The 113,611-nt window shown below is 60.6% G+C and carries 102 protein-coding genes and 1 pseudogene (2 of these 103 only partly in view); 64 read left to right on the top strand and 39 right to left on the bottom strand.

Translation table 11 applies throughout. The features are described from left to right. Positions 1–316, bottom strand: partial view of a cardiolipin synthase gene (gene cls / locus AC0R79_RS00790; RefSeq protein WP_011336657.1) — the beginning only. The gene continues 1,124 nt to the left of window position 1, outside the view; the window shows 316 of its 1,440 coding nt (coding positions 1–316); its start codon is at positions 314–316; its stop codon lies off the left edge, out of view. A gap of 146 nt (positions 317–462) precedes the next feature. On the opposite strand from cls, the gene AC0R79_RS00785 reads away from it, so the two are divergent. Beyond that, complete coding sequence (locus tag AC0R79_RS00785) at positions 463–981, top strand: DUF3617 domain-containing protein (protein WP_007954220.1); 519 nt, start codon at positions 463–465, stop codon at positions 979–981. A 46-nt stretch (positions 982–1,027) separates the two neighbouring features. Here AC0R79_RS00785 and AC0R79_RS00780 read toward each other — a convergent pair whose 3' ends face one another. Genes AC0R79_RS00780 through folE2 form a run of 6 tightly spaced genes read right to left on the bottom strand, consistent with a single transcriptional unit; the run spans position 1,028 to position 6,240 of the window. Next, on the bottom strand, positions 1,028–2,365 hold the full coding sequence (locus tag AC0R79_RS00780) for a dihydroorotase (protein WP_474732771.1): 1,338 nt from the start codon (positions 2,363–2,365) through the stop codon (positions 1,028–1,030). A 3-nt stretch (positions 2,366–2,368) separates the two neighbouring features. Further along, a complete protein-coding gene (locus AC0R79_RS00775; RefSeq protein WP_074689871.1) occupies positions 2,369–2,929 on the bottom strand; it encodes a gamma carbonic anhydrase family protein in 561 nt (186 codons plus the stop codon). Beyond that, positions 2,926–3,801 carry a metal ABC transporter substrate-binding protein gene (locus AC0R79_RS00770; RefSeq protein WP_192562907.1) on the bottom strand — a complete coding sequence of 292 codons (876 nt, stop codon included), beginning with the start codon at positions 3,799–3,801 and terminating at the stop codon, positions 2,926–2,928. The genes AC0R79_RS00775 and AC0R79_RS00770 overlap by 4 nt, the downstream gene beginning before the upstream one ends. A gap of 11 nt (positions 3,802–3,812) precedes the next feature. Beyond that, a complete protein-coding gene (locus AC0R79_RS00765) occupies positions 3,813–4,679 on the bottom strand; it encodes a metal ABC transporter permease (protein ID WP_375744596.1) in 867 nt (288 codons plus the stop codon). After that, positions 4,679–5,347, bottom strand: a complete 669-nt coding sequence (locus AC0R79_RS00760) for a metal ABC transporter ATP-binding protein (RefSeq protein WP_127800739.1) — start codon at positions 5,345–5,347, stop codon at positions 4,679–4,681. The genes AC0R79_RS00765 and AC0R79_RS00760 overlap by 1 nt, the downstream gene beginning before the upstream one ends. After that, a complete protein-coding gene (gene folE2, locus AC0R79_RS00755) occupies positions 5,344–6,240 on the bottom strand; it encodes a GTP cyclohydrolase FolE2 (RefSeq protein WP_474732768.1) in 897 nt (298 codons plus the stop codon). Before folE2 ends, AC0R79_RS00760 begins: the two co-directional genes overlap by 4 nt. Positions 6,241–6,324: 84 nt before the next feature. On the opposite strand from folE2, the gene AC0R79_RS00750 reads away from it, so the two are divergent. Next, positions 6,325–7,524: an N-acetylmuramoyl-L-alanine amidase gene (locus tag AC0R79_RS00750; protein ID WP_474732766.1), complete on the top strand. Its 1,200-nt coding sequence runs from the start codon at positions 6,325–6,327 to the stop codon at positions 7,522–7,524. On the opposite strand, the gene AC0R79_RS00745 is transcribed toward AC0R79_RS00750, so the two are convergent. Continuing rightward, the gene (locus tag AC0R79_RS00745) at positions 7,521–7,895 is read right to left on the bottom strand and encodes a glutamine synthetase (protein ID WP_127800733.1); all 375 of its coding nucleotides are present in this window, start codon (positions 7,893–7,895) and stop codon (positions 7,521–7,523) included. The genes AC0R79_RS00750 and AC0R79_RS00745 overlap by 4 nt on opposite strands. Positions 7,896–8,118: 223 nt before the next feature. On the opposite strand from AC0R79_RS00745, the gene zigA reads away from it, so the two are divergent. Both zigA and AC0R79_RS00735 read left to right on the top strand, forming a co-directional pair. Further along, positions 8,119–9,324, top strand: a complete 1,206-nt coding sequence (zigA, locus tag AC0R79_RS00740) for a zinc metallochaperone GTPase ZigA (RefSeq protein ID WP_474732764.1) — start codon at positions 8,119–8,121, stop codon at positions 9,322–9,324. Continuing rightward, a complete protein-coding gene (locus tag AC0R79_RS00735) occupies positions 9,324–9,974 on the top strand; it encodes a DUF1826 domain-containing protein (RefSeq protein WP_127800729.1) in 651 nt (216 codons plus the stop codon). Before zigA ends, AC0R79_RS00735 begins: the two co-directional genes overlap by 1 nt. Positions 9,975–9,978: 4 nt before the next feature. On the opposite strand, the gene AC0R79_RS00730 is transcribed toward AC0R79_RS00735, so the two are convergent. Then, positions 9,979–10,335: an NADH:ubiquinone oxidoreductase gene (locus AC0R79_RS00730; protein WP_375744587.1), complete on the bottom strand. Its 357-nt coding sequence runs from the start codon at positions 10,333–10,335 to the stop codon at positions 9,979–9,981. 25 nt (positions 10,336–10,360) lie between these two features. Between AC0R79_RS00730 and AC0R79_RS00725 the strand changes: the two genes are divergently transcribed. Beyond that, a complete protein-coding gene (locus tag AC0R79_RS00725) occupies positions 10,361–11,332 on the top strand; it encodes a CobW family GTP-binding protein (RefSeq protein WP_375744585.1) in 972 nt (323 codons plus the stop codon). Position 11,333: 1 nt separating this feature from the next. Here AC0R79_RS00725 and AC0R79_RS00720 read toward each other — a convergent pair whose 3' ends face one another. Continuing rightward, positions 11,334–11,747, bottom strand: a complete 414-nt coding sequence (locus AC0R79_RS00720; RefSeq protein WP_007954242.1) for a DUF3301 domain-containing protein — start codon at positions 11,745–11,747, stop codon at positions 11,334–11,336. A 117-nt stretch (positions 11,748–11,864) separates the two neighbouring features. Between AC0R79_RS00720 and pdxY the strand changes: the two genes are divergently transcribed. After that, complete coding sequence (gene pdxY / locus AC0R79_RS00715; protein ID WP_085686046.1) at positions 11,865–12,737, top strand: pyridoxal kinase PdxY; 873 nt, start codon at positions 11,865–11,867, stop codon at positions 12,735–12,737. A 116-nt stretch (positions 12,738–12,853) separates the two neighbouring features. On the opposite strand, the gene AC0R79_RS00710 is transcribed toward pdxY, so the two are convergent. Next, entirely contained in the window at positions 12,854–13,336 is a 483-nt protein-coding gene (locus AC0R79_RS00710; protein WP_003229693.1) for an acyl-CoA thioesterase, read from the bottom strand. Between the two features lie 282 nt (positions 13,337–13,618). On the opposite strand from AC0R79_RS00710, the gene AC0R79_RS00705 reads away from it, so the two are divergent. Then, positions 13,619–15,382 (top strand): cation:proton antiporter, encoded by a 1,764-nt coding sequence (locus AC0R79_RS00705; RefSeq protein WP_064379734.1) that lies wholly within the window; start codon positions 13,619–13,621, stop codon positions 15,380–15,382. Positions 15,383–15,403: 21 nt separating this feature from the next. Here the strand turns inward: AC0R79_RS00705 and AC0R79_RS00700 are convergent, their stop codons facing one another. The 4 genes from AC0R79_RS00700 to uvrD all read right to left on the bottom strand — a co-directional run bounded on the left by AC0R79_RS00700 (position 15,404) and on the right by uvrD (position 19,776). Next, a complete protein-coding gene (locus AC0R79_RS00700; protein WP_007954245.1) occupies positions 15,404–15,811 on the bottom strand; it encodes an SMI1/KNR4 family protein in 408 nt (135 codons plus the stop codon). Positions 15,812–15,949: 138 nt separating this feature from the next. Beyond that, complete coding sequence (locus tag AC0R79_RS00695; protein WP_474732760.1) at positions 15,950–16,828, bottom strand: Tim44 domain-containing protein; 879 nt, start codon at positions 16,826–16,828, stop codon at positions 15,950–15,952. Between the two features lie 175 nt (positions 16,829–17,003). Continuing rightward, positions 17,004–17,444, bottom strand: coding sequence for an EamA family transporter (locus AC0R79_RS00690; protein WP_474732757.1), 441 nt, complete (start codon positions 17,442–17,444; stop codon positions 17,004–17,006). A 148-nt stretch (positions 17,445–17,592) separates the two neighbouring features. Then, positions 17,593–19,776, bottom strand: a complete 2,184-nt coding sequence (uvrD, locus tag AC0R79_RS00685; protein WP_007954248.1) for a DNA helicase II — start codon at positions 19,774–19,776, stop codon at positions 17,593–17,595. A 259-nt stretch (positions 19,777–20,035) separates the two neighbouring features. Here uvrD and AC0R79_RS00680 point away from each other — a divergent pair, with 259 nt between their 5' ends. The 3 genes from AC0R79_RS00680 to AC0R79_RS00670 all read left to right on the top strand — a co-directional run bounded on the left by AC0R79_RS00680 (position 20,036) and on the right by AC0R79_RS00670 (position 24,241). After that, the gene (locus AC0R79_RS00680) at positions 20,036–22,909 is read left to right on the top strand and encodes a putative bifunctional diguanylate cyclase/phosphodiesterase (RefSeq protein WP_236190477.1); all 2,874 of its coding nucleotides are present in this window, start codon (positions 20,036–20,038) and stop codon (positions 22,907–22,909) included. A gap of 150 nt (positions 22,910–23,059) precedes the next feature. After that, positions 23,060–23,926 carry a transcriptional regulator HexR gene (gene hexR / locus AC0R79_RS00675; RefSeq protein ID WP_007954250.1) on the top strand — a complete coding sequence of 289 codons (867 nt, stop codon included), beginning with the start codon at positions 23,060–23,062 and terminating at the stop codon, positions 23,924–23,926. A 108-nt stretch (positions 23,927–24,034) separates the two neighbouring features. Next, positions 24,035–24,241, top strand: coding sequence for a PA3496 family putative envelope integrity protein (locus AC0R79_RS00670; protein WP_007954251.1), 207 nt, complete (start codon positions 24,035–24,037; stop codon positions 24,239–24,241). On the opposite strand, the gene AC0R79_RS00665 is transcribed toward AC0R79_RS00670, so the two are convergent. Further along, entirely contained in the window at positions 24,183–25,145 is a 963-nt protein-coding gene (locus tag AC0R79_RS00665; protein ID WP_039765068.1) for a LysR family transcriptional regulator, read from the bottom strand. The genes AC0R79_RS00670 and AC0R79_RS00665 overlap by 59 nt on opposite strands. A 190-nt stretch (positions 25,146–25,335) precedes the next feature. On the opposite strand from AC0R79_RS00665, the gene AC0R79_RS00660 reads away from it, so the two are divergent. Continuing rightward, entirely contained in the window at positions 25,336–26,751 is a 1,416-nt protein-coding gene (locus AC0R79_RS00660) for an acetyl-CoA carboxylase biotin carboxylase subunit (protein WP_007954255.1), read from the top strand. Positions 26,752–26,762: 11 nt separating this feature from the next. After that, complete coding sequence (oadA, locus tag AC0R79_RS00655; protein WP_007954260.1) at positions 26,763–28,571, top strand: sodium-extruding oxaloacetate decarboxylase subunit alpha; 1,809 nt, start codon at positions 26,763–26,765, stop codon at positions 28,569–28,571. A gap of 103 nt (positions 28,572–28,674) precedes the next feature. Here the strand turns inward: oadA and AC0R79_RS00650 are convergent, their stop codons facing one another. Further along, the gene (locus AC0R79_RS00650) at positions 28,675–30,936 is read right to left on the bottom strand and encodes an autotransporter outer membrane beta-barrel domain-containing protein (RefSeq protein ID WP_474732753.1); all 2,262 of its coding nucleotides are present in this window, start codon (positions 30,934–30,936) and stop codon (positions 28,675–28,677) included. Positions 30,937–31,470: 534 nt separating this feature from the next. Here AC0R79_RS00650 and AC0R79_RS00645 point away from each other — a divergent pair. Further along, positions 31,471–31,749 (top strand): helix-turn-helix domain-containing protein, encoded by a 279-nt coding sequence (locus tag AC0R79_RS00645; RefSeq protein WP_064379753.1) that lies wholly within the window; start codon positions 31,471–31,473, stop codon positions 31,747–31,749. A 30-nt stretch (positions 31,750–31,779) separates the two neighbouring features. Here AC0R79_RS00645 and AC0R79_RS00640 read toward each other — a convergent pair whose 3' ends face one another. Genes AC0R79_RS00640 through AC0R79_RS00630 form a run of 3 tightly spaced genes read right to left on the bottom strand, consistent with a single transcriptional unit; the run spans position 31,780 to position 33,544 of the window. Beyond that, positions 31,780–32,451 carry a GNAT family N-acetyltransferase gene (locus AC0R79_RS00640; protein WP_474732751.1) on the bottom strand — a complete coding sequence of 224 codons (672 nt, stop codon included), beginning with the start codon at positions 32,449–32,451 and terminating at the stop codon, positions 31,780–31,782. A gap of 12 nt (positions 32,452–32,463) precedes the next feature. Beyond that, complete coding sequence (locus AC0R79_RS00635; RefSeq protein ID WP_474732749.1) at positions 32,464–32,910, bottom strand: N-acetyltransferase family protein; 447 nt, start codon at positions 32,908–32,910, stop codon at positions 32,464–32,466. Between the two features lie 10 nt (positions 32,911–32,920). After that, on the bottom strand, positions 32,921–33,544 hold the full coding sequence (locus tag AC0R79_RS00630) for an FMN-binding negative transcriptional regulator (protein WP_474732747.1): 624 nt from the start codon (positions 33,542–33,544) through the stop codon (positions 32,921–32,923). A gap of 92 nt (positions 33,545–33,636) precedes the next feature. Between AC0R79_RS00630 and pdxR the strand changes: the two genes are divergently transcribed. Beyond that, positions 33,637–35,190: a MocR-like pyridoxine biosynthesis transcription factor PdxR gene (gene pdxR / locus AC0R79_RS00625; RefSeq protein ID WP_474732745.1), complete on the top strand. Its 1,554-nt coding sequence runs from the start codon at positions 33,637–33,639 to the stop codon at positions 35,188–35,190. On the opposite strand, the gene AC0R79_RS00620 is transcribed toward pdxR, so the two are convergent. From AC0R79_RS00620 to AC0R79_RS00605, 4 genes are all read right to left on the bottom strand, one after another. Beyond that, positions 35,187–39,806, bottom strand: a complete 4,620-nt coding sequence (locus tag AC0R79_RS00620; protein WP_474732743.1) for a dermonecrotic toxin domain-containing protein — start codon at positions 39,804–39,806, stop codon at positions 35,187–35,189. The two genes, pdxR and AC0R79_RS00620, sit on opposite strands and share 4 nt — an antisense overlap. Positions 39,807–39,923: 117 nt before the next feature. Then, complete coding sequence (locus AC0R79_RS00615; RefSeq protein WP_375744560.1) at positions 39,924–41,024, bottom strand: polyamine ABC transporter substrate-binding protein; 1,101 nt, start codon at positions 41,022–41,024, stop codon at positions 39,924–39,926. Then, positions 41,021–42,046 (bottom strand): histone deacetylase family protein, encoded by a 1,026-nt coding sequence (locus AC0R79_RS00610; protein ID WP_007954279.1) that lies wholly within the window; start codon positions 42,044–42,046, stop codon positions 41,021–41,023. The genes AC0R79_RS00615 and AC0R79_RS00610 overlap by 4 nt, the downstream gene beginning before the upstream one ends. 132 nt (positions 42,047–42,178) lie before the next feature. Beyond that, positions 42,179–43,177: an AraC family transcriptional regulator gene (locus tag AC0R79_RS00605; protein ID WP_127800709.1), complete on the bottom strand. Its 999-nt coding sequence runs from the start codon at positions 43,175–43,177 to the stop codon at positions 42,179–42,181. Positions 43,178–43,521: 344 nt separating this feature from the next. On the opposite strand from AC0R79_RS00605, the gene AC0R79_RS00600 reads away from it, so the two are divergent. Together AC0R79_RS00600 and AC0R79_RS00595 are read left to right on the top strand one after the other, a co-directional pair. Then, complete coding sequence (locus tag AC0R79_RS00600; protein WP_127800707.1) at positions 43,522–43,998, top strand: hypothetical protein; 477 nt, start codon at positions 43,522–43,524, stop codon at positions 43,996–43,998. Between the two features lie 278 nt (positions 43,999–44,276). Next, positions 44,277–44,678 (top strand): hypothetical protein, encoded by a 402-nt coding sequence (locus AC0R79_RS00595; RefSeq protein ID WP_127800705.1) that lies wholly within the window; start codon positions 44,277–44,279, stop codon positions 44,676–44,678. A gap of 168 nt (positions 44,679–44,846) precedes the next feature. On the opposite strand, the gene AC0R79_RS00590 is transcribed toward AC0R79_RS00595, so the two are convergent. The 3 genes from AC0R79_RS00590 to aspA all read right to left on the bottom strand — a co-directional run bounded on the left by AC0R79_RS00590 (position 44,847) and on the right by aspA (position 49,263). Next, positions 44,847–45,851 carry an asparaginase gene (locus tag AC0R79_RS00590; RefSeq protein WP_127800703.1) on the bottom strand — a complete coding sequence of 335 codons (1,005 nt, stop codon included), beginning with the start codon at positions 45,849–45,851 and terminating at the stop codon, positions 44,847–44,849. Positions 45,852–45,950: 99 nt separating this feature from the next. Then, the gene (locus AC0R79_RS00585; protein ID WP_127800701.1) at positions 45,951–47,396 is read right to left on the bottom strand and encodes an alanine/glycine:cation symporter family protein; all 1,446 of its coding nucleotides are present in this window, start codon (positions 47,394–47,396) and stop codon (positions 45,951–45,953) included. A 442-nt stretch (positions 47,397–47,838) separates the two neighbouring features. After that, positions 47,839–49,263: an aspartate ammonia-lyase gene (aspA, locus tag AC0R79_RS00580; RefSeq protein WP_039765095.1), complete on the bottom strand. Its 1,425-nt coding sequence runs from the start codon at positions 49,261–49,263 to the stop codon at positions 47,839–47,841. Between the two features lie 180 nt (positions 49,264–49,443). On the opposite strand from aspA, the gene AC0R79_RS00575 reads away from it, so the two are divergent. From AC0R79_RS00575 to AC0R79_RS00555, 5 genes are all read left to right on the top strand, one after another. Then, positions 49,444–50,361 carry a LysR substrate-binding domain-containing protein gene (locus tag AC0R79_RS00575; RefSeq protein WP_007954288.1) on the top strand — a complete coding sequence of 306 codons (918 nt, stop codon included), beginning with the start codon at positions 49,444–49,446 and terminating at the stop codon, positions 50,359–50,361. A gap of 216 nt (positions 50,362–50,577) precedes the next feature. Next, the gene (gene purE / locus AC0R79_RS00570; RefSeq protein ID WP_007954291.1) at positions 50,578–51,069 is read left to right on the top strand and encodes a 5-(carboxyamino)imidazole ribonucleotide mutase; all 492 of its coding nucleotides are present in this window, start codon (positions 50,578–50,580) and stop codon (positions 51,067–51,069) included. Between the two features lie 10 nt (positions 51,070–51,079). Continuing rightward, positions 51,080–52,162, top strand: a complete 1,083-nt coding sequence (locus tag AC0R79_RS00565) for a 5-(carboxyamino)imidazole ribonucleotide synthase (protein WP_007954299.1) — start codon at positions 51,080–51,082, stop codon at positions 52,160–52,162. Positions 52,163–52,432: 270 nt separating this feature from the next. Then, positions 52,433–52,678: a GlsB/YeaQ/YmgE family stress response membrane protein gene (locus tag AC0R79_RS00560; protein WP_003229635.1), complete on the top strand. Its 246-nt coding sequence runs from the start codon at positions 52,433–52,435 to the stop codon at positions 52,676–52,678. 103 nt (positions 52,679–52,781) lie between these two features. Further along, the gene (locus tag AC0R79_RS00555; RefSeq protein WP_085606207.1) at positions 52,782–53,318 is read left to right on the top strand and encodes a DUF3299 domain-containing protein; all 537 of its coding nucleotides are present in this window, start codon (positions 52,782–52,784) and stop codon (positions 53,316–53,318) included. Positions 53,319–53,366: 48 nt separating this feature from the next. Here AC0R79_RS00555 and AC0R79_RS00550 read toward each other — a convergent pair whose 3' ends face one another. After that, complete coding sequence (locus tag AC0R79_RS00550) at positions 53,367–54,266, bottom strand: D-hexose-6-phosphate mutarotase (protein WP_474732738.1); 900 nt, start codon at positions 54,264–54,266, stop codon at positions 53,367–53,369. A gap of 57 nt (positions 54,267–54,323) precedes the next feature. Then, positions 54,324–54,728: an acyl-CoA thioesterase gene (locus AC0R79_RS00545; RefSeq protein WP_003229628.1), complete on the bottom strand. Its 405-nt coding sequence runs from the start codon at positions 54,726–54,728 to the stop codon at positions 54,324–54,326. A gap of 378 nt (positions 54,729–55,106) precedes the next feature. Here AC0R79_RS00545 and AC0R79_RS00540 point away from each other — a divergent pair, with 378 nt between their 5' ends. Beyond that, positions 55,107–56,405: an MFS transporter gene (locus tag AC0R79_RS00540; RefSeq protein WP_474732736.1), complete on the top strand. Its 1,299-nt coding sequence runs from the start codon at positions 55,107–55,109 to the stop codon at positions 56,403–56,405. 14 nt (positions 56,406–56,419) lie between these two features. On the opposite strand, the gene AC0R79_RS00535 is transcribed toward AC0R79_RS00540, so the two are convergent. Then, positions 56,420–56,911 carry a PIN domain-containing protein gene (locus tag AC0R79_RS00535; protein ID WP_474732734.1) on the bottom strand — a complete coding sequence of 164 codons (492 nt, stop codon included), beginning with the start codon at positions 56,909–56,911 and terminating at the stop codon, positions 56,420–56,422. Next, positions 56,908–57,966 carry a helix-turn-helix domain-containing protein gene (locus AC0R79_RS00530; protein ID WP_039765108.1) on the bottom strand — a complete coding sequence of 353 codons (1,059 nt, stop codon included), beginning with the start codon at positions 57,964–57,966 and terminating at the stop codon, positions 56,908–56,910. Before AC0R79_RS00530 ends, AC0R79_RS00535 begins: the two co-directional genes overlap by 4 nt. Before the next feature lie 187 nt (positions 57,967–58,153). On the opposite strand from AC0R79_RS00530, the gene AC0R79_RS00525 reads away from it, so the two are divergent. The 7 genes from AC0R79_RS00525 (at position 58,154) to AC0R79_RS00495 (ending at position 67,316) form a co-directional block, all read left to right on the top strand. Next, positions 58,154–59,155 carry a phosphate ABC transporter substrate-binding protein PstS gene (locus AC0R79_RS00525; RefSeq protein WP_127800695.1) on the top strand — a complete coding sequence of 334 codons (1,002 nt, stop codon included), beginning with the start codon at positions 58,154–58,156 and terminating at the stop codon, positions 59,153–59,155. A gap of 424 nt (positions 59,156–59,579) precedes the next feature. After that, positions 59,580–61,613: an ABC transporter permease subunit gene (locus AC0R79_RS00520; protein WP_207986163.1), complete on the top strand. Its 2,034-nt coding sequence runs from the start codon at positions 59,580–59,582 to the stop codon at positions 61,611–61,613. 16 nt (positions 61,614–61,629) lie between these two features. Continuing rightward, complete coding sequence (gene pstA / locus AC0R79_RS00515; RefSeq protein WP_074689923.1) at positions 61,630–63,300, top strand: phosphate ABC transporter permease PstA; 1,671 nt, start codon at positions 61,630–61,632, stop codon at positions 63,298–63,300. Between the two features lie 82 nt (positions 63,301–63,382). Beyond that, positions 63,383–64,216 (top strand): phosphate ABC transporter ATP-binding protein PstB, encoded by an 834-nt coding sequence (gene pstB / locus AC0R79_RS00510; RefSeq protein WP_007954333.1) that lies wholly within the window; start codon positions 63,383–63,385, stop codon positions 64,214–64,216. 71 nt (positions 64,217–64,287) lie between these two features. Next, positions 64,288–65,049, top strand: coding sequence for a phosphate signaling complex protein PhoU (phoU, locus tag AC0R79_RS00505; protein WP_007954334.1), 762 nt, complete (start codon positions 64,288–64,290; stop codon positions 65,047–65,049). A 189-nt stretch (positions 65,050–65,238) separates the two neighbouring features. Next, complete coding sequence (locus tag AC0R79_RS00500; RefSeq protein ID WP_474732730.1) at positions 65,239–66,195, top strand: response regulator; 957 nt, start codon at positions 65,239–65,241, stop codon at positions 66,193–66,195. 224 nt (positions 66,196–66,419) lie between these two features. Continuing rightward, on the top strand, positions 66,420–67,316 hold the full coding sequence (locus AC0R79_RS00495; protein ID WP_007954336.1) for a peptidoglycan DD-metalloendopeptidase family protein: 897 nt from the start codon (positions 66,420–66,422) through the stop codon (positions 67,314–67,316). Between the two features lie 6 nt (positions 67,317–67,322). Here AC0R79_RS00495 and AC0R79_RS00490 read toward each other — a convergent pair whose 3' ends face one another. From AC0R79_RS00490 to phoB, 3 genes are all read right to left on the bottom strand, one after another. Further along, a complete protein-coding gene (locus tag AC0R79_RS00490; protein WP_007954342.1) occupies positions 67,323–68,663 on the bottom strand; it encodes a hemolysin family protein in 1,341 nt (446 codons plus the stop codon). Between the two features lie 111 nt (positions 68,664–68,774). Continuing rightward, positions 68,775–70,061: a phosphate regulon sensor histidine kinase PhoR gene (phoR, locus tag AC0R79_RS00485; protein WP_232253752.1), complete on the bottom strand. Its 1,287-nt coding sequence runs from the start codon at positions 70,059–70,061 to the stop codon at positions 68,775–68,777. A gap of 74 nt (positions 70,062–70,135) precedes the next feature. Beyond that, positions 70,136–70,825, bottom strand: coding sequence for a phosphate regulon transcriptional regulator PhoB (gene phoB, locus AC0R79_RS00480; protein ID WP_007896474.1), 690 nt, complete (start codon positions 70,823–70,825; stop codon positions 70,136–70,138). Positions 70,826–70,976: 151 nt separating this feature from the next. Here phoB and AC0R79_RS00475 point away from each other — a divergent pair, with 151 nt between their 5' ends. Continuing rightward, complete coding sequence (locus AC0R79_RS00475; protein ID WP_127800685.1) at positions 70,977–71,369, top strand: COG4315 family predicted lipoprotein; 393 nt, start codon at positions 70,977–70,979, stop codon at positions 71,367–71,369. A 46-nt stretch (positions 71,370–71,415) separates the two neighbouring features. On the opposite strand, the gene ubiA is transcribed toward AC0R79_RS00475, so the two are convergent. Both ubiA and AC0R79_RS00465 read right to left on the bottom strand, forming a co-directional pair. Next, entirely contained in the window at positions 71,416–72,306 is an 891-nt protein-coding gene (gene ubiA / locus AC0R79_RS00470) for a 4-hydroxybenzoate octaprenyltransferase (RefSeq protein WP_375744541.1), read from the bottom strand. Continuing rightward, on the bottom strand, positions 72,306–72,857 hold the full coding sequence (locus tag AC0R79_RS00465) for a chorismate--pyruvate lyase family protein (protein WP_375744539.1): 552 nt from the start codon (positions 72,855–72,857) through the stop codon (positions 72,306–72,308). The genes ubiA and AC0R79_RS00465 overlap by 1 nt, the downstream gene beginning before the upstream one ends. 199 nt (positions 72,858–73,056) lie before the next feature. Here AC0R79_RS00465 and AC0R79_RS00460 point away from each other — a divergent pair, with 199 nt between their 5' ends. The 5 genes from AC0R79_RS00460 to AC0R79_RS00440 all read left to right on the top strand — a co-directional run bounded on the left by AC0R79_RS00460 (position 73,057) and on the right by AC0R79_RS00440 (position 76,950). Next, entirely contained in the window at positions 73,057–73,224 is a 168-nt protein-coding gene (locus tag AC0R79_RS00460) for a rubredoxin (RefSeq protein WP_007954349.1), read from the top strand. A gap of 21 nt (positions 73,225–73,245) precedes the next feature. Continuing rightward, positions 73,246–74,394: an NAD(P)/FAD-dependent oxidoreductase gene (locus AC0R79_RS00455; protein WP_474732725.1), complete on the top strand. Its 1,149-nt coding sequence runs from the start codon at positions 73,246–73,248 to the stop codon at positions 74,392–74,394. A 190-nt stretch (positions 74,395–74,584) separates the two neighbouring features. Continuing rightward, complete coding sequence (locus AC0R79_RS00450) at positions 74,585–74,860, top strand: HU family DNA-binding protein (RefSeq protein ID WP_003213368.1); 276 nt, start codon at positions 74,585–74,587, stop codon at positions 74,858–74,860. A 408-nt stretch (positions 74,861–75,268) separates the two neighbouring features. Next, a complete protein-coding gene (locus tag AC0R79_RS00445) occupies positions 75,269–75,643 on the top strand; it encodes a helix-turn-helix transcriptional regulator (protein ID WP_127800679.1) in 375 nt (124 codons plus the stop codon). Beyond that, complete coding sequence (locus AC0R79_RS00440; RefSeq protein WP_127800996.1) at positions 75,643–76,950, top strand: type II toxin-antitoxin system HipA family toxin; 1,308 nt, start codon at positions 75,643–75,645, stop codon at positions 76,948–76,950. Before AC0R79_RS00445 ends, AC0R79_RS00440 begins: the two co-directional genes overlap by 1 nt. Here the strand turns inward: AC0R79_RS00440 and AC0R79_RS00435 are convergent, their stop codons facing one another. Genes AC0R79_RS00435 through AC0R79_RS00425 form a run of 3 tightly spaced genes read right to left on the bottom strand, consistent with a single transcriptional unit; the run spans position 76,951 to position 79,110 of the window. After that, positions 76,951–77,895, bottom strand: a complete 945-nt coding sequence (locus AC0R79_RS00435) for a phosphatidate cytidylyltransferase (RefSeq protein ID WP_085606186.1) — start codon at positions 77,893–77,895, stop codon at positions 76,951–76,953. Next, positions 77,892–78,491 carry a lysophospholipid acyltransferase family protein gene (locus AC0R79_RS00430; RefSeq protein WP_127800675.1) on the bottom strand — a complete coding sequence of 200 codons (600 nt, stop codon included), beginning with the start codon at positions 78,489–78,491 and terminating at the stop codon, positions 77,892–77,894. Before AC0R79_RS00430 ends, AC0R79_RS00435 begins: the two co-directional genes overlap by 4 nt. Then, complete coding sequence (locus AC0R79_RS00425; RefSeq protein ID WP_474732722.1) at positions 78,478–79,110, bottom strand: CDP-alcohol phosphatidyltransferase family protein; 633 nt, start codon at positions 79,108–79,110, stop codon at positions 78,478–78,480. The genes AC0R79_RS00430 and AC0R79_RS00425 overlap by 14 nt, the downstream gene beginning before the upstream one ends. Before the next feature lie 692 nt (positions 79,111–79,802). On the opposite strand from AC0R79_RS00425, the gene tssA reads away from it, so the two are divergent. The 29 genes and pseudogenes from tssA to AC0R79_RS00280 form a co-directional block, all read left to right on the top strand. Further along, the gene (tssA, locus tag AC0R79_RS00420; protein WP_474732721.1) at positions 79,803–81,365 is read left to right on the top strand and encodes a type VI secretion system protein TssA; all 1,563 of its coding nucleotides are present in this window, start codon (positions 79,803–79,805) and stop codon (positions 81,363–81,365) included. A gap of 32 nt (positions 81,366–81,397) precedes the next feature. Then, positions 81,398–81,901 (top strand): type VI secretion system contractile sheath small subunit, encoded by a 504-nt coding sequence (gene tssB, locus AC0R79_RS00415; RefSeq protein WP_003229587.1) that lies wholly within the window; start codon positions 81,398–81,400, stop codon positions 81,899–81,901. Between the two features lie 28 nt (positions 81,902–81,929). After that, positions 81,930–83,405: a type VI secretion system contractile sheath large subunit gene (gene tssC / locus AC0R79_RS00410; protein ID WP_007954371.1), complete on the top strand. Its 1,476-nt coding sequence runs from the start codon at positions 81,930–81,932 to the stop codon at positions 83,403–83,405. Between the two features lie 9 nt (positions 83,406–83,414). Then, entirely contained in the window at positions 83,415–83,822 is a 408-nt protein-coding gene (gene tssE, locus AC0R79_RS00405; protein ID WP_007954373.1) for a type VI secretion system baseplate subunit TssE, read from the top strand. Positions 83,823–83,833: 11 nt separating this feature from the next. Next, positions 83,834–84,127 (top strand): annotated as a pseudogene (locus tag AC0R79_RS00400) (PAAR domain-containing protein); the annotation flags it as partial. A gap of 1,108 nt (positions 84,128–85,235) precedes the next feature. Next, complete coding sequence (locus AC0R79_RS00395) at positions 85,236–85,619, top strand: hypothetical protein (RefSeq protein ID WP_474732717.1); 384 nt, start codon at positions 85,236–85,238, stop codon at positions 85,617–85,619. A gap of 22 nt (positions 85,620–85,641) precedes the next feature. Then, positions 85,642–86,019 (top strand): hypothetical protein, encoded by a 378-nt coding sequence (locus tag AC0R79_RS00390; RefSeq protein ID WP_474732715.1) that lies wholly within the window; start codon positions 85,642–85,644, stop codon positions 86,017–86,019. Then, a complete protein-coding gene (locus AC0R79_RS00385; protein WP_323159680.1) occupies positions 86,016–86,459 on the top strand; it encodes a hypothetical protein in 444 nt (147 codons plus the stop codon). Before AC0R79_RS00390 ends, AC0R79_RS00385 begins: the two co-directional genes overlap by 4 nt. Positions 86,460–86,476: 17 nt before the next feature. After that, positions 86,477–86,908: a hypothetical protein gene (locus AC0R79_RS00380; protein ID WP_423815168.1), complete on the top strand. Its 432-nt coding sequence runs from the start codon at positions 86,477–86,479 to the stop codon at positions 86,906–86,908. A gap of 27 nt (positions 86,909–86,935) precedes the next feature. Further along, positions 86,936–88,723, top strand: a complete 1,788-nt coding sequence (tssF, locus tag AC0R79_RS00375) for a type VI secretion system baseplate subunit TssF (protein ID WP_007954380.1) — start codon at positions 86,936–86,938, stop codon at positions 88,721–88,723. Continuing rightward, positions 88,687–89,694, top strand: coding sequence for a type VI secretion system baseplate subunit TssG (gene tssG, locus AC0R79_RS00370; RefSeq protein ID WP_007954381.1), 1,008 nt, complete (start codon positions 88,687–88,689; stop codon positions 89,692–89,694). Before tssF ends, tssG begins: the two co-directional genes overlap by 37 nt. Before the next feature lie 11 nt (positions 89,695–89,705). Then, complete coding sequence (gene tssH, locus AC0R79_RS00365) at positions 89,706–92,363, top strand: type VI secretion system ATPase TssH (protein WP_474732712.1); 2,658 nt, start codon at positions 89,706–89,708, stop codon at positions 92,361–92,363. A 10-nt stretch (positions 92,364–92,373) separates the two neighbouring features. After that, entirely contained in the window at positions 92,374–93,900 is a 1,527-nt protein-coding gene (locus AC0R79_RS00360) for a sigma-54 interaction domain-containing protein (RefSeq protein ID WP_127800665.1), read from the top strand. Positions 93,901–93,993: 93 nt separating this feature from the next. Continuing rightward, positions 93,994–94,134: a hypothetical protein gene (locus AC0R79_RS00355; protein ID WP_003229566.1), complete on the top strand. Its 141-nt coding sequence runs from the start codon at positions 93,994–93,996 to the stop codon at positions 94,132–94,134. Positions 94,135–94,152: 18 nt separating this feature from the next. Then, complete coding sequence (tagH, locus tag AC0R79_RS00350; RefSeq protein ID WP_375744524.1) at positions 94,153–95,346, top strand: type VI secretion system-associated FHA domain protein TagH; 1,194 nt, start codon at positions 94,153–94,155, stop codon at positions 95,344–95,346. A 5-nt stretch (positions 95,347–95,351) separates the two neighbouring features. Further along, complete coding sequence (tssJ, locus tag AC0R79_RS00345; protein WP_011336587.1) at positions 95,352–95,852, top strand: type VI secretion system lipoprotein TssJ; 501 nt, start codon at positions 95,352–95,354, stop codon at positions 95,850–95,852. Positions 95,853–95,854: 2 nt separating this feature from the next. Continuing rightward, entirely contained in the window at positions 95,855–97,186 is a 1,332-nt protein-coding gene (tssK, locus tag AC0R79_RS00340; protein WP_011336586.1) for a type VI secretion system baseplate subunit TssK, read from the top strand. Positions 97,187–97,191: 5 nt separating this feature from the next. Next, complete coding sequence (gene icmH / locus AC0R79_RS00335) at positions 97,192–98,067, top strand: type IVB secretion system protein IcmH/DotU (protein WP_007954389.1); 876 nt, start codon at positions 97,192–97,194, stop codon at positions 98,065–98,067. Positions 98,068–98,080: 13 nt separating this feature from the next. Next, the gene (gene tssM, locus AC0R79_RS00330; RefSeq protein ID WP_474732709.1) at positions 98,081–101,620 is read left to right on the top strand and encodes a type VI secretion system membrane subunit TssM; all 3,540 of its coding nucleotides are present in this window, start codon (positions 98,081–98,083) and stop codon (positions 101,618–101,620) included. Continuing rightward, positions 101,620–102,348 (top strand): PP2C family protein-serine/threonine phosphatase, encoded by a 729-nt coding sequence (locus AC0R79_RS00325; protein WP_007954391.1) that lies wholly within the window; start codon positions 101,620–101,622, stop codon positions 102,346–102,348. The genes tssM and AC0R79_RS00325 overlap by 1 nt, the downstream gene beginning before the upstream one ends. Then, a complete protein-coding gene (locus AC0R79_RS00320; protein ID WP_474732707.1) occupies positions 102,345–103,346 on the top strand; it encodes a serine/threonine-protein kinase in 1,002 nt (333 codons plus the stop codon). The genes AC0R79_RS00325 and AC0R79_RS00320 overlap by 4 nt, the downstream gene beginning before the upstream one ends. A 28-nt stretch (positions 103,347–103,374) precedes the next feature. Then, positions 103,375–105,600, top strand: a complete 2,226-nt coding sequence (locus tag AC0R79_RS00315) for a type VI secretion system Vgr family protein (protein WP_474732705.1) — start codon at positions 103,375–103,377, stop codon at positions 105,598–105,600. Then, a complete protein-coding gene (locus tag AC0R79_RS00310; protein WP_011336580.1) occupies positions 105,597–106,604 on the top strand; it encodes a DUF2515 family protein in 1,008 nt (335 codons plus the stop codon). The genes AC0R79_RS00315 and AC0R79_RS00310 overlap by 4 nt, the downstream gene beginning before the upstream one ends. A gap of 71 nt (positions 106,605–106,675) precedes the next feature. Further along, complete coding sequence (locus AC0R79_RS00305) at positions 106,676–107,479, top strand: hypothetical protein (RefSeq protein WP_240664967.1); 804 nt, start codon at positions 106,676–106,678, stop codon at positions 107,477–107,479. Between the two features lie 76 nt (positions 107,480–107,555). Then, the gene (locus AC0R79_RS00300) at positions 107,556–108,950 is read left to right on the top strand and encodes a TIGR01777 family oxidoreductase (protein ID WP_474732703.1); all 1,395 of its coding nucleotides are present in this window, start codon (positions 107,556–107,558) and stop codon (positions 108,948–108,950) included. Positions 108,951–108,959: 9 nt separating this feature from the next. After that, positions 108,960–111,410, top strand: coding sequence for a PEP-utilizing enzyme (locus AC0R79_RS00295; RefSeq protein ID WP_474732702.1), 2,451 nt, complete (start codon positions 108,960–108,962; stop codon positions 111,408–111,410). A 53-nt stretch (positions 111,411–111,463) separates the two neighbouring features. Beyond that, positions 111,464–112,195 carry a hypothetical protein gene (locus AC0R79_RS00290; RefSeq protein ID WP_474732700.1) on the top strand — a complete coding sequence of 244 codons (732 nt, stop codon included), beginning with the start codon at positions 111,464–111,466 and terminating at the stop codon, positions 112,193–112,195. A 208-nt stretch (positions 112,196–112,403) separates the two neighbouring features. Beyond that, entirely contained in the window at positions 112,404–112,781 is a 378-nt protein-coding gene (locus AC0R79_RS00285) for a hypothetical protein (RefSeq protein ID WP_474732698.1), read from the top strand. Positions 112,782–112,799: 18 nt separating this feature from the next. After that, positions 112,800–113,611, top strand: the 5' portion of a protein-coding gene (locus AC0R79_RS00280; RefSeq protein ID WP_474732696.1) for a tetratricopeptide repeat protein. The gene runs 55 nt beyond the window's last position; 812 of the gene's 867 nt are visible here — the first part of the coding sequence; it begins with the start codon at positions 112,800–112,802; its stop codon lies off the right edge, out of view.

The following is a 113,611-nucleotide window of genomic DNA, read 5'->3' as shown; positions in this document are numbered from 1 at the left end:
GCAACGAGTCATAGGCATTCGAGGCGCGGGCGGTCAGGGCTTCCTCCACCCACGGCCGCCAGTTGAGTTCGGAAATCGCCTGGCGCATCTGTTCGTTGGCCTGGCGGCGGGCCTTGATGTAGCCATCGAAGGTGCTGCGACCGAACACCAGATAAGGGATGAGGGTGAGGTAGGGAATGAAGATCAGCGACAACGCCCAGGCGATCGAGCCTTGGGCGGTGCGTACGGTCAATACGGCATGGATCGCGGCGATCGAGCCGAGGGTGTGTATCAGGGCGATCAGATAACCGAAAATGTGCGGTCCGAAATAATCCATGGGGCAACCTTGCTCCTGAAGATTCAATGCTTAACAGACCATGTTCCATGGCGATTGTCGCTATTTGTTTTCACGCCGCCAGCGCCCGCCATGAACCGAAACAAGCGGCCGGCGTCTAACGGCCACTACTGATCAGGAGTTTTTCAATGAACGTTCGTCTGCTGGGTTTGGCGCTGGGCCTGGGTTTGGCCTTGCCGGTGGTTGCTCAGGCGCAAATGCTGCAGCCGGGGTTGTGGGAAATGACGTCGAGCAATGTGAAGGTCGATGATCAGGTGATGGATGTGCAATCGATCCTCGGCCAGATTCAGGGCCAGATCACCCCGCAACAACGGGCTGAACTGGAGAAGCAGGGGATCAACATCGGCGGCAAGGGTATCCGCGCCTGCCTGACGCCGCAGCAGGTGGCGACCAACGATATTCCGCTGGCGGACCCGCAGTCGGGCTGCAAACAGCAGATCACCGAGCGTGTCGGCAACCAGTGGAAATTCCGCTTCAGTTGCCCGAAAGCCCAAGGCACCGGCGTCGCGACGTTCCTCAGTGACCGCGAGTTCACCACCGTCGCCAACGGTACTTTCAATGCCATCGGGATCAACCAGAAGGGCAGTCTGGAAACCCGGGCAGTCTGGTTGGGTCAGGATTGCGGCACGGTCAAACCGCGAGCATAACGTCATTATCGAAACCGCCTCCACATCGAGTGGAGGCGGTTTTTTTTCAGCGCATGAACCGCAGCGGCAATCCCTGGCAATTGTCATGGATCCGTTGGTCATGCCACGCGATCTGGCCCGACACCATCGTCGTGCTGACCCGATGCCGAAAGCTGCGCTGAGCGAACGGCGTCCAGCCGCATTGCGATAGAACGGGTTGGCGTGACACCGCGACACCCTTGGGCTCCGGTTGAATCAACACCAGATCCGCCCAGTACCCCTCACGCAAATATCCGCGATCCGGAATGGCAAACAGATCCGCCACCCGGTGACTGGTCTTCGCCACCAGCGTAGTGATCGGCAGCACGCCATCCGCCACCAGTTCCAACAACGCCGGCAGTGCGTGTTGCACCAGCGGCAGCCCGGATGGGGCCTGTTCATACGCTTGCTGTTTTTCCGCCCAGGTGTGCGGTGCGTGATCGCTGCCGATCACGTCTAGTCGATTGCTCAATAGTGCCTGGCGCAGAGCGTCACGATCGGCTTGGGACTTGATCGCCGGATTGCATTTGATCAGGTTGCCGAGGTTTGGATAGTCACGGTCATCGAACAGCAAGTGATGCAGGCAGACTTCGGCGGTGATGCGTTTTTGCGACAGCGGCTTGTCTTCGAACAGGGCCAGCTCGCGCGACGTGGTCAGGTGCAGGACGTGCAGACGAGTGCCGTGACGTCTGGCCAGATCCACCGCCAGAGACGATGAGCGAAAGCAGGCGTCGGCATTGCGGATCAGCGCATGGGCGTCGGGTGGCAGCTGGTTGCCGAAGCGTTCGCGCAGGTTCGCGGCATTCGCTTCGATGCTCGGCGTGTGTTCACAGTGGGCCAGCAGAATCGTCGGCACTTCAGCGAACAGGCGCTCGAGGGTGTGTGGGTCGTCCACCAGCATGTTGCCGGTCGACGCGCCCATGAACACTTTGACCCCTGCCACCTCGCTCGGATTCAGCGCTGCGACCGTGTCCAGATTGTCGTGACTGACGCCGAAGTGAAAGCCGTAGTTGGCCACCGAGTTGATTGCTGCCCGGCGCTTTTTTTCGGCCAGCGCGTCAAGGGTCAGGGTGGCAGGGTTGGTGTTGGGCATGTCCATGAAACTGGTGATGCCCCCGGCCACGGCTGCACGGGATTCGGTGTGGATGCTGCCTTTGGCCGGCGCACCCGGCTCACGGAAATGCACCTGGTCGTCAATCATTCCCGGCAGCAGCCATTGGCCGCTGGCGTCGATTTCACGGGTCGCGTTTTCACCTTCGATGCTGCCGGCGATCTTGACGATGCGCCCGTTGCTGACCAACAGATCGGCGTCGAACTCGCGCCCCTCGTTCACCAGCCGCGCATTGCGAATCAGCACACTGCTCATGATTCAGAACTCGTTCTGCAGGGCTTTGTAGCCGCGCACCAGGTCGACGTTGGTGCGCGCAACGTCCTCGGAAAACTCCGAAGCGCTGACGCTCACTGGCGGGAATTGCGAGAGGTCGGTGCCCGGGCCGATGCGGGTGGTGGAGGGCACGTAGAACGCGTCCGGCAGATCCCGGCCGTCGACCACCGAGTTGTGCCGCACCACGCAACCGTTGCCGACCACGCAGTTGAACAACACGCTGTTGAAGCCGATGAACACCCGGTCGCCGACCGTGCACGGGCCATGCACGATCGAGCGGTGGGCGATGGAGCTGAATTCGCCGATGGTCACCGCCGCGCCGGATTTGGAGTGGATCACCACGCCGTCCTGGATGTTCGAATTGGCGCCGATGGTGATCGGCTCCATGTCGCCCGTGGCGTCCACTTCATCGGCGCGGATCACCGCGTACGGGCCGACGAACACGTTTTCGCCGATCACCACTTTGCCGCAGATGATCGCGGTTTTATCGACGTAGGCAGACTCGGCAATCTGCGGCAAATCACCGGAAGGATTTTTACGGATCATGGTTGGCTCAGGGCTTGGTAAAGAGTGTTGAGGTTGTATTCGAACAGCCCGGTGAAGGTGCTGGCCGGGCCGCTGGCGGCGAGGGCGTCGGAGTACAGCGTGCCGCCGATGTGTGCGCCGCTTTCGTCGGCGATTTGCTTGAGCAGGCGCGCGTCCTTGATGTTTTCCATGAACACCGCTTTGACTTTGGCCTGGCGAATCTGGGTGATCAGCGCGGCGACTTCGGCAGCGGAAGGTTCGCGTTCGGTGGACAGACCTTGTGGCGCCATGAAGTCGATGCCGTAGGCCTGACCGAGATAACCGAAGGCGTCGTGGCTGGTAACGATCTTGCGGTTGCCCGGCGGCAGTGAACCGAGCTTGGCTTTCGCTTGGGCGAGGAGGGCGTAGATCTGTTTCAGGTAGGCCTGGCTGTTGCGTTCGTAGTCGGCTTTGTTCGCCGGGTCAGCAGCGATCAGCGCCTTGGTGATGTTGGCGACGTACAGCTCGGCGTTCGCCAGGTTGTGCCAGGCGTGAGGATCGGGAACGGTTTCGCCGTCCTCATCCAGCGAGCGTGGAATCACGCCGCGACTGGCGCTGATCACCGGAGCTTTGGTGTCGGTGCTGGCGACCAGCCGATCCAGCCAGGGTTCGAAACCCAGCCCGTTCTTTACGATCAGTTTCGCCTTGAGCAGGGCTTTGGCGTCATCCGGCGTCGGTTCGTAAGTATGGGCATCGGCGTCAGGGCCGACCATGTTAGTGATCTGGATATGCTCGCCGCCGACCTGATGCACCATGTCGGCAAGGATGCTGAAGCTGGTGACCACCGGCAGTTTTTCCGCCGCCGATAACGACATCGACAGCATCAGGCTGAATAGCACGAGTAGAGCGCGCATCGGGAAAGACCTCATTGGGATGTGAGCAAAGGCGGGCGGCGCAACAGACCGTGAACCGGTCCGAACACCACGGACAACAGGTAACCGCCACCGGCGACCAGCACGATGGCCGGGCCGCTGGGCAGCGAGTAGTAGAACGACAGCAACAGGCCGAGCCATACCGAGGCGCAACCGATGAGCGCGGCGATGGCAATCAGGATCGGCAGGCGCCGGCTCCAGAAGCGTGAAGCGGTGGCGGGCAGCATCATCAGTCCGACTACCATCAAGGCGCCGATAGCCTGGAAACCAATCACCAGATTGAGCACCACCAGCGTCAGGAACACGCCATGGGCGACGGGGCCGAGTCGGCTGACTGTGCGCAGGAAAAACGGATCGAGCGTGTCGAGTAGCAACGGTTTGTAGATCAGTGCCATGGCCATCAGGCTGAGTGCCGATACCCACAACATGCCGTTGAGGGTCGGACCGTCGACCGCCAGTGCGGAGCCGAACAGGAGGTGCAGCAAATCGAGTCGCTTGCCGGCGATTCCCAGAATCAGCACGCCGCTGGCCAGCGAGATGGGATAGATCGCGGCGAGGCTGGCGTCTTCGCGCAGGCCGGTGCGTCGGGTGATCCACGCGGCGAGTCCGGCCATGCTCAGACCGGCACCGAGTCCACCGAGTGTTAGCGCCGGCAGACTCAGCCCAGCGAACCAGAACCCCAACGCGGCGCCGGGGAGGATGCCGTGGGCAACGGCGTCGCCGATCAGGCTCATCCGGCGCAGGATCAGAAACACGCCCAGTGGTGCCGTGCTGCACGCCAATACCAGGCCGCCGAGCAGGGCCCGGCGCATGAAGACGAACTCGTGGAACGGTTGCCATAAATGGCTCAGCGTGAGCATCAGGCCACCTGCGTGTGAGGCGTTTGCTGGATGAGATCGTTGCTGCTGCCGAATGCGCAGCCGCTCTGTTTGATCAGCAAGGTCTGTGGAATGTGTTGGCGCACAGCGGCAAGGTCATGGCAAACCACGACCAGTGTTCGCCCTTGTTCATGCCAGGCGTGGAGGTGTTGCCACAACAGTGTCTGACCCAGTTCGTCGAGTGCGGCATGGGGTTCGTCGAGCAGCAGCAGCGGTGTGTCGGCCAGACTCAATCGGGCGAGTAGGGCGCGTTGCAGTTCCCCGCCGGAGAGGGCCATCAGGGGACGATGTTCCAGTCCGCTCAGGTGCCAGTCTTCCAGTGCGGATTCGAGACGTTGGGCTCTCAGTTGCGATGACAGTCGGCGTCCCCAGAATCCGGCCGCCACCAATTCCTGAAGGCTGATCGGGAACTGTCGATCCAGATGCTGTTGCTGAGGCAGGAAGGACAAACCGCTTTGGCGTGGAACACCCAACTCGACCTTGCCGGCCAGCGGTCGCTGTAAACCGGCGATGACTTTAAGCAGGCTGCTTTTGCCGCTGCCGTTGACGCCGATGATTGCCGTCAGGCTGCCGCTTTCCAACCTCAGGTTGAGCGGTGCAGTGAGCGGTTGGCCGGGTATTCCCCAGCTCAGGTTGTGGCAGCGAATCATGGGTGCTCCCGGCGCCAATGACTCTCGGCGACGGCATCGTGAGCATGAAGGCTTTCGGCGTGGATGACTCGTACGTGGAATTCGCTGACACCGGGTGAGCGACGCAGTGCCAGGTTCAGGCGTCGGGCAGCGTCTTCGCAGAACATCAGGTTCTGGCCGTTGGCGAGGGCGAAGGCTTGTTCGTCGGCGCGTTTTACAGCGGTTTGCACGGCGGTGCCGAGGGCAGCTTCGGCGTCGTTGATGATGGACGTCAGGGGTAGTTCGTCGACGAATTCATCCAGGTGCAAATGCAACTGGGCGGTACTGCGCTGGCTGTGAGGTGTGGCCACGATGCCTTGGGTCGAGCCCAACCATGCCAACACATCGGCGTGTTGGAGTGGTTTGTTGGCGAAGTCGTCGACGAATTGTTGCTGGATCAACTGCCTCGCCAATGCCGCAGAACATGGGCACGTTGAGGAATATGCGACATCGATTTTCAGTTCCACGTGGAACACTTTGTTCTTTAGCAGGGCTGAAACGGTGACGGGATAGGTTTTCCATCCCGCCAGAGGACTGACCAACGCGGGCCTTCTCAGGAGTAAATCGGTGTGGATATTGAGATAGGCGGCATCAGACAGATCTTCGTGGCTGTCGAGAAAACGCTGCAGAACTTGTCGCAAAAGAGCAGGTGAAAGATTCTTCTGCTCCAGCGCTTCCAGCCCCAGATAAAGCCGCGACATGTGAATGCCGCGTGCGTCTCCATCATCAAGACTGACGCCTGCATCCGCTTTGGCAGCCAGTCGTTGGCCTTCGATAAACACAGGTAATGCGATGCCGCACATCCCCACCCATTCGAGAGGGAGGGCCTGGCGGGCGGCTTGAGCCGCGACATCCGGCAAAGTCAGCGCGTTCATGAGCAGTTCCATCATGGTGATTGAATTTGATGTTACATTATAACAATTCAAACCACGATGCCTTTTTCATGAACAGGCTTTCATATGCACAGACGCCACTTGCTCAACCTGATGCTGGCCAGCGCGGCCTTTGTTTTGCCTTTTTCGGTGTCCGCCACGCAGCTACGCAATGCGCGGCTTTGGCGTTCGGATGACAAGCTTCGGCTGGTGTTCGATCTGAGTGGTCCCGTGAGCTACAAGACATTCACCTTGAGCACGCCGGAGCGGTTGATCATCGACTTGAGCGGTGCCAGCCTGAGTGGCGACTTCAGCCAATTGACGTTATCTGGCACTCCTATTCATTCGATCCGCTCCGGCCATTTTGGCCAAGGAAATACCCGGATCGTGCTGGATCTAAGCAGCCCGGTTCAGCTCAACTCATTCTTGTTGGCGCCTCAAGATGGGCAAGGGCATCGCCTGGTTTTGGACTTGATGACTGCTTCAGCAGGGTTCCCGGCGAGCGTTCCACGTGAAACACCCCAGGAAAAAACTCATCTCAAGCGCGACATCATGGTGGTGGTCGACCCAGGGCATGGCGGGAAAGATCCGGGTGCAATTGGCGCCAAGGGCGAGCGGGAAAAGGATGTAGTGCTGTCTATTGCGCAACTGCTCGCACGTCGGCTTAAACGAGAGAAAGGCTTTGATGTAAAGCTGGTTCGTAACGACGATTTCTTCGTCCCGTTGCGCAAGCGTGTGGAGATCGCGCGTCAGCACAAGGCTGACATGTTCATCTCGGTGCACGCCGATGCTGCGCCGCGTCTGACCGCCTCTGGCGCGTCGGTGTATTGCCTGTCCGAAGGCGGTGCAACTTCTGCTACCGCGCGGTTCATGGCGCAGCGTGAGAACGGTGTGGATCTGCTCGGCGCCACCAGCCTGCTCAATCTCAAGGACAAGGATCCTATGCTCGCCGGCGTGATCCTCGACATGTCGATGAACGCGACCATCGCCGCCAGTTTGCAACTCGGAAGCACAGTGCTGGGCAGCCTGGCCGGCATCACCGCGCTGCATCAAAAGCGCGTGGAACAGGCTGGATTTGCCGTTCTAAAATCGCCGGATGTCCCGTCAATCCTGGTGGAAACCGGGTTCATTTCCAACGCACGGGACAGTCAGCGCCTGGTGACCGCGCGTCATCAGCAGGCCGTGGCAGACGGTTTGTTTGAGGGATTGCAGCGCTATTTCCAGAAAAATCCACCCGTCGACAGCTATATGGCCTGGCAACAAGAGCAGAAAGGATCGCAGGTTTAGCAGCCAGTGATCCGGCTGCAGGTGAACTTCGCACTGCTGCCCCCGGAGCTGGAGAACCGATTGATCGTCGTCCAGCCCACGCGGCGGTTGTAGCCAACCCAGGCTTCTCCATCAGAAGCGATGCCGGTGAAAAACGTCAGTTGCCCGTAGCGGCTGTTGGTTTGTGCCCAATAGCGGTTTCCCGCTTTTTCAAATCCGCGCAGGTAAATCGTGCTGCCGACGGTGTTGACGCTGTAGGCGTTACCGTTGCCATCGATGCACGCCAAAAGGTTCGCGCTGCGCGTGCAATTGGCGAGCTCCGGCACTTGTGCTTCGGCAGTCAGTGTCAGCAATGCCAAGCAGATAAACGAGTATTTCAACGCGGTTTTCATGACGTAACTCGGCGACGAACTGATTGCAGCTTCCGGCCCTTTGTCACTTTGGGCAAGAAGAGAGTGGATTGATTTTGTTGTTATACTATAACATTAATCGGATAAGGCTTTCCGTGGCTTCCTTTTCAAGCGTCCGTTTCCCTGGTGATCCCATCGAAACCCAAGAACGCTCGCCCCGAGAGCCTCCAGCGCTGTTTAGCGACCGTCTGATGAGGTTTATCCAATGTCTTCACGACTTCCCGTGACCGTTTTGTCCGGCTTTCTCGGCGCCGGAAAAAGTACACTTTTGAATTACGTACTACGTAACAGAGATGATCTGCGCGTCGCCGTTATCGTCAACGATATGAGCGAGATCAATATCGATGGCAGCGAAGTCCAGCGTGATGTCAGCCTGAACCGTGCTGAAGAGAAGCTCGTGGAAATGAGCAACGGCTGTATCTGCTGTACGTTACGTGAAGACCTGCTTGAAGAGGTCAGCCAGTTGGCTCGTGAAGGCCGCTTCGATTACCTGCTGATCGAATCCACGGGAATCTCCGAGCCGTTACCCGTGGCCGAGACATTCACCTTTCGTGATGAGCAGGGGCAAAGCCTCGCCGACATCGCGCGCCTCGACACCATGGTCACTGTAGTCGACGGCATGAACTTCCTGCCGGACTACCAGGCCGCTGAAAACCTCGCGTCCCGTGGTGAATTCCTCGGTGAAGAGGATGAGCGCTCGATCACCGATCTGCTGATCGAACAGATTGAGTTCGCAGACGTCCTGTTGATCAGCAAGATCGACCTGATCAGCAGCCGCGAGCGGGAAGAGCTGATGGCCATTCTCAGACGCCTCAACGCTCAGGCCGAGATCATCCCGATGGTCATGGGTGAAGTACCGCTGGAGAAAATTCTCAATACCGGTCGCTTCGACTTCGAAAAGGCCGCCCAGGCCCCGGGCTGGTTGCAGGAATTGCGTGGGGAACACGTGCCGGAAACCGAGGAGTACGGCATCGCCTCCACGGCCTATCGGGCGCGCCGGCCTTTTCATCCACAGCGCTTCTTCGACTTCATCGATCGTCCTTGGGTTAACGGCAAATTGCTGCGCTCCAAGGGCTTCTTCTGGCTGGCCAGCAAACCCACCGACGCCGGTAGCTGGTCTCAGGCAGGTGGCCTGATGCGCCACGGTTTCGCTGGGCGCTGGTGGCGCTTCGTGCCAAAAGAACAGTGGCCGCAGGATCAGGAAAGTACCGCCGCGATCATGGAAAACTGGATCGCCAGCGTAGGCGATTGTCGCCAGGAGCTGGTGTTTATCGGGCAGAACATCGATTTCGCACAGCTGTCGTCGGAACTCGATGATTGCCTGCTGACCGATGCGGAAATGGCGCTCGGTACTCAAGGCTGGCTACAACTGCGCGATCCCTTTGGCGCCTGGCACGATGAGGTCGCCTGATGCTCGCCCTGAAACCGCTGCCAGGCAGCACGCGCCATCAGTCTTTCGGCCAGACCCCGCAGGCACTGGCGGACATTCTTGACGACGAGACCAACCTTGCGGTCTGGCAACGACAGCTTCCGCTGCACATTGCCGAATTCGCGGACTTATTGTTGTCTCTGAACGAGCCTTACGCCGAGGCGCTGTGCCTGGAATTGCCGGACGAAGACGCAGAACCGGATCTCACGGGACTGGCCAGCGGCTTTCGCGATCTGGAAGGCTACGAAGGATTTATCGCCGACCTGAAATGGCTGGTCAGTGCCTTCGCCTGCCTGCTGGGGGCGCGACGGATCGGCTTGCGCCTGCGGGTGCTGGACAAGGCCATGTGTCCGCGTTTTCACGTCGATCATGTGCCGGTGCGGTTGATCACGACATACGCAGGTGTCGGCAGTGAATGGTTAAGGGAAGGGCAGATGGATCGTCGGCAACTGGGAAAGCCGCAAGCCGAGCCGCAGGAAGCGTCACGGATTCAGCAATTGAATCGGGGCGAAGTGGCATTGCTCAAGGGCGAAAAATGGCACGGCAACGAAGGTTTCGGGCTGATCCATCGCTCGCCGCAGCCGGCGCCGGGTGAGCGGCGGCTGATGCTGACCCTCGACTGGCTCGGATAGCGCCTCAGGGCTTGAGCCATTTCCCCTGGCTCTGGGCCTCGCAATAGGGCTGCAAATACGCCGCATCGGTGGCCACGCCGTAATAGTGGATATCCTGGCGATAAGGCATATTGGCGACTTGCGCGTTGCTGCACACGCCGAATGCGCCGGCGGGGCACTGGTCGACGTATTGAACCTCGACTTTCTGCCCGGCCAGGGTCGGCTGGCAGAAGCCGTCGTTGAACAGTTTTTCCGGGATGTTGCGGTTCTGCTGGCAGACTTTCACGTCGAGCCGCTCTGCCTGACTGTGCACCACGCAGGCCTGTGCCAACGCCTCGCCCGACACCAGCGCCAGCAGCAACGAACATCCCATCCACCGCATCTTCGACCTCCAGAAAACCTTGATCATGTTGCAGAACATTCCCACCCACGTCATCGCCGGCCCCTTGGGCGCGGGCAAGACCAGCCTGATCCGCCAGCTCATGGCCCAGCGACCGGCGGGCGAGCGCTGGGCGGTGCTGATCAACGAGTTCGGCCAGATCGGGCTCGACGCTGCGCTGTTGACCCGCGACGCCGATGGTATCGCACTGGGCGAAGTGGCCGGGGGCTGTTTGTGTTGTGTGAATGGTGCGCCGTTCCAGATTGGTCTCGGGCGTTTGTTGCGCAAGGCGCGGCCGGATCGTTTGTTCATCGAGCCTTCCGGGCTCGGGCATCCGGCGCAGCTGCTGAAGCAACTGAAAGAGGCGCCGTGGCAAGGCGTTCTCGCCGTACAACCTTGCGTGCTGGTGCTGGACGCCCAAGCCCTCGCCGCTGGCAAACCGCTGCCGGACGCGCAGCAGGAAACCTTGGCCAGCGCAGGCCTGCTGCTGTTGAACAAGGCAGAAATCCTCGACGAGACCACGCGTGAGCGAATCACCCGACAATTGCCGCCTGTCCGACTGATCTGGACGCAGCAGGCGATGTTGCCGCTCAGCGAGTTGCCGGGTCTGGCGGTGCAGGCGCAAGCAGGTGTGGATAAGTTGGTTGTGCCTCAGGGGCTGGCGCAGATGCCGGCCATCTGGAGCGATCCGGCATTGCCGATCTGCCTGAGTCAGGCTCAGGAGGGTGGTTGGAGCATCGGTTGGCGCTGGCATCCGAGCCAGGTGTTCGACGTGTCGGGGATAACCCGATGGCTGAAAAGTCTGAACTGGCGCCGGGCCAAACTGGTGATTCACAGCCCGGACGGCTGGCAGTCAGCCAATGCGTTGGACAATGCCGAGCTCAGCTGGCTGCCCAGTGAATGGCGCAAGGATTCCCGGATCGAGCTGATTTTCGACGAACCGCAGGCAGTCAGTGAATTACAGGCCGGACTGGCCCGGTGTCGGCTTCAGACGAGCTGACTCAAGGCTTCCACTTGGTATGTTCCTGACGCCACTGGCTCAGCTCGATCACTTCACCACGCGGCTTGGTCACTTCCACCACGGGCGGCGTGTCATCAAATGGCGCCGGGTAGGGCGCCAGCTCAATCTGCGCGCTATGCGCACCGAACTGGGTGATGGTGCCGTTGTGCCGGGTTTCACCGGTCACGGTGAATTCGAAATTGTAGACCCGGGCCAGACGTCGCCGACCGCTGGCGTCCTTGATCAGACCGATCTTCTTCAGCGCCACGTTACCGTCGAGCAACTCGACGCCGACATTCACGCAATGCTGTTTGACCCGCTCCAGCGCCCGCTCGCGCAAGCCGTGGTTGTGCCAGAGCCACGCACCGGCGACGGCGAACAGCATCAGCACGAAAATGTTTTCCAGGGTGAGCATCAACACGAAACTCCAAATGATGGCGTCAGCTTAACTGCGTCGCCGGTCTGTCGTACAGGCTGCGTTTCGTCGCATACTGCGCGGCTTGAATTTCAATCGTTTTACGGAAAAACCCGAATGAAACGTACGCCTCATCTGCTCGCCATCCAGTCCCATGTGGTGTTCGGCCACGCCGGCAACAGCGCTGCGGTTTTTCCGATGCAGCGGGTCGGGGTGAATGTCTGGCCGCTCAATACGGTGCAGTTCTCCAATCACACGCAGTACGGCCAGTGGGCCGGCGAAGTGTTGGCGCCGCACCGGATCCCCGAACTGGTCGAAGGCATCGCCGCCATCGGTGAGCTGGGCAATTGCGACGCGGTGCTGTCCGGTTATCTCGGCAGCGCGGCGCAGGGCCGGGCGATTCTCAGTGGCATCGAGCGGATCAAGGCGGTCAACCCGAAAGCCCTTTATCTGTGCGACCCGGTGATGGGGCATCCGGAAAAGGGTTGCAGCGTTCCCGCCGAAGTCAGTGATTTCCTGCTGGAAGAAGCCGCTGCCGTTGCGGATTTCATGTGCCCGAACCAGCTGGAGCTGGACAGCTTCTCCGGGCGCAAGCCGCAGTCGCTGTTCGATTGCCTGGCGATGGCGCGGGCGCTGCTGGCACGTGGGCCGAAAGCGGTGCTGGTCAAACATCTGGATTATCCGGGCAAACCGGCGGATGGCTTTGAAATGTTGCTGGTGACGGCCGAGGGCAGCTGGCATCTGCGGCGTCCGCTGCTGGCGTTTCCGCGTCAACCGGTCGGCGTGGGCGATCTGACGTCCGGCCTGTTTCTGGCGCGCGTGCTGCTCGGGGATAGCCTGGTGGCAGCGTTTGAATTCACCGCAGCAGCGGTGCATGAAGTGCTGCTGGAAACCCAGGCTTGCGCCAGTTACGAGCTGCAGCTGGTGCGAGCGCAGGACCGGATTGCGCATCCGCGGGTGAAGTTCGAAGCCACGCCGATCAGTCTGTAAGACCGAGTTGCCCCATTCGCGAGCAAGCCCGCTCCCACAGGAGGAACGCATTCCAAATGTGGGAGCGGGCTTGCTCGCGAAAGCTATCTGCAGAGCGCCATAGATCGAAGGGCTGATCAGGCGTCGCCCTTGATTTCCTGATAGCGCTTTTCCAGCTCCTGACGGATCTGCCGGCGTTGCTGCGCCTGCATGTAGCGACGCTTGTCTTCGCTGTTCTGCGGTTGCAGCGGCGGTACGGCGGCGGGTTTGCGCTGATCGTCCACCGCGACCATGGTGAAGAAGCAGCTGTTGGTGTGGCGCACCGAGCGCTCGCGGATATTCTCGGTCACCACTTTGATGCCGACTTCCATCGAGGTGTTGCCGGTGTAGTTCACCGAAGCCAGGAAAGTCACCAGTTCGCCGACATGGATCGGCTCGCGGAAAATCACCTGATCCACCGACAGGGTCACCACGTAGCGGCCGGCATAACGGCTGGCGCAGGCGTAGGCCACTTCGTCGAGGTATTTGAGCAGGGTGCCGCCGTGGACATTGCCAGAGAAGTTGGCCATGTCGGGGGTCATCAGTACCGTCATCGACAGCTGGGCGTTTCCGGGTTCCATAACGTTCTCACGGGTCAAGGCAGGGTTGCTGGAAGAAACACCTCTGCGGGTGCCTGGTCGCTTTTCAAAAGCACCGTTATCGGGACGCCAGGCAACTGGCCGCCGTCACGCCCGAATCGATCTGTTTCCATATATTGCACCGCCTTTCAGCCGGAAGTCGCGGTGTTACCCTGCAAAAGCGCCTCCCCAAGGGCGATTCCTACACCCAAAGCGGATTTTTACTCAGCTCGCCCAGACATTTCCCATGCCTGCGTGAGCCTCGTCATTCAAGGAGCCCACACCATGCATGCCATCAGCTTTATTCAGGATCTGGCGGTGATCATGTTGGTCGCAGGTGTGGTGACCGTTCTGTTCCACCGCTTCAAGCAGCCGGTAGTACTCGGCTACATCGTCGCCGGTTTCATCATCGGCCCGCACACACCGCCATTCGGCCTGATCCACGACGAAGAAACCATCAAGACCCTCGCCGAGCTGGGGGTGATTTTCCTGATGTTCTGCCTGGGCCTGGAGTTCAGCCTGCGCAAGCTGTTCAAGGTCGGCGCTACGGCCTTCATCGCGGCGTTCCTCGAAATTGTCCTGATGATCTGGATCGGCTACGAAATCGGCCGCTGGTTCGACTGGAACACCATGGATTCGCTGTTCCTCGGCGCGATCCTGGCGATTTCCTCGACCACCATCATCGTCAAGGCACTCAACGACCTGAAGATGAAAAACGAGCGCTTCGCGCAGCTGATCTTCGGCGTTCTGATCGTCGAGGACATTCTCGGCATCGGCATCATCGCCTTGCTGTCGAGCATTGCGGTCAGCGGCACGGTGAGTTCCGGCGAAGTGTTTTCTACCGTCGGCAAGCTCTCACTGTTCATGATCGTCGCCTTGGTTGTCGGCATTCTGTTGGTGCCGCGACTGTTGGCCTACGTGGCAAAATTCGAAAGCAACGAGATGCTGCTGATCACCGTGCTGGGCCTGTGTTTCGGCTTCTGCCTGCTGGTGGTCAAACTCGAGTACAGCATGGTGCTCGGGGCGTTCCTGATCGGCGCGATCATGGCCGAGTCGCGGCAACTGCTGAAAATCGAGCGCCTGATCGAGCCGGTTCGCGACCTGTTCAGTGCGATCTTCTTCGTCGCCATCGGCCTGATGCTCGATCCGATGATCCTTCTGCAATACGCGTGGCCGATTGCGGTAATCACGGTCGCCGTGGTGCTGGGCAAGATGTTGTCCTGCGGCCTCGGGGCGTTTATCGCGGGGAATGACGGACGCACCTCACTGCGGGTCGGGATGGGGCTTTCGCAGATTGGCGAATTCTCCTTCATCATCGCGGCGCTGGGGATGACCCTCCAAGTCACCAGCAACTTCCTTTATCCGGTGGCCGTGGCGGTTTCGGTGATAACCACGTTGCTGACGCCGTACCTGATCCGGGCTGCCGATCCGCTGTCGATCAAGCTGTCCGCCGCGATGCCGCAGCGCCTCGGTCGAGTGTTCGGGATGTACGGCGAGTGGCTGCGCAGCATTCAGCCGCAGGGTGAGGGCGCGATGCTGGCCTCGATGATCCGGCGGATCCTGCTGCAGGTCGGGGTCAATCTGGCGCTGGTGATTGCGATCTTCTTTGCCGGCGCTTTCTTTGCCGGGCGCCTCTCGATCTGGATGCAGGACTGGATCAGCGACCCGAGCTGGCAGAAGGCGTTGATCTGGGGCGGGGCGTTGCTGGTGTCGTTGCCGTTCCTGATCGCGGCCTATCGCAAGCTCAAGGCGCTGTCGATGCTGCTGGCGGAGATGGGCGTGAAGCCGGAAATGGCCGGGCGTCACACGCAGCGAGTGCGCCGGGTGATCGCCGAAGTGATCCCGATCATCTCGCTGCTGGTGATTTTCCTGCTGTTGGCAGCCTTGTCGGCCAGTATCTTGCCGACCAACAAGTTGCTGGTGCTGATCGCCGTGGTCGCGGCCGCCGTGGCGGCGCTGCTCTGGCGCTGGTTCATCCGGGTGCACACGCGGATGCAGGTGGCCTTGCTGGAAACCCTCGACAACCACAAGGAGCCGTCGGGGCACTGACCACCCATGGGGAGGGGCGTTTCAGCTTTCCAGCCAGACGTCCCGAGCCCAGTGCCAGACCGATTCCCAGGACTCTTCGGTGATCAGTTCTTCTTCGCCGGACCACAGCACCACGGTGCCGTCTTCTTCGACGCAGTAGTAGTCGTCACCGTCCTGGCAGATCGGGATCAGGTCGCGCGGCACGCCGGCATCCCAGGCATTGGCGGCGACGTCCGGCAGGTAGGTGTGGGATTGCGGGTCGGTGACGGTTACCGGCTCCAGGCTGCCGTAAACCACGTCGCTGACGGTCAGCAGAAACTCTTTGAAGACGAACGGGATGTTGATGAAGAGTTCTTCTTCGATTTCCACCAACTGGTCTTCGTCGGGCAACTCCAGGGGAACCGGTACGGGTTCGTTGGCTTCGCGCAGTTGTTCGATGATTTCTTCCACGTCCGGGATCCTCTTGCTTGAATGGCGCGGTTTATATGGGGCGGTTTATACAGTAGCTCGCTATAGATGCAACCGCGAAATAGAAAACCCCGGCCGAGGCCGGGGTTTTCATTACTGCGGGTAAAACGTCGGAGGTGATCAGCCGTTCTGGCGGATACCGGCGACCAGCCAAGGCTGGTTGTCGCCCTGTGGACGTTCCATGTTCCAGCTTTCGCTGAACACTTCGCCCTGCTGGTCGAAACGCGAGGTCTTCGACACGCCGTTGAAGGTAAGGGTGGCGATGGTCTTGTCCGCACGATCATCCACGCCATCCAGTTGTACCTGGAGGTTGTCGATGTAGGTGGACTGGAACGCATCACCCAGTTCCGCGCGCTCGCGCTTGAGGAACTCGAACATTTGCGGGGTCACGAACTCGGCGATCTTGTCCATTTCGTTGGCGTCCCAGTGCTGCTGCAGCGCCTGGAAGTGGCTGCGGGCGGCTTCAAGGAAGCGCTGTTCGTTGAACCAGGCCGGAGCGTTGATCACCGGACGGGCGGCAGCAGGTGCGGCCGAACCACCGAAGATCGAACCCATGACTGCTGGCTTCTGTTCGAACACTTCACGCTGCATCGGCGCGCCGGCCGGAGCGAACTGCTCCTGCTGCTTGCGACGACGGGCGGCGATGAAGCGGAAGATCACGAACGCGATCACGGCCATGATCAGGATGTCGAAGAACTGCATGCCTTCGAAGCCGCCGCCCATGAACATGGAAGCGAGCAGGCCACCGGCCGCGATGCCGGCCAGAGGGCCGAGCCATTTCGAAGCACCGCCGGCCTTGGCCGCAGCGCCCGCGGCACCGGCAGCACCAGCGGTCGCCGCAGCGCCGCCCATGCCTGGGGAAGAAGGAGCCATCTGGCTGGTCTGGTGCGTCGGCGCAGCGCCGGCGCTTTTGCCACCACCAAAGCGCTTGGCGTTGGCGTCGAGGCTCATCGTCAGGCCGATGCACAACGCCATGGCGATGCTAAGAAAACGTTTCATAAAGGGAATTCCCGTTTGTGGAGACACGCGCGCCATGTTGCACAGCTGAAGTGTTACTGGCTAGCGAGAGAGTGTTTCGGGCTTTTGCCTGACAGGTTACGTTCAGCTCGGTCGGGGCAATAAGGCCATGTACTTTTGTCTGTAGGAAAAGGAGATAGGTTCAGCAGGAAATGGATCAGCGCCGAAATGCCAGCATCGCCACGCCGGCAGTGATAAGGCCGATACCGCCCCACTGGCGCAGGTCGAGTTTCTCGCCCAGCAGGATCACACCGAGCACCGCCACGAAGACCACGCTGAGCTTGTCCACCGGGGCGACCAGCGACGCCGGTCCGACTTTCAACGCCCGGAAGTAGCACAGCCACGAAGCGCCAGTCCCCAGCCCGGACAACAGCAGGAACAGGTAGCTCTTGGCGGAGATCGATCCCAAGGACTGATATTGGCCCGTGGTGTACAAAATCAAGGCCAGACTGACCAATACGACGATTGTGCGCAGCAGGGTGGCGAAGTCGGAGTTGACGTTTTCGATGCCGATCTTGGCGAAGATGGCCGTCAGCGCGGCGAAGGTGGCCGAGAGCAGGGCCCAGAACGTCCAGGAAGAAAAGAAGCCCGAGCCCATGGATGTTGCCTCCAGTATTCGTGTCCGATCGTTCCCACGCTCTGCGTGGTAACGCCGCCATGGACGCTCCGCGTCCACAGTGACGCGGAGCGTCACGGGATGCATTCCCACGCAGAGCGTGGGAACGATGAGCAACGACGGGCTGCGTTTAGATGGCTTCCAGCTTCGCGTACCCGAGCATCAGCCACTTGCTGCCTTCGGCGAAGTTCACCTGCACCCGGGCCTGGGCGCCGGCGCCTTCGAAGTTGAGGATCACACCGTCGCCGAAGATCGAGTGACGGACAGCCTGGCCGAGGCTCAGGCCGGTTTCCGGAATCTCGCTGCCGCTGAACAGGTTGCTGCCGCCCATCGACTGGTTGCCGCCGAACGGCCGGCTGACGCTGTTGGACAGGCGCACTTCCTGAATCAAACCTTTCGGTACTTCCCGTACGAAACGCGACACCTTGTTGTAGGTTTCGCTGCCGTACAGGCGTCGGGTTTCAGCATAGGTCATCACCAGATTCTGCATCGCCCGGGTAATGCCGACATAGGCCAGTCGCCGCTCTTCCTCAAGACGTCCCGGTTCTTCCAGGCTCATCTTGTGCGGGAACAGACCCTCTTCCATGCCCACCAGGAACACGTAAGGGAATTCCAGGCCTTTGGCACTGTGCAGGGTCATCAGCTGAATGCTGTCTTCGTGCTCGTCGGCCTGAGTGTCGCCGGCCTCCAGCGAAGCGTGGCCGAGGAACGCCGCCAGTGGCGTCAGTTCTTCGTCTTCTTCGGTGTTCTCGAAGTTGCGCGCGGCGCTGACCAGTTCCTCAAGGTTTTCCACCCGGGCCTGGCCTTTCTCGCCTTTTTCCGCTTCGTGGTAGGCGATCAGTCCGGATTGCTCGATGACGGTCTGGGTCATCAGGTGCAACGGCATCTCGGCGCACTTGGCGGCGAGGTTTTCGATCAGCTCGATAAACGCGCCCAGCGCACCGGCGGCGCGACCGGTCAGGCCCTTGTTGGCCACCAGCTGGCGCATGGCTTCCCACATCGACACATCGCTGTGGCGCGCATGGTCGCGAATCGCTTCGACGGTTTTCTCACCGATGCCGCGAGCCGGGACGTTGATCACCCGCTCCAGGGCCGCATCGTTGCCGCGACCTTCCAGCAAGCGCAGGTAGGCCATGGCGTTCTTGATTTCCGCCCGCTCGAAGAAGCGCTGGCCGCCATAGATGCGGTACGGAATGCGTTCACGCAGCAACGCTTCTTCCAGAACGCGCGATTGGGCGTTGGAGCGGTAGAGAATCGCGATATCGCTGCGAGCCAGGCCGGTTTTCAGCGCGCTTTCGATGGTTTCGACAACGTAGCGTGCTTCATCGTGTTCGTTGAAGGCGGCGTAAAGGTTGATCGCTTCGCCGTCGCCGCCATCGGTCCACAGTTCTTTTCCCAGGCGCCCGGTGTTATTGGCGATCAAGGCGTTGGCGGCTTTCAGGATGCCGGCCGTGGAGCGGTAGTTCTGCTCCAGACGGATGGTCACCGAATCCGGGAAGTCGGAAGAGTATTGGTGGATGTTCTCGATTTTCGCGCCGCGCCAGCCGTAGATCGACTGGTCGTCGTCGCCGACCACCATCAGGCTGTCGCCGCCCTTGCCCAGCAGACGCAACCAGGCGTACTGCACGGCGTTGGTGTCCTGGAATTCGTCCACCAGAATGTGTCGGAAACGCTTCTGGTAGTGCGCCAGCAGGCCCGGGTGGTCGCGCCACAGGTCGAGGGCGCGCAGCAGCAGTTCGGAGAAGTCGATGACGCCGGCACGCTGGCACGCCGCCTCGTACGCTTCATAAATGCCGCGCATGGTGGCCAGGAACAGATCGCCGCTGGCTTGAATGTGTTGCGGACGCAGACCTTCGTCTTTCTGCCCGTTGATGAACCACTGGGCCTGACGGGCCGGCCAGCGTTGCTCGTCCAGCCCCAGCTCGCGGATCACCCGCTTGACCAGCCGTTGCTGGTCATCGCTGTCGAGAATCTGGAAGGTCTGGCTCAGCCCGGCTTCCTGCCAGTGCGCCCGGAGCAAGCGGTGCGCCAGGCCGTGGAAGGTACCGACCCACATGCCGGCCGGGTTGATACCCAGCAATTGCTCGATGCGGTGACGCATCTCGGCAGCGGCTTTATTGGTGAAGGTCACCGACAGGATCGAGTGGGGCGAGGCGTTCTCGACCTGGATCAACCAGGCGATACGGTGCACCAGCACTCGGGTTTTGCCGGAGCCGGCACCGGCCAGGACCAATTGACGACCAACGGGAGCCGCTACGGCCTGGCGTTGGGCATCGTTGAGGGAGTTCAGCAGAAGGGAGAGATCATCGCGCATCGGGGCATTCTAGGGTGCGCCGCAGGCCCGGGCAAACCGAGCTTTGCATTAGCCGATGAAAGTGCCGCCCGTGACGACCGGTCGGTCACCGGCTACAGGCGTTGGCCCGCCTGGCGTCGGGGCTTTGGCGGGTGACGAGCGGTGGAAAAGTTTCGGTGAAATTATGATCTGGGGCAGTTTGGCAAGTGGTTCGGCTTGTGTATGCTCCGTCCACGTTTCCGGGCGCATGCTCACACTTATAAGAACAAGAACGTTGCCTATGACCCTCAGCTTCGACCTGTCGGGCCCCTCTGTGGAACCCCGGGTAATCCGCAAGCATTACGCCACCCAGATGGCGGTCGAGCGCACGCGCCTTCTTTATCAGGGTTCGCTGTTGCCCACCCTGTTCATGTTGATCAATGGTCTGGTCTGCGCCGGTCTGCTCTGGAGCCCGCAGCGTTACTTCGTGGTCAGCGTCTGGCTGGTGTGGCTGTTGTCGCTGGTGGCGTTGCGGGTGATTCAGGTCGCGGCGTTCGATTCGGCGATTCCCGATCGCCAGGCCCAGCCGATCTGGGGCCGGATGTTCCTGCTCGGCTCGACCATGACCGGCCTGACCCTCGCTGGCGCCGGCATCGCTCTGGTCCCCGCCGACAACTTCATGCAGCAAGCCTGGGTGTTCGGCCTGATCGGCGCCGCGACCCTGTCGGCCAGCGTGGCTTACGCCGTGAGTATTCCGGCATTCCTTTCCTTTACCTTGCCATGCCTGCTGCCGGCCATCGGCTACCTGTTCTGGGGCGGTGACGAACTGGCGCGCGGCTGGGGCTGGCTCGGGCTGATCCTGCTCGGCTCCCTGAGTGTGGTGGCGTGGCAGGTCAATCGGCTTATCGATCGTGGACTGCTGCGGCGCTTTCAGAACCAGCACCTGATCGAGCACCTGCAACAGACACAAACCCGCAGCGAACAGCTCAATCAGGAGCTGGCGAAGGAAATCGAGCACCGGCGTTGCGCTGAGGGCAAGTTGCGTGAAGCCCAGGTCGAGCTGGAAGACCGGGTCGCCCAGCGCAGCCGGGAACTGGACGTCGCCAACCAGGCCCTGAGCAAAAGCGAGGCGCGCCTGGCCCTGGCGTTGAAAGCCAGTGAGCTGGGGCTGTGGGACTGGAACCTGCAGACTGACGAAGTTCACCACACGCAGATTCAGGAACTGTTTGGCATTGACCCGGAATACGTCACCGGGCTGCTCAGGCACCTGCGGCCACGCCTGCACCCGGAAGATGTGCCGCCACTCAAGCGCGCGCTGATCGAGCACTTGAAGGGGCGCACCGAGGATTATCAGATCGAATACCGCGTGCGCCACGGCGACGGCCACTGGGTCTGGATCGAAGACCGTGGGCGAGCGGTGGAGCGCGACGAGAACGGGCGGGTCATCCGCATGGTCGGCACCCGCCGCGACATCAGCGTCAGCAAAAGCCTGGAAGCTCAGCAGCAACTGGCGGCGACGGTATTCGAGGCCGCCAGCGAAGGTATCGTGATCCTCGACCCGAATTATTCGCTGATCGCCATCAATCAGGCTTTCAGCCGAGTCACCGGGTATGACATCGACGACATGCTCGGGCGCAACGTCGTCGAACTGCCGTGCAGCCGCGACGCCCGCCGGCACTACGTCGCGATTCGCCACGCGCTGGAGCAGCATGGCAGTTGGCAAGGCGAACTGGTGGAAACCCGCAAGAACGGCGAGCTGTATCCGCAATGGCTGCAACTGAATGCCGTGCGCGACAGTCGGGGAAATGTCAGTCATATCGTCGGTTTCTTCGCCGATCTGTCGGCGCGCCGCGAGTCCGAAGAGCGCATGCGCTACCTGACCCACTACGACGAGCTCACTGGCCTGGCCAATCGCTCGCTGTTCCGCGAACGCCTGCACGAAGCCCATCAGCGCGTGCGGCAGGGCGGGCGCCGGAGTCTGGCGCTGCTGCACATCAATCTGGATCGCTTCAAGCTGCTCAACGACAGCCTCGGCCACGAGATCGCCGACCAGTTGCTGCAAAAGATGTCTCGGCGTCTGGTCAATGCTCTGCCGGAGGCCGACACCATTGCCCGGCTGTCCGGCGACGAATTTGCGGTGCTGTTCGACGCCTACGGCAACCTGTCGAGCCTGGCGCGGGTCGCCACGCGACTGTCGAGCAAGCTGCGCCTGCCGTTGACCGTGGAAGGGCACGAATTGGTAGTAAGTGCTTCGATGGGCATCAGCATGCTGCCCGATAACGCCCGGGAGATTTCCGCGCTGGTCAGTCAGTCGAACATGGCCATGCAACATGCCAAGCACCTGGGCGGCAACAACTTCCAGTTCTACACCGACAGTCTGCAGGCCAGCACGCTGGAGCGCCTGCAACTGGAAAACCAGCTGCGCAAAGCCATCGAGGAAAAGCAGCTCAACGTCTTCTATCAACCCAAACTGTGCCTGGCGACCGGTCGTCTCAACGCGGCGGAAGCGCTGGTGCGCTGGGATCACCCGACCATGGGCCGGGTGCCGCCGGGGGATTTCATCGGCCTGGCCGAAGAAACAGGGCTGATCGGGCCGATCGGCGAATTCGTCCTGCGCCAGGCCTGCTGGCAGGCGTGCGAGTGGCAGCGTCAGGGGCTGGCGCCGATCCGGGTTTCGGTGAACCTGTCGGTGCATCAGCTGCGCCAGGGCAAACTGGTCAGCCTGGTGCGTCAGGTGCTGGAGGAAACCGGCCTGGCGCCGCACTACCTCGAACTGGAACTGACCGAAAGCCAGCTGCTCGACAGCGTCGAACACATCATCGCCACGTTCCAGCAGTTGCGGGATCTGGGGGTGAAACTGGCGATCGATGATTTCGGCACCGGCTATTCATCGCTGAGCTATCTGAAACGGATTCCGGTGGACTACGTGAAGATCGATCAGGCCTTTATTCGCGGGTTGGGCGAGGGCAGCGAAGACGCGGCGATCACCCGGGCGATCATTGCGATGGCTCACGGGCTGTCACTGAAAGTTGTCGCCGAAGGTGTCGAGCGATCCGAGCAACTGGCGTTTCTGAAAGCTGAAGGTTGCGACGAGGTGCAGGGCTATCTGATCAGCCGTCCGGTGGAGGCGGTCGGCCTTGCCGCGTTGCTGCGTGAACAGGAAAAACCGCTGTAAAGGGCTACATGCAGCGCATGTCGCCTGATCCGGGGGGATCGAGTTACGCATTGAGCAGGCAAAAAGCCGATTCATGTAGTATAACTACAAGCTTGCTACATCCCCGGCATCTGGCCAAAGCACATCTTTCCATAACAAGAGTCCAGCCCCTTGAATCTGCTGCAACACATCGCCCAGTCACGTCACCTGTTACGCAAGTCGGAGCTCAAGGTCGCCGACCACGTGCTGCTTGACCCTGCGGCAGTGATGCACAGTTCCATGGCCGACCTGGCCCACAGCGTCGGCATCAGCGAGCCGACCATCGTGCGCTTCTGCCGGGCCATCGGTTGTTCCGGTTTCCAGGATCTGAAACTCAAGCTCGCGCAAAGCCTCGCGGCCGGCGCCAGCTTTGGTCAGTTCGCGATCCATGAAGACGACTCTGTCGCCGACTACAGCCTGAAGATTTTCGACACCACGTTGCACACGCTGATGGAGGTTCGCGAAAAGCTCGATCCTCTGGAGCTGCAACGGGCGGTGACGCTGATGTCCCAGGCCCAGCGCGTCGAATTCTACGGTTTTGGTGCGTCGGGCGCGGTGGCGGCGGATGCGCAGCACAAGTTCTTCCGTTTGCTGCTGACCGCCGCGGCGTATTCCGACCCGCACATGCAGGCGATGTCGGCGGTGACGCTGAAGCCCACCGACGTGGCGATCTGCATTTCCCAGTCCGGCCGCTCCAAAGACCTGCTGATCACCGCCAACCTCGTTCGCGAGAGCGGTGCGTCGCTGATCACTTTGTGCCCGAGCCAGACACCGCTGGCCGAGCTGTCGACCGTCAACCTGGCGATCGACGTTCACGAAGACACCGAAATCTACACGCCGCTGACTTCGCGTATCGCTCACCTGGTGGTGATCGACGTACTGGCGATGGGCGTGGCAATGGCGCGTGGGCCGAGCCTGGTCAACCACCTCAAGAGCGTCAAGCGCAGCCTGCGCAGCTTGCGGCTGTCGCCAAAATCGGTGAAAGCGCTGGACGATTGATCGTGATGGGGTGACGGCAATCTTCATCTGCCTGTAACCCCGACGCAGCCAAATCGTCATCCACCGCGCCTATCGTGAAACTCCCGTAATCGCCTTGGGAGACTCGAAATGGCTCAGCCTTACGAAGAACGCAACAGCGCCGCGAAAACCCGTCGTCAGCAGGAAGACCAGCGCCGCATGGAATTTCGCCGCGCTATCGAAGATCGCTTCGAACTCCGCCAGCTTCAGGCCGAAATCGGCGATTTTCCCGAGGACATCAATCACTGGCAGGCAGCGCCGGCAGCTTCCCGTCGAAGCGCTCAACCAGCGCGCTGATCTGCACCCGTTCGCTGCGGATAAACGCCAGGAAGGCGTGCGCCACCGGTGACAGCCGTTTGGCTTTGGCTTGCACCAGGCACCAGCTGCGAAACAGCGGCAATTCTTCGACCGGCAGCTCCACCAAGCCGCCGGTCGCCAGCTCCAGGTTCAGGGCGTGGCGCGTCAACAGCGCCAGGCCCAGACCCGCCACCACGCATTCACGTTGAGCTTCGGCCGACGCCACTTCTTGGGTCTGGGTGAAGTGCACGCGCTTCTCCTTGAAATACTCCTCGCAGGCCAGTCGCGTACCCGAACCGGGTTCGCGGATCAGCAGGGTGTAAGGTTCCAGATCCTGCAAGCGCAGCGGTCCCATGTGTGCCAGCGGATGATCCGGCCGCGCCACGGCAACGATCGGGTTGTTGAGGAACGGCAGGAACTCCAGGCCCATGTCCTGCGGCACCATCGACATGATCACCAGATCGTCGCGGTTGTCGGAGAGTCGGCGGATCACCTGGCCACGGTTGACCACCGTCAGTTGCAGGTTCACTTCCGGGTGCTGGCGCTTGAACGCCGCGAACAGGTGCGGCACGAAGTATTTGGCGCTGGATTCCACCGCCAGCTTCAATTGGCCCTGCAGTGAGCCCTGCATGTCCGAGAGCTGCATGTCGAGGTTTTCCAGGCGCCCAAAAATGTCCCGGCTGGCGCGCTGAAGTGCTTCGGCGGCCTCGGTCATGTAGAGTTTTTTGCCGACGTAATCGAATAATGGCTGCCCGATCAGCTCTTCGAGCTGACGAATCTGTAGGCTGACGGCCGGTTGTGTGAGCGACATTTCTTCGGCGGCGCGGCTGTAGGAGCGCAAATCACACACTTCGTTGAAGATCTGCAATTGACGCAATGTCATACGCATCAAGGACTTACGCATTTTCTACCGACTCTGGCCGCGGGCTGATGCGTTGACTATAAGTCTTTACTTATGCCTGACCCAATTTTTATTCATTTTTGTTAATCCCTTGTCAGCGCTAGTGTGGAGCCGAGACCAGATTGAAACATTTGGTCACGTGCCGACCTGGGTCTAGCAGGTCGTGGTGCCACCGGCTCAAGGGAACCTCCAAGTGATAACAAAGATCCTGATCGCCAACCGTGGTGAGATTGCCGTACGAATCGTGCGTGCCTGCGCCGAGATGGGCATCCGTTCGGTCGCGATCTATTCCGACGCCGACCGGCATGCCTTGCATGTGAAGCGTGCGGACGAGGCCCACAGCATTGGTGCCGAGCCACTGGCCGGTTACCTGAACCCGCGCAAGCTGGTGAACCTGGCCGTGGAAACCGGCTGCGATGCGCTGCACCCCGGCTACGGTTTCCTCTCGGAAAACGCCGAGCTGGCAGACATCTGCGCCGAACGCGGGATCAAATTCATCGGCCCGTCGGCGGAAGTCATCCGCCGCATGGGCGACAAGACCGAAGCGCGCCGCAGCATGATCAAGGCCGGCGTACCGGTCACGCCGGGCACCGAAGGCAACGTCTCCGGCATCGAGGAAGCATTGAGCGAGGGCGACCGCATCGGTTACCCGGTGATGCTCAAGGCCACTTCCGGTGGTGGCGGTCGCGGTATCCGTCGCTGCAACAGCCGCGAAGAACTCGAACAGAATTTCCCTCGAGTGATTTCCGAAGCCACCAAGGCCTTCGGTTCGGCGGAAGTGTTCCTGGAAAAATGCATCGTCAATCCGAAACACATCGAAGCGCAGATCCTCGGCGACAGCTTCGGCAACGTCGTGCATCTGTTCGAACGTGACTGCTCGATCCAGCGCCGCAACCAGAAGCTGATCGAAATCGCCCCGAGTCCGCAACTGACCCCGGAACAGCGCGCCTACATCGGCGACCTGTCGGTGCGCGCAGCCAAGGCCGTGGGCTACGAGAACGCCGGCACCGTGGAGTTCCTGCTCGCCGAGGGCGAGGTGTACTTCATGGAGATGAACACCCGGGTGCAGGTGGAACACACCATCACCGAAGAAATCACCGGGATCGACATCGTCCGCGAACAGATCCGCATCGCCTCCGGCCTGCCGCTGTCGGTGAAGCAGGAAGACATCCAGCATCGCGGTTTTGCCCTGCAATTCCGGATCAACGCCGAAGACCCGAAAAACAACTTCCTGCCGAGCTTCGGCAAGATCACACGCTACTACGCCCCCGGTGGCCCGGGCGTGCGTACCGACACGGCGATCTACACCGGCTACACCATCCCGCCGTTCTACGACTCGATGTGCCTGAAACTGGTGGTCTGGGCCCTGACCTGGGAAGAGGCCATGGACCGTGGCCTGCGCGCCCTCGACGACATGCGTCTGCAAGGCGTGAAGACCACCGCCGCGTACTACCAGGAAATCCTGCGCAACCCGGAATTCCGTAGCGGCCAGTTCAATACCAGCTTCGTCGAAAGCCACCCTGAACTGACCAACTACTCGATCAAGCGCAAACCCGAAGAGCTGGCCCTGGCCATCGCCGCCGCCATCGCCGCCCACGCAGGCCTGTGAGGAATAGAACAATGACTAAAAAGATTTTCGTAACCGACACCATCCTGCGCGACGCTCACCAATCGCTGCTCGCCACCCGCATGCGCACCGAAGACATGCTGCCGATCTGCGACAAGCTCGACAAAGTCGGCTACTGGTCGCTGGAGTGCTGGGGCGGCGCGACCTTCGACGCCTGCGTGCGTTTCCTGAAAGAAGATCCGTGGGAGCGTCTGCGCCAGCTGCGCGCCGCGCTGCCCAACACCCGTCTGCAAATGCTCCTGCGCGGCCAGAACCTGCTGGGCTACCGCCACTACAGCGATGACGTGGTCAAGGCGTTCGTCGCCAAGGCCGCGGTCAACGGCATCGACGTGTTCCGCATCTTCGACGCGATGAACGACGTGCGTAACCTGCGCGTGGCGATCGAAGCGGTGAAAGCTGCCGGCAAACACGCCCAGGGCACCATCGCCTACACCACCAGCCCGGTGCACACCATCGACGCGTTCGTCGCCCAGGCCAAGCAAATGGAAGCCATGGGTTGCGACTCGGTAGCGATCAAGGACATGGCCGGTCTGCTGACCCCATACGCCACCGGTGAGCTGGTGCGTGCACTGAAAGCCGAGCAGTCGCTGCCAGTGTTCATCCACTCCCACGACACTGCCGGCCTGGCAACAATGTGCCAGCTCAAGGCCATTGAAAACGGCGCCGACCACATCGACACCGCGATCTCCAGCTTCGCTTCTGGCACCAGTCACCCTGGCACCGAATCGATGGTTGCTGCGCTCAAAGGCACCGAGTTCGATACCGGTCTGAACCTGGAGCTGCTGCAGGAAATCGGCCTGTACTTCTACGCCGTGCGCAAGAAGTACCACCAGTTCGAAAGTGAATTCACTGCCGTCGACACCCGTGTTCAAGTCAACCAGGTGCCGGGCGGGATGATTTCCAACCTGGCCAACCAGCTGAAAGAGCAGGGCGCTCTGAACCGCATGGGCGAAGTGCTGGCGGAGATCCCGCGCGTACGTGAAGACCTCGGCTTCCCGCCGCTGGTGACCCCGACTTCGCAGATCGTCGGCACCCAGGCGTTCTTCAACGTGCTGGCCGGCGAGCGCTACAAGACCATCACCAACGAGGTGAAGCTCTACCTGCAAGGCGGCTACGGCAAGGCGCCGGGCACCGTGAACGAGAAGCTGCGTCGTCAGGCCATCGGCAGCGAAGAGGTGATCGATGTACGTCCGGCCGATCTGCTCAAGCCGGAAATGACCAAGCTGCGTGCCGATATCGGCGCATTGGCCAAGTCCGAAGAAGACGTGCTGACCTTCGCCATGTTCCCGGACATCGGCCGCAAGTTCCTCGAAGAGCGTGCCGCCGGCACCCTCACCCCGGAAGTGCTGCTGCCGATCCCGGAAGCGGGCAAGGTGGCTTCGGCCGGCGGCGAAGGCGTACCGACCGAGTTCGTCATCGACGTCCACGGCGAAACCTACCGCGTGGACATCACCGGTGTCGGCGTCAAGGCTGAAGGCAAGCGTCATTTCTACCTGTCCATCGATGGCATGCCGGAAGAAGTGGTGTTCGAACCGCTCAACGAATTCGTCGGCGGCGGCAGCAGCAAGCGCAAGCAGGCTTCGGCGCCGGGCCACGTCAGCACCACCATGCCGGGCAACATCGTCGATGTGCTGGTCAAGGAAGGCGACACCGTCAAGGCGGGCCAGGCTGTGCTGATCACCGAAGCGATGAAGATGGAGACCGAAGTCCAGGCCGCGATTGCCGGCAAGGTCACCGCCATCCACGTTGCCAAGGGCGACCGGGTGAACCCGGGCGAAATCCTGATCGAGATCGAAGGCTGAGATAACGGCCTCGATACAACGCTTTAAACCTCGGGGGGGCATGTGCTCCCCTTTTTTTGCTTTCAAGTTGCTGCCGCAATGTGCGGCAGCAGCCCGTCTGGACTCAGAATGCCATTCGCCACTGGCCTGATACGCCGTGGTTTCGGCTGTCGGTACCGATCTCACCCGACAGGCCAACACCGAGTGTGTGGCTGGATGAGACGGCCAGATCAAGCCCGGTGTCGAGCGTCAGGCTGTTGCGATCCAGCTCTGCACCATAAACGGTGTAGTCATGGCCGCCGGTAACCAGGCGTTGGCGGGTGCTGGTGTAGGTCTCGCCGTAAACATGTTTCCATCCCGCGCTGAATCGTGGCGTGAGACGCATACCGTTATCCAGCGTGCTGACTTTCGCCATGCGCAGGCCGACGGTGGTGTTGAAGTTGCCTTGGGATTGATCATCTACCCTGAGCGCCGCCGCCCCGCCTTTCTCGGTGTAGCCGTCGCGCTGGTAGCGCTGGTAGCCGAGGCTGGCAAAGGGTTCGATGCTGACGTTGGCCCGACCCAGGTTGTATCCCGACTCGATGAACGCTTGCTGGGTGCTGGCCTGGTAGTTGCCTTTCAGTCGGTCATGGAAGCGGCCGAACGCGACTTCGCGGCGGGTACTGCCTTCATGGTTGCTCCAGGCCGCGCCTAACCGAAGTGACAGCGGACCGGTCTGGTGCAATGCGTAAGCGCCGAGGTGCCAACTGTCGAGGTCGCCGTCCAGCTCCTTGCTGTCCATGCGCGTGTCGGAGGTGCCGCCCATCAAGCCCAGTCGCCATTCTTCGTCGAGGCGCCAGTCCGCACCGAGCAGCAGCCCTTTGGTGGAATGCTGCATGGGTTCCACATCGCGATCCAGTTTCCCGCTATGGCCGAGGGCCTGCAGCCAGACACGGCCGCTGTCGGCGTTTCCGGCCGCGTGGCGGGGTGCGTTTGGTTGGGTGTCATGCAGGTTATCGAGCTGGTGCATGGCCGACAACAAGCTGGCACTGACCGGTGTCACGCTGCTCAAGGTGGCCTTGGCGAGGTTGGCGTTGCTGCCGCCGGCCAGTTGATCGAGGGCGACGGCGGCTGTGACTTTGTCACTGGTGAGCAGGGCTGCCACGGCTGCGTTGCGAGGAGCGGTCGGAGCCGTCGGCGTCGGAGGCGGAGGCGTGGCAGGAGATTGCGGAGCTTGCACTTGCAGGGGGCGTTCGGGAGGCTGTGACGGTTGGGGTTGGGGTTGGGGTTGGGGCTCCCGAGCAGCATGAGAGACCGGCGTTTCAGATGACGCCAGGGTTTGAGCCGGCGAAGGCTCTGGCGACACCTGAGGCTCATCAATGCTTTTACCAAACTCGCGGCTGTTGTCGCTGATCGCGACTTGTTCGAAGGGCACATCATTGCGCGCATAGGTGAGGCCGACGCGTTTGGGATCGTCGTAATCCAGCGTCGGCGTCATGAAGGCCAGATCGTTTTCAACGTTGCCGAATCGACCTTCAACCTTGCTGGCTTCGAGGATGGTGTGCTGGCTGCTTTGTGGATAGTCGCCGCTGGTAACCAGTCTCAGGGTCGCATCACCGAGGTGAGCAGTGCCTTCGACGACGATCGTCGGGCTGTTGCCGGAGGCATCCACCGAATAGGCCAATACCGCCGGACGCGACAGGTTCAGATCACCTCTGACCCTGGGCGCGCCATACACCTCGTCAACGGAAAAACGCCCCAGCACACTCAGGTGGCCGACGATCCCGCTACCTGCAAAATGGCCGCTCTCTCGTACGTCGACGTTGCCTGCGATTTGTCCCGGGTTGGTAAGGTCGCCACCGGGCAGCACTGTGACGTCGCGACCGATCAGGCCTTTGTTGATGAGGATGCCTTCGGTCAATGCGCCGCCCAGTATGGTTCCCTCGTTTGTGAGTGATGCCTGGCTGCGGACCACGACGCCACTGGTGAAGTCTCCCGGGCCATTGCGATTCCAGTCACCTCGCTTGACGTCCAGTCCGTCGAAATTGCGCGATTCACCCAGTTTCCCTCCCTCGGCGGCACTGAGTTGCAGGACGTTTTTGCCCCCTCCACCGTCAACAACCCCGGTAAAACTGCCTTGAGGCTCCATGATCACCAGATCATTCTGATCGCGAAGATTCAGTGAAATGCCATTCTTTCCCTTGATCTCTTTCTTGATCTTTTTCTCGACCGTGCCCGGATCGCTGATGAAGGCGTCGAGCGCCGATATCGCTTGCTCCGGGGTTTGTTTCGGTTGCGGATCAAAATCCAGGGCAAGTTGCTGCGCCAGCGTGAATTCGGCGTAGCCAAGGGTCAATGCAATGGCAATGGCCAGTTGATGAAGTCGGTGTTTGTGTTGAACAGGCATCGGGTCAACCTCCGTTGTTGAGAGGTCGAACTCTAAAATGCGGGCCACGGAGCCCGATGTCGGGCAATTCTGATGAGTGTGCGGCGTTTGTGGATCGGCTCAGGAGGAAAGAAGCCCGTTAGGCGCAACGGGCTTCATTTACCTCTGGACCGTGATGCCTTTGCCTACAGTCAATGCTGACGTATCGATTGGCGAAATCCAGGAAACTCTTCTTTCACTACCCGAGCAGTCGGTGATTGCCATTTCCTGCATCGCCAAGAGTGGCGTTGGTAATGCTGTCCGTTGACCTTCCGCTGCGTTATTCCGGAACGAAAAATTCCCAGCTCTGCACTTTATTGCAGATCTTGGTGGTCATTTGCCTTCTTGGATGCACTATATTGCGTTTAGGATCAGCCAAACGATTGCAACAATGCATTTAATTGCAGATGAGAGCCGCATGCACAACCTGACATTGCAGATATTCGACGCCGGCAAATGGCACGATGCGATGGTGTTGAAAAACCTGGAGCAACGATTGAAAGAGTGGGATCTGAAATGAGCATGACCGTCGCCGAGCGCACCGTGCTCATCGAAAGCATTCAAGAAGCGCTGGCTGAAGGAACCGTAGAAATCGGTGAAGCCGTTCGCCGTTTACGCGTGGAGGTGACCGGGCTGCATCAGACCCAGTTCGCGAAGATGTGCAAGATTTCGGTACGCACGCTGGTGCACATCGAACACGGCGAGGGTAATCAGACACTGAAATCCCTGAATGCCGTGTTCCGCCCGTTCGGGTTGAAAATGGGCGTGGTACGGGTTCGGCGAAACAACAGCTGAACCCGCAACCCGCTTAGTGTCGATCAAGTTTCAACCGCGGCACTCGGCTAAGCCTTTCACCTGCCCATCCGCCGTCTGATTCTCATCGCTCAACCAGCGTTCGAACCCCGCCGCAATCGCCGGCCATTCCGAGTCCAGGATCGAGTACCACGCGGTATCGCGGTTCTGGCCCTTGACCACCATGTGCTGACGGAACACGCCTTCGAAGCTGAAGCCCAGCCGCTCGGCCGCATATTTGGAGCGGGCGTTGCCGTTGTTGCATTTCCATTCGAGGCGGCGGTAGCCGAGGGCGAAGGATTCTTTGGCCAGCAGGTAGACCGCCTCGGTGCTTTTCGGCGAGCGCTGCATCGGGGCGCCGAAGGTGACGTGGCCGATTTCGATGCGGCCCTGGGCCGGGACGATCGACATCAGGCTGAGGATGCCTTGTACCTGGCCGCTGGCGCGGTCGATGACGCTGAAGAAATACGGATCGTTGTGGGCGGCATGGTTGTTCAGCCAGTCATTGAAAGCACTGCGTTCCGGGAACGGGCCGTAGGGCAAGTAATCCCAGAGTTTCGGATCGGCGCCGGGGCCTTGCAGGGCGTTGAACAGGTCGTCGCCATGGCGCGCCGGGTCGAGTTTTTCCAGGCGGATGAAGCGGCCTTCGATCAGGGTGGTGGAGGGTGGCGGCACGCCTTTCCAGTCAGCGAGAGAAATCGTCATGCGCGTGGCTCCTTAAATGGCTTTGCGAAACTGGATGAAACCCGGGCGCTCGGCGATGCGCTCGTAGAGCTGGATCGCCGTGGCATTGGTTTCGTGGGTCAGCCAGTGCACCTTGCAGCAACCGTCGGCCTTGGCCGTGGCGTACACGTGTTCGATCAGCAGGCGACCGACGCCGGTGCCACGGTTTTGCGGCTCCACCAGCAGGTCTTGCAGGTAGCACGAGTTTTCGATGCTCCAGTTCGAGCGATGGTAGATGAAATGCACCATGCCCACCGCTTTGCCATCGGCCCAGGCGAGGGCGGCGTGGGTCGGTTCGTTCGGGTCGAGAAAACGCTGCCAGGTGCTCTGGCTGACGGCGTCCGGCAATTCAGTGTTGTAGAAGCGCAGGTAGGCCTGCCACAGCGGCAGCCAGGCCGCGTGATCGGCGGCGCTGACCGGACGGATGTCGATCTGACTCATGGTGATTTCCTTAACGCATCAATTGAGCGAGGGTTTGATCGTTGATGTCGGGGCTGGCGGCCAGGCCGTCGCGCACGCCGGCGATATCTTCGGCGCTGCGGTTCTGGCTGAGCTTGCGCTTGCCTTCGAGCCGGTCGATCGGAATGGCAAACCCGACGATGGCCTTGAGCATGCCGTCGATGTAATCGGCCGGGGCATCGTCAACCGACCAGGGCTGGGCGCGGCCGGCCTCATGGCGGTTGGTGAGGGTGCTGACGATGTCCAGCAGGCGACCACCGTCGCTGAAGGTTTCGGCGTGACCGTAGGCATGCACGGCAACGTAGTTCCAGGTCGGCACGACTTTGCCGTGCTCGGCCTTGCTCGGATAAAAGCCCGGGCTGACGTAGGCATCGGCACCGGGGAAGATCAGCATTGCCTCGGCGCCGTCGCGCAGGTCTTTCCATTGCGGATTGGCCTTGGCCAGGTGCCCGTACAGCGTGCCGTTCGGACCTTGTTCGCGATGCAGCAACACCGGCACATGACTGGCTTGCAAGCCTTGTTCGCCGTGGGTGACCAGGATGGCGAGGCGTGTGGCGAGGATCAGTTCGTGCAGTTGGGACAGGTCGTCGATGGCAAAGGCGCGGGGCGTGTACATGGAGAAAATTTCCTTGGCGAATGGCTGCATCGTAGGCAGGCTATTGGTCTGTTGTAAGAGCCATTGATGACCAATTTCATAGGTCCATTGTCATGCCCGATTCGACCACGCTGTCGCTGCCGTTCAACCCTGCCGGTATCGAGCTCGACCGCCGCAAAGGCCTGAGCCGTCAGCTCTACCAGGCCTTGCGCCTGCGGGTGCTCGACGGGCGCCTGGCCAGCGGCACGCGACTGCCGGCCAGTCGCGATCTGGCGGCAGCGTTGGGGATTTCCCGCAACAGTGTGGTGCGTGCCTACGATCAACTGTATGCCGAAGGTTTCATTGAAGGCCGGGTCGGGGACGGCACTTATGTGGCGCAGTTGCCGCAATCGACGACACCGGCGAAAAAATTATCCACAAAAGTATCCACAGGGTTTTCAACAGGCTTACCCACAGCCTTATCCACAATTTCGACCAATTCCACTGGGAATTTATCCAGCAAAGTTATCCACAGCGGTGCATTGCAGCGGCTTGAGCAGAACCATTTACCGACGCCACCGAGCGGTCCGCCGCGAGCATTCCGGGTCGGTGTTCCGGCATTCGATCTGTTCCCGTTCGACGTCTGGGCCAAGCTGAACGCGGCGTTCTGGCGCAAACCCGATTTGCAGCAACTGTGCTACGGCGACCCGGCGGGCGATGCGCGCCTGCGCGGTCTGATTGCCGCTTATTTGCGCAGTTCGCGCGGCCTGCAGTGTTCGGCTGAGCAAATTGTGATCACCAGTGGCGCGCAGCAGGGAATCAGCCTTTGTGCACAGTTGCTGGTGGAGCCGGGCGCCGGCGTAGGCATCGAGAATCCCGGCTATCGCGCAGCGGGTCATGCGTTCGCCTTGGCCGGCGGTCGATTGCACGGCATTGCCGTGGACGAAGAGGGCATCGACTGCGCGGCACTGGCGGCCGCCGAAGATTGTCGGGTGGCTTATGTCACGCCGTCTCATCAATACCCGACCGGGGTGGTGATGAGCCTGGCACGACGCCTCGAACTGCTGGCCTGGGCCGAGCGCACCGGCGGCTGGATCGTCGAGGACGACTACGACGGCGAGTATCGCTACACCGGCGCGCCCCTGGCTCCGCTGGCTGCGCTCGACCGCCAGGGTCGCGTGCTGTACGTCGGCACTTTTGGCAAAGTCGCGTTCCCGGCGCTGCGTCTGGGTTACCTGGTGTTGCCGCCGGGGCTGGTGGAAGCCTTTGCGCAGCGGCGCGCGGTAGATGTCCGGCATTCCGAAGTGAGCACTCAGGCGGTGATGGCCGAGTTCATGGCGGCCGGGCATTTCCAACGGCACATCCGGCGGATGCGCCGGGCAGCCCTGAGTCGGCGTAACGCCCTGATCAACGGATGGCCACACGGATTGGCGGGTGTGGGTGAACTGCCGGCGGTGTCGGCCGGACTGCATCTCACCGTGGCGGTCGACAGCGTGGCCCGTGAGCAGCAATTGATCGAACAGGCCGCCAGCGTGGAAGTGGAAGTCCACGGCCTGAGCAAGTATTGGCTGCCGGACTCGACGACGCCGCTCGATCAACGCGCCGGTCTGGTGCTGGGGTTTGCGGCGGTACCGGAGCCGGCGATCGAGTCGGCTCTGGCCCGTCTGCGTGAGGTCTGGTGCCGTTAATGGTCTTTCGGTCGCTCCTCTGGCTGTGGTTTGAGGAACAGATCGCGCACCTGCGGATCGACGATGCGCCGTAGTGCATTGTCGACGGCATCGAAGGTATTCAGTGCCTGACGGGTCTTGTCATCGAGCGTCTGCAAATAGGCATCGGAAAATTTCAGGTGGGCGATGGTGTACAACTCATCCGCATTCTTGAGCTGGTCATAGTGAAAGTGCGCCACCCACAGCGGCTTGTCGGCGTTGGTCTTGTCGAGAATCCGGTACTCCTGAAAAAAGTCCCCGCGATGTCGGGTGCGGATACGGCCGCGCGGGTCCTTGATCACCCCGACCTGCGCATTGTCGTGCAGCCAGTGGAAATAGGTTTCCCGGGGTTTGCGTTGTTTCAGCATGGTCGCGTAGGTCTCGATCCCTTCAGCGCGGGTGCGGGTTGCGCCTTCGCGCAGATTGGCGCTGAGAGAGGCGACGGGCCATGGATCCTTCTTCGCGCTTTTTCTTCGGACAATCGCCTCGTCGACGTCACTGGCCGCTTGCTTGAGTCGTTCGACTTGCTGCTCGAACATATCGCGGATGTCTGCGGGAATGCGTCCTGGCCGCTTGGCGTCCTCGCGGGTCTTTCTGTTGAAGCTGTAGATGTTCGCTTCAAGTTGCATGGCCGATGAAAGGAGGTCCTCGTCATCCGTGGGCACCTTCGGTTCGGGCCGTTGCGTGGAAAGTTTGACGAATGCGGCCTCTGTGCCGGAGTCGCTGTCCGGTGCAGGGGCAGCCTGCTCATCTACTTCGGGACGTGGACGGCTCTTGGAGACCTTCACTTTGGGCTGCGATGCAGAGGGCTGCGGCTGGGACTTTCCGGGTGCCGGTCGTTCCTCCGGTTCAGGTAGCTCCGTGGTCAGGCGTTCGCGAGCTACCGCGTGGAATTCGCCGATCAGCTCGCGCACCCTGTCGAGCCGGGCCTGGACGAATTGGCCCGGATGGGCGGCAGGCAACTGTTCCACCTGTTCGCCGAGGCTGGCGAACAGGTCGTTCCACTGCGACAAACGCTCGATACGGGCCGGTTGTCCGTCGGCGGTCACCGCGGCTTTGCTCAGCTGAATCAGCTCATGACTGGCGTCGGCTGCCGTAGCCGTAATGATCCCGATAGCGACGCGAGCGGCATTCATGGCCGCCCCCGGTTGTTCCACGACACAGCGTTCGTAGGACATGCCGATTTCATTGGCCTTGAGATCGAGCGGGCTGAAGTCCGGCAGCAGCAACTCCAGCCGTGTGGCCACTTCTCTGGCCTTGGCCGAGTGGCTGTTCAGGATTTGCAGCGAGCGGTCCAGTGTCTGCAGGTTGGCAATCATCTCGTCGCTCAACGCCGTGGCAGCGGTGGCGATATCGATCTGGCGTTTGCGCGGTACCGGTGTCTGGTGAGTCGCGCTGTCGACGAATATCTGTGTGGCCTTCGCGTACATGCGCATTTTGACCCGCAGCCACGAGCCGAAGCAGCGGTGCTGACCCAGGGTCAGGCTCATCAGCTTGGCCTGGTGAACCGAGCCGCCGCCCCCGGCCTCGCGCCAGATTTCCAGCTGGGCCAGGGCCTGGGTGTAGTCGTTGCCCAACTTTGTGGCTCGGTCCAGATAAGTGGCTGCGGAGACCTCAAATCCCGCTTCGCTGGTGTCCCGTGGAAGGGCTACCAGCGCTCGCAGCAGTTGTGTTTTCGCTTCGGTTTCCCGTGCTTCGAATTGCTCCAGCTTCGCCCAGGCGTCGTCCATGGCCTTTTTTTTGGAACGACGGAATGCCTCGATCCGGCTTTTTGGCATGCCGCCGCGCAAGCGCAGTTTCGGATCCCAGTGCCATTTTTCGGCAGTCTCGTCGTATTTCAGTGCCATGCCGATTCGTTGTGGATCGGCCGGATCGACGATGTGAACCGGCTCGTCTGCCGGGGCGAGCACTTGAAACCAGCGCGTGCCGACTTGAGCGCAGGTCTTGCCCTTTAGGGTGTACAGGTGAGTAACCGGTGAGGCTCGTTGATCGCTCAAGTCTGGTGTGGCGATCTTGAAGCGGTCGAGCATTGCAATGAACCGTGCGCTGGAGTCCGGTCGCAGCAACGTGTCCGGTGCAAGTTGAGTGAGATGCCCGACAGGCACGTCGCCGGTGGTGGTCAGCGGATCCAGCGTGACGGACGGTGGGACCTCGGGGGTGGATGGCGGGAAACCGGTTGACGCCTCGTTCTCCGGCAGCCGTTCGCCAGCCTCGTACGGCTCGCTCAGGCGCGGCAGCCACGAACGTTTGCGTCGCGCCACGACGTGTTGGGTCAGGATAATGCCGAGCGTCAGCAGGACATCGGCGGTGGATTGCCAGGTCACCAGAGTGTCGTCGCGGTCATGGGCATCGAGCGCCTGCTGGATCTGCGTGATGGTCTGCCAGACCCAGACGGCGGTGCCCGCCGCTCCGCTCATGAAGTTCGCGGCAACGCTGAAGATCGCCCAGCTGCTGTCGGCGAGAAGTGCCCAGCGTCGCTCACTGTTGGACTGCGACTGGCGGTTCGCGAGGTCCACCAATGCCTGGCTGTTTGCCGCGTATAACGCGGCGAGGATGTCGCCTTCGAGGGGCGCGTTCTCCAGTTCGAGCGGACCGGTCAGGTCCAGGTGCATGAACGGTTCGGTGGCCAGTTGCGTGACGATCCATGGCGAGGGCAGGCCGACCGGAAAGGCGTACTGCGAGTATTCGAAACTCAGTGCGGCGCTGCCCAGCCAGGCCAGGACCGAGTTGCGCAATTCGCCGGCCTGATACAGCGCATACATCAGGTTCTGCAACGAGGCGAACTGCGTCAGCGGCGTGTCCAGCAGTGGCCGGTACAACAGGCAGGGACCTTGAGCGTGGTCTCGCGGACAGATGATGAACATGTTGGCCACCACGTCCGAACGCCGGCTCAAGCGGCGGCGAGGGACAAACGCCAGTGGCCGGATGGTCACCGGATGTTCGCCTGTGGGCAGTTTGCGGCTGATGGCATCCATCAGTTGGCAGACGTAGGCATAACCGCGTTCATCGACGCCGCCCCGATGCTTGAGTTTGCACTCCAGCGCGAGCATCGGCAGGAGCGTCGGCAATTGGCTCAGGTAGCGGGTCTTGTGCGCAGCCGAGCGGATCGGGTCATCGATCAGAGCGCGTTTGATCAGTTGCGGGTAATGACCGCCGATATCGACCTTCTCCGCGATGGCGGTCAGGAAGTCCACGGTCAGCCAGGCCGGTACGGCTCGGCCATTGTCGAAAGCGATCGTGGCCTGATAGGGCGGGGCATTTTGCAGGGCGAATTCGCCCAGGGTCTCGGTTAACCGGTCAAATGGATTGGGCAGGGTGAAGCCACCGGTTTCGAAGCTGTTGGTCACGCTGATACGCAGGTGTTCCAACGGCAGGTCGGCAGCGCCCTCGGCACGTTTGTCGGCGATGATTGCTTCGCGCATACGGCGTTCGGCGTAGGGCTTGAGCAGAGGGAAGTCGTCGTCCTTGAATACGCCGGTCTCGGCGTCGTTGCGCAAGTTTGCGAGCTCGGCAATGTAGCGACTGTAGTCTTGCTGGTCATGCACAGAGCCGTCTTGCAACCAGTCGGGAATGGCCTCCTCCAGCTGGTCGAGCCGGGCTCGTTCACGCGAACTGAAATGCCCGTGGCTTTGTCGCCCGGAACTGGCGTGCGCACTGATCGACTGGCTGGCGGGATCCAGTGCTTCGATGGCGCTGAGCTGGTTGCTGATCAGCGCCTGTGCGACGGCATCGAAGATGTTTCCTTCAGGCTCGATGAGACGCCATTTCAAAGAGCGGTCGGACAACTCCGGGGCGATCCGCTGCGGGAGCGTTTCGCCCAGCCTGGTCAGCGATTCGAATGACTCATAGCCATCGGCAACGGTGTACATCAACACACGCTGCCGCTGTTTGACGGTGGCGGTCAGCACCAGCGCACCGGCAATCAGCAGGTGTGCACTGTCCTCGTCTTCGACCAGGTCGATGTCCATCAGGCAGGCCTTGAGCCCGATGTAATCGCTACTCACGGTCGAGCGTTGTTTGCGGTCGGGATGCTGCGCGACAAATTGCGCCAATGCACATTCGTCGGCGTCCCAGCCGTTGGCCGACTGCACATTCGCAGCCGAACACAGCAGATCCGACAGCTCTTGCCAGCGTGGCTGGCGATTGGCGGATTCATTCCAGTAATCGAGTTGGCGCTGCTGGTATTCGAGGAACAGAAACGGTGCGAGGTCGTTCACCAGCGAAGTGATGTCATCCATGCTTACCGGCAGCAGTATCGGCGGGATCGCTTCGGGTGTACGGGTCAGGAAGTGTTCGCCTTCGATGTAGTCGGCGGTGGTCTTGTGCAGGCAATGCTGGATAAAGGCGTGGGTCAGTGATTCGAAGGTAAAGACCCTGGCAGCGTTCCGGGCGGCGTCCGATTCACGCAGGGGCGTCGCGAGCTGGGTGCGATCCGGATCGAGGTGTTGCTCGGGATAGCTTTTGCTCAGCGCTTCGCGCAACAACGCCGAGGCGACTTGATGCATCGAGTAGCCCTGGCCGATCAGCTCGACCAGTCGACTCTGTTTCAGCAGGAGAGGGGAAACACTGGGTGCAGCAGTGGTGGCAGATTCAGTCATGGTCATGTCCACGGGGAAAACCCGGACACTAAAATCCCGGCCACGGCGCGATGCGGTACATAGATCTTGCAGGCAAAAAAAGACCCGCGAGTGCGGGTCTGTTCAGGTTGTCAGGTTTCACGTACCGGACTTGATCTTGGTCCACGCCCGGGTCCGCGCCCGTTCCGCATCGCGCGGCAACGGTTGCAGGGTGTAGAGCGTGTTCATCGCCGCATCGGTCGGGTACAGATTCGGGTTGGTGCGAATCGCCGGGTCGACCAGTTCGGTGGCGTCCTTGTTCGGGTTCGGGTAACCGACAAAATCGCTGACCGGCGCAATCACCTGCGGTTGCAGCAGGTAGTTGATGAAGGTGTAGGCGTCCTGCGGGTTCTTCGCGCCTTTGGGGATGGCAAGCATGTCGAACCAGATCGGCGCACCTTCCTTCGGCAGGCGCATGTCGACCACCACGCCATTCTTCGCCTCTTTGGCGCGGTTGGCGGCCTGCGAGAAGCTGCCCGAATAACCGACCGCAACGCAGATGTCGCCGTTGGCGATATCGGCCATGTACTTGGACGAATGGAAGTAGGTCACGTACGGGCGAATCTTCATCAGCAGCGCTTCAGCCTTGGCGTAGTCCGCCGGGTTCTTGCTGTTGGGATCCAGGCCGAGGTGTTGCAGGGCCAGCGGCAGGATCTCCGACGGCGAATCGAGCAGGGCCACACCGCATTGCTTGAGCTTGCTGATGTTCTCTTCCTTGAAGATCAGGTCCCAGCTGTCCACCGGCGCATCGTCACCCAGTGCAGCCTTGACCTTGGCCGGGTTGAAGCCGATCAGGATGGTGCCGTACATGTAGGGCACGGCGAATTTGTTGCCCGGATCGTTGGCCTCGATCAGCTTCATCAGTTTCGGATCGAGGTGGTTCCAGTTCGGTAACTGGCTGCGATCCAGCGGCTGGAATACCCCGGCCTCGATCTGCTTGGCGAGGAACACGTTGGACGGCACCACCACGTCGTAGCCGGAGTTGCCGGTCAGCAGCTTGGCTTCCAGTGCTTCGTTGGTGTCGAAGATGTCGTAGACCAGTTTGGTCTGGCTGTTCTGCGCCTTGAAATCTTCCAGTGCCTTGGGAGTGATGTAGTCGAACCAGTTGTAGACGCGCAGGGTGCGTTCTTCCGCGTGGGCGCCGCTGCTCAGCAGCGCCGCGCACAACGCCGGCGCGATGAAGTGCTTGAGTCTGCTCATTGTTCGAAGCCTTCAAGCACGTTCACCGCGTTGATGCCGATTTCTTCCACCGCGTAGCCACCTTCCATGACGAACAGGGTCGGTTTGCCGAGGGCCGCGATGCGTTTGCCCATGGCCAGGTAGTCCGGACTGTCGAGCTTGAACTGCGAGATCGGGTCGTCCTTGAAGGTATCGACACCCAGCGACACGACGATGATGTCGGCGCCGTAGTTATCGATCTCCTGGCAGGCCTGATCCAGCGCCGCGCTCCAGACGTCCCAGCCGGAACCGGCCGGCAGCGGATAGTTGAAGTTGAAGCCTTCACCGGCACCTTCGCCGCGTTCGTCTTCGTAGCCGAGGAAGAACGGGAATTCTGCTTCCGGGTGGCCGTGGATCGAAGTGAACAGCACGTCGCTGCGCTCGTAGAAAATCGATTGGGTGCCGTTGCCGTGGTGGTAGTCGACGTCGAGGATCGCGACCTTCTTGTGGCCCTGATCGAGGAACGCCTGCGCAGCGATGGCGGCGTTGTTGAGGTAGCAATAACCGCCCATCAAATCGCCGGCAGCGTGATGTCCCGGTGGACGGCACAGGGCGAAAGCGCCACGGGCGCCACGCTGGATTTCCGCTTGTGCGGTCAGCGCCACTTGGGCTGCGCTGTACGCCGCTTGCCAGGTGCCGGCTGTGATCGGCGCGCCGCCGTCGAAGCTGTAATAACCGAGCTGGCCGTGCAGGCTGGTCGGTTTGACCTGACGCAAGGTGCGCGCCGGCCAGGTGTAGGGCAGCAGGTCGCCGTCGGTGTTGAATTCGGTCCAGCGCGCCCAGGCGCCTTTGAAAAAGTCGAGGTAGTCGCGGCTGTGAATGCGCTCGATTGGCCCGAGGCCGAAATCCTTCGGTGCTTCGACCGGGCCGAGGTTTTGGTTTTTTACCCGTTGCAGCACGTGGTCGGCGCGCGACGGCATCTCGAAGCAAGGCTTGAGTTGCCCGTCGATCAATTCGCAGCGGCCATGGTGCAGGTGGTGATCGTCAGAGTAGATCGTCAGCATTTGTTGTTCTCCGCAGGGGCTGATTCGGTTGGCTCCAGTGTTGCGGCGCGGGGCGAATCGGAGAACGGCCAGAGAGGCCAAAAGGGGATCGATGTGGCCAAAAATACTGACCTGATATCGCCCCTCGACAGTTTAACCGTGTGGTCGGAACTGACTCGGCGCCACGCCGCTCCAGCGCACGAAGGCATGGCGGAAGCTCGCGGTCTCGCTGAAGCCGAGGGTTTCGGCGATGCGGTAGATCGGCAACTGATCCTCGCAAAGCATCTGCTTGGCCCGCTCGAAACGCAGTTCGTCGAGCAGCTCCTGATAACTGCAGCCCATGTCCTTCAGATGCCGGCGCAAGGTGCGCGGTGAGCAGTTCATCTGCTGCGCCAGACCTTCCAGCCCCGGCGCGGCGTTGAGTTGCGCGCTGAGCAACTGACGGATCCGCCCCAGCCACGCCTGGCGGCCGGTGAACTCGGTGTTCTGTTTGCGGCAACGCTCGGCCATGGCCTGGTGGGTGATGAGGTCGGCCAGCGGCAGCGGTTGATCGAGCCAGCGCCGGTCGAAGGCGAAGGCGTTGTCCTTGGCGCCGAAGTGCAGCGGCGCCTTGAAGTGTTCGGCGTAGCTGTCGCGGTAATCCGGCGCTGTGTGTTCGAAGCGGGCGGCCAGCAATGGCAGCGGATGACCGAGCAGGTCATCGCAGATGACTTTCAGCGACACCAGACAGAACTCGGCATTGAACACCGCCATCCCCGGGCTCTCGCGGTAATCGGCGGCGACGAACCAGACGCGCTCACCGTCATCTTCCAGGCTCAGCTCGAAAAGTGTTCCCAGCAGCGCCGGATAACGGATCGCCAGCCGCAAAGCGTCACCGAAGGTGGCACAGGTCAGCAGCGCGTAACCGAGGATGCCGTAGCAGGAAACATGCATGCGCCGGCCCAGTTCCAGGCCGATGTCATGCTTGAGCGCGACCGCGTTGGCGCAGACCTGCATCTCCTGATTGGTGGTGATGCGGGTGTCGGCCCGGCTCAGATCCGCCGCGCTGATGCCGCTGCCGGCCAGCAGTGCTTCGCTGGACAGGCCCTGATCCCGGAAGGTGTTGAGCACCAGGGAAACGGCATTGAGGGTGGTGAGGTGGGAGTGGAGCATGGGGGCGTCCCGAGCGAAATACATTTCCTTGAAAGCAAATTACATACCAGAAATTGATCTCGATTGTTTGTGGTAGTTAATGTTTGTGGTAGTTAATGTTTATGGAGACGGCCACTTTTTAGTTCGTCATATATAGGGTCATGGCTCCCGCCTGTTTAACTTAATGCGAAATAGTTATTTTGGCGACTGTCAGAAGTAACAGGTTTTTAAGTATGTGGGTGCCGTTTGTCGATTAATTGCTAATTATCTTTATTTAAGTCTTTTTGTTTGATTTGTGTTTGTCTGGGTCTACGCTAAGTTTGTAGTCGTAATGTGTGGAATGTTTCACAAAGGAGAGTAAGGAAATGAATTCGAAAAACAAAGAAGTCGAAGATCGTCGTACTTATATTGAAAACGTATTGGAAAAATACGGAAAAGGAAGGAATCCTGTAGGTGAGGGGAGCATGAAAGGGACGCTGGATGACCAGCCTTTTGAATCTGAGGCCGACTCATGGGTGGAACATTCAGACAAAAACGGAAATAGGTTACTGCTCCTGTTCAAGAGCAATCACTCCGGTATTAATCTGGAGGTCGATCAATCAGCTTTATCCTCGGATATGTATGATTTTCGTATGGGTTATGGTGATTTTTTTAATTCTGTTTTTGATAATGATCCCAGCCGTTGGCATGCGGACACAGCAAGGTTTTCAGGTGTGTCCTTTGACGCCAGCACAGGAAGGCTTCAGTGCGACGTTGATGCGACTCTTTGGCGCGGTGATCCTCCGAATCAGGAAACAGCAAAATTAAAGGCAAAACTCCTTGTGGTTAAACCTGTGAAATAGTCGATACCCTCCATCGCAGTACGGGGTGGTATTGCCGATCATCATTGGTCTAGGCGCTGATTCACTGTAACAGCAGCACAGCAACCTTGGTCAATTGCACGGTGGGTTGTAGTTAAACGCGGCCGGCAGGGAAGTAGCTTTCACGACGCCGCCCTGATGCTCCAGGCGTTTGAACGGACGACGGCGGAAACTGCGCACTTTCGCGTAACGGGTCGGCACCAGCAGGTATTTGTTTTATAAGCTCTATATATAAACTCACTTCTATTAGGGATTGCATAATGGATAATTCAATGGGATTAAAAATCACACTTGATGATTTCAAAAATCTAAAGGCCGGTACTGCAACTGGAAGCCTTTCTGTTCTAATTGATGGTTTTAATGTACCCATGCAGGTGCGCGCAGGCAGTGTCGGAGAAAACATGTTTTTCGAGTTTGAAAGCTCCAGGAAAACGACCGTTATAATGATCGGTGTCAATAAAAAATGTCTAGGGCAGGTTGTCGAAGTTCCTGGATTTTTTCTTTACTTTAAGGGCGAGGATACCGGTTGGACAGCGGACAAAGGCAGTTTGATCATTCGTGAAGATGAAACAAGTTTGAATTACAGTATTTACTTTGATGCTACTGCAACACAGCAGTCGGTTCGGCTCAGCTACGGCGTCGCCCATATAGGGTTTAGGTAGTGTTTTATTAATGCTGCTAAATTGTGGAGGGGGAAGGTTTTTCTGAAAAAGAGTGTTGTGCATTTTCGATAAAAATGGTGTTTCGATATGGGTGTAAATCTACTTTACTTCTTCCGGATGTATTTTATTCCTCCCGTCGCGGTATGACGGGGGGAATTATTTGAAGGTTTAAATCAGTTCGCCGCACAGGTCTAGCTCGACCAGTCGCCGCACTTCAGCTGTCTCAAGACCCGCACCGAGCAATCCGTTCAACTTGCCGAACGCTGCTTCGCGAGTCATGCCGCCACCGGACAGCACGCCTACACCACGCAAACGGCTGCCGGCTTCATACACATCCAGTTCCACACCGCCTTCATGGCACTGCGTGACCGCAACCACGACCACGCCGTTATCCCGCGCCCGGCCGAGGCTGGCGAGGAATTGCGGGTTGTCGCTCGGCCCGGTGCCGCTGCCGTAGCATTCCAGCACCAGACCCTGAATGCCGCTGTCGAGCAGGCCGTCGATGATCTCGGCGCCGATGCCCGGGAACAACGGCAACACGGCAACCTTGGCCAGTTGCTTGGGCTGGTTGTAGTTCAGCGCGGCCGGCAGGGAAGTGGCTTTCACGCCGCCGCCCTGACGCTCCAGGCGTTTGAACGGATGACGGCCGAAGCTGCGCACTTTCGCGCAACGGGTCGGGGCCAACAGTTCGCCGTGGAAATACAGATGCACGCCCGGCGCCAGGCCGTGGCCGAGGGCGACCAGTGCGCCGCTGAGGTTTTCCCAGGCGTCGCTGTCGGTGACGCCGGCCGGCAGCATCGAACCGGTGAAGCACACGCGGGCATGCAGGCCGAGCAACTGGAAGCTCATGGCGGCGGCGCTGTAGGCCAGGGTGTCGGTGCCGTGCAGGATCAGCACGCTGTCGCAGCCTTGCACATCGACGGCGTCGACCACCGCTTCACGCAGTTGCTGCCAGTAGGCCGGGGTCATGTTGGCGCTGTCGATCAGCGGCGACATCTCGCGAAAGCGCCACTGCGGCACCACCAGCTCAGGCTGGCTGTGCAGGTAATCGCGCATCCGCGCTTCGAAACCGGACGCCGGGGCCAGGCCATTGGCGCTGGCCTGCATGCCGATGGTGCCACCGGTGTACAGCACCATGACGTGCTGGGCGGCAGGGTAGGTCGAGGAATTCATGGGGAGTTCTCCTGAACGAGGACAGCATGCGGTCGAGCATGACGCCGACCGCTGCTTGTGTCACGCCGGGCGCAAGACCTGCGCCCGGTTTTTACCCGATCAGCGTTGCGCTGCGGGGATGCCTTGCGGCTGAGGGTCAGCCTGAGTGTCGGCCGACGGATTGGCCGGCCAGGCTTTCAGGTCCAGGTCCAGATCGCTGAACTTACTGGAGTCGAACACCGGCTGGCTGACGCCTGCGCGGCGCTGCGCGTCGTAGTCGCGCATCACGCGCATGCCGACCTTGAACAGCATGGCCAGGGCCACCAGGTTGACGAAGGCCAGGCAGGTCATGGTGATGTCGGCGAAGGCGAACACGGTCGACAGGTCCTGCATCGAACCCCAGACCACCAGCGCCAGCACCAGACCGCGGAAGGTCATCAGCGCAGCGCGGTTGCGGGTGAGGAACTGCAGGCTGTTTTCGCCCAGGTAGTAGTTGTAGAGGATGCAAGTGAAGACGAACAGCGACAGTGCGACGCTGACGAACATGCGGCCCCAGTCACCGACCACGGCGGCCAGCGAGTTCTGGGTCAGGACGATGCCGTCACCTTCGAAGCCCGGGGTGTAGAAGCCCGACAGCAGGATCAGCAGCGCGGTGCAGGTGCAGATCACGAAGGTGTCGAGGAACACGCTGAACGCCTGAACCACGCCTTGAGCGCCCGGGTGCTTCACGGCAGCCACGGCGGCGACGTTCGGCGCACTGCCCAGGCCCGCTTCGTTGGCGAACACGCCACGCTTCACGCCCATCACGATTGCGCTGCCGAGCAGGCCGCCGAAGGCCGGGTCGAGACCGAAGGCGCTCTTGAAGATGGTTTCCAGCATGGCTGGCACGTGTTCGATCTGGGTGCCGATCACGTACAGGGTCACGCCGATGTAGGCCAGGGTCTTGATCGGAACCAGCAGGTCGGACACCGAAGCGATGCGCTTGATGCCGCCGATGAAGGTAATGGCCAGCAGCACTGCCAGGACGATACCGGTGTGTTGCGGATCAAAGGCAAAGGCGTTCTGCAGCGAGTGGGTCACGGTGTAGGACTGCAGGCCGATGAAGGCGAAGCCGTAAGTGACCAGCAACAGGATCGAGAACACCACCGCCATGCCTTTGAGCTTCAGGCCGTGCTGGATGTAGTAAGCCGGACCGCCACGGTACAGGCCGTCGCCATCGGCGCGCTTGTAGACCTGGGCCAGCGTACATTCGAAGAAGCTGCTGGACATGCCGACCAGAGCGGTCACCCACATCCAGAACACTGCACCCGGACCACCGAGGGTCACGGCGATGCCGACACCGGCGATGTTGCCTGCACCGACGCGGCCGGCGAGGCTGAGCATCAGGGCCTGGAACGAGCTGAGTTGACCGGCGCTGCCTTTGAGGCTGTCGCGGAACACCGCGAACATGTGGAAGAAGTGGCGCAATTGAACGAAACGCGAGCGAATCGTGAAGTAGCTACCGAGCCCGACAATGAGCACGATCAGTACTTTCCCTGAGAGGAAGTCGTTGATGACTTCGAGCATGGATTTTTCCTCGCTGTTTATTGTGTAAGCAAATGCTGGATGGTCGGAAACATCGCGTTACACCGGTGTGCGCGCGGCACAACAGGCGAGGCGAGGGTTTCGTCCCGGATCCATATCGCGGGTTTGTTATTAGTTCGGGTTTCGCATGGGTTATGGCCTCGTTACCGACGACCGCTCACGCGAAGAGGGGCGGCACTATACCGATCAGTGCGGCGCCCGTCTGCACGGTTGTGGTGCAAGCGACGAAACGAGGCTTTGAAACACCCGACGTTACCGGCGTCGGGTTTGTGTGAAAGCTGATTTGCGGTCAGCTTCCATACATACGGTTCTCAGGTTCAAACAGTTAAAAAAAAGGGCTCGGGGAATCATCCCCAAGCCCTCAAAAGGTGAGAGGTGTCTAGTCCCTCGACCTGGTGAGCGGTGCTACAAGTAACGCGTCGGATCAGGCCTTCAGAGGCACCAGACGCGGAGCAATCATGTTTTCCGGGCGCAGGATGTCGGCGAGCATGGCTTCGTCGAGCAGACCTTCTTCGCGCACCAGTTCCAGCACGCCGCGGCCGCTTTCAAGGGCGATACGGGCGATGCGGGTGGCGTTTTTGTAGCCGATGTACGGGTTCAGTGCGGTGACCAGACCGATCGAGTGTTCGACCAGTTCGCGGCAGCGCGCTTCGTTGGCGGTGATGCCGACGATGCAGTGCTCGCGCAGCATGTCCATGGCGCGTTGCAGCAGGCGGATCGAGTCGAGGATCTTGAAAGCGATCAGCGGCTCCATCACGTTCAGTTGCAGTTGGCCGCCTTCGGCTGCCATGGTCAGCGCCAGATCGTTACCGATGACCTGGAAAGCCACCTGGTTCACGGCTTCCGGGATAACCGGGTTGACCTTGCCTGGCATGATCGAGCTGCCTGGCTGACGCGCCGGCAGGTTGATTTCGTTAATGCCGGTACGCGGGCCGCTGGACAGCAGGCGCAGGTCGTTGCAGATCTTCGACAGCTTGACCGCGGTGCGCTTGAGCATGCCGGAGAACAGCACGAAGGCGCCCATGTCGGAGGTGGCTTCGATCAGGTCGGCGGCTGGAACCAGCGGTTGACCGCTGATCAGCGCCAGGCGCTGTACGGCCAGGGCCTGATAACGCGGGTCGGCGTTGATGCCGGTACCGATCGCGGTGCCGCCCAGGTTCACTTCGGTCAGCAGCTCCGGGGCCAGCGTCTTCAGACGGGCCAGGTCTTCGCCCATGGTGGTGGCGAAAGCGCGGAACTCTTGACCCAGGGTCATCGGCACGGCGTCTTGCAGCTGGGTACGACCCATCTTCAGGACGTGGTTGAATTCTTCACCCTTGGCCGCGAATGCCTGAATCAGGCTGTCGAGGCTGGCCAGCAGCGCGTCGTGACCCAGCAGCAGACCCAGGCGGATCGCGGTCGGGTAGGCGTCGTTGGTCGACTGCGCCATGTTCACGTCGTCGTTCGGGTGCAGGTACTGGTACTCGCCTTTCTGGTGACCCATCGCTTCAAGAGCAATGTTGGCGATCACTTCGTTGGCGTTCATGTTGGTGGAGGTACCGGCGCCACCTTGAATCATGTCGACCACGAACTCTTCGTGGAAATCGCCGCGGATCAGACGGGCACAGGCTTCGCTGATGGCAGCGTGCTTGGCTTCGCTCAGGTGACCTAGCTCGCGGTTGGCGTCAGCGGCGGCCTGTTTGACCATCGCCAGACCGACAACCAGCTTCGGGTAGTGCGAAATCGGAACGCCCGAGAGGCGGAAGTTGTTCACCGCTCGCAGGGTCTGGATGCCGTAATACGCTTGAGCAGGGACTTCGAGGGTGCCAAGCAGGTCGTTTTCTGTGCGGAATGATGCAGCGGAGGACATGATAGAAATCATCTCGATATGGACCCGGTCTGTGCCGGAACGCTGCGAATGCTAGGCTTGTGGGAATTTTTGGGCCAATGCTGTTAAACACTGCCCTATGCACATTCGGCATAATGCTCGTGTGACGCCGCGTGCGCGGCAGACGTGTGACCTGTTTTGGTGCGTGTCCGGGAGGACGTGATGAATCTGGAAAGCAAATGGCTCGAGGACTTCAGTGCTCTGGCCGCCACCCGCAGCTTCTCGCAGGCGGCCGAACGGCGCTTCGTGACCCAGCCGGCGTTCAGTCGGCGGATCCGCAGCCTGGAAGCGGCGCTGGGCCTGACGCTGGTCAACCGCTCGCGTACGCCGATCGAGCTGACGGCGGCGGGGCAACTGTTCCTGGTGACCGCGCGCACGGTGGTCGAACAGCTCGGTGAAGTGTTGCGTCATCTTCATCATCTGGAAGGCGGGCAGGGCGAAGTGATCCAGGTCGCGGCGGCGCATTCACTGGCGCTTGGTTTCTTCCCGCGCTGGATCGCGCAATTGCGCAACGAGGGTCTGAACATCGCCACCCGGCTGGTGGCGACCAACGTTGGCGACGCGGTTCACGCGCTGCGTGAAGGTGGCTGCGATTTGATGTTGGCGTTCTACGACCCGGACGCGGCGATGCAGATGGACCCGGAGATCTTCCCGTCGCTGCACCTGGGCCAGACCGAAATGCTTCCGGTGTGCGCGGCCGATGCCAATGGCAAGCCGCTGTTCGATCTGGAAGGCGAGGGCAGTGTGCCGTTGCTGGCGTACAGCGCCGGGGCGTTTCTCGGACGCTCCGTGAACGGCTTGCTGCGTCAGCGTCAGCTGCGCTTCACCACGATCTATGAAACGGCCATGGCCGACAGCCTGAAAAGCATGGCGCTGGAAGGCCTCGGCATTGCCTGGGTGCCGCAACTGAGCGTGCGCGCCGAACTGGCCCGGGGCGAGCTGGTAGTTTGTGGCGGCCCGCAATGGCATGTACCGCTGGAGATTCGCCTGTACCGCTGTGCGCTGGTGCGCAAGGCCAATGTGCGGTTGTTGTGGCGCAAGCTGGAAGGCGGTGCGGCGCAAGGTCCGGCCGGTGCGTGAAACATGTCCCGGCCACTGACCTTCGAGTCAATAAAACCGGGCTTTTGCGGCAGATGACAGATGGTCGCAACGGGGGCTGTTTATTGCTTTCTTTGCGGTATACTGCGCGGCCTTCGGCCGGTTCGTCCGGCCATTTTTCCTACAACAAGCCACGCATCCTGCGTGGCTTGTTGTTTTTGACGCGCCTGCGGGCGCCCAGAGAGAAGAGGCGCGACGATGAGTGCACTGGTTGGCGTGATCATGGGCTCCAAGTCCGATTGGTCCACCCTTAGCCACACCGCCGATATGCTGGAAAAGCTCGGCATCCCTTACGAGGTCAAGGTGGTTTCCGCCCACCGCACCCCGGATCTGCTGTTCCAGTACGCCGAAGAGGCTGAAGGCCGCGGCATCGAGGTGATCATCGCCGGTGCCGGTGGCGCAGCCCACCTGCCAGGCATGTGTGCGGCCAAGACCCACCTGCCGGTGCTGGGCGTACCGGTGCAGTCGGCGATGCTCTCGGGCGTCGACTCGCTGCTGTCGATCGTGCAGATGCCGGCCGGTATTCCGGTTGCCACCCTGGCCATCGGCAAGGCCGGTGCGATCAACGCAGCCCTGCTGTCGGCGAGCATCCTGGGCGCCAAGCATCCACAATTCCACGCGGTACTGAAAACCTTCCGTGCCGAGCAGACAGACAGCGTCCTGGACAATCCAGACCCACGTATTGCCTGAGGTTGTTGAGATGAAGATCGGTGTAATCGGTGGCGGCCAGTTGGGTCGCATGTTGGCCCTGGCGGGCACCCCGCTGGGCATGAACTTCGCTTTCCTCGACCCTGCGCCGGACGCTTGCGCCGCTGCGCTGGGCGAACACCTGCGGGCCGATTACGGCGATCAGGATCATCTGCGCCAGTTGGCCGATGAAGTCGATCTGGTGACCTTCGAGTTCGAAAGCGTCCCGGCCGAAACCGTGGCGTTCCTTTCGCAATTCGTGCCGGTCTACCCGAGCGCCGAAGCCCTGCGTATCGCTCGCGACCGCTGGTTTGAGAAGAGCATGTTCAAGGACCTGGGGATTCCGACCCCGGCGTTCGCCGACATCCAGTCGCAAGCCGACCTGGACGCCGCCGTCGCGTCGATCGGCCTGCCGGCCGTGCTGAAAACCCGCACCCTGGGTTACGACGGCAAGGGCCAGAAAGTCCTGCGCAAGCCGGAAGATGTGGTCGGTACGTTCGCCGAGCTGGGCAGCGTGGCCTGCCTGCTGGAAGGCTTCGTGCCGTTCACCGGTGAAGTGTCGCTGATCGCCGTGCGTGCCCGCGATGGCGAGACGAAGTTCTATCCATTGGTGCACAACACCCACGACAGCGGCATCCTCAAGCTGTCCGTTGCCAGCACCGATCATCCGTTGCAGGCCCTGGCCGAAGACTATTCCAGCCGCGTGCTCAAGCAACTGAACTACGTCGGCGTGATGGCGTTCGAGTTCTTTGAAGTCGACGGCGGCCTCAAGGCCAACGAAATCGCCCCGCGCGTGCACAACTCCGGGCACTGGACCACCGAAGGCGCCGAGTGCAGCCAGTTCGAAAACCACCTGCGGGCCGTTGCCGGTCTGCCGCTGGGTTCGACCGCCAAGGTCGGCGAGAGCGCGATGCTCAACTTCATCGGCGTTGTACCGCCGGTTGAAAAGGTCATCGCCATCGACGATTGCCATCTGCATCACTACGGCAAGGCCTTCAAGGCCGGGCGCAAGGTCGGTCACGCCAACCTGCGCTGCAAGGACAAGGCGACCCTCGAGCAGCAGATCCTCAAGGTCGAAGCGCTGATCGCCGAGTAACGACAGTTTCATCTGGCAGCGGCGGAACCATTAAGGGGCCGCCGTTCTCTCATGGCAGGATGCCAAAGTCTGACTAGGCTTTGGCTGAGCGCCCTGCCTCACCAATGCTGTTCCATTTTGACGGCGCCTGTTACCGTCATGCTGCGTTGCCGCTCCTCGCCATAGCCAGCTATGACTCGTCGCGGCGCCTTGCTTGACGGCAACAGTCACTCGTCAAAAGTGGAACGCATTGGTGAGGCAGGGCACGCCAACTATTCAGAGGGAAATGCCATGGGAATTATCGGAACCATCTTTATCGGCCTCATCGTCGGCCTGCTGGCGCGGTTCCTGAAACCGGGCGATGACAGCATGGGCTGGATCATGACCATCCTGCTCGGTATCGGCGGTTCGCTGGCAGCCACTTACGGCGGCCAGGCCCTGGGCATCTATCAGGCGGGTCAGGGCGCCGGCTTCATCGGCGCGTTGGTTGGCGCGATCGTGCTGCTGGTGATCTACGGCCTGATCAAAAAGAACTGATCCAAAGCGACAAAGCCCTCTCTGCCAATCCGGCGGGGAGGGCTAGAATGCTCGGCGATTCAGCGTTCCCTCCTTATTCGAGCATCCTTTACCGAGCACCTTCATGCGCCGTCTTCTGTTGACTCTCCTTTTGTTGGGCAGCGGTCTGGCCCACGCCGGCGATCTGCCGGAAACCGACTGGCTGGAACTGATGCCCAAGTCGGACCAGAAAGCCCTCGAGGCCATGCCTGAAATCGACCACAACTCCCCGGAAGCCACCGGCACCTTCACCCAGAAAGGCGGGATGAAGCAGGCCAAAGGTTTGCCGGCGGTGATGTATTCGACCAAGACGGTGGCGTCGATGAACGATAAGCACATCCGCATCGGTGGTTATCCGGTGCCGCTGGAATCCGACGCCAAGGGCCGCAGCACGCTGTTCTTCCTTGTGCCGTATCCGGGCGCGTGCATCCACGTGCCGCCACCGCCGCCGAATCAACTGGTGCTGGTGCGTTATCCGAAAGGCTTGAAGCTGGATGACATCTACACGCCGCTGTGGGTGACCGGCACGCTGAAGATCGAGAAGGTCAGCAATGATCTCGCCGACGCGGCGTATGCGCTGGAGGCGGACAAGGTGCGGGTGGTGCAGGAATCGGATCTGTAATTCAGACCCGCAAAAAAAAACGCAGCCTCAGGGCTGCGTTTTTTGTTTTCAGAGCGGCTTGCTGCCGACGCTGACGCCCATGGTGTGGCTGGCATCCGGTGACAGGTTCACCACGTCGTTCATGACGTTCGCCGTCTCGATGCACAGCATGCGCTGCCAGCCATCGTTGTCCATGTCGCTGAGCGCAGCGGCGCGGTCGATCCACGGGTTCCAGATCACCGCCGTGCGTGAACCGCTGGCGGTCAGCACGATGCGCCGTTCCCAGGCCGGGTCGACGATGCTCAGTTGCCGCGGAGCGTCGAGATAGATGCGGTCGGTTTCCCCGGCAAAACGCAGGTCGCCTTGCTGGGTGTGAGTCTTCCAGTCGTCCAGGGTCTCGATGTAATCCAGGCCATCCACGCCTTCGACGCGCACGTTGCGCACATCGCTGACCGCGAAATAGCTGTGCAGCGCCTGGCTGATGCTGACGGTGTCGGCGCCACGGTTGTGGCTGGTCAGGCTGATGTGCAACTGATCGTCGAGGCGCAGGGTCAAGGTCAGGTCGACCTGATGCGGCCAGCCCGGAAAACCGCCTTCGGGGTAGGGCAGGTTGAACTCGACCTTCAGACTTTCACCTTCGGTTTCGATGCCGCCCAGTTCCCAATCCATCGCCCGGACAAACCCGTGGGCGGCGGCCGGTTCTTCGCTGACGCGCATCGCCTGCACGCTCTGCGGGTTGCGGGCGAAGACGCCGAACCACGGCCAGCACACCGGCACGCCGGCGCGGATGCTCTGGCCGGTCTTGAACACGGCCTTGTCGTTCAGCCAGATCAGCGGCGGCTGGCCGCCCACCTGATAACTGAGGATGTGCGCGCCTTGCTGGGCCACCAGCACTTCGGCCTGACCATGGCGGATGCGCCAGCAGTTCAGTTCATCCAGTTTCACGGCTTCAACGTTGGGCGTGTTCATGGGACAACTCTCGATCAGCAACTTGGACGACTATCGACCGTGAAACGGCCGCGAGGTTTAACGTGCGCGTGGCGGAACCGAACGGGTGCGGCCGCTGCCATCGATGGCAACGAACACGAACACCGCTTCGGTCACTTTACGCCACTCGCTGGACAGTGGATCGTCGCTCCACACCTCGACCATCATCTGGATCGAGCTGCGGCCGATTTCCAGGGTCTGGGTATAAAAGGACAATTGCGCGCCGACAGCCACCGGCACCAGAAACGCCATGCGATCGATGGCCACGGTTGCGACACGGCCGCCGGCAACACGGCTGGCCATGGCAGTGCCGGCCAGGTCCATCTGCGCCACCAGCCAGCCGCCGAAAATATCGCCGAAGCCGTTGGTTTCGCGGGGAAGCGCGGTGATTTGCAGGGCCAGGTCGCCTTGCGGGATCGGATCTTCTTGTTCGAGCTCTATCATGCCGGGGGTGCCTCTGACCCGTGACTCTTCGTTGGGTATTGCTGGTGGTAGCCGTCTTCGGGAAAAACGATTCAGCACCGAACATACTACGTTCGTCACGTTTTCCATCAGGCGCCTAAGGAGAAACTCTGCGAAACCGGCTAATCCCGAGCAAGGGTCGGGCCAACGACGTTTTCGCACAGCAACCCCTTACAAACCGGAGCAAGGTTGCGAGTATATCGGTCGGTAGACTCCGCGACGACCGTCCGGTTCTGATTTCGACCGGCAAATACGCGCCTCTATGTGCTTTTTCGAACAATTTGCTATGGTGCCGAACCTGCCCGAGCCACAGCCAGCGTTGTTGTGGCGGCAGATCCGACTATAAGAGAAGACCTTGCCATGACCACAGCGCCCTCGAGCCTCGCGCAGCCCGACCAACCCGCACGACCGTTGACCCGCAATGACTACAAGACTCTGTCGCTATCGGCCCTGGGGGGCGCGCTGGAGTTTTACGATTTCATCATCTTCGTGTTCTTTGCCACCGTGGTCGGCAAATTGTTCTTCCCGGCCGACATGCCCGAGTGGCTGCGTCTGATGCAGACCTTCGGCATCTTCGCCGCCGGCTACCTCGCACGGCCGCTGGGCGGGATCGTGATGGCGCACTTCGGCGACCTGCTGGGGCGCAAGAAGATGTTCACCCTGAGCATTTTCATGATGGCCGTGCCGACCCTGATCATGGGCCTGCTGCCGACCTACGCCCAGATCGGCCTGTGGGCGCCGATCCTGCTGCTGTTGATGCGCGTCATCCAGGGCGCGGCAATTGGCGGTGAGGTGCCGGGGGCCTGGGTCTTCGTTTCCGAACACGTACCCGGCAAGCACATCGGCTACGCCTGCGGCACCCTGACCAGCGGCCTGACGGCGGGCATCCTGCTCGGCTCGCTGGTCGCCACCGCGATCAACAGCATTTATACGCCAGTGGAAGTTTCGGATTACGCCTGGCGGATCCCGTTCCTGCTGGGTGGCGTTTTCGGTCTGTTCTCGGTCTACCTGCGCCGCTGGCTGCACGAAACTCCGGTGTTCGCCGAACTGCAACAACGCAAGGCCCTGGCCGAAGAAGTGCCGCTGCGCGCAGTGCTGCGTGACCATCGTGGGGCGATTGCAGTCTCGATGCTGCTGACCTGGCTGCTGTCCGCCGGCATTGTCGTGGTGATCCTCATGACCCCGACCGTGCTGCAGACGGTCTATCACTTCTCGCCGACCACCGCGTTGCAATCCAACAGCCTGGCGATCGTGTTCCTGAGCTTCGGCTGCATCATTTCCGGCGCGCTGGCCGATCGCTTCGGTGCCGGTCGCGTGTTCGTGTTCGGTTGCCTGGGGTTGCTGGCCAGTTCCTGGACCTTCTATCACAGTCTCGCCGATCACCCGAACTGGCTGTTCCCGCTGTACGCGCTGACCGGTTTCCTGGTCGGCACCATCGGCGCGGTGCCTTATGTGATGGTCAAAGCGTTCCCGCCGGTGGTGCGCTTCAGCGGTCTGTCCTTCTCTTATAACGTCGCTTACGCGATCTTCGGCGGCCTGACCCCGATGGTGGTCAGCCTGCTGCTGAAAGAAAGCGCGATGGGCCCGGCCTATTATGTGGCGGTGCTGTGCGGGATGGGGATTCTGGTCGGCGCGTGGTTGTGGAAGAAGGGACGCTGATTTAGTTCCAGAACTCAGGGCTTTCGCCAGCGCGAAAGCCTTGTTTCACACTCGCCAATCGGCAGGCGAGCACCGTGTTCGAGCATGTGAGCCAAAGCATTTGCAGCTTCCGTTTCGTCGATGACTTGGTGCTCTACCATTAAATCGAGCAGCCATAGCGCGCCGTGTACCTGTAACCCATCTCTTTGGGCCTGACGGCGCAACCTGCCATCTCCGGTGAGTAAAGGACGGCCCGTTTCCTGCGCAAGCAAGTAGCAGGAGACGTCGGCTAAAGAGCTGTTGTTGTGCTCGATCCTCAGCCCAGACAATCTTATTACACCTGCCTCATCGAACGATTCGACAATCAACCCTCGGTCGAGCAGCTCGTCGTGTGAAAAGTCGTCGAGTTCGTACATTACGAAGTCAGTGCAACACAGCGTAAACGGCAAGCTGAACATCTGCCCCAGCAATCCGGCATTTCTAAAGTCGATCCAGATATTTGTATCACTGATATAGATCAGACTCATGCACTCTCCAGTGAGCCCAAGAAATTGGGGTCAAGTGCGCTCACTGGTTTGCGCAGGAGTTCAGCAGCCCGCGACTTGGTGATCAATCCTTCTGCCAATCCCCAGAACACCAGGGAATCAAAGCGCTGGGGCGGTTTGCACGGCATAGGTTCGGGCTCTGCTTTGCGCCAGCCGTTGGCACTGAATTGAATAGTGAGGGATTTGTAGCCACTTTCGCTAAGTAGCTTCAGATCCTTCAGTCGTCTCAACGCAGCGTGCATCGATATTCCGTATTGGCGTTTGGCGATCAGTAGCTCTCGTGGATGGACTCTGGACCGGGGATGGCTGCCGAAATCGCCGGTTACGCTTTTGGCGGGGTAGAGAAATGCGCCGGCAAAACGGTGACAACAGTTTTCTTTGTCTCTCTCCGGCATGTCTCCAGGCAACGCCATAACCCAATGGCCGAGCTCATGAGCAGCCGTAAATCTGATTCGCTCACCTGGACGGTCAGCATTCAAAGCAATTAGTACATGTTCGCCGTCACCGGTAGCAGCACAAGCGCCATCGAAATCATCTGGGCCGTTCAGCATTGCAACCTTGATGCTGTGCTCTTCCAGTTGCTCAGTCAGATTGGCGATGGGATCGCTACCGATTCCCCAAAACTGGCGAAGCTTCTCGGCTGCCAGCTCAGCCTCTTCGAGGGTTGAAACAGGGAGCATCTGTGCGGGGGTGGCAGGGGTCTGGATATCTGCTGGATCGAAACATTGCTCAAGTGAAATGTAGCGCTCGAGATGTTCCCGAATTTTTTCTTCAACTTGAGCTTGGCGATACTTGGGCATTCTGGCCAGCTTTCGAAACTCAAGAGGTGCCAGAGGAATAACCTCCGCGCGGAAAAAATATTCGGGGCTGACCTGAAGTGCCTTGGCCAGTTGCAGCAGGCGAGAAGAATTTGGAGTGCTCAACCCTTTCTCATATTTGCTTAACGCTTGTTTGGTGATGTCGCCAAGCTGGGCCGCCAGACCTTCTAGGGTGAGGCCTCGTTGCAGGCGGGCGCGGCGAATTCGGTCGTTTATCATGATTTCCTCTCGTGGTTGACAAGGCTATCTTTTGGATTCGATTTGTCAACCTGCTGCGGAATTCATTTTTTGTGACATCTCGGATGCTGGCCTTTCATCCAATTGTCATATTTCAGCCATAGAGTGTTCACACGGCCTGCTAATACTTGGCCCCGACTTAACACACCCTATCTGCTAGGAGTAAGGCATGAAACTGAAGCGTTTGATGGCGGCAATGACTTTTGTCGCTGCTGGCGTTGCGACTGCCAACGCGGTTGCCGCTGTTGACCCTGCTATCCCGAGCTACACCAAGACCACTGGTGTGTCGGGCAACCTGTCCAGCGTCGGTTCCGATACCCTGGCCAACCTCATGACCCTCTGGGCTGAGAACTACAAAAAAGAATACCCGAACGTAAACATCCAGATTCAGGCCGCTGGCTCCGCCACCGCGCCACCTGCGCTGACTGAAGGCACCTCCAACCTGGGCCCGATGAGCCGCAAGATGAAGGACACCGAACTGGCGGCCTTCGAACAGAAATACGGCTACAAGCCAACCGCCATCCCGGTTGCCGTGGACGCCCTGGCTGTTTTCGTACACAAGGACAACCCGATCCAGCACCTGACCATGGAACAGGTTGACGCGATCTTCTCGTCCACCCGTCTGTGTGGCGCCAAAGCCGATGTGAAAACCTGGGGTGAGCTGGGTGTGACCGGCGACCTGGCCAACAAGCCGGTTCAACTGTTCGGCCGCAACTCGGTATCCGGCACCTACGGCTACTTCAAGGAAGAAGCCCTGTGCAAAGGCGACTACAAGCCTAACGTCAACGAACAACCAGGCTCGGCTTCGGTCGTGCAGTCGATCAGCTCCTCGCTGAACGGCATCGGTTACTCGGGCATCGGTTACAAGACCGCCAGCGTAAAAACCGTACCGCTGGCCAAGAAAGGCAGCACTGACTTCATCGAAGACACCGAAGAAAACGCCCTGAACGGCAAGTACCCGCTGTCGCGTTTCCTGTACGTGTACGTCAACAAAGCCCCGAACAAGCCTCTGGCCCCGCTGGAAGCCGAGTTCGTGAAACTGGTTCTGTCGAAACAGGGCCAGGAAGTGGTAGTGAAAGACGGCTACATCCCGCTGCCAGCCAAGGTTGCTGCAAAAGCACTGGCTGACCTGGGTCTGCAGGAAGGCGGCGCTGAAGTCGCAAAAAAGTAACAAACTGAGTCAGGGGTGAACCCCGCCTGACTCACGTGTGGGGCCCGGCCCGCAAGCGGCCCGGCCCCCACACTCCCCGAATTCTTCTATCCACTGCCAGTGCCCTGCTGGCGGCGGATTTGGTGCGTCACTGCATTGTCATCTTTCTGTCATACAGGATCGCTAGGGTGTGCGCATGAATGATCTGGCCAATTCCAAAATGACTACGAACCCTCCCAAGCGCATTGACTTCAATACGCCTGAGTTGCAACGCAAGCGCCGCATTCGCGCGCTCAAGGATCGCTTCACCCGCTGGTACGTCCTCGTCGGCGGTCTGGCGGTGCTGGCAGCCATCACCCTGATCTTCTTCTTCCTCGCCTACGTGGTCGCGCCGCTGTTCAAAGGTGCCGACCTGAGCGCGAAAGATGCAATCACCCCGGCCTGGATGCAGGACGCCGGCAAGCCGCTGATGATTTCGCTCGAAGAGCAGAATCAGGTGGCCATGCGCGTTTCCGACAAAGGCCAGGCGCTGTTCTTCGACATCGACAGTGGCGCTGAATTGAAGCGCGTCGATCTGCCTTTGCCGGCAGGCGCCAGTGTGACCTCCATCGGCGAAGACCAGCCGGGCCATCCGCTGGTGGCCGTGGGCCTGTCCAACGGTCAGGCGCTGGTGTTCCGTCACACTTATAAAGTCAGCTACCCGGATGGCAAGAAAACCATCACCCCGGCCATCGAGTATCCGTATGGCGATGCACCGATCGCGCTGAACGAAAGCGGCGGTGCGCTGGAGCACGTCAGCCTCAACGCCACCGATTCGACCCTGATGCTGGTCGGTTCCACCGGTTCGCAACTCAATGTGCTGTCGCTGACCAGCGAAGAAAACATGATGACCGGCGAAGTCACCAACGAGCAGAAGCGTATCGATCTGCCGCAGATGACTGAGCCGGTGAAAAACATCTTCGTCGACCCGCGCCAGCAGTGGCTGTACGTGGTCAACGGGCGTGCTCAGGCCGATGTGTTCAGCCTGCGCGACAAGAGCCTCAACGGTCGCTACAAACTGCTGGAAAACGCTGACGCTGAAGTCACTGCGACCACGCAACTGGTCGGTGGCATCTCGCTGATCGTCGGTGACTCCAAAGGTGGCCTGGCCCAGTGGTTCATGGCCCGCGACACCGATGGCGAGCTGCGCCTGAAGCAGATCCGCACCTTCCAGATGGGCACCACGCCGATCGTTGAAATTTCCGCCGAAGAACGTCGCAAGGGCTTCCTGGCCCTGGATGCCAGCGGCAAGCTCGGCGTGTTCCACAGCACCGCGCACCGCACCTTGCTGGTCGATCAAGTCGTCGAAGGCCAGGGCCTGTTCGGCCTGTCGCCGCGCGCCAACCGCGTGATCGTCGAAGCCGGCGGCAAGCTGCAACCGCTGCTGCTCGACAACCCGCACCCGGAAGTCTCGTGGAGCGCGCTGTGGAGCAAGGTCTGGTACGAGAACTACGACGAGCCTAAATACGTCTGGCAATCGACTGCGGCCAACACCGATTTCGAACCGAAACTGAGCCTGTCGCCACTGACCTTCGGCACCCTGAAAGCCGCGTTCTACGCGATGCTTCTGGCTGCTCCGCTGGCCGTCGCCGCTGCGATCTACACCGCGTACTTCATGGCCCCGGGCATGCGCCGCAAGGTCAAACCGGTGATCGAGCTGATGGAAGCGATGCCGACGGTGATCCTCGGTTTCTTCGCCGGTCTGTTCCTGGCGCCGTATGTGGAAGGGCACCTGCCGGGCATTTTCAGCCTGCTGATGCTGCTGCCGATCGGCATCCTGATCGCCGGTTTCACCTTCAGCCGCCTGCCTGAGTCGATCCGCCTGAAAGTCCCGGACGGCTGGGAAAGTGCGTTGCTAATCCCGGTGATCCTGTTCGTGGGCTGGCTGTCGCTGTACATGAGCCCGTTCATGGAGAACTGGTTCTTCGGCGGTGACATGCGCATGTGGATCTCCCACGACCTGGGCATCACCTACGACCAGCGCAACGCTCTGGTGGTCGGTCTGGCCATGGGCTTTGCGGTGATCCCGAACATCTACTCGATCGCCGAAGACGCCGTGTTCAGCGTGCCGCGCGGCCTGACCCTGGGCTCGCTGGCCCTCGGTGCCACGCCATGGCAGACCATGACTCGCGTGGTGATCCTGACCGCCAGCCCGGGCATCTTCTCGGCGCTGATGATCGGCATGGGCCGTGCGGTCGGCGAAACCATGATCGTGCTGATGGCCACGGGCAACACCCCGGTCATGGAAATGAACCTGTTCGAAGGCCTGCGCACCCTGGCCGCCAACGTCGCGGTGGAAATGCCGGAGTCGGAAGTCGGCGGCAGCCACTACCGCGTGCTGTTCCTCTCGGCGCTGGTGCTGCTGTTGTTCACCTTCGTCATGAACACCCTCGCGGAACTGATTCGTCAGCGTCTGCGCAAGAAATACTCGTCGCTTTAAGCAAAGGTAGAAGTCTGTGAAACAGAACTCCCTGAAAGGATGGTTCAAGAGCGGCGCCCCCGGCGTCTGGATCAGCGGCGGCGCGGTGTCCATCGCGGTCATCATGACCATTGGTCTGCTGGCGGTAATCGCCGTGCGCGGTCTGGGTCACTTCTGGCCGGCGGATCTGATCCACGCCAGCTATGACGTACCGGGCCAGGGCCAGCATCTGGTCGTGGGCGAAGTGGTGCAGAAAGAAGAAGTGCCGCGCGCCCGTCTGAAGAGCGCCGGCCTGCCGGTGCCGGACGAAGGTCCTGAATTCATGACCCGCGAGCTGATCAAGGTCGGCAACCGTGACCTGAACGGCAACGACTTCACCTGGATCGTCGGCGAGTGGCTGACCAACCAGACCACGCCGGTGGAACTGATGGCGCTGGAGCGTCGTGAGTGGGGCAACTTCTACGGCTACCTGGTCAACGTCAAACAGGACGGCAAGGTGATTGCCGAAGGCGAAGCGGCCTGGCCTGAGCTGCAGGCGCGGATCAACCGCGTGAACGGCCTCGCCTCGCAGCTCAAGTCGCTGGAAAAAACCGACATCGGCGCGATCAACGCCGGTCTCGAGCGCATCCGTCTGCACGGTCGCAAGCTGGAGCTGGAAGGCAAACTCGACGCCACCGCGCAAGCGGACATGGAATCCGAGCGCGCCGAGTTGAACGCCCGCTATCAGGACATCGAAGCCCGTCTGGCCGACCTGCACGCGCAGTTCAACCGTGACGCCTTGACTGCTCGCGATGCGAACGGCAAGGAAATCGAAATCGGCCTGGGCAAAGTGGTTCACGCCTACCAGCCGAACGCGATGGGTACGTTCACCAAGATCGGTTTCTACTTCAGCAAGGTCTGGGAATTCCTGTCCGACGACCCGCGTGAAGCGAACACTGAAGGCGGGATTTTCCCGGCGATCTTCGGCACCGTGATGATGACCCTGATCATGGCGATGATCGTGACCCCGTTCGGCGTGCTGGCGGCGGTGTACCTGCGTGAATACGCCAAGCAGAACACCCTGACCCGGGTGATCCGGATCGCGGTGAACAACCTGGCGGGTGTTCCGGCGATTGTTTACGGCGTGTTCGGTCTGGGCTTCTTCGTCTACGTGCTCGGTGGCTCGCTCGACCGTCTGTTCTTCCCTGAAGCGCTGCCGGCACCGACTTTCGGTACGCCGGGTCTGCTCTGGGCTTCGTTGACCCTGGCGCTGCTGGCGGTACCGGTGGTGATCGTGGCCACTGAAGAAGGTCTGGCGCGTATCCCGCGTACCGTGCGGGAAGGCTCGCTGGCTCTGGGCGCGACCAAGGCTGAAACCCTGTGGAAGATCGTTCTGCCGATGGCCAGCCCGGCCATGATGACCGGCATGATCCTCGCCGTGGCTCGCGCCGCCGGTGAAGTGGCGCCGCTGATGCTCGTGGGTGTGGTGAAACTGGCGCCGTCGCTGCCGGTGGACGGCAACTACCCGTACCTGCACCTGGATCAGAAGATCATGCACCTGGGCTTCCACATCTACGACGTCGGCTTCCAGAGCCCGAACGTCGAGGCCGCGCGGCCGCTGGTGTACGCCACGGCGCTGTTGCTGGTGCTCGTGATCGCCACCCTGAACCTGTCGGCGGTGTACATCCGTAACCACCTGCGCGAGAAGTACAAGGCGCTGGACAGCTGATCGCCGTCACAAGAATTGAAGGACTGCCGGCCTGTATACCGGCAGCCAACCGAACCGAATTTGTTAGCACAGGGGATCTCCCATGCAGCACGAAACACATACCCACGGCATCAACATGTCTGCCCTGGGCCGCGACAAGCAGAGCCTGAACCTCGAACAGGAAACCGTGGCCATCGAAGTGCCGGGCCTGAGCCTGTACTACGGCGAGAAACAAGCACTGTTCGACGTCAGCATGAACATCCCGAAACAGCGCGTGACCGCCTTCATCGGCCCGTCCGGCTGCGGCAAGTCCACGCTGCTGCGCACCTTCAACCGCATGAACGACCTGGTGGACGGCTGCCGCGTCGAAGGCGCGATCAACCTGTACGGCAACAACATCTACCGCAAGGGCGAAGACGTGGCCGAGCTGCGTCGCCGGGTCGGCATGGTGTTCCAGAAGCCTAACCCGTTCCCGAAGACCATCTACGAGAACGTGGTCTACGGCCTGCGCATCCAGGGCATCAACAAGAAGCGCATCCTCGACGAAGCCGTCGAGTGGGCACTGAAGGGCGCGGCCCTGTGGGACGAAGTCAAAGACCGTCTGCATGACTCGGCCCTCGGCCTGTCTGGTGGTCAGCAACAGCGTCTGGTGATCGCCCGTACCATCGCCGTGGAACCGGAAGTGCTGCTGCTCGACGAACCGTGCTCGGCGCTCGACCCGATCTCGACCCTGAAAGTCGAAGAGCTGATCTACGAGCTCAAATCCAAGTTCACCATCGTCATCGTGACCCACAACATGCAGCAGGCGGCGCGGGTGTCCGACTACACGGCGTTCATGTACATGGGCAAACTGGTGGAATTCGGCGACACCGATACCCTGTTCACCAATCCGGCCAAGAAGCAGACCGAAGACTACATCACCGGTCGTTACGGCTGACAGTTGCGGGTTATTCACAGAATTGACGCTGCGGCCCGCCGCACCTTACCGGACGCTCCAAGGACGCCAACATGATTAGTAAAGAAGGCCTTACCCATCACATTTCCGCGCAGTTCAACGCCGAACTGGAAGAAGTGCGCAGCCACCTGCTGGCCATGGGCGGGCTGGTCGAGAAGCAGGTCAACGACGCGGTCACCGCGCTGATCGAGGCCGACTCGGGCCTGGCCCAGCAAGTGCGCGAGATCGACGACCAGATCAACCAGATGGAACGCAACATCGACGAAGAATGCCTGCGCATTCTGGCCCGTCGTCAGCCGGCGGCCTCTGACCTGCGTCTGATCATCAGCATCTCCAAGTCGGTGATCGACCTTGAGCGCATCGGCGACGAAGCGACCAAGATCGCCCGCCGTGCGATCCAGTTGTGCGAAGAAGGCGAAGCGCCGCGCGGTTACGTCGAGGTTCGCCATATCGGCGACCAGGTGCGCAACATGGTGCGTGATGCGCTGGATGCCTTTGCCCGTTTCGACGCCGATCTGGCGCTGTCGGTGGCGCAGTACGACAAGATCATCGACCGCGAATACAAGACCGCCCTGCGCGAGCTGGCGACTTACATGATGGAAGACCCGCGCTCTATCTCGCGGGTCTTGAGCATTATCTGGGTGCTGCGTTCGCTGGAGCGGATCGGCGACCACGCGCGCAACATCTCGGAGCTTGTGATTTATCTGGTGCGCGGCACCGATGTGCGGCACATGGGCCTCAAGCGCATGAAGGAAGAAGTTGAAGGGACAAGTGGCGAAACCGCTAATGTTCCGGGCGATGCTGACGATAAGTAAGATTGCCTGAGAAAAGCGCCCGGCCCTTTGGCCGGGCGTTTTTGTTTCTGCTTTTCATAGGCAGATCCGAATTGGAAAGCGAATTAAAAAGCAGCACCCGCGAACGAAAAGTCCCGGCGTGACTGAAGAGTTTTGGCAATGTGCCATCAGCCAGCGTTATGCTTGCCGGGATTTTAATAGGGGTGTTGGATGAGCAAGATCAGTGTGTTGGTCGTGGACGATGCATCGTTCATTCGTGACCTGGTGAAAAAGTGCCTGCGTAATTACTTCCCGGGGATCCGCACCGAGGACGCCATCAACGGCAAGAAGGCCCAGGCCATGCTGGCCAAGGAAGCTTTCGACCTGGTGCTGTGCGACTGGGAAATGCCGGAAATGTCCGGCCTCGAACTGCTGACCTGGTGCCGTGAGCAGGACAACCTCAAGACCATGCCATTCATCATGGTCACCAGCCGTGGCGACAAGGAAAACGTCGTGCAGGCGATCCAGGCCGGCGTCACCGGTTACGTCAGCAAGCCGTTCACCAACGAGCAACTGCTGACCAAGGTCAAGCAGGCCCTGAACAAGGTCGGCAAGCTCGACACCCTGATGAACAGCGCCCCGACCAAGATGAACTCGGCGTTCGGCAACGACTCTTTGAGCGCGTTGACCGGCGGCAAGGCTGCCGTGGTCGGTTCCGCACCGGCTGCTGCTGCGGCGAACCCGTTTGCAAAGCCTGCCGCTGCGGCCCCGACACCTGCCGCCGCGCCACAGCGTGGCCTGCTCAACAGCCCGCCGGTGAAAGCCCCGGCAGCCTCGAGCGCTCCGGCCGGCGGTCGCGGTCAGGGCCAACTGCGCCTGCCGAGCGGCACCCAGCAATGCGTGATCAAGGCCCTGAGCATCAAGGAAGCGTTGCTGGTGGTGAAACGCACCGACACCCTGCCGCAGATCCTCGACAGCGCAGTGCTGGACCTGGAGCAGGGCGACAACGCCGAAATCGCCCGCCTCAACGGCTACCTGCACGCCGTCGTCGCTCACGAACCGAAACCCGACAGCGACTGGCTGCAACTGACCTTCCGTTTCGTCGACCAGGACGCGCAGAAGCTCGACTACATTTCCCGCCTGATCGCCCGCGGCACGGCGCAGAAGCACTTCGTTCCGGGCGCGTAATCTTCGTCGCCTGACATTGATCGTTCCCACGCTCCGCGTGGGAATGCCTCAAGGGACGCTCTGCGTCCTCACGCATGGGACGCAGAGCGTCCCGGGCTGCATCCCCACGCAGAGCGTGGGGACGATCATCTCCTGCACCTGCCAATTTGAAACATCTGTCGACTAGCCTGGTCTGTCTCAGCTGCTAGGCTCATTCCAGGCCTTACTCGACAGAACTTTTGCCCATGCCCCTGCGCCTGCTGTTTTTCTGTGGTCTGTTCATGGCCTCCACCTCGACTGTGGCCATGACGATCTACAAATCCACCGATGCCAACGGAGTGGTTTCGTACAGCGACCGTCCGAGCAAAGGCTCCCAGGTGTTCGTGTTTCAGGACCGGATGGTCGAGCGCCTGGAGCGCCAGGTCTATCTCGACATCAAGAAGCAGAAGGGCGCGGACGTGGTGTTCGTGCGCAACGACCTGTACGCGCCGGTCGAGGTTGCGCTGGCGTTTACCGGGATGAGCAACGTGCGTGGCGCGCCGGCGCAAACGATCCGCCGGGTGCTGCCGGCGCGCAGCAATACACGGCTGGCGTTGCTGACGGCGGTGTCTGGTGGCAAGCCGCTGGTGTACACGCCGATGTTCCAGTATTCCCTCGGTGACCCCGCTGGCGCCGCACAGGGCTATCGGTATCCGTTTCCGTGGCGTGGCGGGCCGTTCCGCCTCAGCCAGGGCGCCAATGGCGATTACAGCCACTTCGGGCCGAAGAACAAATACGCGATGGACATTGCCATGCCGGTCGGTACGCCGATCATTGCGGCGCGAGCCGGGGTGGTAGTGAAGACCGAGAATTCCCAGAACGGGCGCGGCACCGATCCCTCCGGTAACTTCGTGCGGATACTGCACGACGACGGCACGATGGGCGTGTACCTGCATCTCAAGCAAGGATCGGTGAGTGTGCGCGAAGGGCAGCGAGTGGCGGTGGGCAGTCCGCTGGCGCTGTCCGGCAACACTGGCAACAGCAGCGGCCCGCACCTGCACTTTGTGGTGCAGCGCAACACCGGGATGGGGCTGGTGTCGATTCCGTATCAGTTCAACCAGCCGCTGGGGGCGTTGCCCAACTTTGCGTTGGGCAAGCAGTAAACCCCGTCAGTCCAGCATCAGCACCTTGGCCAGAATGATCTTCGGGCCTTTCATCTTCTTGATGATGATCCGCAGGCCTTCGACTTCCAGTACTTCTTCCTCTTCCGGCACCCGTTTCAGGGTTTCGTAGATCAGCCCGGCGAGGGTTTCGGCTTCGATGTGATCCAGGTCGATCCCCAGCAGGCGCTCGACCTTGAACAACGGCGTATCGCCCCGTACCAGCAACTTGCCCGGCTGGTAGGCGAGGATGCCGCGCTCGGCTTTGCGGTGTTCGTCCTGGATATCGCCGACCAGCACTTCCAGCACGTCTTCCATGGTCAGGTAGCCGATGATGTTGCCGTCGGCTTCTTCGACCACGGCGAAGTGCGAGCCGCCCTTACGGAACTGTTCCAGCAGCTGCGACAGCGGCATGTGCCGGGAGACGCGCTCCAGAGGACGGGTCAGTTCGGCGAGGTTGAACGACTCGGGAATGTGATCCAGCGCTGCCAGTTCCAGCAGCAGGTCCTTGATGTGCAGCAGGCCGACGAATTCCTTGCGCTCGCTGTCGTACACCGGATAACGGCTGAACTTGTGGCGACGGAACATCGCCAGGATCTCTTTCAGCGGGGCGTTGAATTCGAGGGTGATCAGGTCTTCCCGGGAGTTGGCCCAGTCGACCACTTCCAGCTCACCCATTTCCACCGCCGAGGCCAGCACACGCATGCCCTGGTCGCTCGGATCCTGGCCACGACTGGAGTGCAGGATCAGTTTCAGTTCTTCACGGCTGTAATGGTGCTCGTGATGCGGGCCGGGTTCACCTTGCCCCGCGATGCGCAGGATGGTGTTGGCGCTGGCGTTGAGCAGGTAGATCGCCGGGTACATGGCCCAGTAGAACAAGTACAGCGGCACCGCCGTCCACAGCGACAGCAATTCAGGTTTGCGGATCGCCCAGGATTTGGGTGCGAGTTCGCCGACCACGATGTGCAGGTAGGAAATGATGAAGAACGCGGTGAAGAACGAGATGCCTTTGACGACTTCGGCCGATTGCACGCCGACCGCACTCAGCAACGGTTCGAGAATGTGCGCAAACGCCGGCTCACCGACCCAGCCCAGGCCGAGGGAGGCGAGGGTGATACCGAGCTGGCACGCCGAGAGGTAAGCATCGAGCTGGCTGTGCACCGTGCGCAGGATGTGCCCGCGCCAGCCGTGCTGCTCAGCGATGGCTTCGACCCGGGTCGAGCGCAGTTTGACCATGGCGAATTCCGCCGCAACGAAGAAGCCGTTGAGCAAAACCAGGATCAGAGCGAAAAGAATCATGCCGAAATCGGCGAATATTGTTGCGAGGGACAAGCCAGGGGAAGGGTCCATGATGGAGTTTTGCGGGTTCCGTGTGATTCGAAAGAAAGAAAAATCCGCACCTGAAAGGCAGGCGCAAGTCAGCCAATGTAGCGGCTGACTTGGCGATTGCCTAGTCCGGCATTACTCAGCGGCGCTGATGACCCGTGCCTGAGCGACCTGCGCCGGGGCGAAATGGCAGGTGAACGTGCTGCCGTGACCGGGCACGCTGCTGATCTCCATCCGTGCGCGATGGCGCAGCAGTACGTGTTTGACGATGGCCAGGCCCAGGCCCGTGCCGCCGGTGTTGGAGTTGCGGCTGGAGTCGACGCGGTAGAAGCGTTCGGTCAGGCGCGGCAGGTGTTTGCTGTCGATGCCGATCCCGGAATCCTGCACGCTTAGGTGTGCGCCCTGATCGTCGCCCCACCAGCGGATGCGGATATTGCCTTCGGCCGGGGTGTATTTGACGGCGTTGAACACCAGGTTGGAAAACGCACTGCGCAGTTCCGCCTCGCTGCCCTTGAGCAGGATGCTGGTGTCGGCTTCCAGGGTGATTTTCTGATTCTTCGATCCTGACAGCTGCTGGGCGTCGCTCTTGATCGACTGCAACAAAGTGTCGATGTGCACCGGCTGGTTGTCCGACGGGTAATCGGTGGCTTCCAGCTTGGCCAGTAGCAGCAAGTCGTTGAGCAGGGTCTGCATGCGTCCGCCCTGTTGCTGCATCTGCTGCAGGGCACGGCTCCAGCGCGGGTTCACTTCCTCGACGTTGTCGAGCAGGGTTTCCAGGTAGCCGCAGATCACCGTCAGCGGGGTGCGCAGCTCATGGGAGACGTTGGCGATGAAGTCTTTGCGCATCTGTTCCAGCTGATGGATGCGCGTGACGTCGCGCACCAGCATCAAGTGTTCGTTGTTGCCGTAGCGCGTGAGGTACAGCTGGATGCGTACGCGATCGTTGGTCGGCGAGGGGATTTCCAGCGGTTCGGCGTAGCTTTCCTGCTCGAAGTATTCCTTGAAGCGCGGATGGCGGACCAGGTTGGTCACCGGTTGGCCGCTGTCTTGCGGGGTTTTCAGGCCAAGCAGGGTTTCGGCGGCGCGGTTCCACCATTCCAGGTTGCCGTCGCTGTCGAGCATGATCACCGCGTCTTTCAGCGCGGCGGTAGACTCCTGAACGCGGTCGATCACCGCTTGCAGGCGTCCGCGTACCCGTTGGTCGCGGCGTTGCAGGTGGTAGATGCTGTCGAACACCTCACCCCAAAGGCCGTAGCCGTCGGGCGGTGCTTCATCGGGTTGGTGCAGGCGCAGCCATTCGTGCAGGCGCAGCAGTTGCTTGAGCGTCCAGGCCAGGTACAGGCCCAGTCCCGCCGCCAGACTCCAGCCGTAGTAGCCGGTGATCAGGCCGATCACCAGGCAGCCGGTGACCAGCAACAGCATGTGGCGAATCAGGGTGCCATGCCAGTTTTGGTTCACGGAAAATGCGGTCCTTGTCTACGGTGAGGGCGCTCGGCTCAGGCCTTGGTGGAGAACCGGTAGCCGGTGCCGCGCACGGTTTGTACCAGATTTTCGTAGGCGTCGCCGAGGGCCTTGCGCAGGCGCCGGATGTGCACGTCGACGGTGCGCTCTTCAACATAGACGTTGCCGCCCCAGACCTGGTCCAGCAATTGGCCACGGGTGTAGGCGCGCTCCTGGTGGGTCATGAAGAATTGCAGCAGACGGTATTCGGTCGGGCCCATCTCGGCAGGTTTGCCGTCGATGGTCACGCGGTGGCTGATCGGGTCGAGCAGCAGGCCGCCGACTTCGATCGGCGCTTCGCCATCGGTCGGGCCGGCGCGACGCAGCACAGCCTTGAGGCGTGCCACCAGTTCGCGTGGGGAAAACGGTTTGGTGATGTAGTCGTCGGCGCCGACTTCCAGGCCCTGGATCTTGTTGTCCTCTTCGCCCTTGGCGGTGAGCATGATGATCGGGATGTCCCCGGTCAGCTCGTCACGCTTGAGGCGGCGGGCCAGCTCGATGCCGGAAGTGCCGGGCAGCATCCAGTCGAGCAGGATCAGGTCCGGTTTGCGGTCGACGATGATGGCGTGGGCCTGCTGCGAGTTCTCTGCCTCGAGGCAGTCATAGCCGGCCATTTCCAACGCAACGGCGATCATTTCGCGAATGGGCGCTTCGTCGTCGACGATCAGAATGCTCCTGCCAACCATGCCTTAATCCTCTTGTCATTTAACTGTCTTGCGCCGCATTAGATAACGGAATTATTGCAGTCGTGTGACAGTATTTTAGTCCGGCGGCGATTGTGCAAATCCTGAACTAAGCTGTAAGTCCGAATCCTGACAACCACAAAAGAAGGTTTCCATGACTCAAATGACTGCTTCCTTTAAGGCTTTGCTGATGGCTGCCGCCCTGACTCTGCCTGGACTGGCGATGGCGGCCGAGCCGGCCATGATGAAAGACGGAATGATGGTCGACCACAAGGGCATGACGCTTTACACGTTCGACAAGGACAGTGGCGGCAAGTCGATGTGCAACGGCGATTGCGCCAAGAACTGGCCGCCGTTGATGGCGCCGGCAGATGCCAAGGCTGAAGGTAAATGGACGGTCATCAAACGTGATGACGGCATGATGCAGTACGCCTACGACGGCAAACCGCTGTACACCTTCGTGAAAGATGCCAAGCCTGGAGACATGACGGGCGACAAGATGAAAGATATGTGGCACGTCATCACTAATTCCGGGCCGAAGAAGTAAGCGCACGCGCAATCTGCCTGCTCCCGTCGCCGGGAGCAGGCGTGTTTCAGCGCAGCGCGTAATCCAGCACGATCCCGACGAAAATCGCCAGCCCGGCCCAGTGGTTATGCAGGAACGCCTTGAAGCAACGCATCCGGTCGCGGTCGCGGGTGTACCAGAACTCCCAGGCGTAGCACCCGGCCGCCACCAGCAGGCCGAAGTGGAACCAGATCCCCAGCTCGAATTTCGACCCCGCCAGCACCAGGCAGCCCAGCGACAGTACCTGCAAGGTCAGGATGATCACCCGGTCCGCTTCGCCGAACAGGATCGCCGTGGATTTCACGCCGATCTTCAGGTCATCGTCGCGGTCGGTCATTGCGTAATAAGTGTCGTAGCCCACCGTCCACAGCAGATTGGCGATCCACAGCAGCCAGGCGGTGGCCGGCAACTCACCGGTTTCGGCGGTGAACGCCATCGGCATCCCCCAGGAGAACGCCGCGCCCAGTACCACTTGCGGGTAGTAGGTGTAGCGCTTCATGAACGGATAGGTGAACGCCAGCGCCAGACCGCCCAGCGACAGCCAGATCGTCGCCGCGTTGGTGCACAGCACCAGCAGGAAACTCACGCCCATCAGCAGCGCGAAGAACACCAGTGCCTCTTTCGAACTGATCTTGCCGGCAGCGATAGGCCGCTGCGCAGTGCGTTTGACGTGGCCGTCGACCTTGCGGTCGGCCCAGTCGTTGATCACGCAGCCGCCGGCACGGGTCAGGACCACGCCGAGGACGAAAATCACGATATTGGCCAGCGATGGCGAGCCTTTACCGGCGATCCACAGGGCCCAGAGCGTCGGCCACAGCAGCAGGTAAATGCCGATCGGCTTGTCCATCCGCGTCAGCTGGATGAAGTCCCAGGCGCGCGGGTTCAAGCGATTCAGGGATTTGAGCAGGCTTTGGTACATCAGCAGTTCTCCGGACGGGCGCGGACGGCTTCCCACAGCGTAGGCAGGAAAATCTCCGCCACCAGTACGCTCAAGGCACCACGGTCGAACCGCGAGCGCCGTCCCCACAGGCCGGCAGCCCGGGAACCTTCGGGCAACCAGTGCTCAGGGTAATGACAGACTTCGATGGCGCGGCGCTGGAAGGCGTGATCGCAGAACAGCAGCTCGCCCAGCGAGCGGCTGCCCAGTTCATCCATGTGCAAGCCGTCGCCTTGCAAGGCACTGCGCGACGCCACGCTGCGGGCGAACACCCAGGCCTCGCCATGCCCGCGCAGATACACCTCGCGCACCCAGCCCTCGCTGCCTTCGGCCAGATCCAGGGCGGCGCATTCGTCGTCGCGCAGGGTCTGCCAGCCTTCGAACAGCGGCGTCACGCTGAAGCCGTCATTGGACAGGCGCGTCAGCCGGCGGGTCAGGGAGCCTTCGTCGAACAGCCAGTCGAGCGTGGATGTGTCGGGGAGGGGTGTCAGTTCGCTTTGCGGGCGCCACAGCGGAGCGTTTGTGTGTTGCACAATGAGTCATTATTGGCAGCAAATGAGGCGGCGAGCTTACCATGCCGCACCGCGAGTTTGATTGATCCGGGTCGCCGCTGCGCCGAACAGGCTTGCATCTGCCCGGCACGATCAGTACAAAACGCCCTGAGCCGGACGGCAGCGCTGCACCATCGACCGTCCGCGCCGGCTAAAGCCTGAACCCTGAGGAAGTACCTGAATGAAAAAGTGGCAATGTGTGGTCTGCGGCCTGATCTACAACGAAGCCGACGGCTGGCCGGATGACGGCATTGCGCCGGGCACCCTGTGGCAGGACGTGCCGGAAGACTGGCTGTGCCCGGACTGCGGCGTCGGCAAGATGGACTTCGAAATGATCGAAATCAACTGAGAAAACACTGAGGAGTAGGGCATGAGCGCACCTGTCGTAATCGTTGGCACCGGGCTTGCGGGTTACAACCTGGCCCGCGAGTTTCGCAAACTCGATGGCGAAACCCCGCTGCTGCTGATTACCGCCGATGACGGTCGCTCTTACTCCAAGCCGATGCTGTCCACCGGCTTCGGCAAGAACAAGGGCGCCGACGGCCTGAGCATGGCCGAACCGGGTGCCATGGCCGAGCAGTTGAAGGCCGAAATCCGCACCCATACCCGCATCAGCGGCATCGATGCGGGCCACAAGCGTCTGTGGATCGGTGAGGAAGCGGTGAGCTATCGCGACCTGATCCTCGCCTGGGGCGCCGAAACCGTGCGCGTGCCGATCGAAGGCGATGGCGGGGATCTGGTGTTCCCGATCAACGATCTCGAAGACTACGCGCGTTTTCGTGCCGCAGCGGCCGGCAAGCGCCGGGTGTTGCTGCTCGGCGCCGGGCTGATCGGCTGCGAGTTCGCCAATGACTTGATTCTGGGCGGCTATGAGGTGCAACTGGTTGCACCCTGCGAGCAGGTGATGCCGACCCTGCTGCACCCGGCCGCTGCGGCTGCGGTGCAGGCCGGGCTGGAAAGCCTCGGTGCACGTTTCCACCTCGGCCCGGTGCTGACCCGTCTGCAGAAAGTCGCTGACGGGCTGGAAGCGCACCTGTCCGACGGTCAGGTTGTCCCGTGCGATGTGGTGGTCTCGGCCATCGGCCTGCGCCCGCGGATCGATCTGGCGGCGGCTGCCGGCATCCAGACCAATCGCGGTGTGGTGGTCGACCGTCATCTGCAAACTTCTCACGCCAACATTTACGCCCTGGGCGATTGCGCCGAGGTCGACGGGCTGAATCTTCTGTACGTAATGCCCCTCATGAGTTGTGCGCGAGCGCTGGCACAGACCCTGGCCGGCAACCCGACCGCAGTGAACTACGGACCGATGCCGATCACCGTGAAAACCCCGGTCTGCCCGCTGGTGGTTTCCCCGCCGCCACGGGGCCGCGAGGGTGTCTGGACGGTCGAAGGGCAGGGCGCCGACGTCAAGGTGCTGTGCCACGACGCAGACGGGCAATTGCTCGGTTACGCCCTGACCGGCGCGGCGGTGATGGAAAAACTCGCACTGAACAAACAGCTTCCGGCCTTGCTGGCGTAAATACCGGTCGTTCTGTCGGAATCACCCCGCTTTTGCCCCCACAAAGGTCGCGGGGAGACTGGCGCCGCCCTTAACCGCGTGCCATCCTCACTCCCGTCTGCCGCAGAGTAGAGCCTGCGGCGCCTTGGGCGCTGTTCCAACGAGAACAGCACGGACATAACAACAAAAAACCGTCAAAGGGGCTTCACTAATGCGTAAACCAGAACTCGCCGCTGCAATCGCTGAAAAAGCGGATCTGACCAAAGAGCAGGCCAACCGCGTTCTCAACGCCGTTCTCGAAGAAATCACCGGCGCCCTGCACCGCAAGGACAGCGTCACGCTGGTGGGCTTCGGCACCTTCCTGCAACGCCACCGCGGTGCACGCACCGGCAAAAACCCGCAAACCGGTGAACCGGTGAAGATCAAGGCCAGCAACACCGTTGCGTTCAAGCCAGGCAAATCGTTGAAAGACAGCGTCAATCCATAATTGCGGTGCACTCCCTGAATAGCGGGGAGAGCCGTAGTGAAAAAATGGGCACTCCGATTGCGGTCGGGTGCCCATTTTTTGTGTCTGTAGGATTCCCGGCTACCTCGGAGTTGTTTCTGTGCCTTTCATGATTTTCTGAATGTTTTTTGTCTTGATATTTATACCTTATCGGCCATTCTTCTATTTATTGTCTATTTATCTGGGCGTTATTCTGTCTGCATATGTGATGAGTACTGCTGCGAGCTAATGCCTTCAAATTGAGACGTAAAGGACGATTTTTGTATTAATGCCCAGATTTCCATACGCAGTGATGGCATTGGATGTGGCTCAGGTCGATTTTTCCGCATGGCCTGGTATTGAATACACACACTTCGTCATTTGCACATTCGCTTCAGGGATTTAGACACTATGCGCCTCCAAGCAATGACCGACGATGCGATTGCCAGCGCCATTGGTGCCCGGCTCCAGGAATTGCGCCTGAAGAAGAATCTCAGCCAGGAGCATGTCGCCAGGGAAGCCGGCATCAGCCGCCAGACCTTGATCAATCTTCTCCATGGCAAAGGCACCCTGGTGAATCTGCTGGCCGTCCTGCGTGTCATTGGCGAGCTGGAAAGAGCGGCCTCACTGGTTGAGCCCGTTCGACCGAGCCCATTGCAAGTGATCAAGATGGCCGGAACGCAGCGCGTTCGGGCAACCGGCACACGAGCGGTGGGCAAGGCGTCAGCAGGGAGCGCAGGCGATTCTGTGTCCGGCAGCGAAGTCAAAAAGGAGGTTGATTGGTGATTACTGCAAAGGTGTATCTGTTCGACCGGTTTGTCGGGGGGCTGCTCTGGGATGAGGGCAGCCAGCTGGGTTTGTTCGAATACGATCCTGAATTCGTCAAAACCGGTATCGAAATCTCGCCTATCCATATGCCCTTGGCTGCGAATCAGACTTACGCCTTTCCCGGCCTGAATCGGGAAACCTACAAAGGCCTTCCGGCTATCCTGGCTGACTCTCTGCCGGATGATTTCGGTAACGCACTGATCGACGCCTGGCTCGCTAAAGAGGGCCGTGACAAAACGACATTCACTCCCGTTGAGCGAATCCTGTATCAGGGTGCACGCGGGATGGGTGGGCTCGAGTATCGGCCCGCCCTCACTGGCTCTGTAAACGCCAGTGAAAGTGTCCAGATTGATGCGCTGGTAGAGCTTGCCAGCGAAGTGCTCTCGCAACGGGAAAGCTTGGCTGATCGCCTCGCAAAACACGATTCCGATGTCGATGACGAGGCACTTCAGCGCTTGATTCAGGTCGGCACCAGCGCTGGCGGGGCGCGGGCCAAAGCCGTTATCGCGATGAACGCGGCTGGCGAGATCCGTTCAGGGCAAGTCAAGGCGCCAAAGGGGTTTTCCTACTGGCTGCTGAAGTTCGACGTTGCCAAAAACACCGACTTCCTGGCCGATTCGCAGGGTTTTGGACGTGTGGAGTACGCATATTCGCTCATGGCCAAAGCCGCCGGCATCACTATGAGCCCGTGCGAATTATTGGAAGAGGGCGGGCGTGCTCACTTTCTGACCAAGCGCTTTGATCGGACCGATGACGGGGAAAAGATCCACATGGCGACCCTGTGTGCCATGGATCATGCCGACTATAAGCAGCCGGGCGGCTACTCCTATGAGCAGGCATTCGGGGTGATGCGAATGCTCGGACTCTCGCGCAGCGACGCAATAGAGTACTTTCGGCGCATGGTTTTCAATGTGGTCGGGCGTAATCAGGATGACCACACCAAGAACACCAGTTTCCTGATGGATCGAGCCGGCACCTGGTCTCTTTCCCCGGCCTATGATGTTTCGTGGTCGTATCAGCCTGGCAGTTTCTGGGTCGCGACCCACCAGATGACTATCAATGGCAAGCGCGACAGGTTTGAGCTCGCGGACCTCGAAGCCGTTGCCCGACAGATCCGGGGCATCGACGCCCCGGCCATCATTCAAGAGGTTTGCGCTGCCGTTAAGCGTTGGCGCGAGATTGCCGGATCAGTAGGCGTTGCACCGCGATTGATCGATGAGATCGAGAAGACACACCGACTCTATCTTGGTGAAGCAATCGCCTGATCAAGCCGAGAAGAAGTACCGGGTCAGGTGAAAGAAGATCGGCGCGGCGAAACAGATCGAATCCATCCGGTCGAGCATCCCGCCGTGGCCCTTGATCATCGTGCCCCAGTCCTTGGCGCTCAGGCTGCGTTTGATCGCCGACATGACCAGGCCGCCGAGGAAGCCCATCACCACGATGACCAGCGACATCAGCAACGACTGCCAGAAGCTGAACGGTGTCATCCAGAACATGCAGCCGCCGATCAACGTGGCGGACAGTCCGCCGCCAACCAGCCCTTCCACGGTTTTTGACGGGCTCACCAGCGGCGCGACCTTGCGTTTGCCGAAGAGCTTGCCGAACACGTACTGCAACACGTCGCTCATCTGCACCACGAACACCAGATAGAACAGCAGCAGGGCGTTCTGGCCCTGGAAGCCCTGCAGATCCAGCAATAACAGCGCGGGTGCGTGGCTGATGCAGTAGATGCAGATCATCACGCCCCACTGAATTTTCGCCGTGCGCTCCAGAAAGCCTTCGGTGTCCTGGCTCAGCACTGCAATCGCCGGCAGCAGCAGGAACGCATACACCGGCACCAGCAGCGTGAACATCGAATACCAATGGGTGCCGATCAGCAGGTATTGCAGCGGGATCAGAATGAAAAACGCTGAAAACAGCGCGTTGTGGTCACCGCGTGCGGTGGGTGTCAGGGTGATGAACTCGCGCAGCGCAAACAGCGAAATGAAGCCGAACAACACCACCGTCGCGTTTGGGCCGAGCAGCCAGGACACGAAGAAAATAATGACCATCCCCCACCACGCGTTCACGCGCTGGTTGAGGTTTTCGATGGTCGCGATCGAGCTTTCGCTCTTTGCCCGTCTGGCCAGTACGCCGCCAATCAGCGAAGCCACCGCCAGCAGTGCAGCGATTGCCGCGAAGAACCACAGGAACTTGGTTTCCAGACTCATTTCGACAACCTCACGATGGCGTCACGCGCCCGATCCAGAAACGCCTGTTTTTCCTCACCGGCAATTCTTTGCAGCGGATCGCCGATGCGGATCGTGCAGATGATCGGCAGCGGCACATGTTTGCCTTTTGGCATCGAGCGATGCAGGTTTTCCAGGTAGATCGGCACCAGGTCGACGTCAGGAAAGGTCTCGGCCAGGCGGAAGATGCCGGACTTGAATTCCCCCGGCAATGCCTGTGTGGAGCGGGTGCCTTCGGGGAAAATGATGATCGAGTGGCCGGCCCGGACCACATCGAAGATCGGCTCCAGCACATTGGTGCCCGGCGCCGGATTACGCTCGATCAGTACTGCGTTCAGGCCTTTCTGCGAGATGTAGGACAGAAAGCGGTTCTTGCCCCAGTAGTCGGCGGCCGCCACCGGCTTCACGTTCAACCGGGCTTCCGGCGGCAGTGCGGCGATGATCGCCAGGGTGTCCATGTGGCTGGTGTGGTTGGCGTAGTAGATGCGTTGGCGCGTGAGGTCCGGCGGGCTTTCCCAGCGGGCGGTCACGCCGATCAAGAAGCGCAGCACCGAAATCAGCGCGTTACTGATCCACATGAGCAGTCCCCTTCAGTTGTCTGGCGATGGCCAGGGTGCGCGTGACGCAGGTGGCAACGGAGCCAAGGGCGATGATCACCAGCGCGATCAGCAAAGCGTAGTGGGTCGCGTAGTAAATGGTTTCGAACACGTTCAACAGCAGCGCCACGGTCATCACCGCCATCCGGTGCTGCTTGGCCATCGGCCCCATGAAACTCTGGGTGAGTCCTAGAGCGCCGCCGAACACCCGGACATACGCCGTCAGCGCAGCGGCCAGTGCGGCAAACCAGCCGAGATCGGACTGGCCGATGGCAAAACCCAGCCCGACGATCAGCAGGCTGTCGGCGACCCGGTCTGGAAACTCGTTGTACAGACTGCCAATGGCCGATTGCTTGCCGCCTTCGATTGCCACCATTCCGTCGAACAGATTGCACAGCAGCCGCAGTTGAATGCCGACGATGCACAAGATTGAACCGGCCACGCCGTTGTCGATGTTCAGGGTCACCGCGCCGAACAGCGCGAAGAGCATGCTGATGACGGAGATCTGGTTGGGGGAGATGTCCCGCTTGACCAGTTCATCCGTGAAGCGTCTCGCCCAGCCCGCCGAGCGGGTCTTGATGGGCCGTCTGTTTTCATCCATTTGCCAATGTCCGTATCAGTGGTAAGCCGTCAATTGATGACTGAGGCTGGCAATATAAAGGCACGTTCGCAGCATGAAATATATTGATGTAAGAACAGTCCGCGACATTTGTCAGAACAATCCACATCGAAAGTGTGTGCTTAAGCAGGGCGAAGGCTTGATGGATTGACGGCGACTTGCGTGAAGTCCTGCAATTGTGCGGGTAAAGAAGTCTTGTGAAGTATGCAAAGTGTGCGATGACATCAAATTGATGGCACTTTTATTGTTACCTGTTGTCCTCCTCGATTTGTTTAAAGATGCCTATCTGTTTTCGGAAGATTCCTACTTTATTTTCTTTCCAGTATTGTCATGCTTTCGTCCGTATTTTGGAACGTGCGTTCAAGGAGGTGTCGGCGGGTTTCACGCAGGCGCTCTGGGACGCAGGTTACGCCGGGGTTTGAAAGGCACGGTTGATATAAGCCGATATCAGGGAAACCCCTGACACATATAGGGCGATCTCCTACAGCGCCCAATGAACAGTTCGTCTTGTTGTTTAATCAGATGCTTGCTAGTGGCCATCATAGTGATTACGATGCGCCCACTTGAAAGAGCACACACTCAATTGGATGAGTCTTCTCACTGCTCTTCGATACTGTCCCCGCGCCGCTGCAACTCCAATAGGCGCACGACCGTAATCCAAACAAAGGCCATGGATGTCCTACTCAAGCAAACTTTCCGCCCATTACCTCGAACTCGCTAAAGTCTCTGTTTCCAAAGAGAATTTTGCGGGCGAAGACGTTCGCTTCTCGAGCGAATTCGAGGCCCTGGAAAGCGAGCTGGCCAAAGCCTCTTCGATGCACGAAAGCGGGCAGATCGACTGGCTGAAAATTCGCGAAAACAGCGAAAACCTCCTGCGTACCCAATCCAAGGATTTACGTGTCGGCGCCTGGCTGACCTGGTCGCTGTACCAGCGTGAATCCTTCCCCGGCCTGCTGGCCGGCCTCGGTTTGCTGCACCACTTGTCGGAAAACAACTGGGCCGAGGTCCACCCGCTCAAACCCCGAACCCGGGCCGCCGCCATTGGCTGGCTGGTGCCGCGTCTTGAGCAGGTGATCACCGAGAACATCGCGATCAAGGAACAGCTGCCGATGTTCCGGCAACTGTCCGAGCACCTGTCCGGTCTCGACGCCGCCTGCACCGAGCATCTGGGCGATGATGCGCCGCTGCTGTTGCCGCTCTCCCGTCGCCTGAAAACCATGATCCAGCGCGCCGCCGACAACCAGCCGGCACCCGGCGTGGTGGGCGCGGCGGTGGCGCAGGTCAAGCAGGCCGCCAGCCAGTTGCTGGCGCCCGGCGCGCCGATCGACAACGAGAAAGAAGCCCACAAGGCCCTGCGCGCCCAGCAGGAAAGCGCCCGCCCGTTGTGCGCCTGGTGGCTCAAGCAGAAAGCCACCGACCTGCGCGCGCTGCGCCTCAACCGCACCTTGCTGTGGATGACGATCGATGCGGTGCCCGAACGCAACGCCGAGCAGATAACCGTGCTGCGCGGGTTGCCGGTCGACAAGCTCAAGCAGTATCAGGACCGTTTCGATCAGGGCAAATACGCCGACCTGCTGGTGGAACTGGAGGCGAGCCTGGCGAAGGCGCCGTTCTGGTTCGATGGCCAGAGGATGGTCTGGGAATGTCTCCAGAACCTCAACGCCGAGCTGGCCATGCGCGAAGTGGAAATCCACTTCGCGCTTTTGATTCAGCGCCTGCCCGGCATCATCGAGCTGCGTTTCCATGACGGCACGCCGTTCGCCGATCCGTCCACCCGGGCGTGGATCGCCGGCAACGTCATGCCGCACCTGCAAAGCGCCAGTGCGCCGCGCAAGGTCGAGACCGAGAACGTCGAAACCCAGCCAGCCTGGGAAAAGGCCTTGGAAGAAGTCCAGCCGATCCTGCGCAAGGAAGGCCTCAAACCGGCGGTGCAGATCCTCAAGCAGGGCCTGCAATCAGCGCACGGCGGGCGCGAACGCTTCTTCTGGCAGTTCGCCCTCGCGCGGCTGTGCTTTTTGGCCAAGAAATACGAACTCGCCAAGAACCAGCTCGAAACCCTCGATCAGACATTACAGGACTCAGGCCTGCACGCCTGGGAGCCCGATCTTGCATTGGAAGTGCTGCACCTGCTGCACAGTTGCTGCGAGTTGTTACCGCAGAACCATGCCGTACGTGAACGCAAGGAAGAGATTTATCGCAGGCTGTGCCACCTCGATCTCGAAGTGGTACTCGAATAGGCCCCAGGGCCACAACCGCAAGGAGAAAAGCCATGGCCAAAGAAGGCTCGGTAGCCCCCAAGGAACGCATCAACGTCACCTTCAAACCCGCCACCGGCGGTGCTCAGGAAGAGATTGAACTGCCGCTGAAGCTGCTGGCAATCGGTGACTACACCCACCGCAAGGACGATCGCAAGATCGAGGATCGCAAGCCGATCAGCATCGACAAGATGACCTTCGACGAAGTGCTGGCCAAGCAAGAGCTGGGTCTGACGCTGAGCGTGCCGAACCGTCTGCAGGAAGATGGCGAGGCCGACGAGCTGGCCGTGCAACTGCGCGTCAACTCCATGAAGGACTTCAACCCGGCCAGCCTGGTCGAGCAAGTGCCTGAGCTGAAAAAACTGATGGAACTGCGCGACGCGCTGGTGGCCCTCAAAGGCCCGCTGGGTAACGCACCTGCGTTCCGTAAAGCCATCGAAGGCGTGCTCGCCGACGACGAATCCCGCGGTCGCGTACTCGGTGAGCTGGGCCTGAACGCCGCAGCCCCGGACGCTTGAGACTCCAGCAGCCAAGGAAGCCAACACAATGAGCACTAGCGCAGCACAACAGAACGCCGCAGAAAACGGCGAGTACAGCATCCTCGACAGCATCATCGCCGAAACCCGCCTGACGCCGGACGACGAAGCCTACGACATCGCCAAGCGCGGTGTGTCGGCGTTCATCGAAGAGCTGCTCAAGCCGCAGAACAACGGTGAGCCGGTCAAGAAAGCCATGGTTGACCGCATGATCGCCGAGATCGATGCCAAGCTCAGCCGTCAGATGGACGAAATCCTGCACCACCCGGACTTCCAGGCGCTGGAATCGTCGTGGCGTGGTCTGCAACTGCTGGTCGACCGCACCAACTTCCGCGAAAACATCAAGATCGAAATCCTCAACGTCTCCAAGGACGACCTGCTGGACGACTTCGAAGATTCGCCGGAAGTGATGCAGTCGGGCCTGTACAAGCACATCTACACCGCTGAATACGGCCAGTTCGGTGGTCAGCCGGTTGGCGCGATCATCGCCAACTACTACCTGTCCCCAAGCTCGCCGGACGTGAAACTGATGCAGTACGTGTCCAGCGTAGCCTGCATGTCCCACGCGCCGTTCATCGCCGCTGCCGGTCCGAAATTCTTCGGCCTGGAAAGCTTCACCGGTCTGCCGGACCTGAAGGATCTGAAAGATCACTTCGAAGGCCCGCAATTCACCAAATGGCAGAGCTTCCGTACCTCGGAAGACTCCCGCTACGTTGGCCTGACCGTTCCGCGTTTCCTGCTGCGTAACCCGTACGACCCGGAAGAAAACCCGGTCAAATCGTTCGTGTACAAGGAAAACGTTGCCAACAGCCACGAGCACTACCTGTGGGGCAACACCGCTTACGCGTTCGGCACCAAGCTGACCGACAGCTTCGCCAAATTCCGCTGGTGCCCGAACATCATCGGCCCGCAGAGCGGCGGCGCGGTTGAAGACCTGCCTCTGCACCACTTCGAAAGCATGGGCGAAATCGAAACCAAGATTCCTACCGAGGTTCTGGTTTCCGACCGTCGTGAATACGAACTGGCCGAGGAAGGCTTCATCTCCCTGACCATGCGTAAAGGCTCCGACAACGCGGCGTTCTTCTCCGCAAGCTCGGTGCAGAAACCGAAGTTCTTCGGCATCAGCGCAGAAGGCAAGGCTGCAGAGCTGAACTACAAGCTCGGCACCCAACTGCCGTACATGATGATCGTCAACCGCCTGGCTCACTACCTGAAAGTGCTGCAGCGCGAGCAACTCGGTTCGTGGAAAGAGCGTACCGACCTCGAGCTGGAACTGAACAAGTGGATCCGCCAGTACGTGGCCGACCAGGAAAACCCGAGCGCCGAAGTACGTGGCCGTCGTCCGCTGCGCGCTGCGCAAGTGATCGTCAGCGACGTTGAAGGCGAGCCGGGCTGGTACCGCGTCAGCCTGAACGTGCGTCCGCACTTCAAGTACATGGGTGCCGATTTCACCCTGTCGCTGGTTGGCAAGCTGGACAAAGAGTAAGAGCGACTCATGGACGGATACGGCAGCCTTTTCGAACGCCTCAACGGCGACGCGGAACTACGCAAGGGCAGGAGCCTCGAGGCTTCGGCCATGGCGTCGGTGGCTGCCCATCTGGCCAAAATGCTCAGCACCCGGGCCGGCAGCGTGCAAACGCTGTCCGACTACGGGTTGCCCGATCTCAATGACATGCGCCTGAGCCTGCACGACTCCCTGAGTCAGGCCCGCCTGGCCATCGAAAGCTTCATCGAAGCCTACGAGCCGCGCCTGAGCAACGTGCGTGTCATTTCCCTGCCGCGAGACCACGATCAGCTTCGCCTGGCCTTCAGCATCGAGGGCCTGCTGGAAGTCGAGGGTTTCAAGCGTCAGGTCAGTTTCGCCGCGCGCCTGGATGGCAGCGGTCAAGTGAAGGTCAACTAAGGAGAACCCCGATGTCTGGCAAACCAGCAGCACGCGTATCCGACCCCACCGCTTGCCCGCTCCCCGGCCACGGCACCAACCCGATCGCCGCCGGTTCCGGCGACGTGTTCTTCGACGGCCTCCCGGCGGCCCGCCAGGGCGATGCCTCGGCGTGTGGCAGTGCATTGGTCGGCGACCTTGCGACCACGGTTCTGATCAACGGCAAACCGGCCGCAACCGTAGGGTCGGTCGGAGCCCATGGCAACAAGGTCACTGCCGGGTCCGGGACGGTAATCATCGGCAATTCGCATTCGCCTGCACCGTTTTCGGGGCTTGCCGCCCTTGCGGTCGCCGCTGCTCTGGATTACCGACTGGGTCTTAAGTCGGGTGGCAACTCGGTTCTGACGCCGCTGGAGATACCGGACTTCGATGAGCTGAAGTCCGGACCATCGAAAAACCGTGAGCTGGTCGACTTCGTCGTCGAGAACCGCATGGATGCGGCAGACAGTGTGAAGCTGGAAGTGCTGGACGGCGAAAAGCCGGTCTACACCGAAGCCAATACCGCCCCGTTCCTGCCCCCTGGCAAGCATCCGTGGCAATGGGATGGGTACGACACTGCCGGCATCCTCGACACCAAAACCCTGAAGAGCCCCAACCTCAAACTTCGTCTGACCGCGACCGGAGCGGGCAAGCAGCAAGTCACCGAAGTTAAGCTCGCGTGTTCGGCTGAAGAGGTGAAGTGGGTCGACGTGCGTATTGATCGCAATGCCAAGACCGTGGAAGTGACGCTGCGCCCGAGCTTCTCGGAGGGTGGCAGCAGTGGTTCCACGCCTGGCCTGGTGCCTACGCCGTTCAGCACTTTGCTGGATTGGGCGAAGGAAGGCATCGAATTGTATTGGTCACGCAATGGTTCGCGCGGTGGTGGCATTGCCGAAGGAATCACCACCAGCAAAGGGGTCTACAAAGTCACGGTCAGGGCCGAGGTCAATGTCGAGCCAAAGGCCGGGAACTTCCCGTTGATTGACTCGTTGTCAGCGGACTTCGGTCGTTCGACCAGCCTGGCAATTGCCCGGAAGGTTTACCACAACGCTGGCTATGCCTTTGACCAACTCGTCAAGCGTCAAGGCTTGACGGCTGCGGATGCTGCCAACTATGCGCAGGAAGAGTTCAAAGAGACCTCGGCCCATGAATTCGGGCATCTGATTCTCAACGAATACGGTGGTGGGCTGATCCCGAACTACTCGTGGACGCACAAAGAAACCTCAACGTTGATGCAAAACCCCAAGGCAAACCACCCGACACCAAGCACGGGTGAGGTGGATGTCATGCATTACTTCAGCAGCTACACCCAGACGTCCACCAACCTGCAAAAGCGCATGGCCGCTTCTGAACAGGACGTGAAAAGCCTGCTTTGGCTGGCCAGGGTTGAATTCAATGACTAGGTTCGCCGGTTTCATCCTGCTGTTTGTTTCCTTGTACGGCTGCGCGGCGCAGCAGGTCTACAACAACCATGTGTACATCGAGAACCGTTGTGGCCAGCCACTCGAGATGAAGGTTTCCAATAGCTCAAACATGCACTCACTGGAACGCAACCTGACAGTTGCAGCAGGCGCTCGTGCGCTCGTGGCGAGTTTTGTCTCGTACGGTGAAGACGTGATCGAACAGATCCCGAGCAACTATCAGCTGACCATCAACGACGCTGCGGGCAGTAAATCCATTGACGCCACTCAGTTGAAACAGCGCCTGGCAGTTGTCGAGAAAGTTACTGAAGGAACCCAGCGTGAGTGGACGATCCGTGAGGCTTCGATCTGCCCATGAAGCGTTTTTTCGGATCAGCTCCATGAAGCTCAGAGCCTGGCAATGCCTTATAACTTTTCTCAGCTCGGTCGGTTTGCTGGCGATTCTGGTCGCCTTTGCGTTGTTGTTGCGAATGGAGCGCTCCACCGAGCCCAAGCTGTTCGCCCATCCCAATGCGCTGTGGATTGGGGCCGAGGACGGCGGGGTATTCGTTGAAATTACCAGGAACGAAGCGCCGGATTATTACGTGGAGATTCGTCACGAGAGTGGCGGTATGTGGACTGAAGGCTGGGTTCGGTACGGCACCCGAGACAGTTATCCGCTCAGCGCCGCAGCTGTCGGCGGCTACGATGGCGTCGAGCTCTATCTGTACACGGGCGTCGCGATCACGTCGCAAAAACAGGGAATTGCGCAGCAATGAATATCTACGTGCGCCTTGCTCTGTGTCTGGTGATTCACGCGGTGGGATGCGTGGCCTACGTATTTCTGAACAACGCAGTCGTTGTGGCCTACAAGGCGTTTAACGGCGGATTTACTACCCGTGGGGTGGCGATCGGTATTGCTCACTACATGTTCATTTACATCTTTTTCGGGGTGAACGCGCTGGCCGCGATTATCCCGAAACTGTGGGCCAAGCTCGGCCTGCTCACACTAATGGTTGCCTGGATTCTATTCATGATGGTGCCCGACAACCCGTTGCGGGCGCTGTTCTACACCGTGGCTCAGGGCGGGGTGACGTTGCTGGCGATTCTGGCCACGCAGGTCATTGAGCTGCGCCTGGAAAAGCGCGCGTTGATGCGGCAGGCAATGCCTGCGATTGCTTCGCAGAACGTGCTTTCGAAGATGAGGACCTGCCCGTGATCGGTGTATCGAACCAGATGCCCATCCTCAGCCGCGCGCAGCTGAGTTTTTTCATGGGTGCCTTGTGGACGCCATTCTTGGCCATGCTGGCGTTTTCATCCTATGGCCTGTGGATTGGCGATTATTCGACATTCGATTCGTCCGAGACCCACTGGGTGTATCTGTTGTGGTTTGGCATGCCCGGACTGTTGTTATTTGCGCTGTGGGTATCGCGAACCGCGAAGAGCCGCAATGAGCAGCAGGCGCTGCGAATGGTCTGGCTGGCGCCGTTGAAGATCATCCCTTTCTACGCGGTGCCCTGGATGCTTTATGGCTTGTGCAGCCTGCTCGTCGGGCCGTTCGACAATGCTTTCATGGCCTATGGCTGGATCCTGCTTGTGCCGTACCTCCTGATCGCCGGTTACTTCTGCGCCGGAGTGACGGTTGCGCTCTACAGGATATTTTTTTGATGAGTTCCACTACCAGGCAGGTAACCCGTGTCCTTTAACCACTACTACCAAAGCGAACTCACCGCACTGCGCCAACTGGGCCGCCGTTTCGCCGAGCGTAGTCCGGCGTTGGCGCCGTTCCTGGGGCAGGCCGGGCGGGATCCGGATGTGGAGCGGTTGCTGGAAGGCTTTGCTTTTCTGACCGGACGGCTGCGCCAGAAGCTTGATGATGAGTTGCCGGAGCTCAGCCATTCCCTGATGCAACTGCTGTGGCCGAACTACATGCGCCCGCTGCCGGCATTCAGCATTCTGCAGTTCGATCCGCTCAAGCGTTCCGGGCCGGCGCTGAAGGTCGAGCGTGATACGCCGATTGAAAGCGTGCCGATCGAAGACGTGCGTTGCCGGTTCCGCACCTGCTACCCGACCGAAGTCATGGCGCTGGATCTGGCCGCGCTGAACTACTCGGTGAAGGGCGACGGTTCGTTGCTCAGCCTGCGCCTGGAGATGAGTGCCGACGGCCACCTCGGCGAGCTGGAACTGAGCAAGCTGCGCCTGCACTTTGCCGGCGAGCGCTATATCAGCCAGATGCTCTATCTGAGCCTGCTGCGCAACCTCGACGGCATCGAACTGATCCCGCTCGACGGCGCCGGCAAGCCGATCGACGGCGTGAGCGGCAAGCCGATGGCGTTCAAGATTCCGGGCGACCGCGTCAAGCCAGTGGGTTTTGCCGAAGAAGAAGCGTTGATCCCGTATCCGCTGAACACCTTCCGCGGCTATCGCTACCTGCAGGAATACTTCGCTTTCCAGGACAAGTTCCTGTTCGTCGATGTCCACGGTCTGGACATCCTCAAGGCGCTGCCGGAAGACACGCTCAAGCAGATGCGTGGTCTGGAATTGCGCTTCGATATCCGCAAGAGCGGCATCATGCGCATGCGTCCGACGACGGATAACGTGAAGCTGTTCTGCACGCCGATCGTCAACCTGTTCAAGCACGACGCACTGCCGATTCGCCTCGACGGCAAACAGGACGAATACCTGCTGCTGCCGGCGGAATTCGATCTGGAAAACTGCGGCGTGTTCTCGGTTGAAACCGTGACTGGCTGGAAGCCCGGCGGCCTCGGTTATCAGGAGTACGTGCCGTTCGAATCCTTCGAGCACGACCCGAGTTTCGACGTGCCCAACAGCCGTCCGCATTACAGCATCCGCCAGCGTTCGTCGCTGCTACACGACGGCCTCGACACTTATCTGAGCTTCGGCATCCGCCACACTGAAGCCCATGAAACCCTGTCGATCGAGCTGGTCTGCACCAACCAGAACCTGCCGCGCAAACTCAAGCTCGGGCAGATCTGCATGGCCTGCGAAGAGACCCCGGAGTTTCTGAGTTTCCGCAACATCACCCCGGCCACTTCCAGTTTTGCGCCGCCGCTGAACCGTGACTTCCTGTGGAAGCTGATCAGCAACATGTCGCTTAACTATCTGTCGCTGGCCGACGTCAATGCACTGAAGGTGATTCTCGAAACCTACGACCTGCCGCGCTACTACGACCAGCACGCGGAGAAGGTCAGCAAGCGCCTGCTCGGCGGACTGAAACTGATCAAGCATCACCACGTGGACCGGTTGCACCGTGGTCTGCCGGTGCGCGGTTTGCGCACCGAACTGACCATCGACCCGGAAGGGTATATCGGTGAGGGCGACCTGTTCGTCTTCGCCTCGGTTCTCAACGAGTTTTTCGCGCTTTACGCCAGTCTCAATTCATTCCACGAGCTGCGGGTAAAAAGCACACAGGGAGAGGTGTACCAATGGACACCACGTATGGGCCTGCAGCCCCTGCTTTAAGCGGGCTGACGAAGGTAATACGCGAGTACTCGCTGTTTCAGGCCGTGCTGCTGGTGATCGACCGGCTGCGCGATGCGCACCCGTACCTGAGCGAAGACGACCTGTACGACCAACTGGAATTCCAGGCCAACCCGAGCCTCGGATTTCCGCGCAGCGATGTCGATCGTGTCGAGTTTTTCGAAGAGCACGGGCAGATGCGCGCGCGCCTGCGTTTCAACCTGATCGGCCTGGTCGGCTCGGGCTCGCCGCTGCCGGCGTTCTATGGCGAGCAAGCCCTGGGCGACAGCGAAGACGGCAACCCGACGCGCAACTTCCTCGACCTGTTCCACCATCGCCTGCAACGGCTGATGCTGCCGATCTGGCGCAAGTATCGCTATCGCGCGAGCTTCCAGAGCGGCGCGGTCGACCCGTTCTCGTCACAGCTGTTCGCCCTGATCGGCCTCGGCGGCGACGAGATCCGCAAGGCCAAGGAACTGAACTGGAAACGCCTGCTGCCGTACCTCGGCCTGCTCAGTCTGCGGGCGCACTCGGCGGCGCTGATCGAAGCGGTGCTGCGTTACTACTTCAAGCACGAAGACCTGGTCATCGAGCAGTGCATCGAGCGCCGCGTGGAAATCCTCGAAGAACAGCGCAACCGCCTCGGCTTCGCCAACAGCGTGCTGGGCGAAGACCTGGTGCTGGGCGAACACGTGCGCGACCGCAGCGGCAAGTTCCGCATTCACATCACCGAACTCGACTGGGAGCGATTCCACGAATTCCTGCCCATCGGTTTCGGTTACCAGCCGCTCTGCGCGCTGGTGCGGTTCACCTTGCGTGACCCGCTCGATTACGACATTCGCCTGGTGCTGCGCCCGGAAGAAATCCGCGAACTGCGCATTGGCGAGAAGAACGACTGTCGCCTGGGGTGGACCAGTTGGCTGGGCTGCGAAAAAGCAGACGGCGTGGTGACCTTGGGCAGCAAAATTCATTAAGGACGTGAGCCATGATCAACGTAGACCTGCAACAACTCATCCAGGCGCTGGACGCCGAAACCCGTCGCGATCTGGAGCGTTCGGCCGAGCGCTGCGTGGCCCGTGGCGGCAGCAAGATTCTGGTCGAAGACTTGCTGCTCGGCCTGCTGGAGCGCCCGAACGGTCTGCTCTCCCGCGCGCTGCAGGATGCCGACGTTGACGCTGGCGAACTGAGCGCCGCCCTGCAATCGCGGGTCGAGCACAGTGCTTCGCGCAACCCGGTGTTCGCCCCGGAACTGGTGCAGTGGCTGCAAGACGCGCTGCTGGTGGCCAACCTTGAACTGGGCCAGACCTCGGTCGAAGACGCGGCGCTGATCCTCGCGCTGCTGCGCAACCCGATGCGCTACGCCGGCAGCCGCTACCAGCCGTTGCTCGCCAAACTGAACATCGATCGCCTGAAAGAATTTGCCCTGTCGCAACAGCCTCAGGCAGCGGCCAACGGCAAACCGGCCGCCCAGGGCGAATCGCTGCTGGAGCGCTTCACTCACAACCTGACTCAACAGGCCCGCGACGGCAAACTCGACCCGGTGCTGTGCCGCGATGGCGCGATCCGCCAGATGGTCGACATCCTCGCCCGTCGCCGCAAGAACAACCCGATCGTGGTCGGTGAGGCCGGTGTCGGTAAAACCGCCATCGTCGAAGGCCTGGCCTCGCGCATCGCTGCCGGTGAAGTGCCGCAGGTACTCAAGGGCGTCGAGCTGCTGTCGCTGGACATGGGCCTGCTGCAGGCCGGTGCCAGCGTCAAAGGTGAATTCGAGCGTCGTCTGAAAGGTGTGATCGACGAGGTCAAAGCCTCGCCGAAGCCGATCATCCTGTTCATCGATGAAGCCCACACACTGATCGGCGCGGGCGGCAATGCCGGCGGTTCCGACGCGGCCAACCTGCTGAAACCGGCACTGGCTCGCGGCGAGTTGCGCACCATCGCCGCGACCACCTGGGCCGAGTACAAGAAATACTTCGAGAAAGATCCGGCGCTGGCCCGCCGTTTCCAGCCGGTTCAACTGCACGAACCGACCGTGAGCGAAGCGGTGACCATCCTGCGTGGCCTGGCTCAGGTCTACGAAAAGAGCCACGGCATTTACCTGCGCGATGACGCGGTGGTTTCGGCAGCCGAGCTGTCTGCCCGTTACCTGGCCGGTCGGCAACTGCCGGACAAGGCTGTCGACGTGCTCGACACCGCCTGCGCACGCGTTCGTATCAGCCTCGCTGCCGCCCCGGAAAGCCTGGAACGCCTGCGTGGCGAACTGGCTGAAGGTGGCCGTCAGCGTCAGGCCCTGCGCCGCGATGCCGAAGCCGGTCTGCTGATCGATCACGAAGCGCTGGAGGCACTGGAAGCGCGTCTGGACGAAGCCGAAGCGGAAATGGTCGCACTGGAAACCCTGTGGGCCGAGCAGAAACAACTGGCCGAGCGCCTGCTGGAACTGCGTCAGCAACTGGCCAAGGCCCGTGAAGCCGCTGCGGTCGAGCCGACAGTGACTGTTGAAGAAGACGCCGAAGGCACCGTGATCGAAACCCACGCCGCCGACGTCGACGAAGCCCTCAGCGTCGAAGCGCTGGAAGCGCAACTCAACGAAACCCACAGCGCCCTGACCGCTGCGCAGGTCAAGGAGCGTCTGGTCAGCTTCGAAGTCTGCCCGCGTCTGGTGGCCGAAGTGATCAGCGCCTGGACCGGCGTGCCGCTGGCGCAATTGGCCCGCGAACACAACGCCAAGGTCGCCAGCTTCGCCACCGACCTGCGCACCCGCATTCGTGGTCAGGAACAAGCCGTCCACGCACTGGATCGCTCGATGCGCGCCACCGCTGCCGGCCTGAACAAGCCTGACGCACCGGTCGGCGTGTTCCTGCTGGTCGGCCCGAGCGGTGTCGGCAAGACCGAAACCGCCCTGGCGCTCGCCGACCTGCTGTACGGCGGCGACCGCTTCATCACCACCATCAACATGTCCGAGTTCCAGGAGAAGCACACCGTTTCCCGCCTGATCGGTGCACCGCCAGGCTACGTCGGTTACGGCGAGGGCGGCATGCTCACCGAAGCCGTGCGCCAGAAGCCGTACTCGGTGGTGCTGCTCGATGAAGTCGAGAAGGCTGACCCGGACGTGCTCAATCTGTTCTACCAAATCTTCGACAAAGGCGTGGCCAACGACGGCGAAGGGCGCGAGATCGACTTCCGCAATACGTTGATCCTGATGACCTCGAACCTGGGGAGCGACAAGATCAGCGACCTCTGCGAAGACGGCGCGCGTCCGACCGCCGAAGTGCTGGAAGAAACCATTCGCCCGGTGCTCAGCAAACACTTCAAACCGGCGCTGCTGGCGCGGATGAAAGTGGTGCCGTACTACCCGGTCGGCGGCCCGGTGCTGCGCGAGCTGATCGAGATCAAACTCGGTCGTCTGGGCGAGCGCCTGAACCGTCGTCAGCTGGATTTCAGCTGGTGCCAGAACCTTGTCGATCACCTGTCCGAGCGCTGCACCCAGAGCGAAAGCGGTGCGCGCCTGATCGACCACTTGCTCGACCAGCACGTGTTGCCGCTGGTGGCCGACCGCCTGCTCGACGCCATGGCCACCGGTGAAAGCCTCAAGCGCGTGCACGCGACGCTCGACGGTGAAGCCAGCGTGACCTGCGAGTTCGCCTGAGGTGAGTGTGATGTTCACTCAAGTGCCGCAGCCACTGCTCTATGCCGAAGCCTTGCTGGCGCAGTTCGCCAGCCTGTCGCGCGCGGCGGACGGTGCTGCGCTGCTGGGTGACTTCGTGCGCGGTCTGGCCGGGCTGAGCGGCTGCGAACTGACGCAGCTGTATTTGCTGGACGCCACGCACACGTCGCTGGGAATGAACGCCGAATGCCTCGACGGCGTGCTGCAACCGCGCAGCGCGGCGAGCCTGCCGGCGGACTACAACGGCGAGCAACTGTTGCAGTTCGCCCTCTGCCAGAACCGCGTGGTGAGCTTCGATGACCTGGGCGGCAGCCTGCAGGAAACCAGTTTTCTGCCGGCGTCGTCCACGCCGTGGCAGTCGCTGTTGTGCGTGCCGCTGGTCAATCAGCAGAAGGCTGTCGAAGGCCTGTTGCTGTGCGCCAGCCGTCGCCACATCAACCTGCAAGGCTTCGCCGATTCCCTCGGTCAGCTCGGCTCGTTCGTGCTGGGTCAGCTGCATCTGCTGCAACGTCTGCGCCAGCCAGTGGATGCGGCCGCACCGGTTGTGCGCAGTCTGCCGAGTGCCAGCGGCTATGGCCTGATCGGCAAGAGCGCGGCGATGCGCCAGACCTACTCGCTGATCAGCAAAGTCCTGCACAGCCCGTACACCGTGCTGTTGCGTGGCGAGACCGGCACCGGCAAGGAAGTGGTCGCGCGGGCGATCCACGATTGCGGCCCGCGCCGGTCACAGGCGTTCATCGTGCAGAACTGCGCGGCGTTTCCGGAAAACCTGCTGGAAAGCGAGCTGTTCGGCTATCGCAAAGGTGCGTTCACCGGCGCCGACCGTGACCGCGCCGGGCTGTTCGACGCGGCCAATGGCGGCACCCTGTTGCTCGATGAAATCGGTGACATGCCGCTGTCGCTGCAAGCCAAGTTGCTGCGCGTGCTGCAGGAAGGCGAGATCCGCCCGCTGGGTTCCAACGACACCCACAAGATCGACGTGCGCATCATCGCCGCGACGCACCGCGATTTGTCGGTGCTGGTCAGCGAAGGCAAATTCCGTGAGGACCTGTACTACCGCCTCGCGCAATTTCCGATCGAGTTGCCGGCCCTGCGTCAGCGCGAAGGCGACATTCTCGACCTGGCCAAACACTTCGCCGACAAGGCTTGCACCTTTCTGCAACGCGATCCGGTGCGCTGGTCGGACGCGGCGCTGGATCACCTGTCCGGTTACACCTTCCCCGGCAACGTGCGTGAACTCAAAGGCCTGGTCGAGCGGGCGGTGCTGTTGTGCGAGGGCGGCGAGTTGCTGGCCGAGCATTTCTCACTGCGCCTGGAATCGGCGCCGGCGCCGGAAGACCACTGCGGCCTCAATCTGCGCGAACGACTGGAAGCGGTCGAACGCAATCTGCTGCTCGATTGCCTGCGCAAGAACGACGGCAACCAGACGCTCGCCGCCCGCGAACTGGGCTTGCCGCGACGCACGCTGCTGTACCGGCTCGGCCGCTTGAACATCAATCTGGGAGATTTCGATGGGTAGGCGAAAGTCCGTCGGATTTACCTCGAAAACCTATTTCAGCGCCGCCCGCAAGGGTCGGCGCTTTGTGCTTTGTCTACACCTGGAGACCCTCTGATGTCTGTTCGTCACTGGCACGCTGTCCTGCTGACCCTCGTCGTTCTATGCGGCCTCGGCGGCTGCAGCGGCAATTACAAATTCAACGATAACGATTACCGCCCATTGGGTGATCCGCAGGCGGTCAATCGCGGCAAGTGACCGCAAGGAGCATCAAACATGGAATTGGTTTTCGAAATGCTGAACACCAAGCAGTTCGTGCCCACCGAGCTGTGCCAGCGGACCTTCAAACAGGCCGGTGGCGTGATCGGGCGGGGCGAGGACTGCGACTGGATCATCCCGGACCGCAAGCGTCACTTGTCCAATCACCACGCGATTGTCAGCTATCGCGAGGGCACGTTTTTCCTGACCGACACCAGCAGCAACGGTGTTCAGGACGGCGACAGCGGCGCACGCCTGCACAAGGGCGAACCGGTGCGCATCGAGCACGGCAGCACCTACGTGCTGGGCGACTTCGAGATTCGCGCGCGCCTGGTGCGCGACCCGGCGACGTTCGACGGTGAAGTCGGCCTTCCACGTGCCGCCGGCACCATCATTCCGGACGACGCGTTCCTCGACCTCGACCCGCTGAAGTCGCTGGAGCAGCAAGAGCGCGTGTATTCGGAGTTCGAGGAAATGCTCGCGCCGGTCACCGACCCGGAAGACTCTCGTCAGCGTGCCGATTACGCGCGCATCGACATGGAAAGCCTGATGGTGCCCGAGCTGATCGTCGAGCCCAAGCCTGAGCCTGCGCCGGCACCGAAAGCGGTCGAGCGTCAGAGCGAAACCTTCTGGGATAAATTCGGCGCGGCCCTCGGCGTGAACGTGAAGAACCTCAGCCACGACGAGCGTGAAGCCCTCGCGCTGAACGCTGCACGTCTGCTGCGCCAGAGCGTCGGCGGTCTGCAACAGAGCCTGCGCACCCGTTCGGAGCTGAAGAACGAACTGCGTCTGGCCCAGACCACCGTGCAAGGCACCAACAAGAATCCGCTGAAATTCGCCGTCGACCCGAGCGAAGCGCTGGACATCCTGTTGCAGCCGCACAAACCGGGCCACTTGCCGGCCGAGCAGGCGGTCTCCCGCGCGTTCCGCGACTTGCAGGCGCATCAGGTGGCGCTGCTGACCGCCAGCCGCGCGGCGGTGCGCGGCACTCTGGAGCACTTCTCGCCGGAGCAGTTGACCCTGCGTTTCGAGCGCGACAACAAGCCGTTGCTCGCCACTGCTGGCGGGCGCTGGAGAGCGTTCAACCGTTACCACCATGCGCTGCGTCAGGACGACGACTGGAGCGAGCGCCTGCTGGCCCGCGACTTCGCCCAGGCCTACGAAGAACAGATCCGCCTGATCTCCACCCTCCACACCGACCACCAAGGATGATGCGCATGTCTCGCCGCTCGACCGCTTTTTTCAAGACGCTGACCGCGCTCACCCTGTTGGTGCTGCTCGCCGGTTGCTCGTCGCTGTCGCCGTATTCGAAAGTGACCAAGATCAACCTGAAGCTGACCGGCAGCGATCAGCTGAACCCGGATCTCAACGGTCGTCCGTCGCCGATCGTGGTGCGCCTGTTCGAACTCAAGCATCCGGTGACCTTCGAGAATGCTGATTTCTTCAGTCTCTACGAACGCGCCAAGGAATCCCTCAACCCGGATCTGGTGGCCAGCGAAGAACTCGAACTGCGCCCGGGTGAAACCGTGGAGCTGAAACTCAGCGTGGAGGAGGGCAGCCGCTTCATCGGCATCCTCGCCGCGTACCGCGACCTGCCGGAAACCAAGTGGCGCCACACATTCCCGATCACGCCGCTGGAAGTCACCGAAGCTGATCTGACCCTGGATCAGGCCGGTATCCGCAAGACCAACGAAGTGCTCGCCAAGGCGGATGACTGATCATGAATACCCATAAAGTCATCTGGCAGGAAGGCATGCTGCTGCGTCCGCAGCACTTCCAGCACAACGACCGCTACTACGATCACCAGATGAAGACCCGCACGCAGTTGCTGGGCGGCTACACCTGGGGTTTCCTGAACCTTGAGATCGACTTGCAGTTCCTCAACATGGGCAAACTGGTGATCAGTGAAGCCTCGGGGATCCTGCCGGACGGCAGCCTGTTCGAACTCGGCGGCAACACCGAACCGCTGGCGCTGGACGTGCCGCCGAACACCGGCAACATGCCGATCTACCTGGCGCTGCCACTGGTCACCGGTAACCACATCGAGGCCCGTCGCCCGGAGCAGTCCGACGTACTTGCGCGTTACACCGCGTATGACGCCGAAGTCGCCGACTCCAACGCCGGTGATGATTCCGCCAGCCAGGTCAGTTGCGGTCGCCCGGACTTCAAGCTGTTGCTCGGCGAGCAGCAGAGCGACCAGGCCTACGTGAAACTGAAGATCTGCGACGTGCTCGACACCACGCCGGACGGCGTGATCAGCCTCGACCCGGATTTCGTGCCGACCTACATTCAGGCCCACGCCTCCAGCTACCTGCTGTCGTGCCTGAAAGAAGTGATCAGCATGCTCGGTCACCGGGGCGACACCATTGCCGAGCGGATTCGTTCGAACGGCAAGGTCGGCGGCGCGGAAATCGGCGACTTCATGATGCTGCAACTGATCAACCGCACCGAACTGCTGCTGCGCCACTATCTGGGTCTGGAGCAGGTTCACCCGGAAGAGTTGTACCGCACGCTGCTGACCATGCTCGGCGATCTGGCGACGTTCTCCAGCGACAGCAAACGCCCGCGTCTGGACAGCCGCTACTCCCACGCCGACCAGGGTGCGAGCTTCCGCAAACTGATGGAGTCGATCCGTCAGGTGCTGTCGATGGTGCTGGAACAGCACGCCATCGAACTGATCCTGCAAGCGCGTCAGTACGGGATCATCGTGTCGCCGCTGCACGACCACAAACTGCTGGGCTCGGCGTCGTTCGTGCTGGCAGCCAGTGCCAACTGCGACTCCGAAGAACTGCGCAACCGCTTGCCTGCGCACCTCAAGGTCGGCCCGGTGGAGCGCATCCGCCAACTGGTCAACCTGCACCTGCCGGGGATCAAGGTCAAACCGTTGCCGGTGGCCCCGCGGCAGATCGCGTTCCACTCGAACAAAACCTATTTCATCCTCGAACTCAGTTCCGAAGACCTGGCACAACTCGAGCGCTCCGGCGGCTTCGCGTTCCACGTGTCCGGCGAATTCGCCGAGCTTGAACTGAAATTCTGGGCCATCAGGAACTGACCGACATGATCAAGGACATGGAACACAACCAGGACGACAAAACCGTCCTGCTCGACCGTCAGGGCCATGGCCCGGCGGCGAGTCCGCTAACCGACTTCGCCGCGCCACCGCGCTTCGAACAACTGGAAGAACGGATGATCTACGCCGCGCGCCTGCGCCCGGCGGAGGCCTTCAACATCAGCCTCAATTCGCTGGTGGCGGCGTCGTCCGAACTGCTGTCGGAAGTGGTGCGCCTCAAGCACAGTGAAACCCGCGAAGACCTCTACGCGCTCAACGAGCGCCTGACCGCCGGGCTCAAGCTGTTTGAAGTGCGTGCCCTGCACAACGGCGCCGAAAGCAGCCAGGTGATGGCCGCTCGTTACGTGCTCTGCACCGTGGTCGACGAAGCCGTCGTGACCACGCCGTGGGGCAACGAAAGCGAGTGGTCGCAGATGAGCCTGCTCAGCAGCTTCCACAACGAAACCTTCGGTGGCGAGAAGTTCTTCCAGCTGCTCGATCGGCTGTCGAAAAACCCGGTCAAGCACCTGCCGATGCTGGAGCTGATGTACCTGTGCCTGTCCCTCGGTTTCGAGGGCAAGTACCGCGTGCAGGCGCGCGGCATGCTGGAACTCGAAGGCATCCGCGACGCCCTGTACCGGCAGATCCGTCAGTTGCGTGGCGACGTGCCGCGCGAATTGTCGCCGCAATGGGAAGGCCTCAACGATCAGCGCCGCAACCTGGTGCGCATCGTGCCGGCGTGGATGGTGGTGCTGTTCACCTTCGTCTGCCTGGTGATGATGTATTCGGGCTTCGCCTGGGTCTTGGGCGAGCAGCGCGACACCGTTCTGCAACCTTATCAGCCGCTTGATCCGGCCGCGGTCCAGCCGCAGTCGCAGCCGTAAACAGGGACGTGTGATGAAAAAGTTTTTCAAGAAAGTCGGCGCCTTCCTGCGCCAGACCTGGGTCTGGACCCTGCTGCTGGTGCTGTTCGTGGCGCTGCTGGTGTGGTTCGTCGGCCCGCTGTTGGCGGTGGATAACTACAAGTTCTGGGAAAGCGCGACTTCGCGCCTGCTGACCATCAGCGTGCTGTTCCTGATCTGGGGCCTGACCATGGTCTTCGTCAGCTGGCGCGCCGGTATCCGCAAGAAAGCCGTCGAAGAAACCGAAGACGGCCAGGACCGTATCCGCCGCGAAGAGTTGATCGACGAAGAGCAGAAAGAGTTGAAGGAGCGTTTCAAGGACGCCCTGAAAACCCTCAAGACTTCGAGTCTGTATCGCGGCCGCAGCGAGCGCTGGCGCAGTGACTTGCCGTGGTACTTGCTGATCGGCCCGCAGGCCAGCGGCAAGACCAGCCTGCTGGACTTCTCCGGGCTGGAATTCCCGATCAACAAGATCGACCGCAAGCTGACCCGCGACACCCACGGCACCCGTCATTGCGACTGGTATTTCGCCGATCACGGTGTACTGATCGACACCGCCGGCCGTTACCTGACCCAACCGGATTCGGAAGTCGACGGCAGCGCCTGGACCACCTTGCTGGAACTGCTGCGCAAGCGTCGTCGCGGCCGTCCGCTGAACGGCGTGCTGGTGACCATTCCGGTGGAAACCCTCACCAGTGGCAGCGAGCAGGACATCGACACCCTGGCTCGCCAGGTGCGTGCGCGTCTGCAAGACGTCTATCAGAAGCTGCACGTCGACGTGCCGGTGTATCTGGTGCTGAGCAAGGCTGACAAGCTGCTGGGCTTCGACGAGTTCTTCGACCAACTGACCCGCGAAGAAAGCGATCAGGTGCTGGGGACCAGTTTCCGCAAGGATCAGATCGGCACCGACGTGGCTGTGCTGCGCGGTGAGTTCGAAGAGCTGCTGCGTCGCCTCAACAGCCAGGTGATCATGCGCATGCACTCCGAGCGCGACACCCAGCGCCGTGGCCGCATCCTCGACTTCCCGCACCAGATGGGCCAGATCGGCGAGCGTCTGTGCCTGTTCGTCGACATGGCGTTCACCGGCAACCGCTACCAGCGTGCGACGCTATTGCGTGGTTTCTACCTGACCAGCGCCCCGCACCTGACCCACGAAATGGATTCGACCACCGCCGGCATCGGCGCGAGTCTGGGCATGAGCGCCGGCGTGCTGCCGACGTTGCGCAGCGGTCGTTCGCGTTTCATTCACCACTTGCTCAGCCGAGTGATTTTCCCGGAGGCCGATCTGGCCGGTCTGGACAAGCGCGAGCGCAGCCGCATCCATTGGGGCCAGCGTGCGTTGTACGTCGGTGCACTGGGCGCGCTGGTGCTGTTCGGCATGCTCTGGGCCGGTGGTTTCTCGGCCAACTGGGAGCGTCTGGAAAACCTGCGCAACCTGGCGCAGAACTGGACCCAGCAGCGCACGGCGCTGTCGCCGCGCGATGACGCCATGGGCACGCTGAAAACCCTCGACACCAGCTACGCCGCGACTCAAGTGTTCTCGAAGAAAGGCGACGCTGCGTACCACGAGCGGATGGGGCTGTATCAGGGCCAGGACGTCAATCCGGTGGTCAAGGAGGCTTACGAGCGCGAGCTTGAAAAGCAACTGCTGCCACGCGTTGCAACCATGCTCGAAGGCCAGATCCGCGCCAACATGAAGGACCGCGAAAAGCTGATCAACAGCCTGCGCGCGTACCTGATGCTGAACATGAAGGATCGTCGTGACGCGGCGTGGCTCAAGGATTGGGTCGCTACCGACTGGTCCCAGCGCTACAACGGCAACACCGCGGTGCAGAACGGTTTGAATGCGCATCTGGAGCGTCTGCTGAAGCTGCCGTTTATCTATCCGCTCAACGAGCAACTGGTGACTCAGGCGCGTCAGGTCCTGCGCAGTGAGTCGCTGGCAAACGTGGTCTACCGCATGCTCCGCGAGCAGGCGCGCAACCTGCCGGACTATCGCTTCAGCCAGCACCTCGGTCCGCAGGGCTCGCTGTTCATCGGCACCGAGTACGTGATCCCGGGCTTCTACACCCAGACCGGTTATCAGCAGTATTTCTCGGTGCAAGGCGCGTCGCTGGTGACCGACATCCTGCGTGACAACTGGGTGCTGGGCGAAGGCGCGGGCATCAGCGACATGGACTTGCGTCGCCTGATGGTCGAGCTGGAGCAACTGTACTTCCGCGACTACGCCAACTACTGGAGCGAGGCCGTTGGCCAGGTGGCACTGCCGCCGATCAGTGATGCCGGTGAAGGCGCCGAACAACTGGCGGGCCTGACCTCGGCCAACTCGCCAGTGCTGGCGCTGCTGACCGAAGTGCGTGAGAACACCCGCTTCCCGGCCGCTGCCGATCCGGTGGACGAGGCGGGTGACGCGGCTGATGCGCTGGCCGGACAGAAAGGCAAACTGGGCAAGGTGGGCAAACTCGCCGCGGCGGCAGCGGACAAGGCCTCGGCCCTGAACGTGGCGAAGAACCTGCCGGACACCGCCAAGAAATCCCTGCAACGTCGCTTCGAGCCGCTGCACAAGTTGCTCGACGACAACAACGGCCCGGCCGCTGACCTGACCCCGGCCTTCACCGCGCTCAACGACCTGCAACTGCAACTGGCGGGCCTCGCCCGTTCCAGCACGCCGGAGCAGGCCGCGTTCGAACTGGCCAAGACCCGCATGAGCGGCCAGCGTGATGCGCTGACCAACCTGCGCAATGCGTCGGGTCGTCTGCCGCGTCCGCTGAGTGTGTGGTTCAACGTGCTGGCCGAAGACTCGTGGCGCCTGGTGCTCAACGATGCCTACCAATACCTGAACGGCCGTTATCAGAACGAGCTGTACAGCGTGTATGGCAAGACCATCAGCAAGCGTTACCCGTTCAGCGCGTCGAGCACCAGCGACGTGGCGATCAGCGATTTCCGCGAGTTCTTCCGGGCTCAAGGCACCATCGACCGCTTCTTCGACAGCTACATGCGTCCATTCGTCAGCGGTGATCCGGGCAACTATCGGATGCGCAGCATCGACGGTCGCAGCCTGCCGGTGTCCAAGGTCTTCCTCGACCAGATGGCGGCTGCACTGAACATTCGCCAGAGCTTCTTCTCGATCAACCCGGCCGAGCCGACCGTGCAGTTCAAGCTTGAGCCGTACACCCTCGATCCGGCGGTCAGCCGTTCCGAGTTCAAGTTCGGTGACAAGACCATGGAATACCGCCACGGTCCGATCCTGCCCATGACCTTCAAGTGGCCGACCGATGCTGAAGACGGTCGCACCAGCCTGGTCATGGACAAGATGGCCGGGCGCCCGATTGGCATCGAGAAGAACTCCGGCCCGTGGTCGCTGTTCCGTCTGTTCGACCTGATGCAGACCGAGTACCTGACCGGTCGCGACGTGCTGGTGCTGAAAGCCGACGTAGGTGGCCTGCGCGCCAACTACCTGCTGACCAGCCAGCGCACGCCGAACCCGTTCGACATGGGCGTGATGCGTACCTTCCGTATGCCGGTGCAGCTCTGATGCTGGTGGCCAGTCCCTGGCGCAGCGCGGCGCGAACCGACCCGGGCAAGGTGCGGTCGCGCAACGAAGATGCCTTCCTCGACACCCCGCAGCATGGGCTGTGGGTGGTCGCGGACGGCATGGGCGGTCATCAGGGTGGTGACATCGCCAGCCAGTTGATCGTCGCCAGCCTGGCTGAACTGCCGCAACACGAAGACTTCGACGAACGCCTCAAAGCCATCCGCCAGTGCCTGCACTGGCTGAACCGGCGCCTGGGGCAAGAGCTGACCGTCACCGCCGGGCGTCACGACAGCATCATGGGCAGCACCGTCGTGGCGCTGCTGGTGGACGGCAATCGCGCGGCCTGCATCTGGGCCGGCGACAGCCGTTGCTACCTTTGGCGCGGGCAGCGGTTGTATCAGCTGTCGAAGGATCATTCGCTGCAGCAGCAACTGATCGACGAGCAGCAGATGAGCGTCGAACAGGCAGCGGCGCACCCGGCAGCCCAGGCCTTGACCCGGGCGGTGGGCGCGGCGGAACAACTGACCCTGGATGTGCTGGAACTCGAGGTGTATCCGGGCGATGTGTTCCTGCTGTGCAGCGATGGTTTGTATCAAGGCCTGAGCAGCGATGCCCTCGGCAATGCCCTCAGCCTGGCGGCGCCGCATGTGGCGCTGGAACGTCTGTTCGACGGCGCCCTGCGTGGCGCCGCTCGCGACAATCTGACTGCCGTGGTGATCCGCCAATGACTGAAATCGAATCCTCAGTCGACGACTTGCTGATGAGCGAAGAGCAGGCCAACAACCTGACCTATTTCGCTTTTGCAAAGCAGCACAACGCCGAACCCGCGCTGGCGCCGACCAAGGCCAGCGTCGGCGCACTGCCGGATGTTCTGGCAGGCCGTTACCACCTCGAGCGTCTGCTCGGGGCCGGTGGCATGGGTGCGGTTTACCGGGCCCGGGATCTGCTGCACGAACAGTTCGGCGATCCCGATCCTTACATTGCGCTGAAAATCCTCAGCGAAGAATTTGCCGAGTCGCCGGACGCCAGTGCCTTGCTCTACAGCGAGTTCGCCCTGACCCGACGCCTGCGCCACGACAACGTGCTGCGACCGCACACGTTCGAAGTCGACACCGATTGCCAGCGGGCCTTCATCACCATGGAACTCATGCGTGGCCTGACGCTGGACAAACTGCTCTGCGAGCGACCACTGGGTCTGCCGTGGAAAGAACTGCGCGACATCGCGCTGCCGCTGCTCGACGCGCTGGCTTACGCCCACCGTCGCGGCGTGCTGCACGGTGACATGAAACCGAGCAACGTCATGCTCAGCGAAGACGGCGTGCGCCTGTTCGACTTCGGTCTCGGGCAAGCCGAGGAAGGCATCCTGCCCGGCCTGCCGCACCTGAGCCGCGAGCGCTTCAACGCCTGGACCCCGGGCTACGCCGCCCCCGAACTGCTTGAGGGCCAACCGCTGTCGGCCAGCGCGGACGTGTACGGCGTGGCCTGCGTGATTTACGAACTGGCGGGCGGCAAACACCCGTTCCGCCGCTTGCCCTCGACCCAGGCCCGTGACGAACACCTGGATCGCGAACTGCAAGCCCCGGCAAATCTGCCAACACACTGCTGGCCCGCGCTGCGCACCGCGCTGGCCTTTGACGCGGCAGAGCGCACTATCTCTGTCGACCAATTGCGTGACGCCTTGGGCGCCACTTCGTCCTGGCTGCAGCGTTTGCGACTGCGGGCGTAACGGATGACATTCGAACAGGGAGCACTTTATGTTCAACCCAGCTAACGAAACGCACTTCAGCCTGACCGTTGAAGACTACGTGGGCGACCTGCAAGTGCTGTCGTTCACCGGCACCGAAGGCATCAGCCAGCCGTTCCGTTTCGACCTCGAACTGGTCAGCGAAAACCCCGACCTGGACCTGGAAAAACTCCTGCACAAACAGGCGTTCCTCGCGCTCGATCCGCAGGGTTCGGGCATCCACGGCCAGATCTACCGCGTCGCCCAGGGCGATGCCGGCAAACGCCTGACCCGCTACAAGGTCTCGCTGGTGCCGCAGCTGCAATACCTGCATCACCGCACCAACCAGCGCATCTACCAGCAGATGTCGGCGCCGAAAATCATCGCGCTGATCCTCGACGAGCACGGCATCAAGGGCAATGCCTACAGCTTTCAGTTGAGCCAGCCGTGCCCGGATCGCGACTACTGCGTGCAGTACGACGAAACCGACCTGCACTTCGTCCAGCGTCTGTGTGAAGAGGAAGGCATTCACTACCACTTCCAGCACAGCAAGAAGGGCCATTTGCTGGTGTTCGGCGATGACCAGACCGTGTTCCCGAATCTCGGCCAGCCCACCGCCTATGTGCAGGGCAGCGGCATGGTCGCCGAAGAGCCGGTGATCAAGGGCTTCAAGCTGCGTCTGGAAACCCGCACCAGCCGCACCACCCGCCGCGACTACGACTTCGAAAAACCGCGCCTGCAAATGGAAGCCGCGTACAAACCGGATGGCGAGAGCACTGAACCGGATCTGGAAGACTACGACTACCCCGGCCGCTTCATCGACCGCGCGCGCGGCAAGTTCCTCAGCCAGCGCGCCCTCGAACGCCACCGCGCCGACTACCGCCAGGCCGAAGGTCGCGGCGATCAGACCAAACTGGTCAGCGGCCACTTCATGGAAATGTCCGACCACCCGCGCAGCGAGTGGAACGACCTTTGGCTGCTCACCGAAATCTTCCACGAAGGCAAACAACCGCAAGTCCTCGAAGAGTCGGTAACCAGCGACACCACCGACAACAAGGATGACTTCCACCAGGGCTACCGCAACACCTTCCTCGCCACCCCGTGGGACGTGTTCTACCGTCCCGCGCTGGAGCACCCGAAACCCCGCGTGCTTGGCAGCCAGACCGCGATGGTCACCGGCCCCAAAGGCGAAGAAATCCACTGCGACCAATACGGCCGCATCAAAGTGCAATTCCACTGGGACCGCGAAGGCCTGGCCGACGACAAGACCAGCTGCTGGCTGCGCGTCTCCAGCTCCTGGGCCGGCGACCGCTACGGCGCGATCTCCATCCCGCGCATCGGCATGGAAGTCCTCGTCACCTTCCTCGAAGGCGACCCCGACCAACCACTGGTCACCGGCTGCCTGTACCACAAGGAAAACCCGGTGCCGTACGCCCTCCCGGCGAACAAAACCCGCACCGTCTTCAAAACCCTCAGCTCCCCGGGTGGCGGCGGTTACAACGAACTGCGCATCGAAGACAAAAAAGGCGCCGAACAAATCTTCATCCACGCCCAGCGCGACTGGGATGAGAACGTTGAGCACGACCAGAAGATTCGCGTCGGGAATGAACGTCACGACACGGTGGTGAAAAACACCTATACCGAGCTGAAGGCTGAAGAACACCGCACCACCATCAGCGACCGCAAGATCGAAGCGAAAGCCGACGATCACCTGACGGTAGGAGAAAGCCAGCACATCAAACTCGGTACCGCCCAGTTGACCAGTGTGGGGAAAGAGATCCACCTGAAGTCTGGCGACAAGATGGTGATTGAGGCTGGCACCGAACTGACCATTCTGGGCGGTGGGAGCTTTATCAAGCTCGATGGCGGTGGTGTGACGGTGGTTGGACCGGTGGTGAAGATCAATGCCGGAGGCTCGGCAGGAAGCGGTACGGGAATTGGCATTCTGGCACCGGTCATTCCGCTGATTGCGGATCAGGCTAGGGCGGGGAACACACTGAAGTCTGGTACTGCCAATAGTCCGAAGTATGACGAACAAATCCGTTTTGTGACCGGGCTCGGTCAACCCATAAAGTCTGTGAAGGCAGCGATTATTGTCCCTTCGTCGGTCGCTCCTAAAATCTCCAAAAGCAACGCAGATGGTCTGCATCCGCGTGTGGTGACTGACAGCGAGGAAACCGCTGAGGTCCATCTGATGTGGGACGAACTCATCGTGCCGGAAGGCTCCGACGATTACGAAGCGAGTAGAAATAAATGAGCGCACCCGTTGCTACATTCAAAACCAATAACCAAAGCTGCTCCGTTCAAGACATCACGTTGAAATGCGACAAGCTGTGGACGATGGGGCAGCAAGAGGCTATCAGCCGACTGAGTGTCTCAGAAAAGAGCTGGTTTTCTTCGTCGAGCAAAATGGTATTGGTGGGTGACTTCAGCGCACGAGCCGCGCGCATTGCAGCAGCCTATGCTGAGTTTTACCTAGAGCGTGGTGAGGACGGCAAACCTGACTTGAAGGGACGCTTTTACTGGATGGGATTGGCAGCTTTCGCGAGCAAGCAAGTCATGTGTGGTCTCGATTACATTCCTTCGGAACCGTACCTGACAGGCATAGTGCCGTTGCCATTTCAGATCCCCTACAAAATAGGCAAAAATGGCCTCGGCATGGGCAACTTTTGGCTGTTTCAGGATATTTTTGTCTGGCATTGGTTCTATAAAAAATATCCGGAGCAATTTAATGACTGTGCCCCGAAGCGAAACGCGAAGAGCTGCGATGCGCAAGTTCAGATGAATATCGATGAGTTGCCTTGGGCGGATAAAGCACTACCTGTTCTGAAAAATCTGGGACTGACTCCTGACATCACTGCAGGCTTCAACCTCATAAAAAAATCCGAGACGACATCTGATCCGGTTGCGAAACGAAATATTCAACAGCAATCACTATTGGCAATTGCTGATCATGAACAAAGAAGAATTCTTCAACCGCTTATCTATAACGGCTTTTTGTTTCAGAAAGTTCTGCAGACACAAGCTGCCGCTGAGGGTGCACCGTTTGTACCGTTGCGGGTTGCTTCTTTCAGTTCTGCCTGCGATGTAAATAATAAGGAGTTGCGGGTTCAGATGACTAAAGGGGACTTGTTTAACGAGTCTGATCGAATGGAGTTTATTCTGGAAATTGCAAAGCAATACCATAAAATGATGGGGCAAAAGAAAGATTATATGGAGCAGCAAATAGAGACGATTTCTACTTGGAAAAGCCGAAAATGAAATTTTACGGGTTGTTGTTTTTTTTATTGCTCGCTGCATGCGGTGACTCAGACAAAGTAGGGACTGTTTCCATGGCAAACAAAACCCAGTTAATCAGTGTTGAGATTGGTGAGGAGATAAACAATCTACTTTCTAGTTCTCCTGTGTCTTTTTCAAAAGAGTGCATTTCTGATGTGGATATGTGCTGGTATAAAGTTAAAAAGTCATTCGGTGATGAAGACCTTCCATCAGTCGAGGTGAATAAATCTCTGCGTCTAGACCAGGTTGCGAGTGTCAGTACTGCAGTAGATGGTGAGGTGGGCACTACTGTGGAGAACCTCGACTTATCAGTTCGTAGCCTCCCGGATGGAAGCAAGCATGATGAGTATCGAGCGTTTTTATACGATCTTATAAAAAATATAAAGAAGGCGGGCTGGGTACACTATTACGCACCTTCTGATCCTAGAATTTCAGGAAGTCAAATTGGCAAAATTAACTCAGCTGATGAAGTCATGGGTGATAACGTATTAAGTCACCCGTGGCTGGATCCGAACTATAATCTTGATCATGAGCGATGGTTGAAAGTCGGTAAATTCTACAATTGGCATTTTTATAAGGATGGCAATCATCTTACGTTGCAAGCATGGCGGCGAGACTCTGATGATGCTCCTGATGAGCGCGGAACGTATTTGGTAAGTTTGAGCTTCACCACCGAGCGTGAATACTGGAGTGCTGCTTTCACCGAGGCTGATGATAAAAAGCGTTGGAAAGAGCTGCTGCCAGCCAAGATGAAAGAATATGCTGCTATTCGGAAGTCCCGAGAAGACAAGGCGGAAAAGGCGGGTATTGAAATTGACTCAAGCTATCAAGATCCAACCATCAAAGCATTGAAGTGAGTTGGAAGGAGACGGGTTGTATTCTTCCTGTCTCCTTTAAACTCCCCGCCCTCAAGGAACGCGCTCAGGACACGGAATGCCAGTCCCCTCTTTCTCTCTTCGCCCCGCGATGGTGCTTTGGCTGTATGCCGCCGCGATCGTGCATGTGCTCGCCGGTCTCACGCTGACCTGGGCCGGTCATTCCGGATTACTCGACGGCTATTTGCACACCCTCGAACTCGCGTTTTGGGGCGCGGATACGGTTCCTGCTGCCGGTCACGAGCAGCAGGTCTGGTGGCTCGCGTTGTTCGGCGCGACGCTGCAAAGTTATTCGCTGTACATGCTCGCGTTGGTGCACCTCGGCAACCGTCTTAAAGCTCCCGCAATTTGGGGATGGTTGATGGCGGGCGTGCTGTTATGGGCGCCGCAGGACATGTGGCTTTCAGCTCAACAACAGGTCTGGTCGCATCTGTGGCTCGACGGTTTCGCGCTGCTGGTGCTGTTGCCGCCGCTGATCTGGCTGCTGCGCCATGATCGTCGGAAATCCCCGCCGGAAAGGACCGTGAGCAAATCCAACCCGTTTGCCGGCGGCGCCTACAAGCGTGTGCTGATCACCGGGGGTACCGGGTTTATCGGTGAAGCCGTAGTCAATCAATTACTCGATGCCGGCCACACCGTCAGCGTGTTGGCGCGTGATCCGCTGAAAGCGGCGAACCTGTTCGACGGTCGCGTTCGCTGTGTGCGGTCGTTGAGCGAACTCGGCCGTGACGAACCCTTCGACGTAGTGATCAACCTCGCCGGCGCACCGGTCGCTGGTCCACGCTGGAGCCCCGAGCGGCAGGCGCAATTGCTCGCCAGTCGGGTCGATACCACCGAAGCCTTGATGACCTGGCTGAAGCACACAAGCCATAAACCCGCGCTGTGGATTCAGGCCTCGGCCATCGGTTTCTACGGCGTGCGTGATGCCAGCGAAAGCCTCGATGAACAGGCCTGCAAGGGTGACGGTTTCATGGCCGAGCTCTGTGCGCGTTGGGAGGCTTCGGCGCAACCCGCCACGCAGTTTGGCGTGCGCCAGGTGGTGCTGCGCCTCGGCGTGGTGTTCGGGCCGGGCGGTGCGTTGTTGCCGTTGCTGATTCCGTTTCGCCTGGGTTTCGGCGGACGCATGGGCGATGGTCGGCAGATCATGAGCTGGGTGCATCGCGACGACGTGATTCAGGTGATCGCTCGATCCTTCCACGATGAAAATTTGCGCGGCACCTACAACATGGTCGCGCCCGAAACCGTCAGTCAGGCAACGTTCGCCGAGAACGTCGGCAAAGTCCTCAAGCGCCCGGTGTGGTTCCACATTCCAGCCGCGCCAGTGCGTGCTTTGGCCGGGGAAATGGCTCAGTTGTTCTTTGACGGTCAGCGCGTGGTGCCGCAGCGTTTGAGCGAGGCGGGCTACACGTTCCGCTATCCGACCCTCGACGCCGCGCTGCGCGATCTGGCCTGAGGATCGCCCATGAGCAAGCCCCTGATGTACCTGCTGGCCGGCAACGGCAGCGCCGCCGATTGGTGGGATGACGCGCTGCCGCATTTTCAGCGTTACACCGTGGTGCCGCTGGAGCTGCCGGGCTTCGGCACCAACCCGCAGCCGCCCTGCGAGGATCTGGCGGCTTATGCGCAGACCTTGTTGGCGATGACGCAAAAAAGCAGCGCGATCATGGCCGTCGGGGTCAACGCGTTGCTGGTGCTGCATGCGCTGCAACGTCGGCCCGGACATTTTTCTCGCAGTGTGTTGCTGGCGCCGGTGGGCGCCTTTTTGTGGCAGCGCCGATTGCCGGCGCTGATGTCTCCGCTGCCGATCCGCAAGTCCATTCATTGGTTGCTGTCGAACAAGCCCACACTCTTCGCACGCAAGTTCTCCAACCAGACCTGGACGCCCGCGCAGTATCAGCGCATGGGCGCCGGTTATGCGCGCTGCCGTGCGTTTGTGCCGCACTGGGATCTGATCCGTGCCGACACCGCGCTGCCATTGCTGGAGTGGATCACCGACCCGGTCGAACTGGTCTGGGGCGATCAGGACAAGGTGCTCGGCATCGAACAAGCCGCCGCATGGTCGGCGATTCTTGCGCGCGCAGACCTGACCATCAGCCTGAAACCCGGTTGGGGTCATTACCCGTGGATCGACGCGCCCGCGCAGTTTGCGCAGTGGCTGGAGTCGGGCGAACGCGGGTTTGTCGCGCACACCAAGGGCGGGCGTTTGCGTCTGGCGGAACTGGCCCGGCTGCCGGTGCCGGCGGCGCTGACCCTCAACGATTGCAACGATCCGCGACTACCGACCTTCCTCGCCCGCCAACCGGAGGCGACCTGGGCGGTGCGTTCTTCCAGTTATGGCGAAGATCAGGCTGACTCGGCGAATGCCGGTTTGAGCACGACCTACCTGCGCGAGCCGTCCGCCAACGTGCCGGCGCGCATTGCCGCGCTGACTGCCGAAGGTGTCGAGGAAGTGGTGGTGCAGCGCTTCATCACGCCGCAGGTGTCGGGCATCGCGTTTGTGCGTCATCTGTCGGTGGAACTCGAATGGGTTGAAGGTCATCTTGAGTCCCTTGCCGACGGCCAGATCAGCCCGGAACGAGCGACGCTTTCGCGGGTCGGCGAAGCCTGGCGCAGTGGCACGTTCACGGCCACGCACGGTTTGACCGAAGACGTGCTGTGGCGCTTTCTCCAGGATGTCTTGCGGGTGTTCCACTATGTGCCCGGCGATGTCGAATGGGCCTGGGACGGTACGCAACTGTGGCTGCTGCAATACCGGCCGATCAGCGACTACGGCTGGCGCCGCCACCTGACGGCCGCCAACATCGCCGAGATCCTGCCGCCGCAACCCAGCGTGCTGGTGGAGTACGCCCAGCGCCGGGCCGCCGCGAGCATTCCGGCGATCATGGCCCGTTGGGATGCGCGGGTGTTGCAGGACAACGAGCCGTTCACGGCCGTGTTTGGCGGCGCGTCCTACATCAACAACGACCTGTTTCTCGCACGGTTAGCCGACTGGGGCATCAGCGCCAGCAACTATGCAGGTGAAGTCGGCGGCGCGACTCCGCATCTGCCGTGGCGACCGCTGCGGATGTTGCGTTCGCTGCCATTGTTTCTGCGCATGCAGCGAATCGCTCGCGGGCATTTGCTGAGCCTTGAGCACGGCTTGCAGCGCTTCGACCGGGAGCTGACCGACCTCGTCGCCCAAGGTGCTGACGGTCAGCAACTGGCCGACTGGTTCACCCGGTTTTATGTGTTCGTGGTGCAGGGCAATCTGTGCATCGCCACGGCGCTGGCCAGCAGCGGCGGAGACTGGCTGGGCCGACCGCCGACCGCTTACGACAACCTGGAAAACAGCCCCCATCGACTGCCGTGGGAGACCGATCCGGCCACACCTCGACCTGCGTCGAGCGAGCTGCCACTACAGGCCTTCCCGCAATGGTCAGGGCTGATCCGCCTCGCTCATTCGACCGGCCTGCCGGGCCTGCGTGGTTACTACCTGCAAGTGCGCGAGTGGTATCGCGATAACCTGATGCGAATCTTCTTTCGCCTGCATCACGCTATGCCACTGGCGGATCGCGAACACTGGTTTGCGCCGCACCCGGACATCCGCACGCGCGACGGCAGCTTCTGGCAGGACGGCCGCGAAGGTGCCGAACAAGCCACCGGATTCATGATTTACCCGGGGCAGGTGCGGGGCATCCTTGGCGAAGACATCTTGCTGGAAGACACCCTCGATCCGGGGCGTCACGCGCACTATCAGGCAGCGCGGGCGGTGATTGCGCGGATGGGTGGGCGGTTGTCGCATGGTTCGACGTTGTTGCGGGAGCTGCGTAAGCCTTCGGCGGTGATGCCGCAGGTTGATCCAGCTTGGGTGGGGTGTGAGGTGCTGTACCTCGATGGTGAGCTAGAGCTGATCAATCCTGCGAACAAAGGATGAGCCGACTGCTGTCAAGAAGTGGTCGATAACGTTATGCACAGGGATATGGATTGATGGGTTTGATCAAGCCTTCATGGCTGCTGGGTTCGCTACTCGGCTGTATTGCTCTGGTACAGACGGCTGTGGCCGCCGATGTCATTGCGGTCGGCAATAAGTCGGGCCTGTCAGCTGTTGCACACGGCCCTGTCCAGGCAGCTGTCGAACTGGATTCATGCCGGTTCTCCATGCCGCTGTTACAGGATCAATGGCTGACGTTCGAAAGCTTTTATCTGGTGTTTGTCGCGGGCAAACAACTGCCCACTCGGGCCAGCGCACCTGGCATGTGGCAGGCGGAAACGTCGAGTGGCTATGACTGGCATTTCGAGAAGTCCGGTAACTTGAGCCAGCCGTGGTTTGGCGCGGTGTGTGAAAGCGCTGATAGCTTCTCCTTGCTGACCGCCCGGAAGCCTCCGGAAAATGACTCCATTGCGCTGCAAGTCCTGCGTGATGACAACGACCGTAGATGCCCGGCGACCCTGACCGATCATGGTTGGGAGCCTACGTCGCTGGCGGGGCCCAAGAACAGATACACCTTCGAGACATTAGGTGGAGAGAAGTCTTCGGGTTTTATCTTCGGTTTTCATGACAAGTCACGACGCCACATCACTCGCGTCGCGTTTTGCCTGCTGCGCGGCGAAAGCGTGTTGATCGGCTCGGCGGAATCAGGCTCGGCCACCCCGTTGGCGATCAGCGCCGAAGGATTTGAACAAATCAAAACAGCGGTGCGCAGCATGGCTTTTGAATAAGCCTGCGATGACCGAACGGAGTTACAGCGTGGCGGCAGCATCCTGTGCGGCGAAGTGCTGGATGCGCGCACGGGGAAGGTTGTCGGCGGGCTGCCGAATGCATACGAAAGCCGCTACAGAACCCGCTACTTCGAGTTTGTGAACAATGAGTTCCGGCTGCAGACGTTCAAAGACTTGTGAGCGTCGCCGTTTGATTAAGGATGATTGGATGAACCGCTTTTCCATTCGGCCCATGCTGAGTGCACTTCTACTGTTGCCCCTCACCTACGCCATTCCGGCAACTGCCGATGCAGGGAGTTGCTATGGCTATCTCACCGAAATGGTCAGGAGCAGCGACTTCCCGTTTCGCTATGTCGGCAAGGACAAGGTCGATCTGCTGATTGATGAAGACGACGGTGAAAGGGTGCGAGCCCAGTTGCTCTTTGATACGGACGGCACCGGCACCATCGGGTGGATCAAATACACCCCGGCCACTCGGATGTTGCTCAATACCTCGGCTGAACTGGAAGAGCCGGTAGAACTTTCATTCGATGCCAAATTCGCCGACGGCTACGCAAAGTGCCTGGCTGGACAACAGGCCGGTTAACGCCAAAGGGAATTTTCCATGAATCAGCATCTTTTCGCGGGCAGCCTTAAGTGGGTATCGATGGTTGGCTGTCTGTTCGGTGCTATGAGCGCCTTTGCCGAGGACCCGCCAATAGTCGGTGTCGACGGGAACACGGTGTCGTTTCGGGCTACAGAATGGACGATGCCCGGTGTGGATTCGGCGACCGCATGGTTCACCGGCAATGGCAAAACCTTCCCGCTCTTTGGCGTCGACATTGGCGCCGATGGGCACTCCAATATGCTCAGTCCTGACAAGAAAACCTTGCTGCTCGACCCGGTGATCTTCGGCATGTTGTCGGACGAAAACGGTGAAGAGAAGCTAGTGTCGCAACAGCATTGCACGGTTATCTCAATGGAGACCGGTTGCGTGCTGGCTGATCGTTCGGCCACTTTTTGTGTCGGCCAGTGGAAGGGCAATCAATGGGTTACCGGCGACGGCGATATGCTCACTCCCGCCCTGGAGACGAGGTCCCCAAAGGACTTGCTGAAACATGTCTCAAGTCACGAGCCGGCGCAATCCCGCGCAGAGTCCATCGAATGGGGGCTGGTCTTTTTAAGTCCAGAGTCCTACATGGCGTGTCATCCCCCGGCGCAAAATGTTCAGGCCTATAACGACTTGGGCTTTTACTTGGCCGAGGGCGGCAAAGATGAGCCTGCACTGAAGTTCTATCGCGGCGTTGAGGCCGTCGGTAAGCGCACCGTGCTGATGTTGAACATCGCCGATTCACTCTGGCGCCTTGATCGCAAAGACGAAGCGCAGCGCTATTACAGCCAGTACCGCGACGCGATAAGTGCGGACGGTAAGGCGCA

It is taken from the genome of Pseudomonas sp. HD57-3, assembly GCF_056113135.1.
The sequence above is the reverse complement of the archived record's forward strand: the minus strand, read 5'-3'. Positions and strand labels throughout refer to the sequence as shown.

Bases quoted from the DNA above. Each gene is read 5' to 3' on its own strand.
- phoU (WP_007954334.1), top strand. From the start codon at position 64,288: ATGATTAGTAAAGAAGGCCTTACCCATCACATTTCCGCGCAGTTCAAC.
- AC0R79_RS00560 (WP_003229635.1), top strand. From the start codon at position 52,433: ATGGGAATTATCGGAACCATCTTTATCGGCCTCATCGTCGGCCTGCTG.
- uvrD (WP_007954248.1), bottom strand. From the start codon at position 19,776: ATGCGCGATGATCTCTCCCTTCTGCTGAACTCCCTCAACGATGCCCAA.
- AC0R79_RS00680 (WP_236190477.1), top strand. From the start codon at position 20,036: ATGACCCTCAGCTTCGACCTGTCGGGCCCCTCTGTGGAACCCCGGGTA.
- oadA (WP_007954260.1), top strand. From the start codon at position 26,763: ATGACTAAAAAGATTTTCGTAACCGACACCATCCTGCGCGACGCTCAC.
- AC0R79_RS00750 (WP_474732766.1), top strand. From the start codon at position 6,325: ATGCACAGACGCCACTTGCTCAACCTGATGCTGGCCAGCGCGGCCTTT.
- phoR (WP_232253752.1), bottom strand. From the start codon at position 70,061: ATGCTGTTGCTGGTCACCGGCTGCCTGGTGATCGGCCTGATCACCGGC.
- pstB (WP_007954333.1), top strand. From the start codon at position 63,383: ATGCAGCACGAAACACATACCCACGGCATCAACATGTCTGCCCTGGGC.
- AC0R79_RS00455 (WP_474732725.1), top strand. From the start codon at position 73,246: ATGAGCGCACCTGTCGTAATCGTTGGCACCGGGCTTGCGGGTTACAAC.
- tssE (WP_007954373.1), top strand. From the start codon at position 83,415: ATGGACGGATACGGCAGCCTTTTCGAACGCCTCAACGGCGACGCGGAA.
- AC0R79_RS00495 (WP_007954336.1), top strand. From the start codon at position 66,420: ATGCCCCTGCGCCTGCTGTTTTTCTGTGGTCTGTTCATGGCCTCCACC.
- AC0R79_RS00610 (WP_007954279.1), bottom strand. From the start codon at position 42,046: ATGCTGACGATCTACTCTGACGATCACCACCTGCACCATGGCCGCTGC.
- AC0R79_RS00490 (WP_007954342.1), bottom strand. From the start codon at position 68,663: ATGGACCCTTCCCCTGGCTTGTCCCTCGCAACAATATTCGCCGATTTC.
- AC0R79_RS00450 (WP_003213368.1), top strand. From the start codon at position 74,585: ATGCGTAAACCAGAACTCGCCGCTGCAATCGCTGAAAAAGCGGATCTG.
- AC0R79_RS00730 (WP_375744587.1), bottom strand. From the start codon at position 10,335: ATGCGGTGGATGGGATGTTCGTTGCTGCTGGCGCTGGTGTCGGGCGAG.
- AC0R79_RS00760 (WP_127800739.1), bottom strand. From the start codon at position 5,347: ATGATTCGCTGCCACAACCTGAGCTGGGGAATACCCGGCCAACCGCTC.
- AC0R79_RS00620 (WP_474732743.1), bottom strand. From the start codon at position 39,806: ATGACTGAATCTGCCACCACTGCTGCACCCAGTGTTTCCCCTCTCCTG.
- AC0R79_RS00355 (WP_003229566.1), top strand. From the start codon at position 93,994: ATGTCTGTTCGTCACTGGCACGCTGTCCTGCTGACCCTCGTCGTTCTA.
- AC0R79_RS00600 (WP_127800707.1), top strand. From the start codon at position 43,522: ATGAATTCGAAAAACAAAGAAGTCGAAGATCGTCGTACTTATATTGAA.
- AC0R79_RS00565 (WP_007954299.1), top strand. From the start codon at position 51,080: ATGAAGATCGGTGTAATCGGTGGCGGCCAGTTGGGTCGCATGTTGGCC.
- AC0R79_RS00300 (WP_474732703.1), top strand. From the start codon at position 107,556: ATGCCAGTCCCCTCTTTCTCTCTTCGCCCCGCGATGGTGCTTTGGCTG.
- icmH (WP_007954389.1), top strand. From the start codon at position 97,192: ATGATCAAGGACATGGAACACAACCAGGACGACAAAACCGTCCTGCTC.
- AC0R79_RS00595 (WP_127800705.1), top strand. From the start codon at position 44,277: ATGGATAATTCAATGGGATTAAAAATCACACTTGATGATTTCAAAAAT.
- AC0R79_RS00635 (WP_474732749.1), bottom strand. From the start codon at position 32,910: ATGAGTCAGATCGACATCCGTCCGGTCAGCGCCGCCGATCACGCGGCC.
- AC0R79_RS00590 (WP_127800703.1), bottom strand. From the start codon at position 45,851: ATGAATTCCTCGACCTACCCTGCCGCCCAGCACGTCATGGTGCTGTAC.
- AC0R79_RS00605 (WP_127800709.1), bottom strand. From the start codon at position 43,177: ATGCTCCACTCCCACCTCACCACCCTCAATGCCGTTTCCCTGGTGCTC.
- AC0R79_RS00785 (WP_007954220.1), top strand. From the start codon at position 463: ATGAACGTTCGTCTGCTGGGTTTGGCGCTGGGCCTGGGTTTGGCCTTG.
- AC0R79_RS00475 (WP_127800685.1), top strand. From the start codon at position 70,977: ATGACTCAAATGACTGCTTCCTTTAAGGCTTTGCTGATGGCTGCCGCC.
- AC0R79_RS00460 (WP_007954349.1), top strand. From the start codon at position 73,057: ATGAAAAAGTGGCAATGTGTGGTCTGCGGCCTGATCTACAACGAAGCC.
- AC0R79_RS00305 (WP_240664967.1), top strand. From the start codon at position 106,676: ATGGCAAACAAAACCCAGTTAATCAGTGTTGAGATTGGTGAGGAGATA.
- AC0R79_RS00765 (WP_375744596.1), bottom strand. From the start codon at position 4,679: ATGCTCACGCTGAGCCATTTATGGCAACCGTTCCACGAGTTCGTCTTC.
- tssJ (WP_011336587.1), top strand. From the start codon at position 95,352: ATGTCTCGCCGCTCGACCGCTTTTTTCAAGACGCTGACCGCGCTCACC.
- tssB (WP_003229587.1), top strand. From the start codon at position 81,398: ATGGCCAAAGAAGGCTCGGTAGCCCCCAAGGAACGCATCAACGTCACC.
- AC0R79_RS00285 (WP_474732698.1), top strand. From the start codon at position 112,404: ATGAACCGCTTTTCCATTCGGCCCATGCTGAGTGCACTTCTACTGTTG.
- purE (WP_007954291.1), top strand. From the start codon at position 50,578: ATGAGTGCACTGGTTGGCGTGATCATGGGCTCCAAGTCCGATTGGTCC.
- tagH (WP_375744524.1), top strand. From the start codon at position 94,153: ATGGAATTGGTTTTCGAAATGCTGAACACCAAGCAGTTCGTGCCCACC.
- tssC (WP_007954371.1), top strand. From the start codon at position 81,930: ATGAGCACTAGCGCAGCACAACAGAACGCCGCAGAAAACGGCGAGTAC.
- AC0R79_RS00745 (WP_127800733.1), bottom strand. From the start codon at position 7,895: ATGAAAACCGCGTTGAAATACTCGTTTATCTGCTTGGCATTGCTGACA.
- zigA (WP_474732764.1), top strand. From the start codon at position 8,119: ATGTCTTCACGACTTCCCGTGACCGTTTTGTCCGGCTTTCTCGGCGCC.
- AC0R79_RS00575 (WP_007954288.1), top strand. From the start codon at position 49,444: ATGAATCTGGAAAGCAAATGGCTCGAGGACTTCAGTGCTCTGGCCGCC.
- AC0R79_RS00525 (WP_127800695.1), top strand. From the start codon at position 58,154: ATGAAACTGAAGCGTTTGATGGCGGCAATGACTTTTGTCGCTGCTGGC.
- AC0R79_RS00585 (WP_127800701.1), bottom strand. From the start codon at position 47,396: ATGCTCGAAGTCATCAACGACTTCCTCTCAGGGAAAGTACTGATCGTG.
- tssK (WP_011336586.1), top strand. From the start codon at position 95,855: ATGAATACCCATAAAGTCATCTGGCAGGAAGGCATGCTGCTGCGTCCG.
- AC0R79_RS00320 (WP_474732707.1), top strand. From the start codon at position 102,345: ATGACTGAAATCGAATCCTCAGTCGACGACTTGCTGATGAGCGAAGAG.
- tssG (WP_007954381.1), top strand. From the start codon at position 88,687: ATGGACACCACGTATGGGCCTGCAGCCCCTGCTTTAAGCGGGCTGACG.
- phoB (WP_007896474.1), bottom strand. From the start codon at position 70,825: ATGGTTGGCAGGAGCATTCTGATCGTCGACGACGAAGCGCCCATTCGC.
- AC0R79_RS00540 (WP_474732736.1), top strand. From the start codon at position 55,107: ATGACCACAGCGCCCTCGAGCCTCGCGCAGCCCGACCAACCCGCACGA.
- tssA (WP_474732721.1), top strand. From the start codon at position 79,803: ATGTCCTACTCAAGCAAACTTTCCGCCCATTACCTCGAACTCGCTAAA.
- AC0R79_RS00720 (WP_007954242.1), bottom strand. From the start codon at position 11,747: ATGCTCACCCTGGAAAACATTTTCGTGCTGATGCTGTTCGCCGTCGCC.
- AC0R79_RS00735 (WP_127800729.1), top strand. From the start codon at position 9,324: ATGCTCGCCCTGAAACCGCTGCCAGGCAGCACGCGCCATCAGTCTTTC.
- pdxR (WP_474732745.1), top strand. From the start codon at position 33,637: ATGCCCGATTCGACCACGCTGTCGCTGCCGTTCAACCCTGCCGGTATC.
- AC0R79_RS00725 (WP_375744585.1), top strand. From the start codon at position 10,361: ATGTTGCAGAACATTCCCACCCACGTCATCGCCGGCCCCTTGGGCGCG.
- AC0R79_RS00530 (WP_039765108.1), bottom strand. From the start codon at position 57,966: ATGATAAACGACCGAATTCGCCGCGCCCGCCTGCAACGAGGCCTCACC.
- AC0R79_RS00430 (WP_127800675.1), bottom strand. From the start codon at position 78,491: ATGTGGATCAGTAACGCGCTGATTTCGGTGCTGCGCTTCTTGATCGGC.
- AC0R79_RS00435 (WP_085606186.1), bottom strand. From the start codon at position 77,895: ATGAGTCTGGAAACCAAGTTCCTGTGGTTCTTCGCGGCAATCGCTGCA.
- AC0R79_RS00630 (WP_474732747.1), bottom strand. From the start codon at position 33,544: ATGTACACGCCCCGCGCCTTTGCCATCGACGACCTGTCCCAACTGCAC.
- AC0R79_RS00615 (WP_375744560.1), bottom strand. From the start codon at position 41,024: ATGAGCAGACTCAAGCACTTCATCGCGCCGGCGTTGTGCGCGGCGCTG.
- pdxY (WP_085686046.1), top strand. From the start codon at position 11,865: ATGAAACGTACGCCTCATCTGCTCGCCATCCAGTCCCATGTGGTGTTC.
- AC0R79_RS00445 (WP_127800679.1), top strand. From the start codon at position 75,269: ATGCGCCTCCAAGCAATGACCGACGATGCGATTGCCAGCGCCATTGGT.
- tssM (WP_474732709.1), top strand. From the start codon at position 98,081: ATGAAAAAGTTTTTCAAGAAAGTCGGCGCCTTCCTGCGCCAGACCTGG.
- AC0R79_RS00770 (WP_192562907.1), bottom strand. From the start codon at position 3,801: ATGCGCGCTCTACTCGTGCTATTCAGCCTGATGCTGTCGATGTCGTTA.
- AC0R79_RS00390 (WP_474732715.1), top strand. From the start codon at position 85,642: ATGAAGCTCAGAGCCTGGCAATGCCTTATAACTTTTCTCAGCTCGGTC.
- AC0R79_RS00695 (WP_474732760.1), bottom strand. From the start codon at position 16,828: ATGAAACGTTTTCTTAGCATCGCCATGGCGTTGTGCATCGGCCTGACG.
- AC0R79_RS00640 (WP_474732751.1), bottom strand. From the start codon at position 32,451: ATGACGATTTCTCTCGCTGACTGGAAAGGCGTGCCGCCACCCTCCACC.
- AC0R79_RS00780 (WP_474732771.1), bottom strand. From the start codon at position 2,365: ATGAGCAGTGTGCTGATTCGCAATGCGCGGCTGGTGAACGAGGGGCGC.
- AC0R79_RS00650 (WP_474732753.1), bottom strand. From the start codon at position 30,936: ATGCCTGTTCAACACAAACACCGACTTCATCAACTGGCCATTGCCATT.
- AC0R79_RS00385 (WP_323159680.1), top strand. From the start codon at position 86,016: ATGAATATCTACGTGCGCCTTGCTCTGTGTCTGGTGATTCACGCGGTG.
- AC0R79_RS00500 (WP_474732730.1), top strand. From the start codon at position 65,239: ATGAGCAAGATCAGTGTGTTGGTCGTGGACGATGCATCGTTCATTCGT.
- AC0R79_RS00645 (WP_064379753.1), top strand. From the start codon at position 31,471: ATGAGCATGACCGTCGCCGAGCGCACCGTGCTCATCGAAAGCATTCAA.
- AC0R79_RS00325 (WP_007954391.1), top strand. From the start codon at position 101,620: ATGCTGGTGGCCAGTCCCTGGCGCAGCGCGGCGCGAACCGACCCGGGC.
- AC0R79_RS00550 (WP_474732738.1), bottom strand. From the start codon at position 54,266: ATGAACACGCCCAACGTTGAAGCCGTGAAACTGGATGAACTGAACTGC.
- AC0R79_RS00520 (WP_207986163.1), top strand. From the start codon at position 59,580: ATGCAGGACGCCGGCAAGCCGCTGATGATTTCGCTCGAAGAGCAGAAT.
- AC0R79_RS00665 (WP_039765068.1), bottom strand. From the start codon at position 25,145: ATGCGTAAGTCCTTGATGCGTATGACATTGCGTCAATTGCAGATCTTC.
- AC0R79_RS00710 (WP_003229693.1), bottom strand. From the start codon at position 13,336: ATGGAACCCGGAAACGCCCAGCTGTCGATGACGGTACTGATGACCCCC.
- AC0R79_RS00690 (WP_474732757.1), bottom strand. From the start codon at position 17,444: ATGGGCTCGGGCTTCTTTTCTTCCTGGACGTTCTGGGCCCTGCTCTCG.
- AC0R79_RS00380 (WP_423815168.1), top strand. From the start codon at position 86,477: ATGCCCATCCTCAGCCGCGCGCAGCTGAGTTTTTTCATGGGTGCCTTG.
- AC0R79_RS00775 (WP_074689871.1), bottom strand. From the start codon at position 2,929: ATGATCCGTAAAAATCCTTCCGGTGATTTGCCGCAGATTGCCGAGTCT.
- AC0R79_RS00535 (WP_474732734.1), bottom strand. From the start codon at position 56,911: ATGAGTCTGATCTATATCAGTGATACAAATATCTGGATCGACTTTAGA.
- AC0R79_RS00705 (WP_064379734.1), top strand. From the start codon at position 13,619: ATGCATGCCATCAGCTTTATTCAGGATCTGGCGGTGATCATGTTGGTC.
- AC0R79_RS00545 (WP_003229628.1), bottom strand. From the start codon at position 54,728: ATGATAGAGCTCGAACAAGAAGATCCGATCCCGCAAGGCGACCTGGCC.
- AC0R79_RS00290 (WP_474732700.1), top strand. From the start codon at position 111,464: ATGGGTTTGATCAAGCCTTCATGGCTGCTGGGTTCGCTACTCGGCTGT.
- AC0R79_RS00670 (WP_007954251.1), top strand. From the start codon at position 24,035: ATGGCTCAGCCTTACGAAGAACGCAACAGCGCCGCGAAAACCCGTCGT.
- AC0R79_RS00555 (WP_085606207.1), top strand. From the start codon at position 52,782: ATGCGCCGTCTTCTGTTGACTCTCCTTTTGTTGGGCAGCGGTCTGGCC.
- AC0R79_RS00310 (WP_011336580.1), top strand. From the start codon at position 105,597: ATGAGCGCACCCGTTGCTACATTCAAAACCAATAACCAAAGCTGCTCC.
- ubiA (WP_375744541.1), bottom strand. From the start codon at position 72,306: ATGTACCAAAGCCTGCTCAAATCCCTGAATCGCTTGAACCCGCGCGCC.
- AC0R79_RS00395 (WP_474732717.1), top strand. From the start codon at position 85,236: ATGACTAGGTTCGCCGGTTTCATCCTGCTGTTTGTTTCCTTGTACGGC.
- aspA (WP_039765095.1), bottom strand. From the start codon at position 49,263: ATGTCCTCCGCTGCATCATTCCGCACAGAAAACGACCTGCTTGGCACC.
- AC0R79_RS00315 (WP_474732705.1), top strand. From the start codon at position 103,375: ATGTTCAACCCAGCTAACGAAACGCACTTCAGCCTGACCGTTGAAGAC.
- folE2 (WP_474732768.1), bottom strand. From the start codon at position 6,240: ATGAACGCGCTGACTTTGCCGGATGTCGCGGCTCAAGCCGCCCGCCAG.
- AC0R79_RS00360 (WP_127800665.1), top strand. From the start codon at position 92,374: ATGTTCACTCAAGTGCCGCAGCCACTGCTCTATGCCGAAGCCTTGCTG.
- tssH (WP_474732712.1), top strand. From the start codon at position 89,706: ATGATCAACGTAGACCTGCAACAACTCATCCAGGCGCTGGACGCCGAA.
- AC0R79_RS00295 (WP_474732702.1), top strand. From the start codon at position 108,960: ATGAGCAAGCCCCTGATGTACCTGCTGGCCGGCAACGGCAGCGCCGCC.
- AC0R79_RS00425 (WP_474732722.1), bottom strand. From the start codon at position 79,110: ATGGATGAAAACAGACGGCCCATCAAGACCCGCTCGGCGGGCTGGGCG.